General features: G+C 55.1%; 126 protein-coding genes, 3 tRNA genes and 4 rRNA genes (2 of these 133 only partly in view). 38 read left to right on the top strand and 95 right to left on the bottom strand.

The window, feature by feature from the left end; all coding sequences use genetic code 11:
• The 3 genes in view from AC1M2H_RS02600 to AC1M2H_RS02590 are tightly spaced (at most 15 nt apart) and all read right to left on the bottom strand, a layout consistent with a single transcriptional unit that may run on beyond the window.
• Positions 1–25, bottom strand: partial view of a sugar phosphate isomerase/epimerase family protein gene (locus tag AC1M2H_RS02600; RefSeq protein ID WP_480150166.1) — the 5' end (the start) only. It extends 809 nt beyond the left edge of the window; the window shows 25 of its 834 coding nt (coding positions 1–25); its start codon is at positions 23–25; the stop codon falls past the left edge of the window.
• A 9-nt stretch (positions 26–34) separates the two neighbouring features.
• The gene (locus AC1M2H_RS02595) at positions 35–1,186 is read right to left on the bottom strand and encodes a Gfo/Idh/MocA family protein (RefSeq protein ID WP_480150165.1); all 1,152 of its coding nucleotides are present in this window, start codon (positions 1,184–1,186) and stop codon (positions 35–37) included.
• A gap of 15 nt (positions 1,187–1,201) precedes the next feature.
• Positions 1,202–1,990, bottom strand: a complete 789-nt coding sequence (locus AC1M2H_RS02590; RefSeq protein WP_480150164.1) for a 3-ketoacyl-ACP reductase — start codon at positions 1,988–1,990, stop codon at positions 1,202–1,204.
• A gap of 165 nt (positions 1,991–2,155) precedes the next feature.
• On the opposite strand from AC1M2H_RS02590, the gene AC1M2H_RS02585 reads away from it, so the two are divergent.
• A complete protein-coding gene (locus tag AC1M2H_RS02585; protein WP_480150163.1) occupies positions 2,156–2,806 on the top strand; it encodes a TetR/AcrR family transcriptional regulator in 651 nt (216 codons plus the stop codon).
• A 36-nt stretch (positions 2,807–2,842) separates the two neighbouring features.
• Here the strand turns inward: AC1M2H_RS02585 and sspB are convergent, their stop codons facing one another.
• From sspB to zapE, 5 genes are all read right to left on the bottom strand, one after another.
• Positions 2,843–3,337: a ClpXP protease specificity-enhancing factor gene (gene sspB, locus AC1M2H_RS02580; protein ID WP_480150162.1), complete on the bottom strand. Its 495-nt coding sequence runs from the start codon at positions 3,335–3,337 to the stop codon at positions 2,843–2,845.
• 3 nt (positions 3,338–3,340) lie between these two features.
• Positions 3,341–3,979, bottom strand: coding sequence for a stringent starvation protein SspA (gene sspA, locus AC1M2H_RS02575; protein WP_041147437.1), 639 nt, complete (start codon positions 3,977–3,979; stop codon positions 3,341–3,343).
• Between the two features lie 311 nt (positions 3,980–4,290).
• Positions 4,291–4,683 carry a 30S ribosomal protein S9 gene (gene rpsI / locus AC1M2H_RS02570; RefSeq protein WP_000829815.1) on the bottom strand — a complete coding sequence of 131 codons (393 nt, stop codon included), beginning with the start codon at positions 4,681–4,683 and terminating at the stop codon, positions 4,291–4,293.
• Between the two features lie 15 nt (positions 4,684–4,698).
• On the bottom strand, positions 4,699–5,127 hold the full coding sequence (gene rplM, locus AC1M2H_RS02565) for a 50S ribosomal protein L13 (RefSeq protein ID WP_004106200.1): 429 nt from the start codon (positions 5,125–5,127) through the stop codon (positions 4,699–4,701).
• Positions 5,128–5,405: 278 nt separating this feature from the next.
• A complete protein-coding gene (gene zapE / locus AC1M2H_RS02560; protein WP_480150161.1) occupies positions 5,406–6,533 on the bottom strand; it encodes a cell division protein ZapE in 1,128 nt (375 codons plus the stop codon).
• A gap of 190 nt (positions 6,534–6,723) precedes the next feature.
• Between zapE and zapG the strand changes: the two genes are divergently transcribed.
• The 3 genes from zapG to degS all read left to right on the top strand — a co-directional run bounded on the left by zapG (position 6,724) and on the right by degS (position 9,838).
• Positions 6,724–7,122 carry a Z-ring associated protein ZapG gene (gene zapG / locus AC1M2H_RS02555; protein WP_095099966.1) on the top strand — a complete coding sequence of 133 codons (399 nt, stop codon included), beginning with the start codon at positions 6,724–6,726 and terminating at the stop codon, positions 7,120–7,122.
• Positions 7,123–7,297: 175 nt separating this feature from the next.
• Positions 7,298–8,665, top strand: a complete 1,368-nt coding sequence (gene degQ, locus AC1M2H_RS02550; RefSeq protein ID WP_480150160.1) for a serine endoprotease DegQ — start codon at positions 7,298–7,300, stop codon at positions 8,663–8,665.
• Between the two features lie 114 nt (positions 8,666–8,779).
• Positions 8,780–9,838 carry an outer membrane-stress sensor serine endopeptidase DegS gene (gene degS / locus AC1M2H_RS02545; protein ID WP_480150159.1) on the top strand — a complete coding sequence of 353 codons (1,059 nt, stop codon included), beginning with the start codon at positions 8,780–8,782 and terminating at the stop codon, positions 9,836–9,838.
• Between the two features lie 57 nt (positions 9,839–9,895).
• On the opposite strand, the gene mdh is transcribed toward degS, so the two are convergent.
• On the bottom strand, positions 9,896–10,834 hold the full coding sequence (gene mdh, locus AC1M2H_RS02540; protein WP_480150158.1) for a malate dehydrogenase: 939 nt from the start codon (positions 10,832–10,834) through the stop codon (positions 9,896–9,898).
• 415 nt (positions 10,835–11,249) lie between these two features.
• Between mdh and argR the strand changes: the two genes are divergently transcribed.
• From argR to yhcN-B, 3 genes are all read left to right on the top strand, one after another.
• The gene (gene argR / locus AC1M2H_RS02535) at positions 11,250–11,720 is read left to right on the top strand and encodes a transcriptional regulator ArgR (RefSeq protein ID WP_480150157.1); all 471 of its coding nucleotides are present in this window, start codon (positions 11,250–11,252) and stop codon (positions 11,718–11,720) included.
• 352 nt (positions 11,721–12,072) lie between these two features.
• A complete protein-coding gene (gene yhcN, locus AC1M2H_RS02530; protein ID WP_426814003.1) occupies positions 12,073–12,336 on the top strand; it encodes a peroxide/acid stress response protein YhcN in 264 nt (87 codons plus the stop codon).
• Positions 12,337–12,440: 104 nt separating this feature from the next.
• Positions 12,441–12,707, top strand: a complete 267-nt coding sequence (gene yhcN-B, locus AC1M2H_RS02525; protein WP_426814002.1) for a DUF1471 family stress response protein YhcN-B — start codon at positions 12,441–12,443, stop codon at positions 12,705–12,707.
• A gap of 49 nt (positions 12,708–12,756) precedes the next feature.
• Here the strand turns inward: yhcN-B and AC1M2H_RS02520 are convergent, their stop codons facing one another.
• The 4 genes from AC1M2H_RS02520 to aaeX all read right to left on the bottom strand — a co-directional run bounded on the left by AC1M2H_RS02520 (position 12,757) and on the right by aaeX (position 16,305).
• The gene (locus AC1M2H_RS02520; RefSeq protein WP_480150156.1) at positions 12,757–13,032 is read right to left on the bottom strand and encodes a barstar family protein; all 276 of its coding nucleotides are present in this window, start codon (positions 13,030–13,032) and stop codon (positions 12,757–12,759) included.
• Between the two features lie 156 nt (positions 13,033–13,188).
• Positions 13,189–15,156 carry a p-hydroxybenzoic acid efflux pump subunit AaeB gene (gene aaeB, locus AC1M2H_RS02515; RefSeq protein ID WP_480150155.1) on the bottom strand — a complete coding sequence of 656 codons (1,968 nt, stop codon included), beginning with the start codon at positions 15,154–15,156 and terminating at the stop codon, positions 13,189–13,191.
• A gap of 5 nt (positions 15,157–15,161) precedes the next feature.
• Complete coding sequence (gene aaeA, locus AC1M2H_RS02510) at positions 15,162–16,094, bottom strand: p-hydroxybenzoic acid efflux pump subunit AaeA (protein ID WP_480150154.1); 933 nt, start codon at positions 16,092–16,094, stop codon at positions 15,162–15,164.
• 7 nt (positions 16,095–16,101) lie between these two features.
• Complete coding sequence (gene aaeX, locus AC1M2H_RS02505; protein ID WP_004868260.1) at positions 16,102–16,305, bottom strand: p-hydroxybenzoic acid efflux pump operon protein AaeX; 204 nt, start codon at positions 16,303–16,305, stop codon at positions 16,102–16,104.
• A 131-nt stretch (positions 16,306–16,436) separates the two neighbouring features.
• On the opposite strand from aaeX, the gene aaeR reads away from it, so the two are divergent.
• A complete protein-coding gene (aaeR, locus tag AC1M2H_RS02500; RefSeq protein WP_480150153.1) occupies positions 16,437–17,366 on the top strand; it encodes an HTH-type transcriptional activator AaeR in 930 nt (309 codons plus the stop codon).
• Positions 17,367–17,444: 78 nt separating this feature from the next.
• On the opposite strand, the gene tldD is transcribed toward aaeR, so the two are convergent.
• The 8 genes from tldD to csrD all read right to left on the bottom strand — a co-directional run bounded on the left by tldD (position 17,445) and on the right by csrD (position 29,915).
• Positions 17,445–18,890: a metalloprotease TldD gene (gene tldD, locus AC1M2H_RS02495; protein WP_480150152.1), complete on the bottom strand. Its 1,446-nt coding sequence runs from the start codon at positions 18,888–18,890 to the stop codon at positions 17,445–17,447.
• 210 nt (positions 18,891–19,100) lie between these two features.
• Positions 19,101–22,901 carry an AsmA2 domain-containing protein YhdP gene (gene yhdP / locus AC1M2H_RS02490; protein ID WP_480150151.1) on the bottom strand — a complete coding sequence of 1,267 codons (3,801 nt, stop codon included), beginning with the start codon at positions 22,899–22,901 and terminating at the stop codon, positions 19,101–19,103.
• A gap of 114 nt (positions 22,902–23,015) precedes the next feature.
• Positions 23,016–24,485 carry a ribonuclease G gene (gene rng, locus AC1M2H_RS02485; RefSeq protein WP_426813998.1) on the bottom strand — a complete coding sequence of 490 codons (1,470 nt, stop codon included), beginning with the start codon at positions 24,483–24,485 and terminating at the stop codon, positions 23,016–23,018.
• A gap of 2 nt (positions 24,486–24,487) precedes the next feature.
• A complete protein-coding gene (locus tag AC1M2H_RS02480) occupies positions 24,488–25,069 on the bottom strand; it encodes a Maf family protein (RefSeq protein ID WP_480150150.1) in 582 nt (193 codons plus the stop codon).
• Between the two features lie 7 nt (positions 25,070–25,076).
• Entirely contained in the window at positions 25,077–25,565 is a 489-nt protein-coding gene (mreD, locus tag AC1M2H_RS02475; RefSeq protein ID WP_480150149.1) for a rod shape-determining protein MreD, read from the bottom strand.
• On the bottom strand, positions 25,565–26,557 hold the full coding sequence (gene mreC / locus AC1M2H_RS02470) for a rod shape-determining protein MreC (protein WP_041147460.1): 993 nt from the start codon (positions 26,555–26,557) through the stop codon (positions 25,565–25,567). The genes mreD and mreC overlap by 1 nt, the downstream gene beginning before the upstream one ends.
• Positions 26,558–26,626: 69 nt before the next feature.
• Entirely contained in the window at positions 26,627–27,670 is a 1,044-nt protein-coding gene (gene mreB, locus AC1M2H_RS02465; protein WP_002918653.1) for a rod shape-determining protein MreB, read from the bottom strand.
• A 304-nt stretch (positions 27,671–27,974) separates the two neighbouring features.
• Positions 27,975–29,915 (bottom strand): RNase E specificity factor CsrD, encoded by a 1,941-nt coding sequence (gene csrD, locus AC1M2H_RS02460; RefSeq protein ID WP_480150148.1) that lies wholly within the window; start codon positions 29,913–29,915, stop codon positions 27,975–27,977.
• A 220-nt stretch (positions 29,916–30,135) separates the two neighbouring features.
• Between csrD and acuI the strand changes: the two genes are divergently transcribed.
• From acuI to AC1M2H_RS02400, 12 genes are all read left to right on the top strand, one after another.
• On the top strand, positions 30,136–31,110 hold the full coding sequence (gene acuI, locus AC1M2H_RS02455) for an acrylyl-CoA reductase (NADPH) (protein WP_480150147.1): 975 nt from the start codon (positions 30,136–30,138) through the stop codon (positions 31,108–31,110).
• A 77-nt stretch (positions 31,111–31,187) separates the two neighbouring features.
• The gene (gene msrP, locus AC1M2H_RS02450) at positions 31,188–32,189 is read left to right on the top strand and encodes a protein-methionine-sulfoxide reductase catalytic subunit MsrP (protein WP_480150146.1); all 1,002 of its coding nucleotides are present in this window, start codon (positions 31,188–31,190) and stop codon (positions 32,187–32,189) included.
• Positions 32,189–32,788, top strand: coding sequence for a protein-methionine-sulfoxide reductase heme-binding subunit MsrQ (gene msrQ / locus AC1M2H_RS02445; protein WP_480150145.1), 600 nt, complete (start codon positions 32,189–32,191; stop codon positions 32,786–32,788). Before msrP ends, msrQ begins: the two co-directional genes overlap by 1 nt.
• Before the next feature lie 233 nt (positions 32,789–33,021).
• Positions 33,022–33,474, top strand: coding sequence for a type II 3-dehydroquinate dehydratase (aroQ, locus tag AC1M2H_RS02440; protein ID WP_480150144.1), 453 nt, complete (start codon positions 33,022–33,024; stop codon positions 33,472–33,474).
• A 22-nt stretch (positions 33,475–33,496) separates the two neighbouring features.
• Positions 33,497–33,961 carry an acetyl-CoA carboxylase biotin carboxyl carrier protein gene (accB, locus tag AC1M2H_RS02435; RefSeq protein WP_480150143.1) on the top strand — a complete coding sequence of 155 codons (465 nt, stop codon included), beginning with the start codon at positions 33,497–33,499 and terminating at the stop codon, positions 33,959–33,961.
• 10 nt (positions 33,962–33,971) lie between these two features.
• On the top strand, positions 33,972–35,321 hold the full coding sequence (gene accC, locus AC1M2H_RS02430) for an acetyl-CoA carboxylase biotin carboxylase subunit (protein WP_480150142.1): 1,350 nt from the start codon (positions 33,972–33,974) through the stop codon (positions 35,319–35,321).
• A gap of 110 nt (positions 35,322–35,431) precedes the next feature.
• Positions 35,432–35,674: a YhdT family protein gene (locus tag AC1M2H_RS02425; protein ID WP_480150141.1), complete on the top strand. Its 243-nt coding sequence runs from the start codon at positions 35,432–35,434 to the stop codon at positions 35,672–35,674.
• Positions 35,664–37,115 carry a sodium/pantothenate symporter gene (gene panF / locus AC1M2H_RS02420; protein WP_480150140.1) on the top strand — a complete coding sequence of 484 codons (1,452 nt, stop codon included), beginning with the start codon at positions 35,664–35,666 and terminating at the stop codon, positions 37,113–37,115. The genes AC1M2H_RS02425 and panF overlap by 11 nt, the downstream gene beginning before the upstream one ends.
• 11 nt (positions 37,116–37,126) lie before the next feature.
• Positions 37,127–38,008 carry a 50S ribosomal protein L11 methyltransferase gene (prmA, locus tag AC1M2H_RS02415; RefSeq protein ID WP_480150139.1) on the top strand — a complete coding sequence of 294 codons (882 nt, stop codon included), beginning with the start codon at positions 37,127–37,129 and terminating at the stop codon, positions 38,006–38,008.
• 358 nt (positions 38,009–38,366) lie between these two features.
• Positions 38,367–39,332 (top strand): tRNA dihydrouridine synthase DusB, encoded by a 966-nt coding sequence (dusB, locus tag AC1M2H_RS02410; RefSeq protein ID WP_041147471.1) that lies wholly within the window; start codon positions 38,367–38,369, stop codon positions 39,330–39,332.
• Between the two features lie 25 nt (positions 39,333–39,357).
• Positions 39,358–39,654, top strand: coding sequence for a DNA-binding transcriptional regulator Fis (gene fis / locus AC1M2H_RS02405; RefSeq protein ID WP_003855228.1), 297 nt, complete (start codon positions 39,358–39,360; stop codon positions 39,652–39,654).
• Positions 39,655–40,436: 782 nt separating this feature from the next.
• Entirely contained in the window at positions 40,437–40,658 is a 222-nt protein-coding gene (locus AC1M2H_RS02400) for a lipoprotein (RefSeq protein ID WP_041147475.1), read from the top strand.
• Between the two features lie 224 nt (positions 40,659–40,882).
• On the opposite strand, the gene rrf (AC1M2H_RS02395) is transcribed toward AC1M2H_RS02400, so the two are convergent.
• The 7 genes from rrf (AC1M2H_RS02395) to AC1M2H_RS02365 form a co-directional block, all read right to left on the bottom strand.
• Positions 40,883–40,998 (bottom strand): 5S ribosomal RNA (rrf, locus tag AC1M2H_RS02395).
• A 35-nt stretch (positions 40,999–41,033) separates the two neighbouring features.
• Positions 41,034–41,109, bottom strand: a tRNA-Thr gene (locus AC1M2H_RS02390).
• Between the two features lie 130 nt (positions 41,110–41,239).
• Positions 41,240–41,355 (bottom strand): 5S ribosomal RNA (rrf, locus tag AC1M2H_RS02385).
• 91 nt (positions 41,356–41,446) lie between these two features.
• Positions 41,447–44,353 (bottom strand): 23S ribosomal RNA (locus tag AC1M2H_RS02380).
• Positions 44,354–44,557: 204 nt separating this feature from the next.
• Positions 44,558–44,633, bottom strand: a tRNA-Ala gene (locus AC1M2H_RS02375).
• 111 nt (positions 44,634–44,744) lie between these two features.
• Positions 44,745–44,821: transfer RNA gene (locus tag AC1M2H_RS02370), tRNA-Ile, on the bottom strand.
• A gap of 71 nt (positions 44,822–44,892) precedes the next feature.
• Positions 44,893–46,432, bottom strand: a 16S ribosomal RNA gene (locus AC1M2H_RS02365).
• The 16S, 23S and 5S rRNA genes sit together here with 3 tRNA genes alongside, the layout of an rRNA operon.
• A gap of 473 nt (positions 46,433–46,905) precedes the next feature.
• On the opposite strand from AC1M2H_RS02365, the gene AC1M2H_RS02360 reads away from it, so the two are divergent.
• Positions 46,906–47,475: a gamma carbonic anhydrase family protein gene (locus AC1M2H_RS02360; protein ID WP_480150138.1), complete on the top strand. Its 570-nt coding sequence runs from the start codon at positions 46,906–46,908 to the stop codon at positions 47,473–47,475.
• Here the strand turns inward: AC1M2H_RS02360 and AC1M2H_RS02355 are convergent.
• The 6 genes from AC1M2H_RS02355 to dprA are packed head-to-tail and all read right to left on the bottom strand — an operon-like array spanning position 47,436 to position 51,227.
• Positions 47,436–47,693: a DUF1488 family protein gene (locus AC1M2H_RS02355; protein WP_480150137.1), complete on the bottom strand. Its 258-nt coding sequence runs from the start codon at positions 47,691–47,693 to the stop codon at positions 47,436–47,438. The two genes, AC1M2H_RS02360 and AC1M2H_RS02355, sit on opposite strands and share 40 nt — an antisense overlap.
• The gene (gene aroE / locus AC1M2H_RS02350) at positions 47,690–48,508 is read right to left on the bottom strand and encodes a shikimate dehydrogenase (protein ID WP_480150136.1); all 819 of its coding nucleotides are present in this window, start codon (positions 48,506–48,508) and stop codon (positions 47,690–47,692) included. Before aroE ends, AC1M2H_RS02355 begins: the two co-directional genes overlap by 4 nt.
• A gap of 3 nt (positions 48,509–48,511) precedes the next feature.
• The gene (gene tsaC, locus AC1M2H_RS02345; RefSeq protein ID WP_426813985.1) at positions 48,512–49,084 is read right to left on the bottom strand and encodes an L-threonylcarbamoyladenylate synthase type 1 TsaC; all 573 of its coding nucleotides are present in this window, start codon (positions 49,082–49,084) and stop codon (positions 48,512–48,514) included.
• Positions 49,077–49,631: a DNA topoisomerase family protein gene (locus tag AC1M2H_RS02340; protein WP_480150135.1), complete on the bottom strand. Its 555-nt coding sequence runs from the start codon at positions 49,629–49,631 to the stop codon at positions 49,077–49,079. Before AC1M2H_RS02340 ends, tsaC begins: the two co-directional genes overlap by 8 nt.
• Positions 49,632–49,657: 26 nt before the next feature.
• Complete coding sequence (gene smg / locus AC1M2H_RS02335) at positions 49,658–50,131, bottom strand: DUF494 family protein Smg (RefSeq protein WP_426813983.1); 474 nt, start codon at positions 50,129–50,131, stop codon at positions 49,658–49,660.
• Positions 50,103–51,227 carry a DNA-protecting protein DprA gene (gene dprA, locus AC1M2H_RS02330; protein WP_480150134.1) on the bottom strand — a complete coding sequence of 375 codons (1,125 nt, stop codon included), beginning with the start codon at positions 51,225–51,227 and terminating at the stop codon, positions 50,103–50,105. Before dprA ends, smg begins: the two co-directional genes overlap by 29 nt.
• A 129-nt stretch (positions 51,228–51,356) precedes the next feature.
• Between dprA and def the strand changes: the two genes are divergently transcribed.
• From def to mscL, 5 genes are all read left to right on the top strand, one after another.
• Positions 51,357–51,866, top strand: coding sequence for a peptide deformylase (gene def / locus AC1M2H_RS02325; protein WP_041142954.1), 510 nt, complete (start codon positions 51,357–51,359; stop codon positions 51,864–51,866).
• A 14-nt stretch (positions 51,867–51,880) separates the two neighbouring features.
• Positions 51,881–52,828, top strand: a complete 948-nt coding sequence (fmt, locus tag AC1M2H_RS02320; RefSeq protein WP_480150133.1) for a methionyl-tRNA formyltransferase — start codon at positions 51,881–51,883, stop codon at positions 52,826–52,828.
• 52 nt (positions 52,829–52,880) lie between these two features.
• Positions 52,881–54,176 carry a 16S rRNA (cytosine(967)-C(5))-methyltransferase RsmB gene (gene rsmB, locus AC1M2H_RS02315; RefSeq protein WP_480150132.1) on the top strand — a complete coding sequence of 432 codons (1,296 nt, stop codon included), beginning with the start codon at positions 52,881–52,883 and terminating at the stop codon, positions 54,174–54,176.
• 13 nt (positions 54,177–54,189) lie between these two features.
• Positions 54,190–55,566 (top strand): Trk system potassium transporter TrkA, encoded by a 1,377-nt coding sequence (gene trkA / locus AC1M2H_RS02310; protein WP_041142957.1) that lies wholly within the window; start codon positions 54,190–54,192, stop codon positions 55,564–55,566.
• A 144-nt stretch (positions 55,567–55,710) separates the two neighbouring features.
• On the top strand, positions 55,711–56,124 hold the full coding sequence (mscL, locus tag AC1M2H_RS02305) for a large-conductance mechanosensitive channel protein MscL (RefSeq protein WP_480150131.1): 414 nt from the start codon (positions 55,711–55,713) through the stop codon (positions 56,122–56,124).
• Here mscL and AC1M2H_RS02300 read toward each other — a convergent pair whose 3' ends face one another.
• The 31 genes from AC1M2H_RS02300 to rpsJ form a co-directional block, all read right to left on the bottom strand.
• Positions 56,125–56,340 carry an alternative ribosome-rescue factor A gene (locus tag AC1M2H_RS02300; RefSeq protein WP_095105708.1) on the bottom strand — a complete coding sequence of 72 codons (216 nt, stop codon included), beginning with the start codon at positions 56,338–56,340 and terminating at the stop codon, positions 56,125–56,127.
• 57 nt (positions 56,341–56,397) lie between these two features.
• Positions 56,398–56,823 carry a Zn(2+)-responsive transcriptional regulator gene (zntR, locus tag AC1M2H_RS02295; protein WP_480150130.1) on the bottom strand — a complete coding sequence of 142 codons (426 nt, stop codon included), beginning with the start codon at positions 56,821–56,823 and terminating at the stop codon, positions 56,398–56,400.
• A 2-nt stretch (positions 56,824–56,825) separates the two neighbouring features.
• Positions 56,826–57,194, bottom strand: a complete 369-nt coding sequence (locus AC1M2H_RS02290) for a DnaJ family domain-containing protein (protein ID WP_480151822.1) — start codon at positions 57,192–57,194, stop codon at positions 56,826–56,828.
• Positions 57,195–57,301: 107 nt separating this feature from the next.
• Positions 57,302–57,688 carry a 50S ribosomal protein L17 gene (rplQ, locus tag AC1M2H_RS02285; protein WP_002919206.1) on the bottom strand — a complete coding sequence of 129 codons (387 nt, stop codon included), beginning with the start codon at positions 57,686–57,688 and terminating at the stop codon, positions 57,302–57,304.
• Between the two features lie 40 nt (positions 57,689–57,728).
• Positions 57,729–58,718, bottom strand: coding sequence for a DNA-directed RNA polymerase subunit alpha (locus AC1M2H_RS02280; protein ID WP_002919219.1), 990 nt, complete (start codon positions 58,716–58,718; stop codon positions 57,729–57,731).
• Between the two features lie 25 nt (positions 58,719–58,743).
• Positions 58,744–59,364 (bottom strand): 30S ribosomal protein S4, encoded by a 621-nt coding sequence (gene rpsD / locus AC1M2H_RS02275; RefSeq protein WP_004868345.1) that lies wholly within the window; start codon positions 59,362–59,364, stop codon positions 58,744–58,746.
• Positions 59,365–59,397: 33 nt separating this feature from the next.
• Positions 59,398–59,787 carry a 30S ribosomal protein S11 gene (gene rpsK / locus AC1M2H_RS02270; RefSeq protein ID WP_004138423.1) on the bottom strand — a complete coding sequence of 130 codons (390 nt, stop codon included), beginning with the start codon at positions 59,785–59,787 and terminating at the stop codon, positions 59,398–59,400.
• Between the two features lie 16 nt (positions 59,788–59,803).
• Positions 59,804–60,160 (bottom strand): 30S ribosomal protein S13, encoded by a 357-nt coding sequence (gene rpsM / locus AC1M2H_RS02265; RefSeq protein ID WP_004106333.1) that lies wholly within the window; start codon positions 60,158–60,160, stop codon positions 59,804–59,806.
• Between the two features lie 146 nt (positions 60,161–60,306).
• Positions 60,307–60,423 carry a 50S ribosomal protein L36 gene (gene rpmJ, locus AC1M2H_RS02260; RefSeq protein WP_000868187.1) on the bottom strand — a complete coding sequence of 39 codons (117 nt, stop codon included), beginning with the start codon at positions 60,421–60,423 and terminating at the stop codon, positions 60,307–60,309.
• 31 nt (positions 60,424–60,454) lie between these two features.
• Positions 60,455–61,786 (bottom strand): preprotein translocase subunit SecY, encoded by a 1,332-nt coding sequence (gene secY, locus AC1M2H_RS02255; protein WP_132731662.1) that lies wholly within the window; start codon positions 61,784–61,786, stop codon positions 60,455–60,457.
• A gap of 7 nt (positions 61,787–61,793) precedes the next feature.
• Positions 61,794–62,228: a 50S ribosomal protein L15 gene (gene rplO / locus AC1M2H_RS02250; protein WP_041142964.1), complete on the bottom strand. Its 435-nt coding sequence runs from the start codon at positions 62,226–62,228 to the stop codon at positions 61,794–61,796.
• A 3-nt stretch (positions 62,229–62,231) separates the two neighbouring features.
• Positions 62,232–62,411, bottom strand: a complete 180-nt coding sequence (rpmD, locus tag AC1M2H_RS02245) for a 50S ribosomal protein L30 (protein WP_001140434.1) — start codon at positions 62,409–62,411, stop codon at positions 62,232–62,234.
• Between the two features lie 3 nt (positions 62,412–62,414).
• Positions 62,415–62,918 (bottom strand): 30S ribosomal protein S5, encoded by a 504-nt coding sequence (gene rpsE / locus AC1M2H_RS02240; RefSeq protein ID WP_004106339.1) that lies wholly within the window; start codon positions 62,916–62,918, stop codon positions 62,415–62,417.
• 14 nt (positions 62,919–62,932) lie between these two features.
• A complete protein-coding gene (gene rplR / locus AC1M2H_RS02235; protein WP_000358960.1) occupies positions 62,933–63,286 on the bottom strand; it encodes a 50S ribosomal protein L18 in 354 nt (117 codons plus the stop codon).
• A 9-nt stretch (positions 63,287–63,295) separates the two neighbouring features.
• Positions 63,296–63,829, bottom strand: a complete 534-nt coding sequence (rplF, locus tag AC1M2H_RS02230; protein ID WP_480150129.1) for a 50S ribosomal protein L6 — start codon at positions 63,827–63,829, stop codon at positions 63,296–63,298.
• A 12-nt stretch (positions 63,830–63,841) separates the two neighbouring features.
• Positions 63,842–64,234, bottom strand: a complete 393-nt coding sequence (rpsH, locus tag AC1M2H_RS02225; protein ID WP_004106343.1) for a 30S ribosomal protein S8 — start codon at positions 64,232–64,234, stop codon at positions 63,842–63,844.
• 33 nt (positions 64,235–64,267) lie between these two features.
• Positions 64,268–64,573 carry a 30S ribosomal protein S14 gene (gene rpsN, locus AC1M2H_RS02220; protein WP_002919667.1) on the bottom strand — a complete coding sequence of 102 codons (306 nt, stop codon included), beginning with the start codon at positions 64,571–64,573 and terminating at the stop codon, positions 64,268–64,270.
• A 14-nt stretch (positions 64,574–64,587) separates the two neighbouring features.
• Positions 64,588–65,127: a 50S ribosomal protein L5 gene (gene rplE / locus AC1M2H_RS02215; protein ID WP_041142966.1), complete on the bottom strand. Its 540-nt coding sequence runs from the start codon at positions 65,125–65,127 to the stop codon at positions 64,588–64,590.
• Between the two features lie 14 nt (positions 65,128–65,141).
• Positions 65,142–65,456 (bottom strand): 50S ribosomal protein L24, encoded by a 315-nt coding sequence (rplX, locus tag AC1M2H_RS02210; RefSeq protein ID WP_041142967.1) that lies wholly within the window; start codon positions 65,454–65,456, stop codon positions 65,142–65,144.
• A gap of 10 nt (positions 65,457–65,466) precedes the next feature.
• The gene (gene rplN, locus AC1M2H_RS02205; RefSeq protein ID WP_002919748.1) at positions 65,467–65,838 is read right to left on the bottom strand and encodes a 50S ribosomal protein L14; all 372 of its coding nucleotides are present in this window, start codon (positions 65,836–65,838) and stop codon (positions 65,467–65,469) included.
• A gap of 160 nt (positions 65,839–65,998) precedes the next feature.
• Positions 65,999–66,253, bottom strand: coding sequence for a 30S ribosomal protein S17 (gene rpsQ / locus AC1M2H_RS02200; protein ID WP_095105716.1), 255 nt, complete (start codon positions 66,251–66,253; stop codon positions 65,999–66,001).
• Positions 66,253–66,444 carry a 50S ribosomal protein L29 gene (gene rpmC, locus AC1M2H_RS02195; RefSeq protein WP_003863282.1) on the bottom strand — a complete coding sequence of 64 codons (192 nt, stop codon included), beginning with the start codon at positions 66,442–66,444 and terminating at the stop codon, positions 66,253–66,255. Before rpmC ends, rpsQ begins: the two co-directional genes overlap by 1 nt.
• The gene (gene rplP / locus AC1M2H_RS02190) at positions 66,444–66,854 is read right to left on the bottom strand and encodes a 50S ribosomal protein L16 (protein WP_002919759.1); all 411 of its coding nucleotides are present in this window, start codon (positions 66,852–66,854) and stop codon (positions 66,444–66,446) included. The genes rpmC and rplP overlap by 1 nt, the downstream gene beginning before the upstream one ends.
• A gap of 12 nt (positions 66,855–66,866) precedes the next feature.
• Entirely contained in the window at positions 66,867–67,565 is a 699-nt protein-coding gene (gene rpsC, locus AC1M2H_RS02185; protein WP_045854067.1) for a 30S ribosomal protein S3, read from the bottom strand.
• Positions 67,566–67,582: 17 nt separating this feature from the next.
• Positions 67,583–67,915: a 50S ribosomal protein L22 gene (gene rplV / locus AC1M2H_RS02180; protein ID WP_002919773.1), complete on the bottom strand. Its 333-nt coding sequence runs from the start codon at positions 67,913–67,915 to the stop codon at positions 67,583–67,585.
• Positions 67,916–67,929: 14 nt separating this feature from the next.
• A complete protein-coding gene (rpsS, locus tag AC1M2H_RS02175) occupies positions 67,930–68,208 on the bottom strand; it encodes a 30S ribosomal protein S19 (protein WP_001138115.1) in 279 nt (92 codons plus the stop codon).
• A gap of 16 nt (positions 68,209–68,224) precedes the next feature.
• Positions 68,225–69,046, bottom strand: a complete 822-nt coding sequence (gene rplB / locus AC1M2H_RS02170) for a 50S ribosomal protein L2 (RefSeq protein ID WP_002919786.1) — start codon at positions 69,044–69,046, stop codon at positions 68,225–68,227.
• 17 nt (positions 69,047–69,063) lie between these two features.
• Positions 69,064–69,366 (bottom strand): 50S ribosomal protein L23, encoded by a 303-nt coding sequence (rplW, locus tag AC1M2H_RS02165; protein WP_004868363.1) that lies wholly within the window; start codon positions 69,364–69,366, stop codon positions 69,064–69,066.
• A complete protein-coding gene (gene rplD, locus AC1M2H_RS02160) occupies positions 69,363–69,968 on the bottom strand; it encodes a 50S ribosomal protein L4 (RefSeq protein WP_015960716.1) in 606 nt (201 codons plus the stop codon). The genes rplW and rplD overlap by 4 nt, the downstream gene beginning before the upstream one ends.
• 10 nt (positions 69,969–69,978) lie before the next feature.
• A complete protein-coding gene (gene rplC / locus AC1M2H_RS02155) occupies positions 69,979–70,608 on the bottom strand; it encodes a 50S ribosomal protein L3 (protein WP_004868374.1) in 630 nt (209 codons plus the stop codon).
• A 32-nt stretch (positions 70,609–70,640) separates the two neighbouring features.
• Positions 70,641–70,952: a 30S ribosomal protein S10 gene (gene rpsJ / locus AC1M2H_RS02150; protein WP_001181005.1), complete on the bottom strand. Its 312-nt coding sequence runs from the start codon at positions 70,950–70,952 to the stop codon at positions 70,641–70,643.
• Positions 70,953–71,329: 377 nt separating this feature from the next.
• Here rpsJ and AC1M2H_RS02145 point away from each other — a divergent pair, with 377 nt between their 5' ends.
• Positions 71,330–71,809: a prepilin peptidase gene (locus AC1M2H_RS02145; protein WP_480150128.1), complete on the top strand. Its 480-nt coding sequence runs from the start codon at positions 71,330–71,332 to the stop codon at positions 71,807–71,809.
• On the opposite strand, the gene bfr is transcribed toward AC1M2H_RS02145, so the two are convergent.
• The 11 genes from bfr to fkpA all read right to left on the bottom strand — a co-directional run bounded on the left by bfr (position 71,786) and on the right by fkpA (position 80,203).
• Positions 71,786–72,262 (bottom strand): bacterioferritin, encoded by a 477-nt coding sequence (gene bfr / locus AC1M2H_RS02140; protein WP_041142971.1) that lies wholly within the window; start codon positions 72,260–72,262, stop codon positions 71,786–71,788. The genes AC1M2H_RS02145 and bfr overlap by 24 nt on opposite strands.
• Positions 72,263–72,335: 73 nt before the next feature.
• Positions 72,336–72,530 (bottom strand): bacterioferritin-associated ferredoxin, encoded by a 195-nt coding sequence (gene bfd / locus AC1M2H_RS02135; RefSeq protein WP_071844856.1) that lies wholly within the window; start codon positions 72,528–72,530, stop codon positions 72,336–72,338.
• A gap of 181 nt (positions 72,531–72,711) precedes the next feature.
• Positions 72,712–73,896: an elongation factor Tu gene (gene tuf / locus AC1M2H_RS02130; RefSeq protein ID WP_047663733.1), complete on the bottom strand. Its 1,185-nt coding sequence runs from the start codon at positions 73,894–73,896 to the stop codon at positions 72,712–72,714.
• Between the two features lie 69 nt (positions 73,897–73,965).
• A complete protein-coding gene (gene fusA, locus AC1M2H_RS02125) occupies positions 73,966–76,080 on the bottom strand; it encodes an elongation factor G (protein ID WP_464415095.1) in 2,115 nt (704 codons plus the stop codon).
• 96 nt (positions 76,081–76,176) lie between these two features.
• On the bottom strand, positions 76,177–76,647 hold the full coding sequence (rpsG, locus tag AC1M2H_RS02120) for a 30S ribosomal protein S7 (RefSeq protein ID WP_004106370.1): 471 nt from the start codon (positions 76,645–76,647) through the stop codon (positions 76,177–76,179).
• Positions 76,648–76,743: 96 nt separating this feature from the next.
• Complete coding sequence (gene rpsL / locus AC1M2H_RS02115) at positions 76,744–77,118, bottom strand: 30S ribosomal protein S12 (RefSeq protein WP_045854063.1); 375 nt, start codon at positions 77,116–77,118, stop codon at positions 76,744–76,746.
• 124 nt (positions 77,119–77,242) lie between these two features.
• A complete protein-coding gene (gene tusB / locus AC1M2H_RS02110; protein WP_480150127.1) occupies positions 77,243–77,530 on the bottom strand; it encodes a sulfurtransferase complex subunit TusB in 288 nt (95 codons plus the stop codon).
• Between the two features lie 7 nt (positions 77,531–77,537).
• Positions 77,538–77,897 (bottom strand): sulfurtransferase complex subunit TusC, encoded by a 360-nt coding sequence (gene tusC / locus AC1M2H_RS02105; protein WP_480150126.1) that lies wholly within the window; start codon positions 77,895–77,897, stop codon positions 77,538–77,540.
• The gene (gene tusD, locus AC1M2H_RS02100) at positions 77,897–78,283 is read right to left on the bottom strand and encodes a sulfurtransferase complex subunit TusD (protein ID WP_480150125.1); all 387 of its coding nucleotides are present in this window, start codon (positions 78,281–78,283) and stop codon (positions 77,897–77,899) included. Before tusD ends, tusC begins: the two co-directional genes overlap by 1 nt.
• Entirely contained in the window at positions 78,283–79,005 is a 723-nt protein-coding gene (locus AC1M2H_RS02095) for a helix-turn-helix transcriptional regulator (RefSeq protein WP_004868391.1), read from the bottom strand. The genes tusD and AC1M2H_RS02095 overlap by 1 nt, the downstream gene beginning before the upstream one ends.
• Before the next feature lie 367 nt (positions 79,006–79,372).
• Positions 79,373–80,203: an FKBP-type peptidyl-prolyl cis-trans isomerase gene (gene fkpA, locus AC1M2H_RS02090; protein WP_480150124.1), complete on the bottom strand. Its 831-nt coding sequence runs from the start codon at positions 80,201–80,203 to the stop codon at positions 79,373–79,375.
• 222 nt (positions 80,204–80,425) lie between these two features.
• Here fkpA and AC1M2H_RS02085 point away from each other — a divergent pair, with 222 nt between their 5' ends.
• The gene (locus AC1M2H_RS02085) at positions 80,426–80,644 is read left to right on the top strand and encodes a protein SlyX (protein ID WP_426813974.1); all 219 of its coding nucleotides are present in this window, start codon (positions 80,426–80,428) and stop codon (positions 80,642–80,644) included.
• A gap of 81 nt (positions 80,645–80,725) precedes the next feature.
• Here the strand turns inward: AC1M2H_RS02085 and slyD are convergent, their stop codons facing one another.
• The 4 genes from slyD to kefG all read right to left on the bottom strand — a co-directional run bounded on the left by slyD (position 80,726) and on the right by kefG (position 83,983).
• Positions 80,726–81,316 carry a peptidylprolyl isomerase gene (slyD, locus tag AC1M2H_RS02080; RefSeq protein WP_480150123.1) on the bottom strand — a complete coding sequence of 197 codons (591 nt, stop codon included), beginning with the start codon at positions 81,314–81,316 and terminating at the stop codon, positions 80,726–80,728.
• A 94-nt stretch (positions 81,317–81,410) separates the two neighbouring features.
• Positions 81,411–81,611 carry a YheV family putative zinc ribbon protein gene (locus AC1M2H_RS02075; RefSeq protein WP_013364433.1) on the bottom strand — a complete coding sequence of 67 codons (201 nt, stop codon included), beginning with the start codon at positions 81,609–81,611 and terminating at the stop codon, positions 81,411–81,413.
• Between the two features lie 13 nt (positions 81,612–81,624).
• On the bottom strand, positions 81,625–83,430 hold the full coding sequence (gene kefB, locus AC1M2H_RS02070) for a glutathione-regulated potassium-efflux system protein KefB (protein ID WP_480150122.1): 1,806 nt from the start codon (positions 83,428–83,430) through the stop codon (positions 81,625–81,627).
• A complete protein-coding gene (kefG, locus tag AC1M2H_RS02065) occupies positions 83,417–83,983 on the bottom strand; it encodes a glutathione-regulated potassium-efflux system ancillary protein KefG (protein WP_480150121.1) in 567 nt (188 codons plus the stop codon). Before kefG ends, kefB begins: the two co-directional genes overlap by 14 nt.
• Positions 83,984–84,155: 172 nt before the next feature.
• On the opposite strand from kefG, the gene AC1M2H_RS02060 reads away from it, so the two are divergent.
• The 4 genes from AC1M2H_RS02060 (at position 84,156) to AC1M2H_RS02045 (ending at position 88,403) form a co-directional block, all read left to right on the top strand.
• A complete protein-coding gene (locus AC1M2H_RS02060; RefSeq protein ID WP_480150120.1) occupies positions 84,156–86,060 on the top strand; it encodes an ABC transporter ATP-binding protein in 1,905 nt (634 codons plus the stop codon).
• Between the two features lie 262 nt (positions 86,061–86,322).
• Positions 86,323–87,282, top strand: coding sequence for a hydrolase (locus AC1M2H_RS02055; RefSeq protein ID WP_480151821.1), 960 nt, complete (start codon positions 86,323–86,325; stop codon positions 87,280–87,282).
• Positions 87,279–87,497, top strand: coding sequence for a YheU family protein (locus tag AC1M2H_RS02050; RefSeq protein WP_004125965.1), 219 nt, complete (start codon positions 87,279–87,281; stop codon positions 87,495–87,497). The genes AC1M2H_RS02055 and AC1M2H_RS02050 overlap by 4 nt, the downstream gene beginning before the upstream one ends.
• Before the next feature lie 36 nt (positions 87,498–87,533).
• Positions 87,534–88,403, top strand: a complete 870-nt coding sequence (locus AC1M2H_RS02045; RefSeq protein WP_123552444.1) for a phosphoribulokinase — start codon at positions 87,534–87,536, stop codon at positions 88,401–88,403.
• A 55-nt stretch (positions 88,404–88,458) separates the two neighbouring features.
• Here the strand turns inward: AC1M2H_RS02045 and AC1M2H_RS02040 are convergent, their stop codons facing one another.
• Positions 88,459–88,863, bottom strand: a complete 405-nt coding sequence (locus AC1M2H_RS02040; RefSeq protein ID WP_133600026.1) for an OsmC family protein — start codon at positions 88,861–88,863, stop codon at positions 88,459–88,461.
• 306 nt (positions 88,864–89,169) lie between these two features.
• Between AC1M2H_RS02040 and crp the strand changes: the two genes are divergently transcribed.
• Together crp and AC1M2H_RS02030 are read left to right on the top strand one after the other, a co-directional pair.
• Entirely contained in the window at positions 89,170–89,802 is a 633-nt protein-coding gene (gene crp / locus AC1M2H_RS02035) for a cAMP-activated global transcriptional regulator CRP (protein ID WP_000242758.1), read from the top strand.
• A gap of 52 nt (positions 89,803–89,854) precedes the next feature.
• Positions 89,855–91,933 (top strand): YccS/YhfK family putative transporter, encoded by a 2,079-nt coding sequence (locus AC1M2H_RS02030; RefSeq protein ID WP_480150119.1) that lies wholly within the window; start codon positions 89,855–89,857, stop codon positions 91,931–91,933.
• Here AC1M2H_RS02030 and argD read toward each other — a convergent pair.
• The 5 genes from argD to ppiA form a co-directional block, all read right to left on the bottom strand.
• The gene (gene argD, locus AC1M2H_RS02025; RefSeq protein WP_480150118.1) at positions 91,923–93,143 is read right to left on the bottom strand and encodes a bifunctional acetylornithine/succinyldiaminopimelate transaminase; all 1,221 of its coding nucleotides are present in this window, start codon (positions 93,141–93,143) and stop codon (positions 91,923–91,925) included. The genes AC1M2H_RS02030 and argD overlap by 11 nt on opposite strands.
• Before the next feature lie 89 nt (positions 93,144–93,232).
• Positions 93,233–93,796 carry an aminodeoxychorismate synthase component 2 gene (gene pabA, locus AC1M2H_RS02020; protein ID WP_480150117.1) on the bottom strand — a complete coding sequence of 188 codons (564 nt, stop codon included), beginning with the start codon at positions 93,794–93,796 and terminating at the stop codon, positions 93,233–93,235.
• A 32-nt stretch (positions 93,797–93,828) separates the two neighbouring features.
• Positions 93,829–94,431 (bottom strand): putative adenosine monophosphate-protein transferase Fic, encoded by a 603-nt coding sequence (locus AC1M2H_RS02015; RefSeq protein WP_480150116.1) that lies wholly within the window; start codon positions 94,429–94,431, stop codon positions 93,829–93,831.
• Entirely contained in the window at positions 94,421–94,588 is a 168-nt protein-coding gene (locus tag AC1M2H_RS02010; protein WP_480150115.1) for a YhfG family protein, read from the bottom strand. Before AC1M2H_RS02010 ends, AC1M2H_RS02015 begins: the two co-directional genes overlap by 11 nt.
• 107 nt (positions 94,589–94,695) lie before the next feature.
• Entirely contained in the window at positions 94,696–95,265 is a 570-nt protein-coding gene (ppiA, locus tag AC1M2H_RS02005; RefSeq protein WP_426813964.1) for a peptidylprolyl isomerase A, read from the bottom strand.
• A 277-nt stretch (positions 95,266–95,542) separates the two neighbouring features.
• Here ppiA and tsgA point away from each other — a divergent pair, with 277 nt between their 5' ends.
• Positions 95,543–96,727: an MFS transporter TsgA gene (tsgA, locus tag AC1M2H_RS02000; RefSeq protein WP_426813963.1), complete on the top strand. Its 1,185-nt coding sequence runs from the start codon at positions 95,543–95,545 to the stop codon at positions 96,725–96,727.
• Positions 96,728–96,733: 6 nt separating this feature from the next.
• On the opposite strand, the gene AC1M2H_RS01995 is transcribed toward tsgA, so the two are convergent.
• On the bottom strand, positions 96,734–98,056 hold the full coding sequence (locus AC1M2H_RS01995) for a cytosine deaminase (protein ID WP_480150114.1): 1,323 nt from the start codon (positions 98,054–98,056) through the stop codon (positions 96,734–96,736).
• Between the two features lie 240 nt (positions 98,057–98,296).
• On the opposite strand from AC1M2H_RS01995, the gene nirB reads away from it, so the two are divergent.
• From nirB to cysG, 3 genes are all read left to right on the top strand, one after another.
• Positions 98,297–100,840: a nitrite reductase large subunit NirB gene (gene nirB, locus AC1M2H_RS01990; RefSeq protein ID WP_480150113.1), complete on the top strand. Its 2,544-nt coding sequence runs from the start codon at positions 98,297–98,299 to the stop codon at positions 100,838–100,840.
• Complete coding sequence (nirD, locus tag AC1M2H_RS01985; protein ID WP_480150112.1) at positions 100,837–101,163, top strand: nitrite reductase small subunit NirD; 327 nt, start codon at positions 100,837–100,839, stop codon at positions 101,161–101,163. Before nirB ends, nirD begins: the two co-directional genes overlap by 4 nt.
• A 155-nt stretch (positions 101,164–101,318) precedes the next feature.
• Positions 101,319–102,692, top strand: a complete 1,374-nt coding sequence (gene cysG / locus AC1M2H_RS01980) for a siroheme synthase CysG (RefSeq protein WP_480150111.1) — start codon at positions 101,319–101,321, stop codon at positions 102,690–102,692.
• Between the two features lie 115 nt (positions 102,693–102,807).
• Here the strand turns inward: cysG and trpS are convergent, their stop codons facing one another.
• From trpS to hofQ, 8 genes are all read right to left on the bottom strand, one after another.
• Positions 102,808–103,812, bottom strand: coding sequence for a tryptophan--tRNA ligase (trpS, locus tag AC1M2H_RS01975; protein ID WP_426813960.1), 1,005 nt, complete (start codon positions 103,810–103,812; stop codon positions 102,808–102,810).
• A complete protein-coding gene (gene gph / locus AC1M2H_RS01970; RefSeq protein ID WP_480150110.1) occupies positions 103,805–104,566 on the bottom strand; it encodes a phosphoglycolate phosphatase in 762 nt (253 codons plus the stop codon). Before gph ends, trpS begins: the two co-directional genes overlap by 8 nt.
• Complete coding sequence (rpe, locus tag AC1M2H_RS01965; RefSeq protein WP_041142999.1) at positions 104,559–105,236, bottom strand: ribulose-phosphate 3-epimerase; 678 nt, start codon at positions 105,234–105,236, stop codon at positions 104,559–104,561. Before rpe ends, gph begins: the two co-directional genes overlap by 8 nt.
• Positions 105,237–105,253: 17 nt before the next feature.
• Complete coding sequence (gene dam, locus AC1M2H_RS01960; protein WP_480150109.1) at positions 105,254–106,078, bottom strand: adenine-specific DNA-methyltransferase; 825 nt, start codon at positions 106,076–106,078, stop codon at positions 105,254–105,256.
• A 77-nt stretch (positions 106,079–106,155) separates the two neighbouring features.
• On the bottom strand, positions 106,156–107,454 hold the full coding sequence (gene damX / locus AC1M2H_RS01955) for a cell division protein DamX (RefSeq protein WP_480150108.1): 1,299 nt from the start codon (positions 107,452–107,454) through the stop codon (positions 106,156–106,158).
• Between the two features lie 84 nt (positions 107,455–107,538).
• Positions 107,539–108,633, bottom strand: coding sequence for a 3-dehydroquinate synthase (gene aroB, locus AC1M2H_RS01950; RefSeq protein WP_480150107.1), 1,095 nt, complete (start codon positions 108,631–108,633; stop codon positions 107,539–107,541).
• Between the two features lie 54 nt (positions 108,634–108,687).
• Positions 108,688–109,209, bottom strand: coding sequence for a shikimate kinase AroK (gene aroK, locus AC1M2H_RS01945; RefSeq protein ID WP_004868452.1), 522 nt, complete (start codon positions 109,207–109,209; stop codon positions 108,688–108,690).
• A gap of 391 nt (positions 109,210–109,600) precedes the next feature.
• Positions 109,601–109,672: the final stretch of a DNA uptake porin HofQ gene (hofQ, locus tag AC1M2H_RS01940; RefSeq protein WP_480150106.1), read on the bottom strand. It continues 1,164 nt past the right edge of the window; the window shows 72 of its 1,236 coding nt (coding positions 1,165–1,236); its start codon lies off the right edge, out of view; the stop codon is at positions 109,601–109,603.

Genomic DNA, 109,672 nt, shown 5'->3' with positions numbered 1-109,672 from the left:
ACCGCCGTGGATCGGGTTGTTGCATAGTGCCCCCTTAACGAACCAGCGACGGAACATCAACCCAGCGGCGCTCTTTCCAGCTCTGCAGGGCCAGTTCAACCAGTTGCACACCTTTTGCCCCTTCGAGCAGGTTCCAGCGGAAATCAATCTCACCGTGAACGTGGCGCAGGAAGAGTTCCCACTGCACTTTGAAGGCGTTGTCGTAAGTCGTGGTGTCCGGCACTGGCGACCAGTCTTCAAAGAAGTTGTGCGTCTGGCGGACATCCGGGTTCCAGACCGGTTTGGGTGTGTTCACTCGCGATTGCGTCAGGCAGTCGGTGAGCCCGGCTACAGCAGAGCCGTTGACGCCGTCAACCTGGAAGGTGACCAGATCGTCGCGGCGCACACGCACGCACCAGGAGCTGTTGATCTGCACGATGGTGCCGTTTTTCAGTTCAAAGGTGGCATAGGCAGCATCGTCAGCGGTGGCTTTATACACCTTGCCCTGCTCGTCAAAACGTTCCGGGATGTGGGTCGCGCCCAGGCAACTGATGCTTTTGATTTCGCCGAACAGGTTGTCGATGACATAGCGCCAGTGACAGATCATATCGAGAATGATGCCGCCGCCCTCTTCCTGACGGTAGTTCCAGGAGGGACGCTGGGTCGGCTGTAAGTCGCCTTCAAACACCCAGTAGCCAAACTCACCGCGCACTGACAGCACCTGACCAAAGAAGCCTGCCTGGTTGAGCATTTGCAGTTTACGCAGGCCTGGCAGCCAAAGTTTGTCCTGCACGACGCCGTGGCAAACACCCTGCTGCTCTGCGTAGTGATAGAGTTCCATCGCCTCGGACAGGCTCACCGCCACCGGTTTTTCGCAGTAGATGTGTTTACCGGCGGCAATGGCTTTTTTCAGCAAGGTGGGGCGCGCCTGGGTGGTGGCGGCATCAAAGAAAATACTGTCGTTAGGATTGGCAAGCGCGACATCCAGATCAGTACCCCAACGGGTAATTCCCGTCTGTTTTGCCAGCGCGGCAATTTTTTCTTCATTGCGGCCAATCAGGACAGGATCCGGCAACAGCCGATCGCCGTTTGCCAGCAGAACACCGCCCTGCTCACGAATCGCGACGATCGAGCGGATCAGATGCTGATTCTTACCCATCCGACCGGTTACACCATGCATGATAATGCCAACGGAAATTGTAGCCATTGTTGTGCCTCGTGATTAAAAGTGGGATTTGTTCAGGCCGCCATCGACATCGATAATCTGACCGACGGTGAAAGGGAGTCTGCCGCTGGCCAGAGCATCAACGACAACGGCGATATCATCCGGCTGCCCCCAGCGCTTCATGGGCACCAGACCGTCGCTGATTAACTGGTCATACTTTGGTTTTATACCGCTGGTCATGTCGGTGGCGATAATGCCCGGACGCAGCTCGTATACGCCCACACCCTCTTGCGCCAGACGTAACGCGAAGAGTTGCGTGACCATGCTTGCTGCTGCTTTCGAGACGCAGTATTCGCCACGGGAAATCGACAGACTGTGGGCGCTGCAGGAGGTGATGTTGATGATGGAACGGTGCTGATTGTTAAGCTCACCTTGCCGCAGCATGGCGCGTGCGGCTTTCTGACAAAAGAAGAACATCGCCCTGGTGTTGACGTCCTGGCAGTACTGATAATTTTCTGGCGTGACCTCCAGCAGATCGCCGCGCTGTTTCGCCGCAGTCCCGGCATTGTTGACGACGCAGTCCAGTCGCCCCCAGCGCGCTAACACCTTGTCAAACATAGGCTGCTGGAGCGGTAAATCTGCGACATCTCCCGGCAATGCCAGCGCTTCAATGCCAAACTGTTCTAATTCCGCTACCATGGCTTGTTGCCGGGCACGGCCTTCGTCGTTATCACGTCCGTTAATGGCGACGTGAAACCCGGCTCTGGCAAGCGCGAGCGCACAGGCTTTACCAATTCCCCGTGTGGAGCCTGTCACCAATGCTACCGGACGCTGCGAGTGGATCATGAGGATACTCCCTGCTGAGTGCGATACATTTCAACTAAATGGTTGAAACTTCGAAATCAGTATAGAAAGAGTCAAAAATTAAAATCATGATCGCCCTCGCAAAATCAACTAGATGGTTGATTTATTTAAAACTACAATTAAAACAATAAATTGAATGGAGATCCTATGAAAGGGGAATCGAGAACGAAGCGCAGGCATGATCCAGATCTCACAAAATGCCTGATCCTGAACGCGGCAAAAAAAGAGTTTGCTGAGAATGGTTTTGATGGGGCGAGGATCGATCAGATTGCTGCGACGGCGAAAGTGAACAAGCAGCTGATCTATTACTATTTCGAAAATAAAGACACGCTCTTTACCCACGTTTTGCAGGTGGCGTATCAGGATATTCGTACCAAAGAAGCGGCGCTCGAACTGGATCATCTGCCTGCCCGCGATGCGGTGCTCGAGCTGATGGATTTCACCTGGCACTATTATCTCGAGAACCCGGAATTTATTCAGCTTCTGAACAGTGAGAACCAGCTGAAAGCACGCCATCTGAAAGGAGTGGATACCATCGTGCCGATTAACAGCAGCTGGCTTGCGATCACCCAGCGCATCCTTGAGCGCGGGCAGGAAGACGGTACGATTCGAGCAGGGATCGATGCCATGCAGCTGAATATTACGATGTCGGCGCTGGGTTTTTTCTATCTGATCAACCAGTCAACGCTGTCGATTATCTATCAGCAAGATTTGAAGCGCCCGGAAGCACTGGTTGCCCGAAGGAAAGTGATGCGCGAGACGATTGCCTGCTGGCTGATGCCCGGCGCGCAGGCATAAAAAAAGCAGGGCCTGATGGCCCTGCCTGAAAACGTATTACTTCACGACGCGTAGCGCCGGTCGCCCACCGCGCGGCGGCGGCGTATCATCAGGATCGTCTTCGTGATTATCCGGCTTATCGCCGTCAATCACCGACATCACCGTTTCGCTCTCGTTGCTTAACGATGCTTCGTCATCGTTCAGACTGATGGCGTCTTCATCATAAGCCGCTTCCGGTTCGAACATGGTCCCCGCGCCGTTTTCACGCGCGTAGATAGCCAGTACGGCAGCCAGCGGAACGGAGACATTGCGCGGAACGCCGCCAAAGCGGGCATTGAAGCGCACTTCATCGTTAGCCAGCTCCAGATTTCCAACGGCGCGCGGAGCAATGTTGAGAACGATTTGTCCGTCGCGCGCGTACTCCATCGGCACCAGTACGTTTGGCAGTGTCACATCCACAACCAGATGCGGAGTCAGCTGGTTATCCAGCAGCCACTCATAGAACGCCCGCAGCAGGTACGGGCGACGCGGCGTTAGCTGCGATACATCCATCGGTTAGCCTCGACCGAGTCGCATTTCACGCTCGGGTTCAGTTAAGGAAGCCAGGAAGGAGTCACGCTCAAATACGCGAGTCATATAGCCCTTGAGCTCCTTCGCGCCAGCGCCAATCACTTCCACGCCGAGTACCGGTAAACGCCACAGCAGCGGTGCAAGGTAGCAGTCTACCAGGCTGAACTCGTCGCTCAGGAAATAAGGCTTCTGGGTGAAGACCGGCGCAATCGCCTGCAGCTCTTCACGCAGCTGCTTACGCGCGTTGTCAGCCTGCGCGGCGGTACCGGTCTGAATGGTATTCATCAGAGAATACCAGTCTTTTTCGATGCGTTGCATGTACAGACGGCTTTCACCACGCGCCACCGGATAAACCGGCATTAGCGGCGGATGTGGGAAACGCTCATCCAGATATTCCATAATGATGCGGGATTCCCACAGAGTGAGCTCACGATCCACCAGCGTCGGTACGCTTTGATTTGGGTTGAGGTCAATCAGATCCTGAGGTGGGTTATCCTTCTCCACGTGTTCTATCTCAAAACTAACACCTTTTTCTGCCAGCACGATGCGGACTTGATGGCTATAGATGTCAGTAGGACCAGAAAACAGCGTCATTACCGAACGTTTGTTGGCAGCGACAGCCATGAAAACCTCCAGGTATATTCAGAATTTTGTACTGCTACCAGCCACGCATGGCCAGCCAGATGTAAAAACCCCATTCGCGGGAAGAGATTCTCGTTTATGAAAGAAACAAAAAACGAACAATCACCAGCATTTGGGCAGAAAATTGGATGATAGTTTACCAGATCTTGACGACGTTGTGGTGAGGGGATTCTGGAAATGCTGAAAAAGTGGTAAGAATGGGTGACTTAGCCGCGGAAAACGGCCGTTTTATCCATAAAAAAACCCGCCGAAGCGGGTTTTTTCGCAAATTGTTCTGCGTGAGCAGAAAGCAATTAACGTTTGGAGAACTGAGGACGACGACGTGCTTTACGCAGACCGACTTTCTTACGTTCAACCTGACGAGCATCACGGGTAACGAAGCCAGCTTTACGCAGTTCGCCACGCAGGGACTCATCATACTCCATCAGAGCGCGGGTGATACCGTGACGGATCGCACCAGCCTGACCAGAGATACCACCACCTTTAACGGTGATGTACAGATCCAGTTTCTCAACCATGTCGACCAGTTCCAGCGGCTGACGAACTACCATGCGGGCAGTTTCACGACCGAAGTACTGTTCCAGAGAACGTTGGTTGATAACGATTTTGCCGTTGCCCGGTTTGATGAAAACGCGAGCTGCGGAACTTTTGCGGCGACCAGTGCCGTAGTATTGATTTTCAGCCATTGCCTATAATCCCGATTAGATGTCAAGAACTTGCGGTTGCTGTGCCGCGTGGTTGTGCTCGTTACCCGCGTAAACTTTCAGTTTACGGTACATAGCACGACCCAGCGGGCCTTTTGGCAGCATGCCTTTAACCGCGATTTCAATCACACGCTCAGGACGGCGAGCAATCATCTCTTCAAAGGTCGCTTCTTTGATACCACCGATGTGGCCGGTGTGATGGTAATACATTTTGTCTTCGCGCTTGTTGCCGGTTACAGCAACTTTTTCTGCGTTCAGGACGATGATGTAATCACCGGTATCAACGTGCGGAGTGTATTCCGCTTTATGCTTGCCGCGCAGGCGCAGAGCCAGTTCGGAAGCCAGACGGCCCAGAGTTTTACCGGTCGCGTCAACAACATACCAGTCGCGTTTTACGGTTTCTGGTTTAGCTGTAAAAGTTTTCATTAAAAGCTTACCCAAATAAATAAGTTACACGTTGGTGAACACCCAAACGTTTAGTCAGTTGAGGTTCACACGACATTGTCCAGCAAACCTACCCCTTCGAATAGCCTATGCCGGCGCATAGAAAGTTTTGGGAAAAAAACCTTCTCGTAACGTGGGGTCGCAAGATTATAGAGAAGTCGCGGGCAAAGATCGACCCCTTTATGTGATTTGGATTGGTTTTTTGGCCCCCTGGCGCTGGTGCCTCGGCCCTCTCCCGGCGGGAGAGGGAGAAAGGCGCGTCACGGCATATGGGGGCGCTTTAAATACTCCTCGCTCTGCATCTCCTGCAGGCGTGACAGACAGCGCTGGAACTCAAACTTCAGGCGTTCGCCCTGGTAAATTTCGTGCAGCGGCACCGCCGCGCTGACCGCCAGCTTTACGTGGCGCTCGTAGAATTCATCGACCAGCGCAATGAAGCGGCGCGCCTCGCTCTCCAGCTGCATCGTCATCACCGGGACATCAAACAGCATCACAGTATGGAACAGGCGAGACAGCGCAATGTAGTCATGCTGGCTTCTCGCATCGACGCACAGCGTTGTGAACGACGCCGCCAGGGTCTGGTTCTCCACGCCGAGCGTGGGCAGGGGGCGGTGGTTAATCTCCAGCACGGGCGTCTGCTCGCGCTTAGCGCCGGCCAGCGCCAGCCACAGCTTATCCATCTGCTGCCGGGTCTGCTCGTTGAGCGGCGATAGCCAGAGGTGGGCCTGAGTGAGCGTACGCAGGCGGTAATCAATGCCCGCATCGACGTTCATGATGTCGCAATGCTGCTTGATCGCCTCGATAGCCGGCAGGAAGCGAGCGCGCTGCAGGCCGTTACGGTACAGATCGTCCGGGGGAATATTCGAGGTCGCCACCAGCGTGATGCCGCGCGCAAACAGCGCCTTCATTAACCCGCCCAGCAGCATGGCATCGGTAATGTCTGAAACAAAAAACTCATCAAAGCACAGCACATCGGTTTCCGCCTTGAAGCGGTCGGCAAGGATCTCCAGCGGGTCGCTGTGCCCCTGCAGGGCAATCAGTTCTTCATGAACGCGCAGCATAAAGCGGTGAAAGTGCAGGCGCTGCTTACGCTCGCCGGGCAGGCTCTGATAAAAAAGGTCCATCAGCCATGTTTTACCGCGTCCCACGCCGCCCCACATATACAGGCCGCGGGCGGAGCCCGTTTCAGGCGCCGGCTCACGTTTGCCCAGCAGTTTGCCAAATTTCGCCCGCAGGCCGCCGCTTTGCGGCGTCGGCGCGGGTTTTGCCTGCAGTTCATGATAAATAGTATCGAGGCGGCTTACCGCTTCTTGCTGGACGCCGTCGGGCTGATGAGAGCCCTCTTTGAGAGCTAAAAGGTAACGCGATGTTGGGGACAGGCTTTGCATGATCTAATTGTTATTCCTTGAAAATCGTAACGTCAAAGCTCACGATTGTCGAAAAAAAGGCCGTTCTACACTACGCGATGATACGCCAGGATTCCACTTCTGTGGAATTAGCGGTTATAGTGGCACTATCGGGCGCAGGCGGAGAGCCTCATAGCCACCCTACGGAACCACAAAACAACGGGAGATGTACATGACCTGGGAATATGCGCTGATTGGGCTAGTTGTCGGTATCATCATCGGTGCCGTCGCCATGCGTTTTGGCAACCGCAAATTACGTCAACAGCAGGCGCTGCAGTTCGAACTCGAAAAGAATAAAACAGAGCTGGAAGAGTATCGTGAAGAGCTGGTCAGCCATTTTGCCCGCAGCGCCGAACTGCTGGATAACATGGCCGATGACTATCGCCAGCTGTACCAGCATATGGCAAAAAGCTCCAGCAACCTGCTGCCGGATACCATGGCGGAGGCCAATCCGTTCCGTAACCGTCTGGCTGAATCAGAAGCCGGTAACGATCAGGCGCCGGTGCAGATGCCGCGCGACTATTCTGAAGGCGCATCCGGCCTGCTGCGCGGCGGTGCAAAACGCGACTAATCCTGTGGTTAGCGTAAAAATATTTTCCGGGCGCACTCTCTGCGCCCGTCTTCTCCCCTACATCCCAGCTACAATTTAAAACATTGACCACATTGTTACCTGGTCGAAAATTCAATAACATCAGGCCATTCGGGACGTTTTTCCACACACCTCAGGTTACGAGAGCCAGCATCTAATGAAGAAACAGACTTTGCTGTTGAGTGCGTTAGCGTTAAGCATAGGGTTATCGTTGTCCGTTATACCTACGGCTACGGCGTCGATACCCACGCAGGTACCGGGCCAGGGGGCAGTACCAAGCCTTGCGCCGATGCTGGAAAAAGTGCTGCCTGCGGTAGTTAGCGTCCAGGTTGAAGGCACCGCCTCTTCTGCGCAGAACATGCCGGAAGAGCTGAAAAAATACTTTGGCGACAATACGCCGCAGGAGCAGGCTCAGCCTTTTGAGGGGCTCGGCTCCGGCGTTATCATTGACGCAGAAAAAGGCTATGTGCTGACGAATAATCACGTCATCAGCCAGGCGCAAAAGATCAGCGTCCAGCTAAACGATGGCCGCGAGTTTGATGCGAAGCTGGTCGGCAGCGACGATCAAAGCGATATCGCCCTGCTACAGCTGCAAAAACCGACCCATCTGACGCAAATCGCCATCGCCGACTCCGATAAGCTGCGCGTGGGTGATTTTGCCGTCGCCGTCGGCAACCCCTTCGGCCTCGGGCAGACCGCCACCTCGGGCATTATCTCCGCCCTCGGCCGCAGCGGCCTGAACCTGGAAGGGCTGGAGAACTTCATCCAGACCGATGCCTCGATTAACCGCGGTAACTCCGGCGGCGCGCTGCTGAACCTCAACGGCGAGCTGATAGGCATCAATACGGCGATTCTGGCGCCGGGCGGCGGCAGCGTCGGCATCGGCTTCGCCATTCCCAGCAACATGGCGAAAACCCTTGCTCAGCAGCTGATTCAGTTTGGCGAAATCAAGCGCGGCCTGCTGGGAATTAAAGGCACTGAAATGAGCGCCGATATCGCCAAAGCGATGAACATCGACGTTCAGCGCGGCGCTTTCGTCAGCGAAGTGCTGCCGAACTCCGGTTCAGCGAAAGCGGGGATTAAATCCGGGGACGTGATCGTCAGCATGAACGACAAGCCGCTCAACAGCTTTGCCGAACTACGCTCACGTATCGCTACCACCGAGCCGGGAACGAAAGTGAAGCTGGGGCTTCTGCGCGACGGCAAGCCAATGAACGTTGAAGTCACGCTGGATAAGAGCACCTCCTCCAGCGCCAGCGCCGAGCTGATCATCCCCGCCCTGCAGGGCGCATCGCTGAGCGATGGCCAGATGAAGGACGGCACCAAGGGCGTGGTGGTTGATAGCGTCGATAAAGCCAGCCCTGCGGCGCAGGTCGGCCTGCATAAAGACGATATTATCATCGGCCTCAACCGGGAGCGTATTAGCACTATCGCCGAGCTGCGCAAGGTGTTGGAGAGTAAGCCGGCGGTGATCGCGCTTAACGTGATGCGCGGTAACGAAAGCATCTATCTCCTGCTGCGCTAATGCGCGGGTCCGGAATCGGGCAACGGGACGCGCCCTGCGTCCCGGTAACGTGAAAGACGACGCCGGTAAGTCGTGCTATGCTGCGCCTGTCCATTCATCAACGATACCTGCATCATGCCTGGAAAGCTTTTACGTTCAGTACTCATTGGTTTGATCGTCGGGGGCCTGCTGCTGGCCGCAATGCCCTCGCTGCGTCAATGGCATCTGTCGACGACGGCCCAGTACGATAGCGCGGACGAATCGCCCGTCAGCTATAATTCTGCCGTCCGCCGGGCGGCGCCTGCGGTGGTCAACGTCTATAATCGCGCCCTCAACGGCAGCAGCCAAAATCAGCTGACTCTGGGCTCCGGCGTCATCATGGACCAGCGTGGGTATATTCTGACCAATAAGCACGTTATTAACGACGCTGACCAGATCATCATCGCGCTGCAGGACGGCCGCGTCTTTGAGGCTCTGCTGGTCGGGTCTGATACCCTGACCGATCTGGCGGTATTAAAAATCAACGCCAACGGCGGCCTGCCGGTTATCCCGATTAATCCGAAACGCGTGCCGCATATTGGCGATGTGGTGCTGGCGATTGGCAACCCTTATAACCTCGGGCAAACCATTACCCAGGGGATTATCAGCGCCACCGGTCGTATCGGCCTTAACCCAACGGGTCGACAAAACTTCCTGCAAACCGATGCCTCTATCAACCACGGCAACTCCGGCGGCGCGCTGATCAACTCGCTGGGCGAGCTGATGGGCATTAACACGCTCTCATTTGATAAAAGCAACGACGGCGAAACGCCGGAAGGGATCGGTTTTGCGATCCCCTTCCAGCTGGCGACGAAAATCATGGATAAGCTGATCCGCGATGGTCGAGTGATCCGCGGCTATATCGGCATTAGCGGCCGCGAGATCGCGCCGCTGCATGCCCAGGGCGGCGGCATCGATCAGCTACAGGGGATTGTGGTTAACGACGTCGCGCCGGATGGCCCGGCGGCGCAGGCCGGGATCCGCGCCAACGACGTGATCATCTCGGTCAACGACAAGCCCGCGGTTTCCGCTCTCGAAACCATGGATCAGGTTGCCGAGATCCGCCCGGGTTCAGAAATTCCGGTGGTGATCATGCGCGAAGATAAGAAAATCACCCTCCATATCGCCGTGCAGGAATACCCGGCAAGCAACTAGCTGCCATAAAAAAACCGGAGCACGATGTGGTCCGGTTTTTTTATTCACAACTCAATCTTACTTATTAACGAACTCTTCGCCCAGAGCGATATCTTTCTTCAGCGTATCGAGCATGCCTTCCAGCGCCTGCTGTTCAAAGGCGCTGAGCGTGCCAATCGAACGGCGCTCTTCCACGCCATTTTTGCCCAGCAGCAGCGGCTGTGAGAAGAAGCGAGCATACTGGCCATCGCCTTCAACATAGGCGCACTCCACCACGCCCTTCTCACCTTGCAGCGCGCGGACCAGGGAGAGGCCAAAACGTGCTGCCGCCTGGCCCATAGAGAGTGTTGCCGATCCGCCACCGGCCTTCGCTTCAACGACTTCGGTGCCGGCGTTTTGAATACGTTTCGTCAAGTCTGCCACCTCTTGTTCGCTGAAGCTTACGCCCGCGATCTGGGACAGTAATGGCAGGATAGTGACGCCCGAGTGGCCGCCAATCACCGGCACTTCGACATCAGATGAGGATTTATCTTTCAGCTCAGCGACAAAGGTATTAGAGCGGATGATGTCCAGCGTGGTGACGCCAAACAGCTTGTTCTTATCGTAAACGCCGGCTTTTTTCAGCACTTCCGCCGCAATAGCCACCGTAGTATTCACCGGGTTGGTAATAATACCAATGCAGGCCTGCGGGCTGGTTTTGGCAATCTGTTGGACCAGATTTTTCACGATACCGGCGTTAACGTTAAATAAATCGGAGCGATCCATGCCTGGCTTACGCGCAACGCCAGCGGAAATCAGCACCACATCAGCACCTTCAAGCGCCGGGGTCGCGTCTTCACCGGAGAAACCTTTGATTTTTACATCGGTAGGGATATGGCTAAGATCAACCGCCACGCCCGGAGTTACCGGAGCAATGTCGTACAACGAGAGTTCTGAACCTGAAGGCAGTTGGGTCTTAAGTAGTAGGGCAAGCGCCTGGCCGATTCCACCAGCGGCGCCGAGGACTGCAACTTTCATCCTAAACTCCTTATTATGGTTAATATAGTCTTTCGTTACTCCGTCGCCTGGACCTTAATTCACAAGATGAACAATTACAATAAGTATGGTTGAAGAATGCGTTCTGGTGCGCAGCGATTCATCCGCTTCGCATTTTCGTCCCTGAGACTGACCATCCAGCAAAACGTAGTACCGGACCGACTAGTGGTTACAATACACCCAGCCTGTTCGGCAAAACAACACCATTCTCATAACATTTAATTTACTTTTACAGCTATTTACGCCGCGTGATGAAGGCATGTTCCTTAGCAGGGTTATTTGCTAAAATATGCCCCCTTCATAACATTATTTACTTTATCCCCTTGCGGATTATTTGCATAAAAATTCATGGTTATGCATAATGATGTTGTTTTTACCACCATAATCCGGGTGACTTATGCGAAGTTCGGCAAAACAAGAAGAACTGGTTAAAGCATTTAAACTACTGCTTAAAGAAGAAAAATTCAGCTCTCAAGGTGAAATCGTCCAGGCGCTGCAGGAACAAGGTTTCGATAATATCAACCAATCGAAAGTCTCCCGCATGCTCACAAAATTTGGCGCGGTGCGAACCCGTAACGCCAAAATGGAAATGGTCTACTGTCTGCCTGCCGAGCTTGGCGTTCCGACGACGTCCAGCCCGCTGAAAAACCTGGTACTGGACATCGACTATAACGACGCCGTCGTGGTTATTCACACCAGCCCGGGCGCAGCGCAGCTTATCGCGCGTCTTCTCGATTCCCTGGGTAAAACGGAAGGCATCCTCGGCAGTATCGCGGGCGATGACACGATCTTTACCACCCCGGCCAGAGGCTTTACCGTCAAAGATCTGCACGACGCGATTCTGGTCCTGTTTGAACAAGAGCTTTAAGCCCTCTCCCTCTGGCTGACGCCGGAGGGCCCTTCAAAAAATGCAGCATTTCTTTAACATTTAGTGTGGTTTTTCACTGCTATACATTCCTTTACTGAATGGAACAGCCGAAAACGCACAAAATATCAAATACATCCATCATTATGATTTTATTAGAAATAGTTAACCATCCTGGCTAATAAACAACATTTCTAATTCTTATCTGTTATAAAAAAGACATTCCTATGTAATTATTTACACTCAAAACAATTAGCACGGTATTAATATTTTTGGTGATTAGTGTATACTTGATTTTGTGATGAGGGTCACGAAACAAGAGCCCTCAATAATAAGATTCGACGAGGTGAACATCATGAAAATCAAAACAACCGTAGCTGCACTCAGTATCCTGTCCGTTCTCTCTTTTGGCGCTTTCGCCGCTGATTCAATCAACAGCGATCAGGCTCAAGGCCGCCAGTCAATCGGCACCGTTTCCGTCGGCGCGGTAAGTTCTTCCCCGATGGATATGCACGCGCTGCTGAACCAAAAAGCGCAGGAGGAAGGGGCTTCTTCCTATCGCATTATCGAAGCGCGTAGCGGTGACCACTGGCACGCAACGGCAGAACTTTATAAATAAGTTTTAACGCTTATCGGTTATTCACTGAATACAGAATATCTCCAGCGGCCCAGGTACATAGCAAACCTCCCGCCGCTGCAATCAACATGGTTGGAGTAAAAATTATGAAAACTGCAATGATCATCGCATCCCTGGGCCTGGCTTCGGTACTCTCCTTCGGCGCCAGCGCCGCCGTACATCAGGTCAACGCCGAACAGGCTCAGAACCTACAGTCTATAGGCACCGTTTCTGTCTCACAGGTAGGCAGCGCGCCGATGGATATGCGTCAGGAACTGGCGGCGAAAGCCGCTAAAGAAGGCGCCAGCAGCTACCGTATTATTGAAGCCCGTACCGGCGATACCTGGCACGCGACGGCTGAGTTGTACAAATAAACCCTCGTCGTCTTATCCGACGACTTGCCCCCGCCTGTCGGGGGCTTTTTTATGCCTGCCGGGCGTTAAAACGTAGTTCCCCTTCCAGCTCTTCTTCCGCTTCATCAAACAGCAAAATCAAAGCGCCAAAGCGCCGACTCTGCTTATCGCTCAAGTGAATAAACTCAATCTCCAGCGGTAGCGGCAGCAGGCCGCCGGTGGTCGCCTCCCAGAGCGAGTCCAGATTGTTTACCCTCTCCCGATTCAGCTCAAAGACGCGCGAAAACTCGCGATAGAAATCCTGCTGTTCCGCTATGTCATCGAAATCAAACGTATAGACCGTCATCGCCCGCCCCCGCTTAAAACCCGCCGCCATTCCCCGCTAAATACCATACCGCCGGACGGTCGCTTTACCATCCTTATATTTCTCAATCGAAGGGGTCCCGTTGATGAATAAGTATAGCGATAAAAAAACCGACGCTTCGGGCGTCGGTTTTGGTCTTTAGCTATTCGTCAGCGCATGCTGATACTTACGCAGCATCTCCACCAGCCGTCGAACCGGCTCCGTCACCTGCGGCGAGGCTTCCCAGAGCCGTAGCTTCTCCTGATAAATATCCAGCTCGTCGAGCAGGCGGGAGAAGTAGCGTCGACGCTTGTCATCATTACCGGCGGAGATCACGTGATCCGCAGTGCGACGCAGCTGGCGATGGTATGACGACAGATCGTCATTAACCGGCACCGGCGCATCCCGCAGGCGCTGATGGGCAATAATTAGCGTCAGCGCGAGGCGGAAACGGGCAATATCGTCCGGGAACTTGTTCAACAATAAGAAGAGCTGCTGATAGAGGGCCGGCAGATGGTTCTCTTTGCGCCTGGCGGTATTGGTGGTCAGCGATGACACCGCCGCCGAGACAAACTGATTGAGCAGCACGCGCCCGGTGCGCGCCCGCGAATTATCCCGCACCAGCAGGATAACCATCAGCGCGAGGAAACAGCCGACTATCTGGCCTAAAGCGCTGTCAAGGAACTGGCTGAACTGGAACTGCATCGGGTTATCCAGCACCAGGATATTGATGGTACCGGCTAGCGCCCCCAGCGATCCCAGCCGCCGCTTCTGTACTTCAATCCCAATGAAGAACGCCATCACCGCCAGGCTAATACATAGCAGCAGCATGCTTTGCTGCGTGGCGGGCATAATCACGAGGAAGAAAAACGCCCCCAGCGGTAGGGCCGCCAGCATCCCGTAGAGAAAGTCCAGCGCCACCATACGCGGGTTTGGCAGGCGCATCGCCAGAGCCGTGACCACTGCGATCATCACCATCGCCCCGCTGCCGGAGGTCCAGCCGGTCCACAGCCAGAACAACGTGCCAAGAATGCACGAAATGGAGGTTCGCCAGAAGTTCACCATCGCATGATGGCGTTCGGCCGACTCGGCCTTCATCACCACTTCGCCCCGCAGCACTTCATCTTCAATACGGCTAATTTTGGTATTGCCGACAACGCCCCTTTTTAACAGCAGATAGCGCGTCGCAGCGCCAACCCAGCTATAGATCGTGACCGGCGTATTATGCTCCCCTTTCCAGGTCAAAAAGCGGCGCATTCTCTTCAGCTGTCGATATACATCCTGCACGCTCTCAACCGGCTCGGCGAACAGCTCGCGGTAATCATCCGTCACCATCTCCGGGCGTGAATTCTGGATTAAGTAGGTCTCGCAGGCCTGGGTGATCAGCGTCAGGGAGAGGGTATTAATCGCCTTCAGGCGCCGGTTTACCTTCGCCCAGCGCGAGGATTCCATAATCAGGTTTGCGCGCATGCCCTCCAGCGCGCTGGTCCGGCGAACCAGCGCGCCCCAGGCTTTATCCACCACTTCGCTGTCGCAGTGCGCCACGCAGAGCTGCATCAGGCGGTAGTGCTCAACCAGCAGGTTATCCAGCTCAAGGTCGATCTCTTTTTTGATCGACCGCGGCGAAAACAGCAGATCCGCCACGATGGCGCTGACAATACCGACCACAATCTCGCTGCAGCGCTCGACGGCGAACTGCGGCGCCAGCATCGGATCGGTATGAATGGTGATCACAATGATCAGCGCGGTATAGCCCGCCAGCCCCCAGGCGTAGGAGTTTTCAACCCGCACCAGGGAGGAGATCCAGGTGCAAAATCCGGCCCACAGGCAGCACACCAGCATCATCAGCAGCGGGGCGCGAATCATCAGAATGATAATCACCAGCGCCGCAATACAGCCGATAAAGGTCCCGACGATACGCAGCATCCCGCGATAGCGAATGGCGCCAGAATAGGGCTCCCCCCCGGCCGCAAATGCCGGACCCGCGGCCACGATTGCCGCCGTCAGCACCGCCCAGCGGGGCGTTTCCAGCTGAAAGTGAAAGCCGACAAAAAGCGCCAACACCACCGCACTCGCCAGCTTAACGGCAAAGCGCAGGTGCCGGGGGTCAATAGTGAAGATCCCCATGACGATTAACCAAACTCACGCAGGCGCATGGCCAGTTTCTGGAAGAAATTCGCCTGCCGGGCGTCGCGGTCCTCTTTGCCGGTGATCACCACAGTTGCGGTGGTCCCTGCCGGCCAGATATTCCCCTGCTGCCGATCGAGGCGAATCCGCACCGGCACACGCTGCGCCAGGCGCACCCACTCGAGGTTCGAGTCCACGGAGGCCATGCCTTTTGCGTCGCTGCTGCTGCTGGCGTTGGTCACCCCGGCGGCAATGCTGTCAACCGTCCCTTTAATCGTGCGGTTGCTGCCCAGCGGGGTAATCTCCGCGCGAAAGCCCGGACGTACGCCCTCCAGCTTGGTCTCTTCGAGATAGGCCATGACGTAGAAGGTATTCTGCTTCACCAGCGCCACCGCCGTAGAGCCGCGGGTAATAAATTCCCCGCCGTAGACGTTGAGGTTGGTCACCCAGCCGTCGGCCGGCGCGCGGATAACCGTCCGCTGAAGGTCGAGCTTCGCCAGATCGCGGCTGGCTACCGATTTCGCCAGCTGGTGTTCTACCGTTTGCAGAACGTTATTGGCCTGATCTATCTCTTCCCGGGACATCGCCTGAACGCCGAGTCGGTTACGACGGCCGGCTTCAACGCGCTTTTCCTGCGCCAGAGTTTGGTAGTAGGAGACGTCGGCCTCGGCCTCCGCCAGCGCCTTCTCGTAACGCGGCTGGTCAATCACGAATAATACCTGGCCTTGCTTAACCAGCTGGTTATCCTTGATATTAACCTGCGAAATCAGCCCCGAGACGTCGGGTGCGATGGCCACGATGTCGGCGCTAAAGCGGGCATCGCGCGTCCACGGCGATGCGGTGTAGTAGACCCACGCGCGGAAAATTGCGACAAATGCCAGGATAACCAGTATCACAGTGATTGCGGTACGGAAGATATTTCTTGTTAGTGTTTTCACATCAACCTCAAACGAACAAACGCGATATCAGATAAAAAAGGCAGCAATATAACGCGGTATTAAACAGTGCAGGGTGCCAGACGAAGTCATAGATACCGGTAGGAACCAGCAGTCGGTGCACCAGCCAGAAAATGGCCAGCGATATTAACAGCTCAAAGAAGATCGGCGGAAACGACAAGCCGAAAATCACGATGACAGGAAACAGACTCATGATGACCTTGATAAGAAGCGTGCAGGTGGTAAGCGTGAAGCATTTATTATGTAGCTAACAATATAGTAACGTAACAATTGCAGCATGATCTATATTATGTGATCTAAATCACTTTTAAGTCAGAGTGAATAATGGAACGACTAAAACGCATGTCCGTTTTTGCCAAAGTGGTTGAACTGGGTTCATTTACCGCCGCGGCCCGCCAGCTCCAGATGAGCGTTTCTTCCATCAGCCAAACCGTGTCCAGGCTGGAAGATGAACTGCAGGTAAAGCTGCTCAACCGCAGCACCCGCAGCCTTGCCTTAACCGAAGCCGGGAAGATTTATTATCAGGGCTGCCGCCGGATGCTGCATGAAGTCCAGGACGTCCATGAGCAGCTTTACGCGTTTAACAACACGCCAATCGGCACGCTGCGCGTCGGCTGCTCTTCAACTATGGCACAGAATGTCCTGGCCCACATTACCGCGGGGATGCTCAAAGAGTACCCCGGACTGTCGGTCAATCTGGTCACCGGGATCCCGGCGCCGGACCTGATCGCCGACGGCCTGGACGTGGTTATTCGCGTCGGCGCGCTGCAGGATTCCAGCCTCTTTTCGCGTCGCCTGGGGTCGATGCCGATGCTGCTCTGCGCGGCAAAAAGCTACCTTCAGCAGGCCGGGATCCCGGAAAAGCCGGCGGATCTCGCCAGCCACTCCTGGCTTGAATACAGCGTGCGCCCGGATAACGAATTCGAAATCATCGCGCCGGAGGGGATCTCGACGAAGCTGATCCCGCAGGGGCGCTTCGTCACCAACGATCCGATGACCCTGGTGCGCTGGCTGACCGCCGGCGTCGGCGTCGCCTACGTTCCGCTGATGTGGGCGATCGAAGAGATCAACCGCGGGGAGCTGGAGATCCTGCTGCCAAGCTATCAGTCGGATCCCCGCCCGGTATACGCGCTGTATACCGAAAAGGACAAGCTGCCGCTGAAGGTGCAGGTGTGCATTAACTATCTGACCGAATATTTTGTCGAGGTGGCGAAAATTTATCAGGGGATGCACGGCCGCGGGTTCGACCATTAGCCGCTGGCGATAACGCGCGGCGGGATAGGTACAGGAAGGGTTACGCCTTCGACCAATGCGAAGGCGTCTTGAGAAAAATCAGGCTGTGCCGCCGACGGTGAGCTTATCGACCTTCAGCGTCGGCTGGCCGACGCCAACCGGCACGCTCTGGCCCTCTTTACCGCAAACGCCAACGCCGCTATCGAGCTTCAGATCGTTCCCCACCATGGAAATCTGCTGCATGGCTTCAATCCCGGAGCCGATGAGCGTCGCCCCTTTCACCGCCTTCGTCACCTTGCCTTTTTCAATCAGATAGGCTTCAGAAGTGGAGAAAACAAACTTGCCGGAGGTGATATCTACCTGGCCGCCACCGAAGTTCGGCGCAAAGATACCGTAATCAACCGATTCGATAATCTCCTGCGGCGTCGATTTACCCGCCAGCATGTAGGTGTTGGTCATGCGCGGCATCGGCAGATGCGCGTAGGATTCGCGACGGCCGTTGCCGGTAGGCGCAACGCCCATCAGGCGGGCGTTGAGTTTGTCCTGCATATAGCCCTTGAGGATACCGTTCTCGATCAATACGTTGTATTGACCCGGCGTGCCCTCGTCATCGACAGCCAGCGAACCTCGGCGATCGGCAATGGTACCGTCATCGACCACGGTACAGAGCTCAGACGCCACCAGCTCGCCCATATGGCCGCTGAACACCGAGGTACCGCGACGGTTAAAGTCGCCTTCGAGCCCGTGGCCTACCGCTTCATGCAGCAGTACCCCAGGCCAGCCCGCGCCCAATACCACCGGCAGCATGCCGGCCGGGGCCGCAACGGCGGCGAGATTAACCAGCGCCATGCGCACCGCTTCTCTCGCCCAGGCGTCGGCACGAACCTCGCCCTCTTCGTTGCCCAGAAAATAGTCGTAACCGAAACGCCCGCCGCCGCCGCTGGAGCCGCGCTCGCGTTTGCCATCATCTTCCACCAGCACGCTGACGGAAAGGCGCACCAGCGGTCGAACGTCCGCCGCCAGCGTACCGTCGGTGGCCGCAACCAGGATCAATTCATACACGCCGCTGAGGCTGGCAGAAACTTCCTGCACGCGCTTGTCGGCGGCCCGCGCCGTTTTGTCCACGCGACGCAGAATGTCCAGCTTCTCTTCACGGCCCATACTTTGCAGCGGATCGATGCTGGCATACAGCGGGCTATACTCCACCGCCCCCAGGGTGCGAACCTTACCGTCGCCGCTGTCGCGCACGATGGTACGCGCCGCCTGCGCGCTTTGTTCCAGCGCCAGCAGGCTGATTTGGTCAGCATAGGCGAAGCCGGTCTTTTCGCCGCTTACAGCGCGAACGCCGACGCCCTGATCGATATTATACGAACCATCTTTGATGATGCTGTCTTCCAGAACCCAGGATTCGTGATAGCTCGACTGAAAATAGAGATCGCCATAATCAAGACGGCGCTCGGCCAACTGGCCAAGAATGGCAAAAAGGTCCTGATGGTTCAGGCCGTTTGCCGACAGTAATTGTTCACTTACCAGGTTCAGACTCATCGTTTGCTACTCGTTTGTTGCCGCCTGTGAGGCGGAAATTAGTACCCAAAATAGTTCAGGCTGCAGAAAGGCGGAAAGTGACAAACCCCGACAGCCTGGAGAACGACGTAACCGGGGCGAACGCGCGTAGCCAACGCATCTGCAGCTTGAAATATAACGGGTGTAGAACGCTATCTATTGAGAGTGCGATAATTCCCCGCAATCGTCAAATCATTGCTTTTTGTCGCTGCGCGCCTGCCGCAGCACTTCATTGATTTGCGGCTGATCGATAGGACCGGTGATGCGATAGCGCAAAATAGACACCTTATTCCACAGCGGCCCCAGCACCTTGCTGGCGGCAAACACCGCGGCCCCGACAATCGGGTTAATCACGAACGCCGTTGCCACGCCGACGGTCGCCGAGATCTCCGGCGCCACCACGGCCTGCAGGTCCAGCTGGCGGCGTACGAGGTCCACCGAGCCCGTCATCGCGATATCCGCCTCAAGGCCGTCAACCAGCGTATCATCGGTGTTCAGGACGCCATCTTTAATCCATGCCGTGCTGCGAATCGAATCGAACCAGAACCCTTCGCTGAAGGTATCACTGAAGTCGAAACGCAGCTTGCGCAGCAGCGCATCCACGCTCAGCAGGCGCAGGAGCTGGCCGGCGTGGCCGGTGCTCAGGTCGGTAAACTCGCCCTTACCAAGATGGCTTTTCAGCACCCCGTTGAGCGAGGCCACATCCGGCTGCCACGGCGGTGCGCGCCAGTGCAGATCGTAGTCGACATCAAACGACGAACCTTTCACCGGCGTTGATACGCCGAAGAAGCCGAAGAAAGAGTCCGTTTTATTGCCGTGGAGCTTACCTTTCAACGACGTGCGTACGCCGCTTGCCGCATTAACCCACTCGCCATCGGAGGTCAGCCGGCCAAAGCCGGTATCCACCAGCCCGTTGGCGAGGGTTAGCGTATCGCCGCTAATCGCGAAGTCGCCGTCGATACGCCCGTATTTTTGCCCCCACAGCCAGCACTCCGCGCAGCGCAGCTGGAGATCCGGCCAGCCGCGGAAATCGATTCGGCTATCGGCAAAGGGGCTGCTGCCGGCCGGCGCCGCATCGCGCTTCTGCGCGGCGGCCGGGTTGTAGTAGAGGTAGCGAATGGCCGCCAGCCACGGGGCGTTTTGCCGCATCGTCAGGGAAGCGTTAATTTCGCGCCCCTGCGCTTCAACCTTCGAACCGCCGGCCTCCGGACGCGAGACAAGGCTGACGTTATTCCAGCTCTGCCCGGCAAAGGTCAGCGACGGCGTCCGCAGGGTAACACGCTCGGGGAAGATGATATTGCTGCTGACTTCATTGGCCGCGCCGCCCTGGAACAGGGCCAGCCACTGCGCCCCGTCCATCGGCGGCATATTCAGCTCTACGCCAGCCTGCTCGGGGAGCGGAGAAACGGCCTTGCTGTCGGAGGTTAAAATCGCCCGATCCAGCGTCAGCTTACGGTTCAGCAGCCAGCGGCTGTTGATATGGTTTTTCGCGCCGATGGAGCCGGTCAAATCAAAGCTGTTTAGCCCGCCCGCGACGTTGATTTTCACGGGTAGCGCTTCGCCTGCCTGCTTGTCTACGGGTGCAGGTAAGTGACTGCTCACATTTTTCAGATCGCCGTTAATATCGACCTTATAGCTTGCGCTGCCGCGATACGGCAGCTCAATCGCCACCTTACCGTCCCACGGCACGCTGCCGCTTACCGCCTCATCGATAGCTTTCGGCAGCAGGCCGGTACGCGACGGCTGCCAGCTGGCGTTCATTCCCACATCGACCAGGAAGGCTTTCGGCCCCTCGGTGGTGGAAAAATTGAGGTTCAGCGGCTGATTAAACCAGCTGGCGCTCATGTTCTCGCTTTTCAGGTCGCCATTCACAAAGCTGAATTTACCGCTCAGGTTGTTCAGCGTTGCGTCGATAGGTTTGATAAACAGGCTGTTATTTTTGAGGTTCACGTCGCCTTTGGCGGTCGTCAGCTCCCCGTCCAGCGGAATGTCGAGATGTAAGCGAGCGCTCACATCACCATCCAGCTGCAGCTCGTCCAGCGCCGCGCCCAGCGTCTCTTTGAGCGGCGTCTCTTTAAAATAAGGGCCAACCTCTTTACCGGCGCCGTTGATATCCGCGTCGATCAGCAGCTTTTCCCGCGCATAGTCGGGGATCGCCGCATCCAGATCGCTGGCGGTCACCTTGCCCAGCATGGCCTTATCGGCCTTCATCCACAGCCCGTTGTTGATAAAGTCGAGGTTGATGTCCAGGCCGGTCAGCGCGGGCCAGTCAGGCTGGAAAGCGAAGGTGGCATTGGTCAGCGGTACGGAAACCTCGAACTGGCCCTCGTTGTGCAGATAGGGGAACAGGTGCGGGTTGCCGCCGTAAACCAGCGTGGCGTCGGTAGCCTGACCGCCCTTAATCGCTCCGCTGAGGTAATCCACCAGCTCTTTGCCCATCAGGTTTTCCGGGAAATAGCGCCACGCCTGACCGCCGTCATTGGTGCTGATCCCTGCCAGAATGCCCAGCCACGGTTCATCCCCCTGCGGCTGCAGATAGCGGAAACCGCCGCGAGCGCGCACGCCGGTCGCCTGGACGTCAATATTGCGCCCGTCGAGCATAAAGCCCTTTTCATTCTTCACCCAGCTAAGGGTCGCATCGCCCTGAGCAATCTCCAGCGGCGCGCGGAATACCGTTTCGTAGGGCATTTTCGCCTGCGTCATGCTGGCATGCAGGGAGCCGTTCTCTACGCTCCCGGCGACGCTACCGGAGAAATGCTCCGCACCGGGCAGGAGCTTCCACTGCTTCCACGAAAAATCGCTCCAGCTGGCCTGGAAGCGCGATTTTTCCGCCGCCTGTAGCGGGATATCCAGCGCCAGGAGATTAATTTTGCCGTTTGGCCGGGTGGTGCGCCAGATTTCGCCGAGCGCGGGCGCCAGCTTATCGGCAAAAGGCTGCAGGCCGGTCAGACCGTTCAGCTCGAGGTTGCTGGCGCGGATGCGCAGCTCGTCGCTGCGCGAATGGCCGTCCCCACCAACGTCCTGTGCCGGGATCCACGCCATCGCCAGCGCGCCGCGGGGCCAGGATTTACCATCAATCGAGATTCGCGTATCGGGGATATGGAAGGCCCAGCTCTGCTTATCGCGGGAGATGTGCGCCGTCAGGTTATCCACCGCCAGCCGATGGGGCTGATCATCCCCCTGCCAGCTGGCGCCACCCTTTTTCAGCCAGACATCGCCGCCGGCGATATCGCCCTTGTCGATAGTCATCCAGCCTTCGAGGCTAAAGCGCGCGCTCTGCAGGGCGATATTGTCCTGCATCCAGCGGCCCAGCCACGGCTTCACGTCGATATCATCCGCCTGCAGCCATACGCGGCCCTGGTTCAGCAGGCCGTTTTCATCGCGCAGATCCATCCGCACCTTCATCACCCCGTGCTGGCCGTTGAGGCTGGAAAGGCTCAGCTCGCCCTCCGCGCGATGGCGATTTTTACCGTTCAGCCAGGTGAGCTGCGGAACGGCCAGCTCGGCGCGCTGGCCGGAGATCGTCACGAAGCTCAGGTGGCTATCGCGGAGAATGAAGTGATCGAACTGGCGCAGGAACAGATCGCCGATGCGATCGGTTTTCAGGCTCTCGCCGCCGTCGTTGGTCTGGATCGGCGTGTTGGTGTGGATTTTTAGCTGCCAGAAGGTGAGATCGCGAAACTGCCAGCGCATGTGGAGCAGGCTTTGCCAGACGTCCAGCGCGAGGGTGACGCGCTTAACCGACAGCTCGCCGCCATCTTTGAGGCCGGCTTTGACATCGCGAGCGTCGAGAGTGGGGCCAAAGGTCTCCCAGCTGGCGCTCAGCCGTGAGGCATCGACCGGAGCGCCGGAGATCGCGGAGATTTTCTCCAGCAGTTGGGGGCGCCACGCGTCCAGCTGCGGCAGCACGAGACGCAGACCGCTCACCAGCAGTGCGATGACAACTATCAGTGTCGCCACGGTGAGCAGTAATATCCCGGGCAGTCGCCTCACGCATCTCTCCTTGTCAAACTATTGCACCTCATCCTTTATCTGCCCCCTCAGCGCGGCGTTCATTCGTGCCGGCCAGTATCCCGCCGGAAGAGTGAGCGAGGGCCAACCGGATGGTTACATCATTACCACATCAAACTGCTCTTGATTATAGAGCGGTTCAATTTGCACTTTGACCTGTTTGCCGACAAAGATTTCGACTTCCGCCAGCGCGTGGGACTCTTCCCCCTTCAGGGTTTCCGCGACGGCAGGAGAAGCATAGACCAGGAAACGATCGGAGTCGTAGGCATGATGGACGCGGACGATTTCGCGCATGATTTCATAGCACACCGTTTCAACCGATTTGACCGTGCCGCGGCCGTGGCAGGTCGGGCAGTCCTTACACAGCACGTGCTCCACGCTTTCGCGGGTGCGCTTGCGGGTCATCTCCACCAGCCCAAGCTGGGAGAAGCCGTTGATGCTGGTTTTCACCCGATCTTTGCTCAGCGCCTGCTCCAGCGAATGCAGCACCCGGCGGCGGTGATCCTCATTATTCATATCGATGAAATCAATGATAATGATCCCGCCAAGGTTGCGCAGCCGCAGCTGGCGGGCAATCGCCTGGGTCGCCTCAATATTGGTATTGAAGATGGTATCGTCAAGGTTGCGGTGGCCGACGAAGGCCCCGGTATTGATATCGACGGTGGTCATCGCTTCAGTCTGATCGATGACCAGATAGCCGCCGGACTTTAGCTCCACTTTCCGCTCCAGCGCGCGCTGAATTTCGTTCTCTACATCAAAGAGATCGAAGATCGGCTGGCGGCCGCTGTAGTGCTCGAGCTTGCTGGTCATCTCCGGCATATATTCGGCGGTGAACTCCAGCAGCGATTCGTAGGTCAGACGCGAGTCGACGCGAATGCGGTCGAGATGGGCGTCGGCAAAATCGCGCAGCACGCGCTGAGCCAGGGCCAGCTCGCCGTACATCTGATAGCGGGTCTGCTGACGCTTCTTACGCTCCATCACCTTGGTCCAAACGCGCTTGAGGTAGGCGGCATCGGCGGCCATTTCCTGTTCGTGTACGCCTTCGGCCGCCGTACGGATGATAAATCCGCCCTGCTCGTCGCAGTAGTCGGCAACCACCTTCTTCAACCGCTCGCGCTCCGCTTCGCTCTCAATGCGCTGGGAAACCCCAACGTGCGAGGCCCCGGGCATAAACACCAGGTAGCGGGAAGGAATGGTGATATCGGTGGTCAGACGGGCGCCCTTGGTGCCGAGGGGATCTTTCACCACCTGTACCATCAGGTCCTGGCCCTGACGCACCAGCTCGGAGATATCGCGCACGGTGAACTGCTTTTGCTCTTCCCCGGCGACGCACTCGGTGTGCGGCATGATGTCCGACGCGTGCAGAAACGCGGCCTTATCCAGGCCAATATCTACAAAAGCCGCCTGCATTCCCGGCAGCACTCGACTAACACGACCTTTGTAGATATTGCCTACGATCCCACGCCGCGCTTCGCGCTCAATATGAATTTCCTGCAGAATACCGCCATCGATATACGCGACGCGCGTTTCCGATGGCGTTACGTTCACTAATAATTCAGCCGTCATCTTTATCCCTTTTCTTCACGCAGTGAGTTAAAGTTACTCAGCAACTCATACGTTTCTACCAGCGGTAAGCCGACTACGGCATGATAGCTGCCATTAATCTTCCTGACGAAACAGCCACCCAGCCCTTGAATACCGTATGCACCTGCTTTATCTAAAGGTTCGCCGCTGGCGACGTAGCCGGCGATATCCTGCTCGCTCAGCAGGCGGAAGGTCACCTCTGTAATCACCAGACAATCCAGCGCCTGCCGTTTATCCGCCAGGGCAACCGCGGTCATCACCTGATGCGTTTTGCCGGAAAGCAGGTGCAGCATCTCTGCGGCGTGCCCGGCATCGCGCGGCTTTTCCAGCACTTCGCCGTTAAGGATGACAATAGTATCCGCCCCCAGCACCGGCAGATCGCGCGACGCCAGCGCCACGCCTGCCTGCGCTTTTTCACGCGCCAGGCGAGTCACGTAATGCTGAGCGCTCTCCTGCGGCTGGCGTTGTTCCTCAATACCGGGAACCACGCGCTCGAAAGAGAGCCCCATCTGAGTCAACAGCTCCTGTCGACGTGGAGAACCTGAAGCAAGATACAGAGTTGTCATATCAACCTTATTGCACCGCAAATTGCTGACGTACTTTACGCATTAGCAGGAATAGCCATGGCCAGAGCACACCATTTACTACACTACTCCAGAACACTTCCGGACGGAAAGAGACGTTGATCACTAAAAACTCTGCCCAGAAAACAACGATGTCCACCGCAAGTGAGAGCATCATCACCACCAGCGCCTGCTGCCAGAGCGCCAGATTACGGAACAGCTGATATTTCAGAGCGACCAGATAAGCGATGATACTTAACGATAGCGCGCGAACGCCCAGCGTCGAGCCGCTGATGAGATCGAGAACAGCGCCCATCACGAAGCCGGTGCCGACGTTCACCCGATGCGGCAGCGCGAGGATCCAGTACAGCAGGATCAGCAGAACCCAGTTTGGCCGGAAGACGCTGATGTCCGCCGGCCAGGGCATGAGCTGTAGCAAGAGTGCAATAAGAAACGAGAGCCAGATAACCCAGCGTCCCTGGCTACGGTAGCTTGCCACTATTGCCCCCCTGCAGGCAGAGGTTTCGCGGGTGGCGTCAGGCCGGTAGCAGGGGCCGGCATTTGTGGTCCGACGGAATCCGGCGCGGGCAGAACCTGCGGCATCATCTGCATCAGGCGTTCATTCGCGACGCGATGAACCTCTTCCGGAGTCATCGGGTTGGAGCCGTTACGATCGGCCCCCCACAGCAGCAGCAGATAGCGCAGGCGCTGCAGACCCGCGGTCGGGCGAGCCTGAATAACGGTATACGCGCGCTGCGTATCCAGCTTGACCGAAGAGACCACGCCCACCGGATACCCTTCTGGGAAACGGCCGCCAAGACCTGAGGTCACCAGCACGTCGCCGACGCGAATATCGGTATTCGCCGGCAGATGCTCCAGCTGCAGATCGTCCGTACAGCCATTACCGGCGGCAATCACGCGGATATCGTTGCGCAGCACCTGGATCGGCAGCGCATGGGTAGCGTCACAGATAAGCAGCACGCGGCTGGTCATCTTCGCGACGGCCACCACCTGGCCGACAACGCCCTTATCGCTGATGACCGGCTGGCCTTCGTAAACGCCGCTGACGCTGCCTTTATCGATAACCACCTGATCGCTATAGGGATCGTTAACCGTTGAGATGACCTGGGTCACCATTTTTTGCTCGTCCTGACGCAGCGGGGAGCCCAGCAGTTCACGCAGGCGCGCGTTCTCCTGCTTGTACTGGCCCAGCATCAGCAGGTCGCTGTTCTTCAGCAACAGTTCCTGACGCAGCGCGCGGTTTTCCAGTTCGAGCTGATCGCGGGTGGCCAGCGTTTGCGATACGCTATCCAACAATTCCCGGGGACCATTAGAAATAAAGTAGAAAGGACTGACGGCTGTATCCATGTACGTTCTAATCTGGCTGAACGTACCCAGGCGGCTGTCGGCGATAATCACGCCAAGCGCCACCAAAACCGCCAGAATAAGGCGAATCTGTAGCGACGGGCCACGGCTAAAAATTGGCTTCATAGGCTATGCGTATTCTCGTGTCAGTTAAGACCAGGGGCAACCCTTGAGCCACCCCGGACCTTCGGCTGACTACTCTTCGCTAAACAAGTCGCCGCCGTGCATATCGATCATTTCCAGCGCCTTACCGCCGCCACGCGCGACGCAAGTCAGTGGATCTTCTGCAACTACGACAGGGATCCCTGTCTCTTCCATCAGCAGGCGGTCGAGGTTGCGCAGCAGCGCGCCGCCGCCGGTCAGGACCATACCGCGCTCGGAGATATCAGAAGCCAGCTCTGGCGGGCACTGCTCGAGAGCCACCATCACCGCGCTAACGATACCGGTCAGCGGCTCCTGCAGCGCTTCGAGAATTTCGTTGGAGTTCAGGGTGAAGCCGCGGGGAACGCCTTCGGCCAGGTTGCGGCCGCGCACTTCGATTTCACGCACTTCATCGCCCGGGTAAGCGGAGCCGATTTCATGCTTGATACGCTCTGCGGTCGCTTCGCCGATCAGGGAGCCGTAGTTACGACGCACGTAGTTAATGACGGCTTCATCGAAACGGTCGCCGCCAATACGCACGGAAGAGGAGTAAACCACGCCGTTCAGGGAGATAACCGCCACTTCCGTGGTACCGCCGCCGATATCCACCACCATCGAACCGGTTGCTTCAGAAACCGGCAGGCCGGCACCGATCGCGGCCGCCATCGGCTCTTCGATCAGGAAGACTTCACGGGCGCCAGCGCCCTGAGCGGATTCGCGGATTGCACGGCGTTCAACCTGGGTCGCACCAACCGGTACGCACACCAGAACGCGCGGGCTCGGACGCATGAAGCTGTTGCTATGCACCTGTTTGATGAAGTGTTGCAGCATTTTTTCGGTAACAAAGAAGTCGGCGATAACGCCGTCTTTCATCGGGCGAATCGCCGCGATGTTGCCCGGCGTACGCCCGAGCATCTGCTTCGCTTCATGACCGACAGCGGCGACGCTTTTCGGCGATCCGGCACGATCCTGACGAATGGCCACAACGGAAGGCTCATTCAATACGATGCCTTGTCCTTTTACATAGATAAGGGTATTCGCGGTACCCAGGTCAATGGACAGGTCATTGGAAAACATGCCACGAAATTTTTTTAACATACTAAGGGATAATCCTGAAAGCTGGGGCGGAAAACAAAATCCGCTTACTTTACCAACCACACGCAGCAGCGACAAGGCGCAAAAATCATCTGCTACGGTGAAAATTAGTGCAGTTCATTTCCTTTGTTACAAATTTTCCGGCTCCGTTCGCTGCTGAAATTTTCAGCAGCGCTCCGCGCTTCGATTTGCAACCTGTCAAAGGTCATTGACTGGCATTTACGTTGCGATAATCCGGCAGGTAGACAAGCACACCCCCTTCACTATAGCGCGCGTTATTCTACGTGAAATCACGCTAAACGGCAGATCAAACCGAGTATCTTTGCGAATATTTTTTCACATTTGTGTCAAGTGGCTGTGAGGCGGCAAAAAATTCCCCCTGGCCACCGGTAACGCCGCATTGAGACAGGACCTGCCACTCGCTGCGGCTGCGTACTCCGGTTGCAAAAACCTGGACCGGCATGCCCTTGCAGGCCTCCACCAGGCTCTGAACCAGCAGCTGGTTCTCGCTGCGTTTTTCAATATTACGCGACAGGCCCTGATGTAGCTTGATGACTTCGACGTCCAGCTGCTTGATCCAGCTGGTTCCAACCAGCGTCAAGCCGGCCTGAACCACGGCGACGCGTATACCTAAAGCGTTAACCAGCCGCATAACCGGCTGCAGGCGGCCGATATATTGACAAACATCTGCCTCTGCAAGTTCAAAAATAATGCGCTGACGCTGCGATTTTTCACACTGCATCAAAGTATCGCGCAACCAGCGCTGGAATCGAGGACGAATCAGCGATTCCACCGTCACCTGTAAAGCGAGGTTTTCATCCGGCCAGAAGCCTAAAAACGGCAGCAGCCGGGTGATCTGCAGGCGGTCATACTCCTCCGCCAGGCCAAACTGCAGCACCATCGGCATATATTCCGCCGCAATCACCTCTTCCGTGCCGTCGTACAGGCGGGACATCAGCTCGCGGTGATGAACGCGGCCGTCGCGATTCACCGCCGGCTTCAGATAGAGCCGCGGCCCGCCGCGGCTGAGCATCTGTTCAATCAGGGTACGCCAGCGCACGTTGCCACGCCCTTTCTCCGGCAGCGAATCATCATACACCGTCCAGCTATTGCTCCCCTGCAGAACCGCGTTGCGCGTTGCGGCCTCCGCGCGCTCCATCACCTGGGCCGTGGTCTGTCCGCTGCGGAAGGCGCAAATACCGATGTGCATCATGTCATCGCGATCGAGGATCCGCGTGGGCGGCAGCGCGTCCATCGCCTTCAGCAGCAGACCGGCGATGCTGTCTGCCTCTTTCAGGGTGCGGTGCGGCAGCAGGACGGCAAAATCGCTGCGGTGATAGCGTGCCAGCAGCGCGCCGGGATAGCGCATAATAAAAGTAGAAAGTAGATTGATAAGCGTGAAATAGTGCTCCTCCGCAGCGGCGCGTCCCCAGTTATCGCGCAGCAAATCGAACTCCGGCAGGCGGATCATCATCACAATGCCGTACGAGCCGACTTTTTCCTGATCTTCCAGCAGCGTGGCGAGCTGGTTATCGAAAAACAGGCGGTTATTGAGTCCGGTTTTGGTGTCCTGAGCGGCATAGGAGCGAATAAGCGTATCCATACGGCTTCGCTGATCGCTGGCAAATTGCAGTTCGGATAGCAGCATATCCAGCGCGCTGCTGGTGCTTACCGGCCACTCGTGCACCGATCCGCGCACCTGAGGTCCGCGCTCACCGTTAAGGATCCGCGTCGCCCGCAGCTCCAGCAGCTCCTGTCCTGACAGCTGACGACGGATCCAGCGAACGGAAAAAAAGATCATCAGCACCATAAAGCCAATGGCGACGGAGAGCGGTCCGGTAATGTGCAGCGAGCGGAAGTAATTGGCCATCGGATCGAGATAGACCAGATGAAGCGTGATGCCGGGGTGCTTTAGCGACGGGACCGTAATTTCCCGAAACTGGTTATTACTGCCCAGCGGGCGGTAGCTGTCGCTACGCGTGTGGGTGTATACCGGTTTGCCGTTAAGGAGAAAATCAACCCGCACAACTTCTACCGGCGTCATCAGCTCATCCATCTGCGGATCGAGCCGGGAAAAGGATGAAGAGATCAGGCGGTTATCCAGCACCGTCGCCACGGCCTGGACGCGATTCTCTACTTTTTGCTGAATACCGTTATAAAAACTCAGCGACGCGCCAATAAGCGTGACAAAGATCGTCAGGCTGGTGAGCAGCGTGAAAAATGCTGAGAATTTCGTCGTTAATCGCATCCCTGTGTTAACTCCGCGTGTGAATGACTGCCCGACAGATCTTCGGACTCCGGTACTGGCGCTTTCCCCAAAGTAAGCACTAACTTTCTAAAGTGCGAGGCATACTATCAAAGCTGACGTATCTGGCAATTTATTGCGTTGTATCGGCGTAATAATGCCGATAGCGAGTATAGTCTGCAGAAAAATTTTTCCAATCTTTGTGCAAATGAAGGAGCCGCATATGCAGGCTTTAATATTAGAACAGCAGGATGGCAAAACTATCTCTTCGGTGCAAACCATTGACGCCAGCCGGCTGCCTCAGGGCGATGTCACCGTCGATATTCAGTGGTCCAGCCTCAACTATAAAGACGCGCTGGCCATCACCGGTAGCGGAAAAATCATCCGCAACTTTCCGATGATTCCTGGCATCGATTTTTCCGGTGTCGTTCATACCAGCGAAGATCCGCGTTTCCACGCAGGCCAGCAGGTGCTGCTCACCGGCTGGGGCGTGGGCGAAAACCACTGGGGCGGCCTGGCCGAGCAGGCGCGCGTGCAGGGCGACTGGCTGGTGGCGATGCCTGAAGGACTGGACGGTCGTAAAGCGATGGCTATCGGTACCGCCGGCTTCACCGCCATGCTGTGCGTGATGGCGCTGGAAGATGCCGGCATTCGCCCGCAGGACGGCGAGGTCGTGGTCACCGGCGCCAGCGGCGGCGTCGGCAGCACCGCGGTCGCCCTGCTGCATCGCCTGGGCTACCAGGTGGTCGCCGTTTCTGGCCGCGAGAGCACCCACGACTATCTGAAAGCGCTGGGGGCGCAGCGTATCGTCGGGCGCGAGGAGTTTGCCGAAACCCGCCCGCTGGAAAAACAGCAGTGGGCCGGCGCAGTCGATACCGTTGGCGACAAGGTGCTGGCGAAGGTGCTGGCTCAGATGAACTACGGCGGCTGCGTGGCCGCCTGCGGCCTGGCCGGCGGCTTTGCGCTGCCGACGACGGTGATGCCGTTTATTTTGCGTAACGTCCGTCTGCAGGGCGTTGATTCGGTGATGACGCCGCCCGCGCGCCGGGCTGAAGCCTGGCAGCGGCTGGTTCGCGATCTGCCTGAATCCTTCTACGCGCAAAGCGCCACGGAGATTACGCTCGCCGAAGCGCCGGCCTTTGCCGGGAAGATTATAGCTAACCAAATCCAGGGCCGGACGCTGGTGAAAATCGCCTAATATGCAATTTTTCGTGACATATTCGCGATAACTCTCCGCCTCCGTCATGCTTAGGAAAAAGCATGCCGGAGGATGTCATGAAAAACAAAAAGCTAACGGAAGCCGACGTCACGGCAGAATCCGTGTTTATGCTGCAGCGTCGCCAGGTTCTGAAAACCCTGGGGATTACCGCAACGGCCCTTTCCCTTTCCCCCACGGCAAAAGCCGATCTTCTCGATTGGTTCAAAGGTCACGACCGCCCTCCCGCGCCGGCGGGCAAAGCGCTGACCTTCAACAAACCCGCCGAGTGGCAAAACGCGCTGCCGCTCACGCCGGAGGATAAGGTATCCGGCTACAACAACTTCTATGAGTTCGGTCTGGATAAAGCCGATCCGGCGGCCAACGCCGGCAGCCTGCGCACCGATCCGTGGACGCTGACCATCGGCGGAGAGGTTGCCAAACCGCTGACGCTCGACCATCACGATCTGACCACCCGCTTTCCGCTCGAAGAGCGTATTTACCGGATGCGCTGCGTCGAAGCCTGGTCGATGGTGGTGCCGTGGGTTGGCTTCCCGCTGCATAAGCTGCTGGCGCTGGTTGAGCCCACCAGCAGCGCCCGCTACGTGGCGTTTAAAACCGTCTACGCCCCCGACCAGATGCCGGGGCAAAAAGATCGCTTTATCGGCGGCGGCCTGGCCTATCCTTATGTAGAAGGCCTGCGCCTGGATGAGGCAATGCATCCCCTGACCCTGCTGAGCGTAGGCGTCTACGGCAAGGCGCTGCCGCCGCAAAACGGCGCGCCGATACGGCTGACGGTGCCGTGGAAATATGGTTTTAAAGGGATTAAGTCGATTGTCAGTATCGAACTCACCCGCGATCGGCCGCCGACCACCTGGAATCTGGCGGGACCGGATGAGTACGGCTTTTACGCCAACGTCAATCCGCACGTCGATCATCCGCGCTGGTCGCAGGCAACGGAACGCTTTATCGGTTCCGGAGGCGTGCTGGACGTCAAGCGCCAGCCGACGCTGCTGTTCAACGGCTATGCTGACGAAGTGGCATCGCTCTACCGGGGCCTGAATTTGCGGGAGAATTACTAGTGCGTCTGAACGTAAAACAGATTATCTGGCTGAAGGTCATTCTCCACCTGGCCGGATTTCTCCCCTTTCTCTGGCTATTCTGGGCCGCGCAGCAGGGGTACTTCAGCGCCGACCCGGCAAAGGATATTCAACACTTTACCGGTAGGATGGCTCTTAAATTTCTGCTGGCAACCTTGCTTGTCTCACCGCTGGCGCGCTACGCTAAACAGCCGCTGTTGATTCGTACCCGTCGCCTGCTGGGATTATGGTGTTTTGCCTGGGCGACGCTGCACCTGACCAGCTATACGCTGCTGGAGCTGGGTATTAACAATCTGGCGCTGCTGGGTTCTGAGCTGGTTAGCCGGCCATACCTGACGCTGGGTTTTATCAGCTGGCTTACCCTGCTGGCGCTGGCGGTGACGTCGACTCAGGCGCTGCAGCGAAAATTAGGCCGACGCTGGCAAACGTTGCATAATTTCGTCTATCTGGTGGCGATTCTCGCGCCCATCCACTATCTATGGTCAGTGAAGATATTGTCCCCCCAGCCGTTGATCTATGCCGGGCTGGCGGTTGTGCTTTTAGCATGGCGTCACAAGAAGTTCCGCCAGTGGTGGCGCTAATCCCCGGATATGTGCAGTTTCCCGCAGATCTTTTATCAACCGCGACTCTTTTCACGATAGCGGTTGATAATCTTCCCTGATAAGACCAGTATTTAGCTGCCAAATGCTACGAAATCGTTATAATGTGCGACTTTGGTTTTCCTGACAGGGTTTTCTGACCCTGAAAAGGTGACAAGTGCGTTTCGAAGGTATATTTTGTTTTTTACCCGAGAATGGCAGGAGATAGCCGCACAATGGCTGACAAGTTTCGCATTTTGCTTTTGAACGGCCCCAACCTTAACATGCTTGGTACACGTGAGCCCGAGAAGTATGGCACCCTCACGCTTTCTGAGATTGTTAACCGTTTGGGATCGGAAGCCGCGGCTCTGAACGTGGCGCTGGATCACCTGCAATCAAATGCGGAGTACGCGCTAATCGACCGAATTCATCAGGCTAAAGACGCTGTAGACTATATCCTGATTAATCCGGCCGCGTTTACGCACACCAGCGTGGCAATCCGCGACGCGCTGCTTGCGGTGAGCATCCCGTTTATCGAGATCCACCTGAGTAACGTGCATGCCCGCGAACCATTCCGTCATCACTCCTATCTGTCGGATATCGCCGCAGGCGTTATCTGTGGATTGGGGGCGGACGGTTATTCATACGCTTTACAGACGGCGGTAAAACGCCTGTCACAATCACACTAAACAAAGAGTACGGAACCCACTCATGGATATTCGTAAGATTAAAAAACTGATCGAGCTGGTCGAAGAGTCTGGCATCAACGAACTGGAAATTTCTGAAGGTGAAGAGTCTGTGCGCATCAGCCGCTCGGCTCCGAACACCGGCTATCCAGTGATGCAGCAGGCTTATGCCGCTCCGATGATGCAGGCGCAGGCACCCGCTGCCGCAGCACCGGTAGCCGCGCAGGCAGAAGCCCCGGCGAAAGCGGAAATCAGTGGTCACATCGTACGTTCCCCGATGGTTGGTACTTTCTACCGCACCCCGAGCCCGGACGCGAAGGCGTTCGTGGAAATCGGCCAGAAAGTCAACGTGGGCGACACTCTGTGCATCGTCGAAGCAATGAAAATGATGAACCAGATCGAAGCCGACAAAGCCGGCGTGGTGAAAGCCATTCTGATCGAAAGCGGCCAACCGGTAGAATTTGACGAGCCGCTGGTAGTCATCGAGTAACGAGGCGAACATGCTGGATAAAATTGTTATCGCCAACCGTGGCGAGATTGCACTGCGTATCCTGCGTGCCTGTAAAGAACTGGGCATCAAGACCGTCGCTGTGCACTCCACTGCGGATCGCGATTTAAAACACGTACTGTTAGCGGATGAGACGGTCTGTATTGGCCCGGCTCCGTCCGTAAAAAGCTATCTGAATATCCCGGCGATCATCAGCGCAGCTGAAATCACCGGCGCGGTGGCGATTCACCCGGGCTACGGCTTCCTCTCGGAAAACGCCAACTTTGCTGAGCAGGTTGAACGTTCAGGCTTTATCTTTATCGGTCCGAAAGCCGACACCATTCGTCTGATGGGCGATAAAGTGTCGGCGATCACCGCCATGAAGAAAGCCGGCGTGCCGACCGTTCCTGGCTCCGATGGCCCGCTGGGCGACGACATGGAAGCTAACCGCGCCCATGCGAAGCGCATCGGCTATCCGGTGATCATCAAGGCCTCCGGCGGCGGCGGCGGTCGCGGCATGCGCGTGGTGCGCAGCGATGCCGAGCTGGCGCAGTCCATCTCCATGACCAAAGCTGAAGCGAAAGCCGCTTTCAGCAACGACATGGTGTATATGGAAAAATACCTGGAAAATCCTCGTCATATCGAGATCCAGGTACTGGCTGACGGCCAGGGTAACGCCATCTATCTGGCCGAGCGCGACTGCTCCATGCAGCGTCGTCATCAGAAAGTGGTCGAAGAAGCGCCGGCGCCGGGCATTACCCCGGAACTGCGTCGCTACATCGGCGAGCGCTGCTCCAAAGCCTGCGTTGATATCGGCTACCGCGGAGCGGGTACCTTCGAGTTCCTGTTCGAAAACGGCGAGTTCTACTTCATTGAAATGAACACCCGTATTCAGGTTGAACACCCGGTAACAGAAATGATCACCGGCGTGGACCTGATTAAAGAGCAGCTGCGGATTGCCGCAGGCCAGCCGCTGTCCATCAAGCAGGAAGAAGTTCAGGTTCGTGGCCATGCGGTTGAATGCCGTATCAACGCCGAAGACCCGAATACCTTCCTGCCGAGCCCGGGTAAAATTACCCGCTTCCACGCGCCGGGCGGTTTCGGCGTGCGCTGGGAGTCTCATATCTACGCCGGCTACACCGTGCCGCCGTACTATGACTCAATGATCGGCAAGCTTATCTGCTACGGTGAAAACCGTGATGTGGCGATTTCACGCATGAAAAATGCGCTGCAGGAGCTGATCATCGACGGCATCAAAACTAACGTCGATCTGCAGATTCGCATCATGAACGACGAGCACTTCCAGCACGGTGGGACTAATATCCACTATCTGGAGAAAAAGCTCGGTCTGCAGGAAAAATAATCCTGTATTGCAGCAAAAGGCCGGATAACCCGGCCTTTTTTCTTTTTCTCTCCCCTCCTCTTTTCCATGCGGTACAATCCCCGCTTTCTTCATCCTCCCGGGACTAAAAAATGGACAATCGTTTTGTTCAGGCCCACAAAGAAGCGCGCTGGGCGCTGTGGCTGACCCTTCTCTATCTTACCGCCTGGCTGGCCGCGGCCTACCTCCCTGACAGCGCAATCGGCATCACCGGGCTGCCGCACTGGTTCGAAATGGCCTGCCTGCTGGTACCGCTGGTATTTATCCTGCTGTGCTGGGCGATGGTGCGTTTCATATTCCGCGATATTCCGCTGGAGGATCGCGATGCAGCTTGAAATCGTCGTCATCCTGATTGCCTATCTGTTCGTGGTCTTCGGCCTGTCGCTTTACGCCATGCGCAAACGCAGCAGCGGCAGCTTTCTCAGCGAATATTTCCTCGGCAGCCGCTCCATGGGCGGCTTCGTACTGGCCATGACCCTCACCGCCACCTATATCAGCGCCAGCTCGTTTATCGGCGGGCCTGGGGCTGCCTACAAGTACGGGCTCGGCTGGGTGCTGCTGGCGATGATCCAGGTACCGACGATCTGGCTTTCACTGGGGATCCTCGGCAAGAAATTCGCCATTCTGGCTCGGCGCTACAATGCCATCACCCTCAACGACATGCTGCAGGCTCGCTACCAAAGCCGCGCCGTCGTCTGGATCGCCAGCATAAGCCTGCTGGTTGCCTTCGTCGGGGCGATCGCCGTGCAGTTTATCGGCGGCGCGCGCCTGCTGGAGACCGCGGCGGGAATTAAATATGAACACGGCCTGCTGATCTTCGGTATCACGATTGCCCTGTACACCGCATTCGGCGGCTTTCGCGCCAGCGTACTCAACGACACCATGCAGGGCCTGGTGATGCTGATCGGCACGATCGTGCTGCTGGTCGGGGTGGTCCACGCTGCGGGCGGCCTGCATCACGCCGTTGATACCTTACAAAAGATCGATCCGCAGCTGGTCTCGCCGCACGGCGTCGACGGTATCCTTACCCCGACCTTTATGACCTCATTTTGGGTGCTGGTCTGCTTCGGCGTTATCGGCCTGCCGCACACTGCCGTACGCTGCATTTCCTATAAAGACAGCAAAGCCGTTCACCGCGGGATCATCATTGGCACCGTGGTCATCGCTCTGCTGATGTTTGGCATGCACCTCGCCGGCGCGCTGGGTCGCGCGGTGCTGCCGCACCTCACCGTTCCCGATCGGGTGATCCCGACGCTGATGGTCCAGGTTTTACCGCCGTGGGCCGCCGGTCTGTTCCTGGCGGCGCCGATGGCGGCAATCATGTCGAACGTTAACGCCCACTTATTGCAGGCATCGGCTACGATCGTTAAGGATCTTTGGCTCAGCGCTCGGCCGGCCAAAAGGCATAATGAGCAAAAGCTGAAAAGGATCTCCACCGCCACCACCCTGGTTATCGGGATCCTGATGATGCTGGCCGCCTGGCGGCCGCCGGAGATGATCATCTGGCTCAATCTGCTGGCCTTTGGCGGCCTGGAAGCGGTGTTCTTATGGCCGCTGGTGATGGGTCTGTACTGGGAGCGCGCTAACGCGACCGGCGCCCTCAGCGCCATGATCGTTGGCGGCGTACTCTACGCCGTGCTGGCGACGTTCAATATTCAATACCTGGGCTTTCATCCGATTGTGCCCTCGCTGCTGTTAAGCTTGCTGGCTTTTGTGATTGGCAACCGCTTCGGTCTGTCCGTCCCACCGGCCCCTATTATGACTACTGATAAATAAAGAGTTTTGCCATGCCATGGATCCAACTGAAACTGAACACAACCGGCGCACACGCTGAAGAGTTAAGCGATGCGCTGATGGAGGCCGGTGCCGTCTCTATCACCTTCCAGGATACCCACGATACGCCGGTGTTCGAACCGTTGCCGGGGGAGACCCGCCTGTGGGGAGACACCGACGTTATCGGCCTGTTCGATGCGGAGAGCGAGATGAACGAAGTCATCGCCATCCTTGAGCAGCACCCGCTTCTGGGCGCCGGCTTCGCGTACAAAATCGAGCAGCTGGAAGACAAAGACTGGGAGCGCGAATGGATGGACAACTTCCATCCGATGCGCTTCGGCGAGCGGCTGTGGATTTGCCCAAGCTGGCGCGACGTGCCGGATGCCAACGCGGTTAACGTGATGCTCGATCCGGGTCTTGCCTTCGGTACCGGTACCCACCCAACCACCTCCCTGTGTCTGCAGTGGCTGGACGGGCTGGATCTGGCGGGTAAAACGATTATTGATTTCGGCTGCGGTTCCGGGATCCTGGCGATTGCCGCCCTGAAGCTCGGCGCGGCGAAGGCCATCGGCATCGATATCGACCCGCAGGCGATTCAGGCCAGCCGCGATAACGCCGAACGTAACGGCGTCTCAGAGCGTCTGGAGCTCTATTTACCCCAGGATCAGCCAGAGGCTCTCAGCGCCGACGTCGTGGTCGCCAACATCCTGGCTGGCCCATTACGCGAGCTGGCTCCGTTAATCAGCGTGCTGCCCGTGGCAGGCGGCCTGCTGGGCCTCTCCGGCATCCTTGCCAGCCAGGCTGACGGCGTCTGCGAAGCCTACGCCGATCGCTTTAATCTCGACCCGGTGGTGGAAAAAGAAGAGTGGTGCCGGATTATCGGCCAGCGGAAGTAAGCGCCAATGCGGCCTGCGGGCCGCATTTTTGTTTCCAGTAGCCGCCAAATGACGTCAAGAAATGGGAGCCAGATCGCATTACGAAGCGCTTTTTTGGCTACAAAAACAGCGTTTTATGCCGCCAATGAGCCTCTTTTTCTAAGAAAAATAGATAAGTTTTACGATTTTATAATTGGACACAAATTACCCACACCGAATTAACTAAATGATTAATATGGTAATTTATTCAACGCATTTTCGTTACCCCTGGATTCATTGATCTGTGACAGGGGATTGCTCAAAGTTTGGCCTTTCATCTCGTGCAAAAAATGCGTAATATACGCCGCCTTGCAGTCACAGTATGGTCATTTCTTAACTCATGCGCATCGGACACTACCAGCTTAGAAATCGCCTGATCGCAGCACCTATGGCTGGCATTACTGACAGACCATTCAGGACGCTGTGCTATGAGATGGGAGCAGGTTTAACCGTTTCCGAGATGATGTCCTCCAACCCGCAGGTTTGGGAGAGCGACAAGTCCCGTTTACGGATGGTGCACGTTGATGAGCCCGGTATTCGTACCGTGCAAATCGCCGGTAGCGTACCGGAAGAGATGGCCGCAGCCGCCCGTATTAACGTGGAAAGCGGTGCCCAGATTATTGATATTAATATGGGGTGCCCGGCGAAAAAGGTGAATCGCAAGCTCGCAGGTTCAGCCCTCTTGCAGCATCCCGAGCAGGTGAAGTTAATCCTGACGGCGGTCGTCAAGGCAGTGGACGTTCCCGTGACGCTCAAGATTCGCACCGGTTGGGAGCCGGAACACCGTAACTGCGTAGAGATTGCCCAACTGGCCGAAGAGTGTGGCATTCAGGCTCTGACTATTCACGGACGCACGCGCGCCTGCTTGTTTAACGGAGACGCTGAATACGACAGTATTCGGGCAGTTAAGCAGAAAGTTTCCATTCCGATTATCGCGAATGGTGACATTACTGACCCGCTTAAAGCCAGAGCTGTGCTCGACTATACGGGGGCTGATGCCCTTATGATAGGCCGCGCGGCTCAGGGAAGACCCTGGATCTTTCGGGAAATCCAGCATTATCTGGACACTGGAGAGCTGCTGCCCCCCCTGCCGCTGGCAGAGGTTAAGCGCTTGCTTTGCGCTCACGTTCGGGAATTGCATGACTTTTACGGTCAGGCAAAAGGGTACCGAATTGCGCGTAAACACGTTTCCTGGTATCTCCAGGAGCACGCTCCAAATGACCAGTTTCGGCGCACATTCAACGCCATAGAGGATGCCAGCGATCAGCTGGAGGCGTTGGAGGCATACTTCGAAAATTTTGCGTAAACAGAAATAAAGAGCTGACAGAACTATGTTCGAACAACGCGTAAATTCTGACGTACTGACCGTTTCTACCGTTAACTCTCAGGATCAGGTAACTCAAAAACCCCTGCGTGACTCGGTTAAACAGGCACTGAAGAACTATTTTGCTCAACTGAACGGTCAGGACGTTAGTGACCTGTATGAGCTGGTACTGGCTGAAGTAGAACAGCCCCTGTTGGACATGGTGATGCAATACACCCGCGGTAACCAGACCCGTGCTGCCCTGATGATGGGCATCAACCGCGGTACGCTGCGTAAAAAATTGAAAAAATACGGCATGAACTGATACTAGTCAGTTAATTGCTTGAATAAAAGGCGCTCTTCGGCATGGGGAAGCGCCTTTTTACTGCCTCGCGTTTACTCCTTTCCCGCATTCTCCCTCTGAATTAACTGATTCCTGTTATCTACCAGCTGCGCAGTATCCGTCCCTTATCCCGGCACAGATGCCCAGACCGCGCGGGATGCGCTGACGCAGGCTATCGAACAGCATATGGGGTACGGGACAACCTGATATATAAGTCCTCTGCCAGCGGCTCTGCGAGCGCTCACTGACATCACGACGATGTTTCCTCGAGGCGTGCGCGGGATCCGCACCGGCTTACCCTCGTCCCGGTCATCGTTCGCTCACCCTGGCGCCTGCGCACTATGGAAGCGAGCGATCCTTGAGGGGTTGTCGGCGCGTTGTTTTGCGGGCTCAATAATGACGTTTATTTTCAGCCTGGATTATTCACAGAGACAGGTATGCCGGCCAGAAATACCGTTCCGATCGTCGCCTGTGCTAAGGATCTTATGAATACGGCAAAGATGTCGATCTTAAATTTTTATTTAAACCCATGAAAATCAATATTTTACATTAATAAATTATAAAATCGGCCGCCACCGGCTTTATTTCATTATTTTGTTCTGCATTTTTTCTACGCAATTCCCTACTTATCTCCATGATATTTACGTAGCTCATAAATTGAGATGATTTCCTTTATCCAGCCTCCGTATTAGCAATGGTAAAATAGGTTATTCCGTCGTGTATCTCACTCGATGCAGTAAAACGGATTATTCAGAGGTAATATCATGAAGAAATTTATTTTAGTCACGCTGCTGGCAACTCTACTCGCCGGCTGCGCGCATGACTCTCCCTGCGTGCCGGTCTACGATTCCGAAGGCAGATTGGTTCATACCAATACCTGTATGAAAGGCACGACTCAGGATAACTGGGAAACGGCTGGGGCAATTGCCGGCGGCGCGGCGGCGGTCGCGGGCTTAACGCTGGGGATTGTCGCGCTGACCCGTTAATCTTACCATCCCGATGGACAGGGCGTATTCCCGCATGAAAGCACAGATATAGAGAGAGGGCCTGGTCGAGAGATCGGGCCTTTTTTTGATGATAAAGCCCGCTCCGGGAACGCAGGACGCAGCGCTCGCCGGCATTTTAGGCCGATCTGAGCTGTCGTTTATCCATAAATAGCAGGCAAGCAAAAAGGCCCAGTCTTTCGACTGGGCCTTCTGCTCTATTTGATGCCTGGCAATTCCCTACTCTCACATGGGGAGACCCCACACTACCATCGGCGCTACGGCGTTTCACTTCTGAGTTCGGCATGGGGTCAGGTGGGACCACCGCGCTCTCGTCGCCAGGCAAATTCTTCAAAATACTTTTTCTAACTTAAAAACTGGTGCTGATACCCAGAGTCGAACTGGGGACCTCACCCTTACCAAGGGTGCGCTCTACCAACTGAGCCATATCAGCACGCTTAATTTGGTACCGCGCAAAGACTCTTTGGGTCGTTGCTTCGCAACGTTCAAAAGCATTCGCTTTTGTCATTACTCCGTTGAGTAATTAACTACCTCAAAGGTCAGTGCCATACTGCTAATTTGATGCCTGGCAGTTCCCTACTCTCACATGGGGAGACCCCATACTACCATCGGCGCTACGGCGTTTCACTTCTGAGTTCGGCATGGGGTCAGGTGGGACCACCGCGCTGTTGCCGCCAGGCAAATTCTGTTTTCCGACACGCCATAAGGCCTGTCAGTTAATCTGTATCAAGCTGACTATTCGTCTCACGCCAAAACAGCTTCGGCGTTGTAAGGTTAAGCCTCACGGTTCATTAGTATCGGTTAGCTCAACGTATCGCTACGCTTACACACCCGACCTATCAACGTCGTCGTCTTCAACGTTCCTTCAGGACTCTCAAGGAGTCAGGGAGAACTCATCTCGGGGCAAGTTTCGTGCTTAGATGCTTTCAGCACTTATCTTTTCCGCATTTAGCTACCGGGCAATGCCATTGGCATGACAACCCGAACACCAGTGATGCGTCCACTCCGGTCCTCTCGTACTAGGAGCAGCCCCCCTCAATTCTCCAGCGCCCACGGCAGATAGGGACCGAACTGTCTCACGACGTTCTAAACCCAGCTCGCGTACCACTTTAAACGGCGAACAGCCGTACCCTTGGGACCTACTTCAGCCCCAGGATGTGATGAGCCGACATCGAGGTGCCAAACACCGCCGTCGATATGAACTCTTGGGCGGTATCAGCCTGTTATCCCCGGAGTACCTTTTATCCGTTGAGCGATGGCCCTTCCATTCAGAACCACCGGATCACTATGACCTGCTTTCGCACCTGCTCGCGCCGTCACGCTCGCAGTCAAGCTAGCTTATGCCATTGCACTAACCTCCTGATGTCCGACCAGGATTAGCTAACCTTCGTGCTCCTCCGTTACTCTTTGGGAGGAGACCGCCCCAGTCAAACTACCCACCAGACACTGTCCGCAACCCGGATTACGGGCCCACGTTAGAACACCAGCCATTAAAGGGTGGTATTTCAAGGATGGCTCCACGCAGACTGGCGTCCACGCTTCAAAGCCTCCCACCTATCCTACACATCAAGGACCAGTGTTCAGTGTCAAGCTATAGTAAAGGTTCACGGGGTCTTTCCGTCTTGCCGCGGGTACACTGCATCTTCACAGCGAGTTCAATTTCACTGAGTCTCGGGTGGAGACAGCCTGGCCATCATTACGCCATTCGTGCAGGTCGGAACTTACCCGACAAGGAATTTCGCTACCTTAGGACCGTTATAGTTACGGCCGCCGTTTACCGGGGCTTCGATCAAGAGCTTCTCCTTACGGATAACCCCATCAATTAACCTTCCGGCACCGGGCAGGCGTCACACCGTATACGTCCACTTTCGTGTTTGCACAGTGCTGTGTTTTTAATAAACAGTTGCAGCCAGCTGGTATCTTCGACTGAGTTCAGCTCCACGAGCGAGTCGCTTCACTTACCATCAGCGTGCCTTCTCCCGAAGTTACGGCACCATTTTGCCTAGTTCCTTCACCCGAGTTCTCTCAAGCGCCTTGGTATTCTCTACCTGACCACCTGTGTCGGTTTGGGGTACGATTTGATGTTACCTGATGCTTAGAGGCTTTTCCTGGAAGCAGGGCATTTGTTACTTCAGCACCGTAGTGCCTCGTCGTCACACCTCAGCGTTAAAAGGTTCCGGATTTACCTGGAACCTCCGCCTACATGCTTAAACCGGGACAACCGTCGCCCGGCTAACATAGCCTTCTCCGTCCCCCCTTCGCAGTAACACCGAGTACAGGAATATTAACCTGTTTCCCATCGACTACGCCTTTCGGCCTCGCCTTAGGGGTCGACTCACCCTGCCCCGATTAACGTTGGACAGGAACCCTTGGTCTTCCGGCGAGCGGGCTTTTCACCCGCTTTATCGTTACTTATGTCAGCATTCGCACTTCTGATACCTCCAGCAACCCTCACAGGCCACCTTCAACGGCTTACAGAACGCTCCCCTACCCAACAACGCATACGCGTCGCTGCCGCAGCTTCGGTGCATGGTTTAGCCCCGTTACATCTTCCGCGCAGGCCGACTCGACCAGTGAGCTATTACGCTTTCTTTAAATGATGGCTGCTTCTAAGCCAACATCCTGGCTGTCTGGGCCTTCCCACATCGTTTCCCACTTAACCATGACTTTGGGACCTTAGCTGGCGGTCTGGGTTGTTTCCCTCTTCACGACGGACGTTAGCACCCGCCGTGTGTCTCCCGTGATAACATTCTTCGGTATTCGTAGTTTGCATCGGGTTGGTAAGTCGGGATGACCCCCTAGCCGAAACAGTGCTCTACCCCCGAAGATGAGTTCACGAGGCGCTACCTAAATAGCTTTCGGGGAGAACCAGCTATCTCCCGGTTTGATTGGCCTTTCACCCCCAGCCACAAGTCATCCGCTAATTTTTCAACATTAGTCGGTTCGGTCCTCCAGTTAGTGTTACCCAACCTTCAACCTGCCCATGGCTAGATCACCGGGTTTCGGGTCTATACCCTGCAACTTAACGCCCAGTTAAGACTCGGTTTCCCTGCGGCTCCCCTATACGGTTAACCTTGCTACAGAATATAAGTCGCTGACCCATTATACAAAAGGTACGCAGTCACCCCATAAAAGAGGCTCCCACTGCTTGTACGTACACGGTTTCAGGTTCTTTTTCACTCCCCTCGCCGGGGTTCTTTTCGCCTTTCCCTCACGGTACTGGTTCACTATCGGTCAGTCAGGAGTATTTAGCCTTGGAGGATGGTCCCCCCATATTCAGACAGGATACCACGTGTCCCGCCCTACTCTTCGAACTCACAGAATGTGCATTTTAGTGTACGGGAGTATCACCCTGTACCCTGCGACTTTCCAGACGCTTCCACTAACACACAAACTGATTCAGGTTCCGGGCTGCTCCCCGTTCGCTCGCCGCTACTGGGGGAATCTCGGTTGATTTCTTTTCCTCGGGGTACTTAGATGTTTCAGTTCCCCCGGTTCGCTTCGTTAAGCTATGTATTCACTTAACGATAGTGCAACGAATTGCACTGGGTTTCCCCATTCGGAAATCGCCGGTTATAACGGTTCATATCACCTTACCGACGCTTATCGCAGATTAGCACGTCCTTCATCGCCTCTGACTGCCAGGGCATCCACCGTGTACGCTTAGTCGCTTAACCTCACAACCCGAAGCTGTTTCGTAAAACAGTCGCGTTGCGAAAATTTGAGAGACTCGAACACACCGCTTTTCCTTTCTTATTACGGAGAAAGGAAACAATGTGTCGTTTCAATTTTCAGCTTGATCCAGATTTTTAAAGAGCAAAACTTCGCAGTGCACCTTTTCAGGAACACTCGGAAGTTTTCTTGTTTCGGGCAGTAAAGGATGGTGGAGCTATGCGGGATCGAACCGCAGACCTCCTGCGTGCAAGGCAGGCGCTCTCCCAGCTGAGCTATAACCCCATCGTAATTACTAATCTCTTGTACCGGTAATTCAGACTGAGACAAGGCGTGGAAGGACGAAGCATACTGAGGTATGCGAGTCGTTTCACAACGCAGTATTCAGGATGAATTTGGTAGGCCTGAGTGGACTTGAACCACCGACCTCACCCTTATCAGGGGTGCGCTCTAACCACCTGAGCTACAAGCCTGCAGAGATTTTTTACTGCTTATTTTTCATCAGACAATCTGTGTGAGCACTACAAAGGCAGGTTCTTTCAGGTAAGGAGGTGATCCAACCGCAGGTTCCCCTACGGTTACCTTGTTACGACTTCACCCCAGTCATGAATCACAAAGTGGTAAGCGCCCTCCCGAAGGTTAAGCTACCTACTTCTTTTGCAACCCACTCCCATGGTGTGACGGGCGGTGTGTACAAGGCCCGGGAACGTATTCACCGTGGCATTCTGATCCACGATTACTAGCGATTCCGACTTCACGGAGTCGAGTTGCAGACTCCGATCCGGACTACGACATACTTTATGAGGTCCGCTTGCTCTCGCGAGGTCGCTTCTCTTTGTATATGCCATTGTAGCACGTGTGTAGCCCTGGTCGTAAGGGCCATGATGACTTGACGTCATCCCCACCTTCCTCCAGTTTATCACTGGCAGTCTCCTTTGAGTTCCCGGCCTAACCGCTGGCAACAAAGGATAAGGGTTGCGCTCGTTGCGGGACTTAACCCAACATTTCACAACACGAGCTGACGACAGCCATGCAGCACCTGTCTCACGGTTCCCGAAGGCACTAAAGCATCTCTGCTGAATTCCGTGGATGTCAAGACCAGGTAAGGTTCTTCGCGTTGCATCGAATTAAACCACATGCTCCACCGCTTGTGCGGGCCCCCGTCAATTCATTTGAGTTTTAACCTTGCGGCCGTACTCCCCAGGCGGTCGACTTAACGCGTTAGCTCCGGAAGCTACTCCTCAAGGGAACAACCTCCAAGTCGACATCGTTTACAGCGTGGACTACCAGGGTATCTAATCCTGTTTGCTCCCCACGCTTTCGCACCTGAGCGTCAGTCTTTGTCCAGGGGGCCGCCTTCGCCACCGGTATTCCTCCAGATCTCTACGCATTTCACCGCTACACCTGGAATTCTACCCCCCTCTACAAGACTCAAGCCTGCCAGTTTCAAATGCAGTTCCCAGGTTGAGCCCGGGGATTTCACATCTGACTTAACAGACCGCCTGCGTGCGCTTTACGCCCAGTAATTCCGATTAACGCTTGCACCCTCCGTATTACCGCGGCTGCTGGCACGGAGTTAGCCGGTGCTTCTTCTGCGAGTAACGTCAATTGCTGAGGTTATTAACCTCAACACCTTCCTCCTCGCTGAAAGTACTTTACAACCCGAAGGCCTTCTTCATACACGCGGCATGGCTGCATCAGGCTTGCGCCCATTGTGCAATATTCCCCACTGCTGCCTCCCGTAGGAGTCTGGACCGTGTCTCAGTTCCAGTGTGGCTGGTCATCCTCTCAGACCAGCTAGGGATCGTCGCCTAGGTGAGCCATTACCTCACCTACAAGCTAATCCCATCTGGGCACATCTGATGGCATGAGGCCCGAAGGTCCCCCACTTTGGTCTTGCGACGTTATGCGGTATTAGCTACCGTTTCCAGTAGTTATCCCCCTCCATCAGGCAGTTTCCCAGACATTACTCACCCGTCCGCCGCTCGTCACCCGAGAGCAAGCTCTCTGTGCTACCGCCCGACTTGCATGTGTTAGGCCTGCCGCCAGCGTTCAATCTGAGCCATGATCAAACTCTTCAATTTAAGTTTGATGCTCTTGAATTAAACTTCGTAATGAATTACGTATGTTCACTCAGAGACTTGGTATTCATTTTTCGTCCGAAGACGTTAAGAATCCATGTCACTTTGAGTGCCCACACAGATTGTCTGATAAATTGTTAAAGAGCAGTGCAACGCGGCTTTCGCTCACCGTTGCGAGGTGGAGTATAATACGCTTTCCTCTTGCAGAGTCAATCCTTTAATTCAGGATTTTTCTCTTCAACCGAACCAGCTATCTGCTGTGAAGTGATTCACATCCGCCGTGTCAGTGGGAGCGCATTATAGGGATCCCATTTTATTGCACAAGTCTTTTATCGATCTTTTTTTCCATATGATGTTTTTTTGCCCTTTTCGCAGCGTTATTGTCCGATCTGCTCAGTTTTTACCACAATAAAGGGTTGCAGGCGGCGGAGAAAGCTACCAAAGTCTTCGCACGACCCTGAATTATCGAGGTAAACATGTCCGCAAATTTACGTCCCTATAAAGATTTATTCCCACAAACAGGCCTGCGCGTGATGATCGATGCCACCAGCGTAGCGATCGGCGATGTCAGAATGGCTGATGATGTTAGCATCTGGCCGCTGGTTGCCATTCGCGGCGACGTTAACTATGTGCAAATCGGCGCTCGCACCAATATCCAGGACGGTAGCGTGCTGCATGTCACCCATAAATCATCCTATAACCCACAGGGGAATCCCCTGATCGTTGGCGAAGATGTCACCATCGGCCATAAGGTAATGCTGCACGGCTGCACTATTGGTAACCGGGTGCTGGTGGGGATGGGATCAATTCTGCTGGATGGAGTAGTAATAGAGGATGACGTCATGATTGGCGCCGGTAGTCTGGTACCACAGAACAAGCGACTGGCGGGCGGCTATCTTTATTTTGGCAACCCGGTGAAACAAATCCGCCCCCTGACGGAGGCGGAAATAGCGGGTCTGATCTATTCAGCAAACAACTATGTAAAATGGAAGAACGATTACCTGGATCAGGAAAACCAAACCCAGCCCCGATCGTCTTCCTGCTGATCGCGGATCATCTCATCCGCCTCTTCTTCAAGATCCCAGCGATGTTCGCGAAACTCAGCCAGCCAATGTGCTGGCTCTTTCCCACCAAACCGTTTCTCTAGGGTTACGCTGCTCATTGCACAGGTCAGCTGCATACCATGAACCAATGCGGGAAAAGTAATGCACTGTTTTTCAGTATCCCACTCTTCCCTGTCAGGGAACTGAATCGCCTGATTCATGGATTCAATTCCTTGTGCAAGGTTTGAATCACCGGGGTAATGTCTGGCAGTACGCCATGCCACAGCAGAACGGCATGAGCGGCCTGGGCCACCAGCATGCCTAAACCATCAGCGCACTGTTTCGCCCCATGCTGCTGGCACCAGATCAGAAACGGCGTACTACCCTGCTGATAAAACATGTCGTAGCAATAGACGTGCGCGTTAATTAACGAAGCAGGTATCGCAGGCACCTCGCCGCCAATGCCGCTGGAGGTCGCATTAATAATGAGATCGAACTCATGTTCAGCCAGCGCATCCATTTCCAGCGCACGGATACTGCCGGTATGAGAAAAGAGCGCCGCCAGCTCGTGCGCGCGAGAGCTGGTGCGATTGACAATCGTCACGGCGCAATCGAGGGACAGAAGCGGCAACAGCACGCCGCGCGATGCGCCCCCCGCCCCGATAAGCAGGACGCGAACGCCAGGTTTAATAAAGCCGAGCCGCTCCAGATCGCTCAGTAACCCGACACCATCGGTGTTATCCCCCAGCAAACGGCCATCTTCCAGACGTTTGAGGGTATTCACGGCCCCGGCCAGCGCGGCTCGCTCGGTGAGTTCATCGGCGCGAGCGAACGCCTCCTCTTTAAACGGAACGGTAACGTTGGCGCCTAACCCCCCTTCATTAAAGAAGGCATTCAGGGTACTGATAAATTCATCCCGTGGCGCCAGAATACGCCCGTAGGGATGTGCAATCTGCAGCTGCTGCGCAAAAAGCCGATGGATGGCTGGCGATTTGCTGTGGGCGATCGGATTTCCAAAGACTGCGTAGCTTTCCATCACTTACCCCTGGCGAAAGAGTTCGCCCGACAGGGCGTCGCGAATTTCAGACGGATTCTGACGGCCGCCGGTGACCCCATTAACCACCGGAAAATCGGCGCCAAACTGGGCGTGAACTTCAGCCGTGGTACGACAGGGAGGCTGGCCGGATAAATTCGCACTGGTCGAGACCAGCGGTTTTCCATAGGCCTCGCATAGCTCAACCACCAGCGGGTGATCGGTAACCCGTACCGCCAGCGAGTCAAAGCGCCCGGTCAACCAGCGTGGGGTGGTTTTACGCGCCGGGAAGACAAACGTCACTGGTCCTGGCCAGCAGCTAAAAATCGCCGCCAGCTGCGCCGCGCTAAGCTGAGAGTCATCTATATAAGGACGTAACTGTTCAAAACTGGCAGCGATAAGAATCAGTCCTTTCTCGACCGGCCGCTGTTTGAGGTCCAGCAGGCGCATAACGGCGGTTTCGCTGTCAGGATCGCAGCCAACGCCAAAAACGGCTTCTGTAGGGTAGGCGATGACGTGTTCATTATTCAGAACTGCCACTGCATGGGTGACGGCTTCTGATTGCAGGTTATTATTCACTGAGTTGTTCCGCCGGTATCGGCTTTCCACATTGTTTACTGGCACAAAAGCGTTTAACGCCCTGCGCGGTTTTCTTTTCAATTAATAGCGGATAGTGGCATTCGGGACACTCGCCCGCTATCGGTTTGAAGTTAATGACGAACTGGCAATCGGGATAGCGATCGCAGGAGTGAAAAGTTTTGCCGAAACGAGAGCGACGCTGAACTAAATGCCCCTGACCACACTGCGGGCACGCGATAGCCGTTTCATCAGGTTTATCAATAAGTTCAGTATGCTGACATTGCGGATAGCTGCTGCAGCCAATAAACATACCGAAGCGTCCCTGGCGTAGCACCAGCACGGAGCCACAGGATGGACACTCCTGTCCCTCCAGCACTTTAACGATATGTCCGTCCGCCTGACTTTTCAGGGGACGGACATAGTTACAGTCCGGATAGTGCGAACAGCCAAGAAACGGTCCATGCTTCCCGGAGCGGATTACCAGTTCAGCCCCGCACTGTGGACAGGGCTCATTTTTACGCACCTGAAACAGTGCTGATTTGGTCATAAATACTCGACGTTGCTGCAAAAAGATTAATGCAGCATACCTTCATTTACTTCGAAGAGTAATTCTTCCATCTGCTGGTAGGCGTTTTCACAGCCCGGAATATTAAACAGCACCATCAGGATCACCCATTTAAGGTCTTCCAGTTCGAACTCTGCCGTATCCAGCGCCAGAACGCGCTCTATTACCATTTCCCGCGTTTCGAGGTTCAACACCTGAATTTGCTCGAGGAATAATAGAAATCCTCGGCAACTAGCATCCAGACGCTGACACTCTTCTTCGGTGTAAATCCGTAAAGAGAGTGGGTCAGAAGCCAGCTGCATGGGCTCGACAAGGCCTTCCTGATAGTCAGCCAGTTTCTCGAGCCACATCAGCGCGTTGTAAATATCTTCCCGTTCAAAACCGGCGTCGGTGAGATCCCGAGTCAGCTTATCCTGGTCTACGCGCATTTCTGCTTCGTTATGGATGTAAGTCTCAAACAAATACATGAGTACGTCGAACATGGCTTGCCCTCCTTAATCGGACATAGCCGCCGGGTACAGCTGCGATCCAGCCTGCTAACTCCAGTTCAAGTAGCTGAGCTACGGTCACTGGTACAGATTGGCCGGCACGTTCAGCGACAACGTCAACAGGTGTTACCTCATCTCCTACGTTAGCCAGGAGCTCAGGAAATGGCAATGCTACGGGAGGACGATCCGTGCAATTATTTATGCCGTATGGCCTATCACCCAGCCATAGCAGTTCATGCTGGCAGTATTCGACGATATCCTCGGGCGCCGTAACGGGGACGGCTCCCTGCTTGATGAGCCAGTGCGGCCCCTCTGAACCCGGGTTGCCTATCGGCCCGGGGAGCGCGAAAACCTCCCTTCCCTGTTCAAGCGCGCAGCGGACGGTAACCAACGAGCCGCTTCTCAATGCGGCCTCAACAACCAATACCCCAATACTTAAGCCGCTGATAATCCGATTACGGCGAGGGAAATTTCCCGGTAATGGCGGCGTAGCAAGAGGGAACTCCGAAAGCAGCGCCCCTCCGCTATCCACAATCTGCCTTGCTAAAGCGGCATGCCGACGCGGGTAAATATCACCTAACCCATTCCCTAGCACCGCAACGCTTTTTCCATTCGCGGTAAGCGCGCCGCGATGGGCCACGCCGTCAATACCAATCGCCAGACCGCTGGTAATTGTAATGCCATAGCGTGCCAGGGCTTCGCAGAACACTCTCCCCCAGCGTTCACCGTACCAGGAATGCGCACGGCTCCCGACAACCGCTAGCTGCCGGCTGTGCAAAATGGCGAGGTCCCCCTTAACCAGAAGCGCGCCGGGATAATCAGCGGCTGCGCGCAGCTGCGGTGGATAAAGAGGACTGTCAGCCGACAGCAGATGATGTTCCAGCTGTTCCAGCCATTCCAGAGTGGCGTCGATATCCCGCTGGCCAAAGGTCAAAAACTGCCTCGACTGCGCCGCACTCAGGCCGCAGAGACGTAAAACTTCGCTATTAAGCCCGGCTGCGGCGCCGATCCGGCGAGCGGCGTTCACCATCGTCTCACCATACAGGCCGTTTACCCTCATCAGGCGTAGCCAAATCTCTGCGGGCACCATCCATACTCCCCTGCCATAAGCGGCTTTAACAATCCTTGCGATTGGACAGTGAGACTGTCAATTAGAGGGGGTTTTGTCTAGAATAGAGGTAATAATCTTATCCACTCCTGAATACGACTCTGGATCTTTATGGCAGTTTTGCAAGTGTTACATATTCCGGACGAGCGCCTTCGCAAAGTCGCCGAGCCGGTCAAAGAAGTCAATGCAGAAATTCAGCGTATCGTTGATGATATGTTCGAGACGATGTACGCGGAAGAAGGTATTGGTCTGGCGGCAACCCAGGTTGATATCCATCAGCGCATTATTGTTATTGATGTGTCGGAGAACCGTGAAGGTCAGCTGGTGTTAATTAACCCTGAGCTGCTGGAAAAAGACGGTGAAACCGGTATTGAAGAGGGCTGCCTGTCCATTCCGGAACAGCGTGCGCTGGTACCACGTGCCGAAACCGTGAAAATCCGCGCGCTGGATCGCGAAGGCAAGCCGTTCGAACTGGATGCAGACGGCCTGCTGGCCATCTGTATTCAGCATGAAATGGATCATCTGGTAGGCAAACTGTTCATCGATTATCTGTCGCCGCTCAAACAACAGCGCATTCGTCAGAAAGTTGAAAAACTGGATCGTTTGCGTACGCGTGCCTGAGGACAAGGATTAACGTGTCACAATCATTACGTATTATTTTTGCAGGTACCCCCGATTTTGCAGCGCGTCATCTTGACGCGCTGTTGTCGTCTGAGCACCAGATCGTTGGCGTTTTTACTCAGCCCGATCGCCCCGCTGGCCGCGGTAAAAAGCTCATGCCGAGCCCGGTAAAAGTGCTGGCTGAAGCTAACAATTTGCCGGTCTTCCAGCCGGCATCCCTGCGTCCACAGGAAAACCAGGCGCTGGTCTCCTCGCTTAATGCCGACGTCATGGTCGTCGTTGCGTATGGGCTGATTCTGCCCAAAGCGGTTCTGGATATGCCGCGTCTTGGCTGTATTAACGTCCACGGTTCTCTTCTGCCTCGCTGGCGCGGCGCCGCGCCCATTCAGCGCTCTCTATGGGCCGGCGATACGGAAACAGGCGTAACGATTATGCAGATGGATGTCGGTCTCGATACCGGCGATATGCTGTATAAGCTCTCCTGCCCGATCACCGCAGAAGATACCAGCGCCAGCCTGTATGACAAGCTGGCCGACCTCGGCCCGCAAGGGCTGCTGAACACCCTGGCTCAGTTAGCTAACGCAGCCACTCAACCTGAAGCCCAGGATGAAGCCTTAGCCACCTACGCTGAGAAGCTCAGCAAAGAAGAAGCCCGTATTGATTGGTCGCTTTCTGCCGAACAGCTCGAACGCTGTATCCGCGCCTTCAATCCGTGGCCGATGAGCTGGCTGGATATTGACGAACAGCCGGTGAAGGTTTGGCAGGCATCGGCTATCGCCGAAACAAGTTCCGCTGAACCTGGCACCATTGTGGCAGCCAGCAAGCAGGGCATTCAGGTGGCAACCGGTGATGGCATTCTGAATCTGGAATCCCTTCAGCCTGCGGGCAAAAAAGCGATGAGTGCCCAGGATTTGCTCAATTCTCGCCGGGAGTGGTTTATCCCAGGTAACCGTCTTTCCTGACGGTAGTCACTTCTAAAGCCCGGATCTACCGGGCCTTTTTATTTTCGCGGTTATGAAAAAAAATCTTAATTTACGTAGTCTGGCGGCCCAGGCCGTTGAACAGGTTGTCGAGAAGGGGCAGTCGTTAAGCAACGTTCTGCCACCGTTGCAGCAGAAAGTCGGTGAAAAAGATAAAGCGCTGCTGCAGGAGCTGTGCTTTGGCGTCCTGCGCACCCTGAGTCAGATGGAATGGCTGATCAATAAGCTGATGGCTCGCCCGATGACGGGAAAACAGCGCACCGTTCACTATTTAATTATGGTCGGCTTTTATCAGCTGCTGCACACCCGTATCCCCGCCCATGCGGCGCTGGCGGAAACGGTTGAAGGTGCGGTAGCGATTAAGCGTCCGCAGCTCAAAGGGCTGATCAACGGCGTGCTGCGCCAGTTCCAACGCCAGCAGGAAGAATTGCTTAACGAATTCGCCGCAAGCGACAGCCGCTTCCTGCACCCCGCATGGCTACTCAAACGCCTCCAAAAAGCCTGGCCGCAGCAGTGGCAGGCCATTGTGGATGCCAACAACCAGCGTCCACCGATGTGGCTACGCGTTAATCGCAATCATCACTCACGCGATGAATGGCTGGCGCTCCTTGAAGAGGCGGGCATGCAGGGGTTCTCTCACCCGGATTATCCGGATGCCGTCCGCCTGGCGACGCCGGCGCCTGTACACGCCCTTCCCGGCTTTGAGCAAGGCTGGGTCACCGTTCAGGATGCTTCCGCCCAGGGCTGTATGCGCTATCTGACCCCGGAAAATGGTGAAAGGATCCTCGATCTTTGCGCCGCGCCCGGCGGCAAAACAACCCATATTCTGGAAGTCGCGCCGCAGGCCAGCGTACTGGCTGTCGATATCGATGACCAGCGTCTGTCCCGTGTCTACGACAACCTGAAACGTCTGGGAATGAAAGCCCAGGTAAAACAGGGTGACGGCAGATATCCGGCGCAGTGGTGCGATGATGAAAAATTCGATCGTATTCTGCTCGATGCGCCCTGCTCTGCAACGGGCGTCATTCGCCGCCATCCGGACATTAAATGGCTGCGTCGTGACCGCGATATCGCAGAGCTGGCGCAGCTTCAGGCTGAGATTCTTGATGCCATCTGGGCACATTTAAAACCCGGCGGCACCCTGGTCTATGCGACCTGCTCAATTCTGCCGGAAGAGAATAGTCAGCAAATTGCGGCATTCCTGACGCGCACCCCTGACGCAGAACTTAGCATTAGCGGGACGCCTGAGCAGCCTGGACAGCAAAATCTGCCCGACGCGGAAGAGGGTGATGGATTCTTTTACGCTAAGCTGATCAAACATCGGAAATAATGGATCGCTGCTGATGAAGATTATTATTCTGGGCGCCGGACAGGTTGGCGGAACTCTCGCGGAAAACCTCGTCGGAGAGAACAACGATATTACCCTGGTCGATACCAACGGTGATCGCCTGCGCAGCCTGCAGGATAAGTTTGACCTGCGTGTTGTTCAGGGGCATGGCTCTCATCCACGGGTACTGCGCGAGGCCGGAGCCGATGATGCAGATATGCTGGTTGCCGTCACCAGTTCTGATGAAACCAATATGGTGGCCTGCCAGGTCGCCTATTCCCTGTTTAATACGCCTAATCGCATTGCCCGTATTCGTTCTCCGGACTACGTACGTGACGCCGATAAGCTTTTCCACTCAGAAGCCGTGCCGATTGACCATCTCATCGCGCCGGAACAGCTTGTTATCGACAATATTTACCGTCTGATTGAGTATCCAGGCGCGCTGCAGGTCGTAAATTTTGCCGAAGGGAAAGTGAGTCTGGCGGTTGTTAAAGCCTACTACGGTGGTCCGTTGGTCGGCAACGCGCTCTCGACAATGCGTGAACACATGCCGCATATCGACACGCGCGTGGCGGCAATTTTCCGCCACGATCGCCCTATTCGGCCCCAGGGTTCTACCATTGTTGAAGCCGGAGATGAAGTGTTCTTTATCGCCGCATCTCAGCATATCCGCGCCGTAATGAGCGAGCTGCAGCGCCTGGAAAAACCCTATAAGCGCATCATGCTGGTTGGCGGCGGAAATATCGGTGCGGGTCTGGCCCATCGGTTGGAAAAAGACTATAGCGTGAAGCTAATTGAACGCGATCAGCAGCGCGCCGCCGAGCTGGCGGAAAAGCTACAAAACACCATCGTCTTTTATGGTGACGCCTCAGACCAGGAGCTTCTCGCAGAAGAGCATATTGATCAGGTCGACCTCTTCATTGCCGTTACTAATGATGACGAAGCCAACATCATGTCAGCAATGCTGGCCAAGCGGATGGGCGCCAAAAAGGTCATGGTGCTTATCCAGCGAAAAGCCTACGTCGACCTGGTTCAGGGCAGCGTTATTGATATCGCTATCTCCCCGCAACAGGCGACCATTTCAGCGCTGCTCAGCCACGTCCGTAAAGCCGATATCGTCGGCGTCTCTTCCCTGCGCCGCGGCGTAGCAGAAGCCATCGAAGCCGTCGCCCACGGAGATGAAAGCACCTCACGCGTCGTGGGTCGTTCGATCGATGAGATCAAGCTTCCCCCGGGGACGATCATTGGCGCCGTGGTTCGCGGAAATGATGTCATGATCGCCAATAATAATTTGCGTATTGAGCAGGGCGACCACGTAATTATGTTCCTCACCGACAAAAAATTTATCTCCGATGTCGAACGGCTGTTCCAGCCAAGCCCTTTCTTCCTGTAATTTATTTGGGCGCCGGTAACGCGCCCATATCCATTAACCTTTATTTATCAATGGATAATATTTTTATGCAGTTATTCAACAATAATGGAAAATGGAAATACATTTGATAAACTTATCCCTGTCAGCTGGTTCAAGGAGAATAAAATGAGTATTTTAAAAGAGTTTCGCGACTTCGCGATGCGCGGGAATGTGGTCGATCTGGCAGTGGGTGTCATCATTGGTGCAGCGTTTGGTAAAATTGTATCGTCACTGGTTGCCGATATTATTATGCCGCCGCTTGGCCTGCTTATTGGTGGGATCGATTTTAAATCTTTCGCCGTCACGCTGCGCGATGCTCAGGGAGATATCCCGGCCGTTGTGATGCATTATGGCGTGTTTATTCAGAACGTCTTTGACTTCGTCATCGTAGCGTTTGCCATCTTTATGGCAATTAAACTGATGAATAATCTGAACCGTAAAAAAGCAGAGGCTCCTGCAGCACCGCCGGAACCGACGAAAGAAGAAGTATTGCTGAGTGAAATTCGTGACCTGTTAAAAGAGCAGAATAACCGTTCGTAATCAGGCCACAGAAAGCAGAAAGCCAGTGGTAAAAAAGTGATTCACTCTCTTGCCACTGGCCTCCCGGTCACTCCTTCCTGCATATTTTTCTTTTCGCTGATAGCTTCCTTTCCCTTTCTTGTTTTTCTCAACGCGCTGTCTGAACAGCGGATCATGAAGCAGTGCCTCAATGGCATTATCTTTTATTTGCCCTTTTGTATGCTGATAGCGACTCATAGTTACTCCTGATGGTGAATGAGATCGACGCGAGTGTAGATCTCCACGCGCAAAAAATCAACGCCCTGCATTGGCGCTGCTGGCCCCCTGCTCAAGCGCTTCAAGAATGGAACAGTAGACGCTGCTGTGAGCGCTGCCGCAGCATGCATCGTTAAGTCTCTGTAAGGATCGGCGCATTGCTTGTAATTCCTTAATACGCGACTCAACTTCGCTCAGGCGCGCCTGCACGATTCCCTTTGATTCCTGGCAGGTATGATGCTCCGGATCGATGCGGATCGATAGCAGTTCACGGATCGATTCGAGCGTAAACCCCAGCTGCCGCGCGTAGCGGATAAAACGTAGCCGCTGAAGGTCATTGTCGGTATAAAGACGAAATCCGCCCTCAGTACGTACGTCGTGGGCCATCATCTGCTGCTTTTCGTAGTAGCGAACGGTGTCGGGTGTAACATCCGCCAGCTTTGCGAGCTCACCAATGCGATACATACTTACTCCTCATTTATCTTGTGTTGCAGCCTCGCGGAATACTCGCCACGGAGAAAATCGGTATTTAACCCAGCCTGGCGTAGCTTCAGCTCGAGCAAAGCAAGCCTGCGGCTCAGTTCGACATGCTGCGGGTCATCCTGACGAATGACTTTAAGCAAATCAACCAGCGCAACGGCTTCTCTACGATGTTCCAGCTCAGGAGGTAAACAGCCGGCGTTCTTGAGTAAGCGGTAGCTGACGCGTAGTTCAGGTGGCACATGCAGATCGTCATCCAGGGTCAGCGGTTCACCGCGGCCGGGAAGATTATCAAAGTCACCTTTGTTTTGTGCGTCAAGGATATGGCGTTCTGCCCACTGATCCAGCAACCACATCATACGGCTCCGGGGATGAACAAAAAGAATACAGATAGTGTAATGAAGCAGAGATGAGGAGGATATAAAAAAACCCGCCGAAGCGGGTTTTTTTACGTTACTACAGATTACTCTGCAGCAGCTTCTGCTTTCGGCTCAGCACGATCAACCAGCTCGATGTATGCCATCGGCGCGTTGTCGCCTGCACGGAAGCCACACTTCAGAATGCGAGTGTAACCACCGGCGCGGCTCGCGAAACGCGGGCCCAGCTCGTTAAACAGTTTTGCCACGATCTCGTTATCACGAGTACGGGCGAATGCCAGACGACGATTAGCTACGCTATCAGTCTTGGCAAGAGTAATCAGCGGCTCAACTACGCGACGCAGTTCTTTCGCTTTCGGCAGGGTCGTCTTGATGATTTCATGACGAACCAGCGAACCAGCCATGTTACGGAACATAGCCTGGCGATGGCTGCTGTTGCGGTTCAGTTGACGACCACTCTTACGATGGCGCATGACCTTATCCTTCTCAGTAAAACCTTAACCTGTGATCCGGTTACTCGTCAGCAATGCTTGCCGGTGGCCAGTTTTCCAGGCGCATGCCCAGAGACAGACCACGTGAAGCCAGCACGTCTTTAATCTCAGTAAGAGATTTTTTACCCAGGTTCGGCGTTTTCAGCAACTCAACCTCGGTACGCTGTACCAGATCACCGATATAGTGGATAGCTTCTGCCTTCAGGCAGTTAGCAGAGCGGACAGTCAATTCGAGATCGTCAACAGGGCGCAGCAGGATCGGATCGAATTCTGGTTTCTCTTCTTTCACTTCCGGCTGACGTACATCACGTAGGTCAACGAAAGCTTCAAGTTGTTCTGCCAGGATGGTTGCCGCACGACGAATCGCCTCTTCAGGATCGATTGTGCCGTTGGTTTCCATTTCGATGACCAGCTTGTCCAGGTCGGTACGCTGTTCTACACGCGCTGCTTCAACATTGTAGGCAATACGCTCTACGGGGCTGTAGCATGCGTCGACCAGCAGACGGCCGATTGGGCGCTCATCTTCTTCCGAATGAATTCGGGCAGAAGCCGGCACATAACCACGACCGCGCTGAACTTTGATACGCATGCTAATAGCAGCGTTCTCATCGGTCAGGTGGCAGATCACATGTTGCGGCTTGACGATTTCGACATCACCGTCATGGGTGATGTCGGCTGCGGTCACAGGGCCAATGCCAGATTTATTCAAAGTAAGGATAACTTCATCTTTACCCTGAACTCTCACCGCCAGCCCTTTCAGGTTGAGCAGGATTTCAAGGATATCTTCCTGAACGCCTTCTTTGGTGCTGTACTCGTGAAGTACACCATCAATCTCAACCTCGGTCACCGCGCAACCCGGCATCGATGAGAGCAGAATACGGCGCAGTGCGTTACCCAGAGTATGGCCAAAGCCACGCTCTAAAGGCTCAAGGGTCACCTTGGCGTGCGTCGAACTCACTTGCTCGATATCGACCAGGCGCGGTTTTAGAAACTCTGTCACAGAACCCTGCATTGTGTCCTCTCTTTGGTACTAAGCTTTACTTGGAGTAAAGCTCGACGATCAGGTGTTCGTTAATGTCCGCAGACAGATCAGAACGTTCCGGCTGACGCTTGAACGTACCTTCCATCTTGCCAGCATCAACTTCCAGCCAGGTTGGCTTTTCACGCTGCTCAGCCAGCTCCAGAGCGGCCTTCACGCGAGATTGCTTTTTCGCTTTCTCACGAATGCTAACAACGTCGTTCGCTTTAACCTGATAAGAAGCGATGTTAACAACACGACCGTTTACCATGATAGCTTTGTGGCTAACCAGCTGACGTGATTCAGCACGAGTTGCGCCGAAGCCCATACGGTATACAACGTTGTCCAGACGACCTTCCAGCAGAGCTAATAGGTTTTCACCGGTGTTGCCTTTCAGACGTGCTGCTTCTTTATAGTAGTTACGGAACTGACGCTCCAGCACACCGTACATACGGCGAACTTTTTGCTTTTCACGCAACTGCACACCATAGTCAGACAGACGCGGTTTACGCGCACCGTGCTGGCCAGGAGCTTGTTCAATTTTACACTTGGTATCGATCGCGCGAACGCCAGACTTAAGGAACAGGTCTGTGCCCTCACGACGGCTCAGCTTGAGCTTAGGACCCAAATATCTTGCCATTTTCTTTCTCCAACAATCCTAGAAACGAGCGCGTTATACGCGACGTTTTTTCGGCGGACGACAACCGTTATGAGGGATCGGAGTCACATCAGTAATATTAGTGATGCGGAAACCAGCGGCGTTCAGAGCACGAATAGTAGATTCGCGACCCGGACCCGGACCTTTGACCATAACTTCCAGATTCTTGATGCCGTATTCTTTTACGGCTTCAGCGCAACGCTCTGCTGCAACCTGAGCTGCAAACGGAGTTGATTTACGAGAACCACGGAAACCGGAACCACCGGCTGTTGCCCAACCCAGCGCGTTACCCTGACGATCGGTAATGGTAACGATGGTGTTGTTAAAAGACGCATGGACATGAGCCACGCCATCAGAGACTTGTTTTCTTACACGCTTACGTGCACGAACTGGTGCCTTTGCCATTATTCAATCACCCCGATTATTTCTTGATCGGTTTACGCGGACCCTTACGGGTACGTGCGTTGGTCTTAGTACGCTGACCGCGAACCGGAAGACCACGACGATGGCGTAAACCACGATAGCAACCAAGGTCCATCAGACGCTTGATGCTCAGGGTGATTTCACGGCGCAGATCACCTTCAACGACAAATTTACCTACTGCTTCACGCAGGGATTCAATTTGTTCCTCAGACAGCTCACTGATCTTAACATTTTCAGCGATACCCGTGTCAGCACAGATGGCTTTAGAACGGGTCTTGCCGATACCGAAAATAGCAGTTAATGCGATTACGGTATGTTTGTGATCAGGAATGTTAATGCCTGCTATACGGGCCACTATGCACTCCTACTATTTAATATGTACGCACCATGCTGAAAAGCCCGTTTTCAGGATACTCAAATGGAAACGCACAGACATACAAAAGATTGGCTGGCTAATCTAGCCAGCTCAATCCAACTTTGCAAGAAAAATATGCGAAAAAATCAGCCTTGGCGCTGTTTATGCTTTGGCTCGGCACTGCAAATCACACGGATGACACCATCACGCTTAACGATTTTGCAGTTACGGCATAATTTCTTGACGGAAGCACGAACTTTCATTTTTACTCTCCGTAACTTCTCGGGCGACCAGTTATCGGCCGTAGCCTTTCAGGTTCGCCTTCTTCAATGCAGACTCGTACTGACTTGACATCATCAGAGTTTGCACTTGAGCCATAAAGTCCATAATCACAACGACAACAATTAGCAGCGAGGTTCCACCGAAGTAGAACGGCACCTTCATTGCATCACGCATGAACTCCGGGATCAGGCAGATAAAGGTAATATACAGCGCACCAACCAAAGTCAGGCGAGTCATTACTTTATCGATATACTTCGCCGTTTGCTCTCCCGGACGAATTCCTGGTACAAATGCACCGGACTTCTTCAGGTTATCTGCTGTTTCACGCGGATTGAAAACCAAAGCCGTGTAGAAGAAACAGAAGAATATGATTGCAGACGCATAGAGTAACACATAAAGCGGTTGCCCAGGCTGCAAATACAGCGAAATTGTTGTCAGCCAGTTCCAACCGGTTCCGCCCCCGAACCATGACGCGATGGTCGCAGGGAACAGAATAATACTGGAAGCGAAAATTGCAGGGATTACACCCGCCATATTCACTTTCAGCGGCAAATGTGTGCTCTGTGCAGCATAGACGCGACGACCTTGTTGACGCTTCGCGTAGTTCACCACAATGCGGCGTTGACCACGTTCAACGAATACAACAAAGAAGGTCACGGCAAACACTAATACTGCAACCAATAGCAACAGGAGGAAGTGCAGGTCGCCTTGACGCGCTTGCTCGATAGTATGGGCGATGGCCGGCGGGAGACCCGCAACGATACCGGCGAAGATAATGATTGAGATACCGTTACCGATACCACGTTCAGTAATCTGTTCGCCGAGCCACATCAGGAACATGGTTCCTGTGACCAGACTTACAACAGCGGTGAAATAGAATGCAAAGCCTGGATTCATCACCAGGCCCTGCATACCAGGCATATTCGGCAGACCGGTAGCAATACCGATCGACTGGAATATCGCCAGCACCAGAGTACCGTAGCGGGTGTACTGGCTGATCTTACGACGACCAGACTCCCCTTCTTTCTTCAGCTCTGCTAGCGGCTGATAAACAACCGTCAGCAGCTGGACAATGATCGATGCCGAAATATACGGCATGATGCCCAAAGCAAAGATAGAAGCACGGCTGAGAGCACCACCAGAGAACATGTTGAACATTTCAATGATGGTGCCTCGCTGTTGCTCAAGCAGTTTGGCAAGTACAGCGGCATCAATACCAGGGATCGGAATAAAAGAACCAATACGGAATACAATCAGCGCACCGATAACAAACAAAAGTCTGCGTTTCAGCTCGCCAAGTCCACCTTTGGCACTTTGAAAATCTAATCCCGGTTGCTTAGCCATCTGCTACTTATTCCTCAATTTTACCGCCAGCAGCTTCGATAGCAGCACGAGCACCTTTAGTCACGCGCAGGCCACGAACAGTTACCGGACGAGCTACCTCGCCAGAAAGAATCACTTTCGCGAACTCAATCTGAATACCGATAATGTTAGCTGCTTTCAGCGTGTTCAGGTCGACTACATCGCCTTCTACGTGAGCCAGATCGGAGAGACGAATCTCTGCAGTGATCATTGCTTTACGAGAAGTGAAGCCGAATTTCGGCAGACGACGGTACAGAGGCATCTGACCACCCTCGAAACCGCGACGTACGCCACCGCCAGAACGAGAGTTCTGACCTTTGTGACCACGACCACCGGTTTTACCGAGGCCAGAACCGATACCACGACCCAGGCGCTTACCCGCCTTTTTAGAGCCTTCGGCCGGAGACAGAGTATTTAAACGCATCTCTTACTCCTCAACTTTAACCATAAAGGAAACCGCGTTGACCATACCACGAACAGCGGGAGTATCCTCGCGTTCTACGGTGTGACCAATACGACGCAGACCCAGGCCAAGCAGCGTTGCCTTGTGTTTCGGCAGACGACCGATTGCACTGCGGGTTTGAGTAATTTTAATAGTCTTTGCCATGGTTTATTTCCCCAGAATTTCTTCAACGGATTTACCACGCTTGGCAGCGACCATTTCTGGAGAATTCATATTTTCCAGACCATCAATAGTCGCACGAACCACGTTAATCGGGTTGGTGGAACCATATGCTTTGGCCAGAACGTTATGAACTCCAGCAACTTCCAGAACGGCGCGCATTGCACCACCGGCGATGATACCGGTACCTTCGGAAGCTGGCTGCATGAATACACGAGAACCCGTGTGAACACCTTTAACCGGGTGCTGCAGGGTGCCGTGGTTCAGCGCGACGTTAATCATATTGCGACGGGCTTTTTCCATCGCTTTCTGGATCGCTGCTGGAACTTCACGCGCTTTACCGTAACCAAAACCTACGCGACCGTTACCGTCACCAACTACAGTCAGAGCTGTGAAGGAGAAAATACGACCACCTTTAACGGTTTTAGATACGCGGTTAACCGCGATCAGCTTTTCCTGCAGTTCGCCAGCTTGTTTTTCGATGTGAGCCATCTTACACCTCTACCTTAGAACTGAAGGCCAGCTTCACGGGCAGCATCTGCCAGTGCCTGGACACGACCATGATATTGGAACCCGGAACGGTCAAAGGAAACATCTTTGATGCCTTTTTCCAGAGCGCGTTCAGCAACAGCTTTACCCACAGCTGCAGCCGCGTCTTTGTTACCGGTGTACTTCAGTTGTTCAGCGATAGCTTTTTCTACAGTAGAAGCAGCTACCAGAACTTCAGAACCGTTCGGTGCAATTACCTGTGCGTAAATATGACGCGGGGTACGATGTACCACCAGGCGAGTTGCACCCAGCTCCTGGAGCTTGCGGCGTGCGCGGGTCGCACGACGGATACGAGCAGATTTCTTATCCATAGTGTTACCTTACTTCTTCTTAGCCTCTTTGGTACGCACGACTTCGTCGGCGTAACGGACACCCTTGCCTTTATAAGGCTCAGGACGACGGTAGGCGCGCAGATCTGCTGCAACCTGGCCGATTACCTGCTTATCAGCGCCTTTCAGCACGATTTCAGTTTGAGTCGGACATTCTGCAGTGATACCGGCCGGCAGCTTATGTTCAACAGGATGAGAGAAACCTAAAGCCAGGTTTACTACATCCCCTTTAACCGCTGCACGATAACCTACACCAACCAGCTGAAGCTTTTTAGTGAAGCCTTCGGTAACACCGATAACTACTGAGTTAAGCAGGGCACGCGCGGTACCAGCCTGAGCCCAACCGTCTGCGAAACCATCACGCGGACCGAAAGTCAGTACATTATCTGCATGTTTAACTTCAACAGCATCGTTGAGAGTACGAGTCAGCTCGCCATTCTTACCTTTGATCGTAATAACCTGACCGTTGATTTTTACATCAACGCCGGCAGGAACAACGACCGGTGCTTTAGCAACACGAGACATTTTTTCCTCCGATTAGGCTACGTAGCAGATAATTTCGCCACCAAGACCAGCCTGGCGCGCTGCACGATCAGTCATAACACCTTTAGAGGTAGAAATAACCGCGATACCCAGACCCGCCATAACTTTCGGCAGCTCATCTTTACGTTTGTAGATGCGCAGACCTGGGCGGCTGACACGCTGAATGCTTTCTACAACAGCTTTACCCTGGAAATACTTAAGAGTCAGTTCCAGTTCCGGCTTGATGTCGCCTTCAACTTTAAAATCTTCAATAAAGCCTTCTTCCTTCAGCACGTTGGCAATTGCCACTTTCAGCTTGGAGGAAGGCATGGTGACCGCAGCTTTATTCGCGGCCTGACCGTTACGGATACGGGTCAGCATATCCGCGATCGGATCTTGCATGCTCATCTGTCTTTACTCCCGTGATTCAATTGGTGACAATTACCAGCTAGCCTTTTTCAGACCCGGGATTTCACCGCGCATGGCGGCTTCACGGACCTTGATACGGCTCAACCCGAACTTCCGCAGGAAACCATGCGGACGACCTGTTTGACGGCAGCGGTTACGCTGACGAGACGGGCTGGAATCACGCGGCAGAGTCTGCAGCTTGAGAACTGCATTCCAACGATCTTCGTCGGTTGCGTTCACATCAGAGATGATAGCTTTCAGTTCAGCGCGTTTAGCGAAGAATTTATCAGCTAAAGCCACGCGCTTTACTTCGCGTGCTTTCATTGATTGCTTAGCCATTAAGTAACCCTACCTTACTTGCGGAACGGGAAGTCAAAGGCAGCCAGAAGAGCGCGGCCTTCTTCATCAGATTTCGCAGTAGTGGTAATGGTAATATCCAAACCACGAACGCGGTCGACTTTATCGTAGTCGATTTCTGGGAAGATGATCTGCTCACGGACACCCATGCTGTAGTTACCACGACCATCGAATGACTTAGCGGACAGGCCACGGAAGTCACGGATACGCGGTACAGCAATAGTGATCAGGCGCTCAAAGAACTCCCACATGCGTTCGCCACGCAGGGTTACTTTACAGCCGATCGGATAGCCCTGACGGATTTTGAAGCCTGCAACTGATTTGCGTGCTTTGGTGATCAACGGCTTTTGACCGGAGATTGCTGTCAGATCCGCTGCTGCGTTATCCAGCAGTTTCTTGTCAGCGATCGCTTCACCAACACCCATGTTCAGGGTGATCTTCTCGACCCGAGGGACTTGCATGACAGAATTGTAGTTAAACTCAGTCATGAGTTTACCAACTACTTCGTCTTTGTAGTAATCATGCAGTTTCGCCATCGTACTACTCCAAATTACTTGATAGTTTCGCTGTTAGACTTGAAGAAACGAACTTTTTTGCCGTCTTCGAACCTAAAGCCTACACGGTCAGCCTTGCCGGTTGCCGCATTGAAGAGTGCAACGTTAGAAACCTGAATTGCAGCTTCTTTTTCAACGATGCCACCCGGTTGGTTCAGGGCCGGAACCGGCTTCTGATGTTTCTTAACCAGGTTGATACCTTCAACAATGAGCTTGCCGGAAGACAAGACATTCTTAACTTTACCGCGTTTACCTTTATCTTTACCGGTTAACACGATAACTTCGTCATCACGACGGATTTTCGCTGCCATGATTCGCTCCTTAGAGTACTTCTGGTGCCAGAGAGATAATTTTCATGAACTTCTCGGTACGAAGCTCACGAGTTACCGGCCCAAAAATACGCGTACCGATGGGCTGCTCGCTGTTATTATTGAGAATAACGCATGCATTACCATCGAAGCGAATGACAGAACCGTCCGGGCGACGAACACCCTTCTTGGTGCGCACCACTACCGCCTTCAGCACATCACCTTTTTTGACCTTACCACGCGGAATTGCTTCCTTGATGGTGATCTTGATGATGTCGCCTACGCCTGCGTAGCGACGGTGCGAGCCACCCAGAACCTTGATACACATTACGCGACGTGCACCGGAGTTGTCGGCGACGTTCAGCATAGTCTGTTCTTGGATCATTTTAGTGCTCCGCTAATGTCAACTACTACTGAGACCCAAAATCGGGCCGTTAAATATCCCCATATCGAGGGCGCGGCATTATAACACCGGGAATCGGATATGGGTAGAAAAAATAAACGGCTCATCGCTGAGCCGTTTATTCATTGAGAACACGGCGCTATTACAGAACCGCTTTCTCTACAACGCGAACCAGCGTCCAGGACTTAGTCTTGGACAGCGGACGGCATTCGTGGATTTCGACCACGTCACCGATACCGCATTCGTTGTTCTCGTCATGTACGTGCAGTTTGGTCGTACGCTTGATGAACTTACCGTATACCGGATGTTTCACCACACGTTCGATAGCAACAACGATGGATTTCTCCATTTTGTTGCTAACTACGCGACCTTGCAGAGTACGGATTTTATCGGTCATTACGCACCCGCCTTCTGAGTCAGTAAAGTCTTAACGCGTGCAACATTGCGACGCACCTGCTTCAGCAGATGAGTCTGTTGCAGCTGGCCACTTGCAGCCTGCATACGCAGGTTGAACTGCTCACGCAGCAGGTTCAGCAGCTCAGCGTTCAGCTCTTCAACGCTTTTTTCACGCAGCTCTTTTGCTTTCATTACATCACCGTCTTAGTTACAAAGGTGGTTTTGATAGGCAGTTTCGCTGCTGCCAGGCCGAAGGCTTCACGGGCCAGCTCTTCCGGAACACCGTCCATTTCATACAGGACTTTACCCGGCTGAATCAAGGCAACCCAATACTCCACGTTACCTTTACCTTTACCCATACGAACTTCCAGCGGCTTCTCGGTAATTGGTTTGTCCGGGAATACACGGATCCAAATTTTACCTTGACGCTTAACTGCACGGGTCATAGCACGACGTGCTGCTTCGATCTGACGTGCAGTCAGACGACCACGGCCAACAGCTTTCAGACCGAAAGTGCCGAAGCTAACATCCGTACCCTGCGCCAGACCACGGTTGCGGCCTTTGTGCACTTTACGGAATTTTGTACGCTTTGGTTGTAACATCAGCGACGCTCCTTATTTACGGCCTTTACGCTGCTGCTTTTTAGGTTGAGCAGCCGGTTCCGGTTGTTCAACAGCAGCCATACCACCCAGGATCTCGCCTTTGAAGATCCATACCTTAACGCCGATTACACCATAAGTGGTGTGCGCTTCAGAGGTGTTGTAGTCGATGTCAGCACGCAGAGTGTGCAGCGGTACGCGACCTTCACGGTACCATTCGGTACGTGCGATTTCCGCGCCGCCCAGACGGCCGCTAACTTCAACTTTGATACCTTTAGCGCCCAGACGCATTGCGTTCTGTACAGCACGCTTCATAGCACGACGGAACATAACGCGACGTTCCAGCTGAGAAGTGATGCTGTCAGCAACCAATTTAGCGTCCAGTTCTGGCTTACGAACTTCGGCGATATTGATCTGTGCAGGAACGCCAGCGATATCCGCTACGACCTTGCGCAGTTTTTCTACGTCTTCGCCTTTCTTACCGATGACGATGCCCGGACGAGCGGTGTGAATAGTCACACGGATGCTCTTAGCCGGACGCTCGATAACGATACGAGATACGGACGCTTTAGACAGTTCCTTAGTCAGGAACTGACGTACTTTAAAATCGCTGTCCAGGTTGTCAGCGAATTCTTTGGTGTTCGCGAACCAGGTAGAGTTCCATGGTTTGACAATACCCAGGCGAATACCATTAGGATGTACTTTCTGACCCATTGCTAGTCTCCAGAGTCTCAGCGATCGGACACAACCACAGTGATGTGGCTGGTGCGCTTCAGGATGCGATCTGCACGACCTTTCGCACGCGGCATAATGCGCTTCATGCTCGGGCCTTCGTCTACGAAAATTTTCGCAACTTTCAGATCGTCAATGTCAGCGCCATCGTTGTGTTCAGCGTTAGCAATGGCAGATTCCAGTACCTTCTTGACCAATACAGCAGCTTTCTTGTTGGTGTAGGTCAGAATATCCAGGGCCTGCGACACTTTCTTACCGCGAATCAGGTCAGCTACGAGGCGAACCTTCTGAGCAGAAGAACGAGCATGGCGATGTTGAGCTAAAGTTTCCATCTCTTCCTCCTACCTTATTTCTTCTTCGCTTTTTTATCAGCAGCGTGGCCGCGATAAGTACGAGTCGGTGCGAATTCACCCAGTTTGTGACCAACCATTTCGTCGGAAACAAATACTGGAACGTGCTGACGACCATTATGGACAGCGATGGTCAAACCGATCATGTTAGGAAAGATCGTTGAACGACGGGACCAAGTGCGCAGGGGCTTCTTGTCTCCGCTTTCCACCGCTTTCTCTACCTTCTTCAGCAAGTGCAGGTCAATAAAAGGACCTTTCTTGAGAGAACGTGGCATGGCTTATCCTCTAAAATTATTTGCTACGGCGACGTACGATGAATTTATCAGTACGCTTGTTGCTGCGGGTCTTCTTACCTTTGGTCTGCAGGCCCCACGGGGAAACCGGGTGCTTACCAAAGTTACGACCTTCACCACCACCATGTGGGTGGTCGACTGGGTTCATCGCAGTACCGCGAACGGTAGGACGAACACCACGCCAGCGTGCAGCACCTGCTTTACCCAGAACGCGCAGCATATGCTCAGCATTGCCAACTTCGCCCAGAGTAGCGCGGCAGTCTGCTTCGACTTTACGCATTTCACCAGAACGCAGACGCAGGGTGACATAAGCACCGTCGCGAGCAACGATCTGAACGTAAGTACCAGCGGAACGTGCCAGCTGACCGCCTTTACCTGGTTTCATTTCTACGTTATGAACGGTAGAACCAACCGGGATATTGCGCATCGGCAGGGTGTTGCCTGCTTTGATTGCAGCATCAACGCCAGACTGAATCTGGTCGCCAGCTTTCAGGCCTTTAGGGGCCAGGATGTAACGGCGCTCGCCGTCTTTGTACAGAACCAGCGCGATGTTCGCGGAACGGTTCGGATCGTACTCAAGACGCTCAACAACTGCCGGGATACCATCTTTGTTGCGTTTGAAGTCAACAATACGGTAAGCCTGCTTGTGGCCACCACCGATATGACGGGTGGTGATACGGCCATTGTTGTTACGACCACCGGATTTGCTGTTTTTTTCCAGCAACGGAGCAAAAGGTTTGCCCTTGTGCAGCTCAGGGTTAACCACTTTAACAACGTGGCGACGACCCGGAGATGTCGGTTTACATTTAACAACTGCCATTGTATTACTCCTCCGACTTACTCAGCGCCGCCAACGAAGTCCAGATTCTGGCCTTCCTTCAGGGTGACGTAAGCTTTTTTCCAGTCGCTACGACGACCGATACGCTGTCCGTGACGTTTAACTTTCCCTTTAACGACCAGGGTGTTAACGACTTCGACTTCGACTTCAAACAGTTTCTGCACAGCAGCTTTGATTTCTGCTTTAGTCGCGTCTTTAGCAACTTTGAGAACGATGGTATTTGTTTTTTCCATCGCAGCAGACGCTTTTTCAGAAACGTGCGGTGCACGCAGCACCTTCAGCAGACGTTCTTCACGAATCATGCCAGCATCTCCTCAACTTGCTTAACAGCATCAGCAGTCATTACGACTTTGTCGAAGGCGATCAGGCTAACCGGGTCGATACCAGTTGCATCGCGTACGTCAACCTTGTGCAGGTTGCGCGCAGCCAGGAACAGGTTCTCGTCCAGCTCACCGGTGATGATCAGCACATCTTCCAGAGCCATGTCTTTCAGTTTCTGTGCCAGCAGCTTAGTTTTAGGCGCTTCTACAGAGAACGTCTCGACAACGATCAGACGATCCTGACGTACCAGTTCGGACAGAATGCTTTTCAGCGCGCCGCGGTACATCTTTTTGTTAACTTTTTGACTGTGGTCCTGCGGACGAGCAGCGAAGGTTACGCCACCGGAACGCCAGATCGGGCTCTTGATAGAACCTGAACGCGCACGGCCGGTACCTTTCTGGCGCCACGGCTTTTTGCCTGAACCAGTTACTTCAGCACGAGTCTTCTGAGCACGAGTACCCTGACGAGCACCAGCTGCATAAGCAACTACAACCTGGTGAACCAGCGCTTCGTTGAAATCACGACCGAAGGTAGTTTCGGAAACAGTCAGCGCGCTCTGCGCGTCTTTCAATACTAATTCCATTGCTATCCCCTTACGCCTTCACAGCTGGTTTAACGATCAGGTCGCTACCGGTTGCACCCGGGACCGCACCTTTAACCAGCAGCAGGTTGCGCTCAGCGTCAACACGTACTACGTCCAGGCTCTGAACGGTGACACGTTCGTTACCCAGCTGACCTGCCATTTTCTTGCCTTTGAACACTTTGCCCGGAGTCTGGTTCTGACCGATAGAACCCGGAACGCGGTGAGACAAGGAGTTACCGTGAGTAGCGTCCTGGGTACGGAAGTTCCAGCGCTTAACGGTACCAGCAAAACCTTTACCTTTAGAGGTACCGGTTACGTCAACTTTTTTAACGTCAGCAAACAGTTCAACGCTAATGCTCTGACCTACGGTGAATTCTTCACCGTCGGCAAGACGGAATTCCCACAGGCCGCGGCCAGCTTCTACGCCAGCTTTAGCGAAGTGACCAGCTTCCGGCTTGGTTACACGGTTAGCTTTTTTAGCACCGGTGGTAACCTGAATTGCGCGGTAACCGTCGTTAGCCAGGTCTTTAACCTGTGCAACACGGTTTGCTTCAACTTCGATTACGGTTACTGGGATAGATACGCCATCTTCAGTGAAGATGCGAGTCATGCCCACTTTTTTACCGACTAAACCAATCATTGTTTCAACCTCTCAATCGCTCGATGACCTGATTAACCCAGGCTGATCTGCACGTCTACACCGGCAGCCAGATCCAGACGCATCAGAGCATCAACGGTTTTCTCAGTTGGCTCAACGATGTCAACCAGACGCTTGTGAGTGCGGATCTCGTACTGATCGCGCGCATCTTTGTTGACGTGCGGAGAGATCAGAACGGTAAAGCGCTCTTTGCGGGTCGGCAGCGGGATCGGACCACGGACCTGCGCACCAGTGCGCTTAGCAGTCTCGACGATTTCCGCGGTTGATTGATCGATCAGACGATGATCAAACGCTTTAAGACGGATACGGATTCTTTGGTTCTGCATGAGACCAGAGCTCCAATTATTTATAGACGAAATGATTACTCCTCATACCCATTACGATTGATGGGAGAGTGTAACCGTTCTTACATAGTTCCCCGATTGGGAACATTGTTTGATAGCTAAAAGCTCTATCAGGGTTCATATCGAACCGGCCCGCCAACTTTGACGGGCCCGCGCATTATACGCAAATTCGGCCCCAACACAAGGGCTGCGTAGAAAATCGTCGTTTATATTTGCGAGGCTGCCCGGAAGAACGGTGTTGCCGGCTGAAAAATAGCAAACTTAGCTGATCGCCGCGCGCAAAACCCACTATCGTCCTTTGCTGCTCGCACCTCGCCGGGTCAAAATCGACGCATACGATTCATCCGCCGGGGTATCCCATGTACATGACTCTCCCCTTCCTGCTTTTCTACTGCGGATTCTCTCTGGCGCTCTGCTGGCATGACCTGCGCTATGGACTACTTCCCGATCGCTTGACCTGTCCCCTGCTCTGGGCTGGCCTGCTGTTTTATCTTTGTCGCATGCCGATGGGCCTGGAAAACGCCGTTTGGGGAGCCATCGCGGGATATCTGGCCTTTGCTTTAGTCTACTGGGTTTACAGAGGGGTTCGCGGGTATGAGGGGTTGGGCTATGGTGACGTGAAGTTTCTTGCCGCTCTCGGCGCCTGGCACGGCTGGCAGCGGCTGCCACTGCTGGTGTTTATGGCGACGCTGATTGCCTGCGCCGCGCTGCTTCTGCGCGTTGTTATCTGGAAGCGTCGCGAGGTCCTGAACAACCCGCTGCCGTTTGGCCCTTTTTTGGCTGCAGCGGGCTTTTACTGTGGATGGCAAACGCTGTCAGTCAGCAACTTTAATCTGTGACTGGAGATAATTCTGCAGGCCAATTTTACCGATCAGATCCAGCTCGGTTTCCAACCAGTCGATATGGCCTTCTTCATCGGCGAGGATTTCAATCAGCATATCGCGGCTGACATAATCGTGGACGCTGTCGGCATAGGCGATAGCCTCGCGTAAATCTTTGGCGCCTTCCAGCTCCAGTCTTAAATCGGACTGCAGCATCTCCTCGACATCTTCACCGATACCCAGCTTGCCGAGATCCTGCAGGTTGGGCAGCCCTTCAAGAAATAAAATACGCTCAATATATTTATCGGCGTGCTTCATTTCATCAATGGATTCATGGTACTCGACATCGTTGAGGCGCATCAGGCCCCAGTTCTTGAACATCCTGGCATGGAGAAAGTACTGATTTATTGCGACAAGCTCATTTCCCAATAATTTATTGAGATAACTTATGACTTTGACATCACCTTTCATTATATAGTCCCTCCGCTTCCACTCATTGAAGCGTAGTTCGCACTATATAGATGTCAAAGAAAAGGCAGAGGTCTCAGGCGATCTCTTTATATTCCGGCATGCGAGTTAATTCATCTTCCATGATCTCGCGAGCGGCGCGAACGCATTTACCACATTGATTTCCAACGGGAATAAACTTACGCAACTGCTGAAAGGATTGAGGGTGAAATTGCCGCACGGCCTGACGAATTTTTTTATCGTTTACACCATTACACAAACAAACGTACATATTCACTCCCGTTCAATTTATGCTCAAAGTGTAAATGAGAATAGTTATGATTACAATAGGCTGTTTATATAATAACCCTGATACGGCACTTTTTTATATTAGCCGCTCTCGCACTTACTGGCCTAAATGACGGGCAGCAAAAAGGGCGCCGAAGCGCCCTTTTTAATTCAGAACTAAATAATTAGCTCAGAACTTTAGCAACAACGCCCGCACCTACAGTACGGCCGCCTTCACGGATTGCGAAACGCAGACCGTCGTCCATCGCGATCGGGTGGATCAGGGTAACAACCATTTTGATGTTGTCGCCCGGCATTACCATCTCTACGCCTTCCGGCAGTTCGATGGTGCCAGTCACGTCAGTTGTACGGAAGTAGAACTGCGGACGGTAGCCTTTGAAGAACGGAGTATGACGGCCGCCTTCGTCTTTGGACAGAATGTACACTTCAGATTCGAATTTGGTGTGCGGCTTGATAGAACCCGGCTTAGCCAGTACCTGACCACGTTCGATTTCTTCACGTTTGATACCACGCAGCAGAACGCCAACGTTCTCACCCGCACGGCCTTCGTCCAGCAGTTTGCGGAACATTTCAACGCCGGTACAGGTAGATTTCGCGGTGTCTTTGATACCAACGATTTCAACTTCTTCGCCCACTTTGATGATACCGCGCTCTACACGACCGGTAACAACGGTACCACGACCGGAGATGGAGAATACGTCTTCGATCGGCAGCAGGAACGGCTTGTCGATAGCACGTTCTGGTTCCGGGATGTAAGAATCCAGGTAGCCTGCCAGTTCGATGATTTTCGCTTCCCAGTCGGCTTCGCCTTCCAGCGCTTTCAGCGCGGAACCACGAACGATCGGGGTGTCGTCGCCCGGGAAGTCGTACTGAGACAGCAGCTCACGCACTTCCATCTCAACCAGTTCCAGCAGCTCTTCGTCATCAACCATGTCGCATTTGTTCAGGAACACGATGATGTACGGAACGCCTACCTGACGACCCAGCAGGATGTGCTCACGAGTCTGCGGCATCGGGCCGTCAGTCGCAGCAACAACCAGGATCGCGCCGTCCATCTGCGCAGCACCGGTGATCATGTTTTTAACATAGTCGGCGTGGCCCGGGCAGTCTACGTGTGCGTAGTGGCGAGTCGGGGTGTCATATTCAACGTGGGAAGTGTTGATGGTGATACCACGAGCTTTTTCTTCCGGCGCGTTATCGATCTGGTCGAATGCACGAGCAGAACCACCGTAGGTTTTAGCCAGAACGGTAGTGATTGCAGCGGTCAGAGTAGTTTTACCATGGTCAACGTGGCCGATAGTACCGACGTTGACGTGCGGTTTTGTACGTTCAAATTTTTCTTTAGACACGGCTATATTCCTTACTATAGCGCTCTCCCCTTCAGGAGAGAGCACGGGATTTTGGTTTAACCCTACGGCTTATTTACCACGGGCTTCGATTACGGCCTGAGCAACGTTGTTCGGTGCGTCATCATACTTCAGGAACTCCATGGAGTAAGAAGCACGACCTTTGGTCAGAGAACGCAGCTGAGTTGCATATCCGAACATTTCAGACAGCGGAACTTCAGCGTGAATCACAACGCCAGTAACGTTGGATTCTTGACCACGCAGCATACCACGACGACGGCTAAGGTCACCGATGACGTCACCAGTGTTCTCTTCCGGAGTTTCTACTTCAACCTTCATGATCGGCTCAAGCAGAACTGGTTTCGCTTTCTTAAAGCCATCTTTAAAGGCAAGAGAAGCGGCCAGTTTAAACGCCAGCTCAGAGGAGTCAACGTCATGGTAAGAACCGAAGTGCAGACGTACACCGAGATCAACTACCGGGTAGCCAGCCAGCGGACCAGCTTTCAGCTGTTCCTGGATGCCTTTATCAACGGCAGGGATGTATTCGCCAGGAATTACACCACCTTTGATGTCGTTGACGAACTCGTATCCTTTCGGATTTGAGCCCGGCTCCAGCGGGTACATGTCGATCACAACGTGACCATACTGACCGCGACCACCAGACTGCTTAGCGTGTTTACCTTCGATATCGGTAACTTTAGCGCGAATCGCTTCGCGGTAAGCAACCTGAGGTTTACCGACGTTCGCTTCAACGTTGAATTCACGCTTCATGCGGTCAACGATGATGTCGAGGTGCAGCTCACCCATACCGGCGATAATGGTCTGGTTAGATTCTTCGTCAGTCCATACGCGGAAAGACGGGTCTTCTTTAGCCAGACGGCCCAGAGCCAGACCCATTTTTTCCTGGTCAGCTTTGGTTTTCGGTTCTACAGCGATGGAGATTACCGGCTCAGGGAATTCCATACGCTCCAGGATGATCGGCGCATCTGGGTTACACAGGGTATCACCAGTAGTTACGTCTTTCAGACCGATTGCAGCAGCGATGTCGCCCGCACGAACTTCTTTGATCTCTTCACGTTTGTTGGCGTGCATCTGAACGATACGACCGAAACGCTCACGTGCAGCTTTCACGGAGTTCAGGATGGTATCACCAGAGTTAACCACACCGGAGTACACGCGGAAGAAGGTCAGGTTACCCACGAACGGGTCGGTAGCGATTTTGAATGCCAGAGCAGCAAACGGCTCTTCATCGCTAGCGTGACGTTCAGCCGGAGTATCTTTACCGTCGTCCAGAATACCGTTGATCGCAGGCACGTCAACCGGGGATGGCAGGTAGTCAACTACCGCATCCAGCATCGCCTGAACACCTTTGTTCTTGAACGCAGAACCACAGGTTACCAGGATGATTTCGTTGTTCAGAACGCGCTGACGCAGAGCTTTCTTGATCTCTTCTTCAGTCAGTTCTTCACCACCCAGGTATTTCTCCATCAGCTCTTCTGAAGCTTCCGCTGCGGACTCGATCAGGTTCTGGTGCCATTCATCGGCCAGGTCCTGCATGTCTGCCGGGATATCTTCATAGGTGAAGGTAACGCCTGCGTCTTCTTCGTTCCAGTTGATGGCTTTCATTTTCACCAGGTCAACAACACCGGTGAAACCTTCTTCAGCACCAATCGCCAGCTGCAGCGGAACAGGGTTCGCGCCCAGACGGGATTTGATCTGACCAACAACTTTCAGGAAGTTAGCACCCATACGGTCCATTTTGTTAACGAACGCGATGCGTGGAACTTTATATTTGTTTGCCTGACGCCATACGGTTTCAGACTGCGGCTGAACACCACCAACTGCGCAGTAAACCATTACTGCACCATCAAGCACACGCATGGAACGTTCAACTTCGATAGTGAAGTCAACGTGCCCCGGGGTGTCGATGATGTTGACGCGGTGCGGTTCATACTGCTTAGCCATACCAGACCAGAATGCAGTAGTCGCTGCGGAGGTGATAGTAATACCACGCTCCTGCTCCTGCTCCATCCAGTCCATGGTTGCTGCGCCGTCATGAACTTCACCGATTTTGTGGTTTACACCGGTGTAGAACAGGATACGTTCGGTAGTAGTGGTTTTACCGGCGTCGATGTGCGCACTGATACCGATATTACGGTAGCGTGCGATGGGTGTTGTACGAGCCATTTGATTCCTCGTTTGTTTCTTTAGGCGTTCAGTTAAGTTATCCAAAACGGGCGACTTATCTGCAGCGCCCGTCTGGTGACTATGACTCCGAAGGGATTACCAACGGTAGTGAGCGAACGCCTTGTTGGCTTCTGCCATACGGTGAACATCTTCACGTTTCTTAACTGCAGTACCTTTGTTGTCTGCAGCATCAGAAAGTTCGTTCGCCAGACGCAGAGCCATGGATTTATCACCACGTTTACGAGCAGCTTCAACGATCCAACGCATTGCCAGGGCATTACGACGAACCGGACGGACTTCAACTGGAACCTGATAAGTAGAACCACCAACGCGGCGGGACTTAACTTCTACAGTCGGGCGAACGTTGTCGAGAGCGACTTCGAAAGCTTCCAGTTCATTTTTACCAGAACGCTGAGCCAGGGTCTCCAGCGCGCTGTATACGATAGCTTCTGCAGTAGATTTTTTACCATCTACCATCAGGATATTTACAAATTTTGCCAGCAGTTCTGATCCGAACTTAGGATCCGGAAGAATTTTACGCTGACCAATGACGCGACGACGTGGCATGGGAATACTCCGTTGTTAATTCAGGATTGTCCAAAACTCTAAGAGTTTAGTGTGACATTAAGGTAAAACAGTTTGGCCTTACTTAACGGAGAACCATTAAGCCTTAGGACGTTTCACGCCATACTTGGAGCGAGATTGCTTACGGTCTTTAACGCCGGAGCAGTCAAGCGCACCACGAACGGTGTGGTAACGAACACCCGGAAGGTCTTTAACACGACCGCCACGGATCAGGATCACGGAGTGCTCCTGCAGGTTGTGACCTTCACCACCGATGTAGGAAGTCACTTCAAAACCGTTGGTCAAACGCACACGGCATACTTTACGCAGTGCGGAGTTTGGTTTTTTAGGAGTGGTGGTATATACGCGAGTACATACGCCACGTTTCTGCGGGCAGGCTTCCAGTGCAGGCACGTTGCTCTTTGCAACTTTGCGTGCGCGTGGTTTGCGTACCAGCTGGTTAATTGTTGCCATTAAATAGCTCCTGGTTTTAGCTTTTGCTTCGTAAACACGTAATAAATCGCCTCAGATAATATGAGGACGCAGAATTCTAGGGCGGTGCCGAAAAGGTGTCAAGAAATATACAACGATCCCGCCATTACCAGGCCAACTGTCCAGGGTGTTTGAGCGTAAGTCTGACGAAATCAGTATAGCCAACCCTGATGACGCTGCCCGCAATTTGCCCCGTCAGCCCGCGGGCTTCAATATCATCCTGCAGCGCATGGATGGTTATGGGGGCGGAAAGCAGGATTTCAAGGAAACGCCCGCCGGCGACCGCTGCGGTGACGCCATCGGAAAGCAGCAGGAGATCGTCGCCAGCCTTTACCAGACGCAGCATCGCGGCCAGATCGGTATGCCAGGGGGAAACGCTAAGAGTGTGGAGCATAGTGGCCTCAGAAGCGCAGTATCACGTTGAAATCATCGAGCCGGGCGCGCAGCGCCTCTGGCTCCAGCCACTCGCCATCGATGACCCACTGCGTGGAGGGCGCCAGACCGCGCTCGCGGGCGGAGGCGGCGCACATCCAGCGCTGCTCAATATCGTACAGGGAGAGGAGCTTAAAGGTGGCGATATAGTCCCGGGACAGTATTGCGCCTGGCCGCTGCTCCGGCAGCAGCTGAAACACGCCGTCGCCGATAAAGAAAACGCCGAGTTCATCGGTCAGCGCCGAGGTAGCCAGCAGCGCGTCCAGTCCTTCTCTGCCGGACGCGGAGCCGTGAGGCGCGGAGGAAAAAACAAAGGCAACGCGTTTCATCAGAACTGCACCATCCGATCGCAGGTTAATGCGGCTTCCGCCAGCGCCCCAAGGCCGCTGAGCGTGAATCCGGACTGCAGATTAGACGAGGACAAACCAAGCTGCTGCGCCTCATGCTCGTCCGTTACGCCGCGCCGCAGCGCCGCCGCAACGCAGATATGCAGCGCGACGGCATGCGATTCGTGCAATTTTTGCCATGCCCGCACAAGGTCAAACTCATCGCTGGCGGGGGCGGTCAGCTGGTTCGCGTTATAAACGCCTTCGCGATAGAAAAAGACGCAAATCAGCTCATGCCCCTCCTCCAGCACGGCCTGCGTAAACTGCCAGGCGCTGCTGGCCTGCTGCGTACCGTAGGCCGGACCCGTCACCGTAATGGCAAAACGCATTACTTATCCAGCCCCTGGAAATCGCCGCTTTTGAACTGGCGGATATAGAGATACACCGTGTGCTTCGAGATATTCAGGCGATCGGCAACCTGGTTGATCGCGTCCTTGATATCAAAGATACCTTTCTCGTAGAGGTTCAGGACGATCTGACGATTTTTGGCGTTATTAGAAACGTTGCGATCGGCATTCACTTCTTCAATCGTAAACTCGAGGGTCTGCGCGACCAAATCGTCAACCGATGAGGCAAAGTTGACCTGCGAGTTCACCTCCGGCGTTTCCGGCGGAATAAAGGTGCTCATGATCTGGGAGAACGGGACGTCGAGGTTCATGTTTATGCACAACAGGCCGATCACTCGATGCTCACGGTTGCGTATCGCAATCGTCACCGACTTCATCAGCACTCCGCTTTTAGCGCGGGTAAAATAGCATTTGGAAACGCTGCTATCAGCTCCAGTCATATCGTGCAGCATACGCAGCGCCAGGTCAGTGATTGGCGAGCCGATTTGACGACCGGTATGTTCACCGTTGGCGATGCGAATGGCGGAACATTTCAGATCCTGTAAAGAATGCAGCACGATTTCACAGTGGGAACCAATGAGCATCGCTAACCCGTCCACCACCGCTTCATAGGATTTTAGGATATCGAAGTCGGTCTGGTCGAAAGGACGTTGATCCAGCAGGTCAAGCTCGCTGGTTTCGTTGGTTAAAAGCGACCTGGACATGAAAAAAAGCACTCCTTTTCAGGAGCCTGTCATTTTTTACACAAAACCGTTCAAGGTACGCCAGGGCGGCAAATCTGAGACAAATTCGTCAACGGCGAATTTGACCAGCCGAAGGCTGGCTCTTGTAAGAGACGGGCAGTCTCTTAACGATACCCAGGGCCGAATCCAGTAAGAGGCTGAAGTCAGCAAATGCAGCCAGCTCAGAGGCAGCTTGAAGGATGAGGTGTAGCTTGTCAGGGCAGGCTCATCGTCATTAATAAGATTAAGCTATCTAAAGTAATACAGCGCTTGAGGCACTTTCCAGTTTTAATTATATCTGCCCCAAATAAAAAAGCCGCCGCCCGTGAAGGCGGCGGCAGTAATGCCATTACTTCTTAGCGTCTGCGCTCGGGGCATCCGCTTTTGCATCAGCGGCAGCTTCAGGCTTCGCGTCCGCTTTCGGCGCCGGTTTGATATCCAGCAGCTCTACGTCGAAGACCAGAGTAGAGTTAGCCGGGATACCCGGCACGCCGGTTTTGCCGTAGGCCAGATCCGGTGGAATAACCAGCTGAATTTTACCGCCTTTCTTAATGTTCTTCAGGCCTTCGGTCCAGCCCGGGATCACGCCGTCGAGACGGAAGGAGAGCGGCTCGCCGCGGGTATAGGAGTTATCGAACTCTTTACCGTCGATCAGCGTCCCTTTGTAGTTCACAACCACGGTGTCGCTGTCTTTCGGCGCGTCGCCGGTACCGCCTTTCTCGACTTTATACAGCAGGCCAGTTTTAGAGGTTTTCACGCCCTTCTCTTTCGCGAAGGTGTCGCGATAGGCTTTGCCTTTCGCATCGTTCTCAGATGCGTCTTTTTCCATTTTTTGCTGAGCAGCAGTTTTCACGCGGGTTTCAAACGCTTGCAGAGTCTGTTCGATTTCCTGATCGGACAGCTTGCTCTTATCGGCAAATGCGTCCTGAACGCCAGCGATCAGCTGATCTTTATCCAGTTTAATGCCCAGCTTTTCCTGTTCTTTCAGGGAGTTTTCCATGTAACGCCCCAGCGATGCACCCAGCGCATAAGCAGATTTCTGATCGTCATTTTTAAATGCCGATTTGCTTTCCGTTGCAGGTGCCGTCTTCGCTGCGGTATCAGCAGCAAAGGTCAGCGGTGCATTCAGCGCGACGGCCATCGTGGTCGCCAGCAGCGTTACTTTAAACAGTGATTTCATCCATTTCTCCAGGGCCGGGGCATCTCACCCCAGGGTTAGCGTAAAAAGCAAAAAATGTACTATAGAACGTTGCAGGACAAATCTACATACGGACGTACCTGAATATCGCCTGTTTTCAGACTATTTTTGTATGAATTAGTTTCCTGTCCGCAGTTACGATGCTGCGCAAATACTGAAAATTCAGTAGAATCCGCCCGCGAGATAAGACAGAAGAGGTTACTCATGCACGATAGCAAACTGGAGAGTCGTCTGGCGGAGCTGGAAAGCCGGCTGGCGTATCAGGAAATCACCATTGAAGACCTCAACAAGACCGTTACCGCCCATGAGATCGAAATGGCAAAGATGCGTGAACATATGCGTCTGATGGTAGAAAAGCTGAAGGCGACGCAGTCATCGTATATCGCATCGCAGTCTGAAGAAACGCCACCGCCCCATTATTGAGGCGTAAAAAAAGCGGGTTTCCCCGCTTTTTATCACCGACAGCGCTAATCAACGCGCCTGCGACCTGAAAGACGTTGAGTCTTAGTGACAGCCGCAGCCGCCGTTGCCGCAGCCGCCTTTGCCATGTTCGTGACCGTGGTCATGGCTGTGACCGTGGCCACCGCAGCAACCGTCATGATCGTGGTCATGGTCGTGATCGTGACCGTTCGCGCCGTGCACGTGACCGTGCTCCAGCTCTTCAGCGGTCGCTTCACGAATCGCCACAACTTCAACGTTGAACTTCAGGTTTTGGCCAGCCAGCATGTGGTTACCGTCAACGACAACGTGCTCGTCGTCAACTTCGGTGATTTCAACCGGTACCGGGCCCTGATCGGTTTCCGCCAGGAAACGCATGCCAACCTGCAGCTCATCAACGCCCATGAAGACGTCTTTAGGAACGCGCTGAACCAGGTTTTCGTCGTACTGGCCGTACGCATCGTTGGCGCCGACCGCAACGTCAAATTTGTCGCCTACTTCATGACCATCCAGCGCAGTTTCCAGGCCGGAAATCAGGGAGCCGTGACCATGCAGGTAGTCCAGCGGCGCGCTTACCGGAGACTCATCAACCAATACACCGTCTTCTGTACGTACCTGATAGGCCAGACTGACCACCAGGTCTTTTGCTACTTTCATGATATCTCCTGAGCATGGGAAGAATAGTGGCGCAGATTGTAGCGGAATTCTGCAGCCGTGTACCCTCTAGCTTAAAAAAAGGCGACGGATAACGCTAGTCCGGATGAAAAATGCCAATAACCTGTTCGTCTTTACGTACGTGCTCGCGGGCCTCTTTATCCGCCTCGCGCATCTGGTGTCCGCACTTAACGCACTCAACGATATCGACATTATTCTCACGCCACATCGCCAGCGAATCCTGGGCCTGGCACGCCGGGCATTTTGCTCCGGCGATAAAACGTTTACGCACTGCCATAGTGATTTACCCTTTATTCAAACTCATCCCAGCCGTCAAGCTGTCTGCTCTCTTTCTGCATTTCACGCTCAAAAATCTCCTCCAGCTCCCGCCGGGCTTCCCGCACGCGCGATATCTGCAGAGTATCAGTATGTACCGGCATTAACTCGCGCAGCATTCGCATATCCAGACGCCGAAAGTGCAGCTGCGCGCGCTGCGCCTGATGAGGATGCATTCCGACGCTGATCAGCGCCTTGCGCCCCAGCTCTAGCGCGCTGGAGAAGGTTTCGCGCGAGAACTGCGCTACGCCGGCCTGCAGCAGCTCATGAGCCTCTACGCGGCCCCGCGCGCGCGCCAGAATATGCAGATGCGGGAAATGCTGCTGACACATCTCAACCAGCTTCATGGTATCTTCCGGCTCGTGGCAGGTAATCACGATTGACTGCGCGTCTTCCGCGCCCGCCGAGCGCAGCAGCTCCAGCTGCGTCGCATCGCCGAAATAGACCTTATAGCCATATTTGCGCATCAGGTTAACCGCGCTGATATCGCGCTCCAGCACGGTAATGCGCATTTTGTTGGCCATCAGCAGGCGGCCAATGACCTGACCAAAGCGGCCGAAGCCGACGATAATCACCTGCGGCTTATCGTCCTCAACCCACGGCGCTTCGTCCTCCTCCTCCGGCTGGTTAAAGCGCCGGGAGAGCACGTAATCAATCAGGGTCATCAGCAGCGGCGTGGTCATCATCGACAGCGTGACCGTGACCAGCAGCAGCGCCATCTGGTCGTTTTCGAACAGCCGCAGCGAAGCCGGTAACGAGAACAGCACAAAGGCGAACTCCCCGCCCTGGCTCAGGACCCCGGCAAACTGCATACGCTCCGAGCTGCGAAGGCCATATACCCGCGCCAGAACGTACAGCACGAGGGCTTTCACCATCACCAGCGCCGCGACGCTGGCGGCCACCCACAGCAGATGGGTGTAGAGAACGCCGAGATTCAGCGCCATGCCAACGGAGATAAAAAACAGGCCAAGCAGCAGCCCTTTAAACGGCTCAATAGCGATTTCCAGCTCGTGGCGATACTCGCTTTCAGCCAGCAGCACCCCGGCGATAAAGGTCCCCAGCGCCATCGACAGGCCGAGGGCATCCATAAATAGCGCCGATCCCAAAACCAGCAGCAGCGTCGCGGCGGTAAAAACCTCACGCACGCCGGAGGCAGCGATGAAGCGGAACACCGGCCGCAGCAAAAAACGACCGCCGATCAGCATGCCGGCAAAGGCCAATACCTTCATCCCGATGGTGACCCAATCAAAGCGATCGCCGCCGGATCCGGCCAGCAGCGGCACCAGCGCCAGCGCGGGGATCACCGCCAAATCCTGAAACAGCAGCACGGAGAACCCCAGCTGGCCGGATTCGCTGCGGCTCATCCCCTTCTCGCGCATCAGTTGTAGCGCCATCGCCGTGGAGGACATCGCTAAGCCAATCCCGCCGACAACCGCCGCCTGCCAGGTGAATCCGGTAACCATCAGCAGGCCGCCGAGGAGCGCCGCGCTGCACAAAACCTGGGCCGCCCCAACGCCAAAGATAGAGCTTCGCAGACGCCACAGCTTCGACGGGTTGAGCTCAAGGCCGATGATAAACATCAGGAACACCACGCCCAGCTCGGAGAAGTGGAGAATCTCATCAACGTCGTTGATGAACCCCAGCCCCCACGGGCCAATGGCGATCCCGGCGAGCAGATAGCCGAGTACCGCGCCAATCCCCAGCCGGGCGGCCAGCGGCACCGCGACGACGGCGGCGAACAGAAACAGCACGCCAGCCAAAAGCAGATCAGCGCCCTCCATTTACGACTCCTCCTGCCGCGATGGGATTGGCCAGCCAGTCACGATAGGCGCGCGCGTGGCTTTTGAGATCGGCAGGCGATTGCCGACGGGCCCAGTAGACAATAATCGGGCTCATCCAGTGCATCCGGCACATGCCGGCGGTCAGCTCAAAAGGACGCAGAATATCGTTCATTGGATAGCGGTTAGCATCGCGGCGGTAGGCGCTTTCCGGCTCGCCGGTGGTGATCACGCTGCGCCAGTACTTTCCCGCCAGCTGATTTCCCCCGGCGCCGCTGGCAAAACCGCGGCTGAGAACTCTGTCCAGCCACTCTTTTAGCAGCGCCGGGCAGCTCCACGTATAGAGCGGATGCTGGAAAACAATCACCTCATGCTGACGCAGGAGATCCTGCTCCGAGGCAATATCGATAAAAAAATCCGGATAGTGTGCGTAGAGATCGTGCACGGTGACGTTCGGCAGCTGTAAGGCAGGTTCAAGCAAAACCCGGTTGGCCACGGAATCCTGAGATTCTGGGTGGGCATACAGCAGCAAAACCTTCGCTGTCTGAGACATCATTCCCCTCCCAATGTCTTCTGGTGGCCTGAACAACGGCTGCGCCTCAGCGCAACCAGAATGACTTTGTGTATCGTCTTCATTTTGGGCTACCATTGCGGCCCGGTGGAGCAATTTGCTACCACACTACATTATCATAATGACAAATTAACATAGTCTGAACATACGGCGCCTTATGATTGTTTTCTCCTCGTTACAAATTCGTCGCGGCGTACGCGTCCTGCTGGACAACGCCACCGCTACCATCAACCCTGGCCAAAAGGTCGGTCTGGTGGGCAAAAACGGCTGCGGTAAATCCACGCTGCTAGCGCTTTTGAAAAACGAGATTAGCGCCGACGGCGGCAGTATGACCTTTCCGGGCAACTGGCAGCTGGCGTGGGTTAATCAGGAAACCCCGGCTCTGGCCCAGCCGGCCATTGATTATGTTATTGACGGCGATCGGGAATATCGCCAGCTCGAGGTCGATTTAAATCAGGCCAACGAGCGTAATGACGGACACGCCATTGCGACGGTTCACGGCAAGCTGGACGCCATTGACGCCTGGACCATCCGCTCGCGCGCCTCGAGCCTGCTGCACGGCCTGGGCTTCAGCAACGAACAGCTGGAGCGCCCGGTGAGCGACTTTTCCGGCGGCTGGCGCATGCGCCTGAACCTGGCACAGGCGCTGATTTGCCGCTCCGACCTGCTGCTACTGGATGAACCGACTAACCACCTCGATCTCGACGCGGTGATCTGGCTGGAAAAGTGGCTCAAAAGCTATACCGGCACGCTAATTCTTATTTCGCACGACCGCGATTTTCTCGATCCGATCGTCGATAAAATTATTCATATCGAACAGCAGAGCATGTTCGAGTACACCGGCAACTACAGCTCGTTCGAAATCCAGCGCGCCACCCGCCTGTCGCAGCAGCAGTCGATGTATGAGAGCCAGCAGCTGCGCGTCGCCCATCTGCAAAGCTATATCGATCGCTTCCGCGCCAAGGCCACCAAGGCGAAGCAGGCCCAGAGCCGCATTAAAATGCTGGAACGCATGGAGCTTATCGCCCCGGCCCACGTCGATAACCCGTTCCACTTTAGCTTCCGCGCGCCGGAAAGCCTGCCCAACCCGCTGCTGAAGATGGAAAAAGTCAGCGCCGGCTACGGTGAACGCATCATCCTCGACTCGATCAAGCTGAATTTGGTTCCCGGCTCGCGCATCGGCCTGCTGGGGCGCAACGGCGCCGGTAAATCGACGCTTATCAAGCTGCTGGCCGGCGAGCTGCAGCCGCTGCAGGGTGAAGTGGGGCTGGCGAAAGGTATTAAGCTGGGCTACTTCGCCCAGCATCAGTTGGAGTTCCTGCGGGCGGATGAATCGCCGCTGCAGCACCTGGCGCGCCTGGCGCCGCAGGAGCTGGAGCAGAAGCTGCGCGACTATCTTGGCGGCTTCGGTTTCCAGAGCGATAAGGTCAACGAAGCGACCCAGCGTTTCTCCGGCGGCGAAAAAGCGCGCCTGGTGCTGGCGCTTATCGTCTGGCAGCGGCCTAATCTCCTGCTGCTCGATGAACCGACTAACCACCTTGACCTCGATATGCGCCAGGCGTTAACCGAAGCGCTGATTGATTTCGAAGGCGCGCTGGTGGTGGTCTCGCACGATCGCCACCTGATACGCTCGACCACCGACGATCTCTATCTGGTCCACGACGGCAAAGTTGAGCCGTTCGACGGCGATCTGGAAGATTATCAGCAGTGGCTGAGCGACTCGCAGAAACAGGAAAGCCAGTCGTCTGACGCGATAAAAGATAACGGCAACAGCGCCCAGTCCCGCAAGGGCCAGAAGCGCCGGGAAGCGGAGCTGCGCACCCTGACGCAGCCGCTGCGTAAAGAGATTACCCGTCTTGAGAAAGAGATGGATAAGCTCAACGCTCAGCTCGCGCAGGCGGAAGAGACTTTAGGCGACAGCAGCCTGTATGACGCATCCCGCAAAGCAGAGCTGACCGCGTGTCTGCAGCAGCAGGCCAGCGCGAAATCAGGGCTGGAAGAGTGCGAAATGGCCTGGCTGGATGCGCAGGAACAGCTGGAGCAGATGCTGCAGGAAGGCTAAGCCCTGCTGGTTGAGCGCGCGGCCTCGACGGTTCACAGACCATGAGCTTTCGGGGCCTCTCTGCATGCCGACGGTGGCCATATCGCGCCCGTTCCTTGTTGCGTAACCTCTGCCAGTTGGCCACAAGACCACATATTGGCTAACCTGCGCACGGCATGCGCGGTATAGTATTTATAAGATTCTTAATTGTTCTGGTGCTATGGTTGAAATCACCCCCACAGAAATGACGCCCCCCGAAGACGACTCGCGCGAGTTTCACCCGATGCGCGGCGTGGGCAATCGTCATCTGCAAACCATGCTGCCGCGGCTGATCCGCCGCAAACTGGGCTTTACTCCGCACTGGCAGCGCCTTGAACTCCCCGACGGCGACTTTATCGATTTGGCCTGGAGCGAAGATCCTGAGCTGGCCCGGAATAAACCGCGGCTGGTGGTTTTTCACGGTCTGGAAGGGAGCCTGCGCAGCCCTTACGCTCACGGTCTGATCCACGCCGCCATGCAGCGCGGCTGGCTTGGCGTGGTGATGCATTTTCGCGGCTGTAGCGGCGAGCCTAACCGTAATAACCGCATCTACCACTCCGGAGAGACGGAAGACGGCACCTGGTTCCTGCGCCGGCTGCAGCGCGAATTTGGTCCCGCGCCTACCGCCGCCGTCGGCTACTCGCTGGGCGGTAATATGCTGGGCTGCCTGCTGGCAAACGAGGGCGATAGCGTCCCGCTCGACGCGGCGGTCATCGTGTCGGCCCCGTTCATGCTGGAGGCCTGCAGCTACCATATGGATAAAGGCTTCTCCCGCGTCTACCAGCGCTATCTGCTCAACCTGTTAAAAGCCAACGCCGCGCGCAAGCTAAAAGCCTACCCGGGCTCGCTGCCGGTTGATTTACGCCAGCTAAAAGGCATGCGGCGCATTCGCGAGTTTGACGATACCATCACCGCCAAAATTCACGGCTTTGCCGATGCGCTGGACTACTATCGCCAGTGCAGCGCGATGCCGCGCCTGAGCGATATCACTAAACCCACGCTGATCATCCACGCGAAAGACGATCCGTTCATGGACCATCATTCCATTCCGCCGCAGGAGCAGCTGCCGGCCAACGTCGAGTATCAGTTGACCGAACAGGGCGGGCACGTGGGGTTTGTCGGCGGTACGCTGCGCAGGCCGGAGATGTGGCTGGAAAGACGGATCCCGGACTGGCTAACGCGCTGGCTGGAAGGAAAAAAATGATTATTCCCTGGCAGGATCTGGATCCCGAAACGCTGGATAACCTGATTGAAAGCTTTGTGTTGCGCGAAGGCACCGATTATGGTGAACATGAACGCTCGCTGACCGATAAGGTCGCCGATGTAAAACAGCAGCTGAAAAGCGGAGAAGCCGTACTGGTGTGGTCAGAGCTGCACGAGACGGTCAACATCATGCCCCGCAAGCAGTTCCACGGCTAAGGCGGCGCCACACCATCGTTTAATCTGGGAGTTGATATGTCTGCCAAACATCCGGTGATTGCCGTCACGGGCTCCAGCGGCGCGGGAACAACCACCACCAGCCTCGCCTTTCGCAAGATCTTCGCCCAGTTGAATCTGCGTGCCGCCGAAGTCGAGGGCGATAGCTTCCATCGCTATACCCGCCCGGAAATGGACATGGCGATCCGCAAAGCGCGGGATCAGGGGAAACACATCAGCTATTTTGGTCCGGAAGCGAACGACTTCGGCCTGCTGGAAAATACCTTCCTCGAATACGGGCGTAGCGGAACCGGCCAGTCGAGAAAATATCTGCATACCTATGACGAGGCCGTGCCGTGGAATCAGGTGCCGGGCACCTTCACGCCCTGGCAGCCGCTGCCGGAGCCGACCGACGTCCTGTTTTACGAAGGGCTGCACGGCGGCGTTGTCACGCCACAGCACAACGTGGCGCAAAACGTCGACCTGCTGGTGGGCGTCGTGCCTATCGTCAACCTGGAGTGGATTCAGAAGCTGATCCGCGACACCAGCGAACGCGGGCATTCCCGCGAGGCGGTAATGGATTCGGTCGTCCGTTCGATGGAGGATTATATTAACTTCATCACCCCGCAGTTCTCGCGCACCCATATCAACTTCCAGCGGGTCCCCACCGTTGATACGTCGAACCCCTTCGCCGCCAAAGGCATTCCCTCGCTGGATGAAAGCTTTGTGGTGATCCACTTCCGCAACCTGCAGGATATCGACTTCCCGTGGCTGCTGGCGATGCTGCAAGGGTCGTTTATCTCGCATATCAATACGCTGGTGGTGCCGGGAGGCAAAATGGGGTTGGCGATGGAGCTGATCATGGCGCCGCTGGTGGAACGGCTGATGGCGGGGAAAAAGATCGGTTAAGCCGTTAGCAACCCCGGCGACGACGCAAGCCGGGGCGACGGGCTGGCCATTCGGCTTAGCCCTCAATAACCTCGTACGAATGCGTGATATTTACCGCTTTTTGCAGCATCAGCGCCACCGAGCAGTATTTTTCCGCCGACAGGTCTACCGCCCGCGAAACGGCCGCATCCTTCAGCTCGCGGCCGGTGACGATAAAATGCAGGTTGATGTGGGTAAACAGGCGCGGCGCCTCTTCCCGACGCTCTGAGGTCAGCTTCACCTCACAGTTGGTCACATCATGGCGTCCTTTTTGCAAAATTGAGACCACGTCGATGGCGCTACAGCCGCCGGCGGCCATCAGCACCATTTCCATCGGGCTCGGCGCTTTATCCCCGGAGTTGCCGTCCATCAAAATCTGGTGGCCGGAAGCCGACTCACCGATGAAGGTTAGCCCTTCGACCCATTTCACACGAGCTTGCATAAAATTTAACTCCAAGGTTGCAATTTTCCTGACAGATTACGCGCACATAACAAATCTGGCAACGGAAGGCGACCTGCATCATGCTGAAGCGAGACACCAGGAGACATGCGGCAAAAGCTATGCTAAAACAGTCAGGATGCTACAGTATTACATTGATGTACTGCATGTATGCAGAGGAATTCACATTACAGGCTGCAGAAAAATCACCAGCCAGCTTCCCAGGCATAGGGAAACAATACGATTGCATGCCCGGATGCCGTGTAGTGTCGGCACCCGGAGATAGCTTATAACAGAGGATAACCGCGCATGGTGCTTGGCAAACCGCAAACAGACCCTACCCTCGAATGGTTCTTGTCTCATTGCCACATTCATAAGTACCCATCTAAAAGCACGCTGATCCACCAGGGTGAAAAAGCAGAAACGTTGTACTACATCGTCAAAGGCTCTGTGGCTGTGCTCATCAAGGATGAAGAAGGTAAAGAGATGATTCTCTCTTACCTCAACCAGGGCGATTTCATCGGTGAATTAGGCTTGTTTGAAGAAGGCCAGGAGCGTAGCGCCTGGGTACGTGCGAAAACCGCATGTGAAGTGGCCGAAATCTCCTATAAAAAATTCCGTCAGCTGATCCAGGTTAACCCGGACATCCTGATGCGTCTCTCGTCGCAGATGGCCCGCCGTCTGCAGGTTACCTCTGAGAAAGTGGGTAACCTTGCCTTCCTCGACGTCACCGGCCGCATCGCCCAGACGTTGCTGAACCTGGCAAAACAGCCTGACGCGATGACCCACCCGGACGGTATGCAAATCAAAATTACCCGTCAGGAAATCGGTCAGATCGTCGGCTGCTCGCGTGAAACCGTTGGCCGTATCCTGAAAATGCTGGAAGATCAAAATCTGATCTCCGCGCACGGTAAAACTATCGTCGTCTACGGCACGCGTTAAGCTGATAAAACGGCGTATTGCCCCTGCAATACGCCGTTTCTGTTTTCCCTCTATGTGGCGCAGGCTGATTTACCACCCTGAAGTCAACTACGCACTGCGGCAAACGCTGGTGCTGTGTCTGCCGGTCGCAGTTGGCCTCCTTCTCGGTCATCTGCAGCAGGGCCTGCTGTTCTCGCTGGTTCCCGCATGCTGCAACGTCGCCGGTCTTGATACGCCGCATAAGCGTTTCTTTAAACGCCTGATTATTGGCGGCTCGCTTTTTGCCGGCTGCAGCCTGATCGTTCAGCTCCTGCTCCAGCATGATATCCCGCTCCCTTTAATTCTCAGCGGCCTGACCCTGCTCCTTGGCGTCACGGCGGAAATCAGCTCGCTGCACGCGAGGCTGCTGCCCGCCTCGCTGATTGCCGCCATCTTTACCCTGAGCCTCGCCGGCAATATGCCGGTCTGGGAGCCGCTGCTGATCTACGCGCTCGGCACGCTGTGGTACGGACTATTCAACTGGTTCTGGTTTTGGCTATGGCGCGAGCAGCCGCTGCGCGAATCGCTCAGCCTGCTGTACCGGGAGCTGGCCAACTACTGTGAAGCCAAATACAGCCTGCTGACCCAGCATATCGACCCGGCAACCTCGCTGCCTCCTCTGTTGACCCGCCAGCAAAAGGTCGTCGATCTGATCACCCTGTGCTACCAGCAGATGCATATGCTAGCGGCCAATCAGCGTAACGATCATAAGCGCCTGCTGCGGGCGTTTCAGGTTGCCCTCGATCTCCAGGAGCATATTTCCGTCAGCCTGCATCAGCCGGAAGAGGTGCAGAAGCTGGTCGAACGCAGCCACGCGGAAGCGGTAATCCGCTGGAATGCGCAAACCGTCGCGGCGCGGCTGAGGGTACTGGCGGACGACATCCTGTACCACCGCTATCCGCAACGCTTTAACATGGATAAGCAGATCGGCGCGCTGGAGAAAATTGCCTCGCAGCACCCCGACAACCCGGTCGGGCAGTTCTGCGCATGGCACTTCGGCCGCCTTGCCAGGGTGCTACGCACCCAGCGGCCGCTGTACGCGCGTAACCTGATGGCCGATAAGGAGCGGCGCCTGCCGCTGCTGCCTGCGCTGAAAAGCTATCTCTCTTATAAATCGCCGGCTTTGCGCAGCGCCGCCCGCATCTGCGTGATGCTCACCGCCGCAAGCCTGATGGGCAGCGCGCTAAACCTTCCCAAACCCTACTGGATCCTGATGACGGTGCTCTTCGTTACCCAGAACGGCTACGGCGCGACGCGGGTCCGCATCGTCCACCGGGCGGCGGGGACCCTTGCCGGCCTGGCGATTGCCGGACTAACGCTGCACTTCAACGTCCCGGAGGGCTATACGCTGACCGCGATGCTGATTATCACGCTATTGAGCTATCTGATTATTCGCAAGAGCTACGGCTGGGCAATGGTGGGCTTTACCGTCACGGCGGTGTATACCCTGCAGCTGCTAACGCTCAACGGAGAACAGTTTATCGTCGCCAGGCTTATCGATACGCTTATCGGGTGCCTGATCGCCTTCGGCGGGATGGTATGGCTGTGGCCGCAGTGGCAGAGCGGGCTGCTGCGTAAAAACGCCCACGACGCACTGGAGGCGGACCAGGAAGCCATCCGGCTCATTCTCAGCGAAGACCACCAGGCGCCGGCGCTGGCCTATCGGCGGATGCGCGTCAATCAGGCGCATAACTCGCTGTATAACTCGCTGAATCAGGCGATGCAGGAGCCCGGCTTTAACTCACGTTATCTTGACGATATGAAGCTGTGGGTCACCCATAGCCAGTTTATTGTCGAACATATCAACGCCATGACCACGCTGGCCCGCGAGCACAATATGCTGACGCCGGATCTGGCCCGCCGCTACCTTGAATCCTGTGAGATTGCGCTACAGCGCTGCCAGCAGCGGCTGGATACCGATGGCCCGGGCAGCGCCGGAGAGGTGAATATCATGGAGTCGCAGGATGCGGACGTGCCCCGCGGCCCGCTGAGTACCATGGAGCAGCACCTGCAGCGGATCCTCGATCATCTGAACACCATGCACACCATCTCGTCGGTGGCATGGCGTCAGCGCCCGCATCACGGCATCTGGCTACGCGCAACTAAGCGCTAAGTACGCGCTGTACGGCCTGCGCGAAGCGCGCCATCCCTTCATCAATATCGCTATCATCAATGACCAGCGAAGGCACAAAACGCATGACGTCGGGTCCGGCATTGAGCACCATGACGCCCGCATCCGCCGCGGCATACAGGAAATCGCGCGCCCGGCCGCGATGCTGCGGCTTCAGCTCCGCGCCGATCAGCAGCCCCATGCCGCGAATATCGCTAAACAGATCGAAACGGGCATCTATCTGCTGCAAGTGCTGCACAAAGCGTTCGCGCTTCGCGTTGACGCCGTCCAGCACCTCAGGCGTGTTAATCAGATCAAACGCTGCGCCGGCGACCGCACAAGCAAGCGGGTTTCCCCCGTAGGTTGAACCGTGGGAACCGGCGTGGAAGGCGCTGGCAATATCATGGGTGGTCAGCATGGCGCTAATCGGGAAACCGCCGCCGAGCGCTTTCGCGCTGGTCAGGATATCCGGCGTCACGCCGTAGTGCATATAGGCAAACAGCGAACCGGTACGCCCCATCCCGCACTGCACTTCATCAAACACCAGCAGCGCCTGGTGCTGGTCGCACAGTTCGCGCAGGCCTTTGAGGAACTCCGGGGTTGCGGCCATCACGCCGCCCTCGCCCTGAATCGGCTCAACCACCACCGCGCAGGTGTGATCGTCCATAACCGCCTTCACCGCGTGCAGGTCGTTAAACGGCACGTGAACGATATCCGCCGGCTTCGGCCCGAAGCCGTCAGAATATTTCGGCTGCCCGCCAACGGAGACCGTAAATAGCGAACGGCCGTGGAAAGCGTTATAGAAGGCGATAATTTTGGTTTTATAGGGGCTATGGCGGGTAATAGTGTAGTTACGCGCCAGCTTGAATGCGGTTTCGTTGGCTTCGGTGCCGGAGTTCATAAACACCACGCGATCGGCGAAGGTGGCATCAACCAGCTTGCGGCCCAGGCGCAGCGCCGGTTCGTTGGTGAAAACGTTGCTGGTATGCCACAGCGTTTCCCCCTGCTCATGCAGCGCCGCAACCAGCGCCGGATGGCAATGACCTAGCGCCGTGACGGCAATACCACCAGCAAAATCAACGTACTCCTTGCCCTGCTGATCCCATACGCGGCTACCTTTACCTTTTACCGGAATAAACTCTGCCGGTGCATAAATCGGCAAAATAACCTCATCGAACGTGGCGCGGGTAATTGCCGGTTGCTCAGTTGCCATGTGATGCCATCCTTCTTCGTTATGCAATGATGTTAGTGATATTATAATCACAAAATATGCATAAAAAATCAGTCAATGGCAACTACAAATCACCGTTTGAGGAAGTTTGCCAGCAGCTGATGCCCCTGCTCGCTGAGGATGCTTTCCGGGTGAAACTGCACCCCTTCGAGATCCCACTCGCGATGGCGAATAGCCATGATCTCTCCGCTCTCGCTGCGGGCCGTCACCTCGAAGCAGTCAGGCAGAGTATCCGGGTCAATGACCAGAGAGTGGTAGCGGGTGACGGTGAGGGGATTATTTAACCCCTGAAATACGCCGCGTCCGTCGTGGCTGACTGGCGAGGTTTTCCCGTGCATGACTTTGGCGGCGCGGACGATGGTGGCACCAAAAACCTGAGCGATAGCCTGATGACCCAGGCAAACGCCCAGCAGCGGCACCTTCCCGGCATAATGCCCGATGACGGCCAGGGAGATCCCCGATTCATCCGGCGTACAGGGGCCGGGAGAGATAACGATTTTCTCCGGCGCCAGCGCCGCGATCTCCTCCAGCGTCAGCTCATCGTTACGCTTCACCAGCACCTCGGCCCCCAGCTCGCAAAAATACTGGTACAAATTCCAGGTGAAAGAATCATAGTTGTCGATAAGCAGGATCATAGCGGCTCCGGAAAGAACAAAACCGGGCTATTCTACTCAGATTCTCGCACTTCGCTTACCACTTTGGCAAAGATCCGTTCAAGCGGCTGCGGATCGCCCATTGCCCCCAGCTGATTAGCCCGGCTCCACTCTTCAGGATCGATATCGCGCCAGTCGAGAATAAAGCCGGCATGAATCGCCAGCTGCTCAAAGAAAATGCGCTGCGCCAGCCCGCTGCCGAGGCGAAAAGGGTGTAGCACGTTGATTTCTCCGTAATACCAGCTCAGGCGTTCAACGAACGAATCGCGGCTAAGCCAGCTGAGGTAATTTTCCTCTTCAAGCGAGCGCATCAGCGCATTGCCCTCTTTTTCTATCCGCGCAAAATGGCAGAAAGGGGTATCGCCCTGATAGATATCAACTTCTCTGAGCCGGCCCGCCCAGTCAAAAATATCCTGATACAGCTGATGATGGATAAAACAGAGGTAGGGCAGCCCGCGCACGCGCGGCCCCAGCGCAAGCGTTGCCGCACGCAGGGAGGTCAATTGCCACGCCGCCTCTTCCAGGCGCTGCGCCTGGCGAATACCGAGGCGATTGCGCATCACGTTGAGCGCGGGATAAAGATAAGGGTCGCGATCGTCGCCATATTTACTGCTCATGACGCCCCCTCAGCTCGGCAAGACGCGCCAGCGCTTCCTCGGCGCTTAGCGTCACCAAAGGTACGGCGGTTCCTTCCAGGCGACGGCTGGCCTGAAAATTCACGCTACGAGTCTGTTCCCAGAGCCGGGATTTTTGCTTATCGGTAAGTGAACGCATGCTCGCCTCTCTTATCGTCCCCTGTGCCACAAGTATAAGCAGCAATTTCGGGTCACGCAGAAAGGCGGAAACAACGGCGCGAGCGTGAGTCGCCCGCGCGGGAGAACTTAAGGCAGGACCTTCGCTGAGAGGATCACGACAGGTTTTGACGGCACGTTCTGGTACGGTCCAACGTTATGCGTCTGGACCTGGGAAATTTTATCGGCGACGTCCATTCCTTTGACGACTTTACCGAATACCGCGTAGCCAAAATCGCGCTGTCCGTGGTCGAGGAAGGCGTTGTCGGCAATGTTGATGAAGAACTGGCTGGTCGCGCTGTCCTGATCGGCGGTGCGCGCCATCGCGATGGTGCCGCGGGTGTTACGCAGGCCGTTGTCCGCTTCGTTCTTGATCGGCGGGTTCGGCTGCTTTTGCTGCATCTGTTCGCTGAAGCCGCCGCCCTGCACCATGAAGCCCGGGATTACGCGGTGAAAAGTGGTGTTGTTGTAGAAGCCGCTGTTCACGTACTTCAGGAAGTTATCGACGGAAACCGGTGCTTTCTGGCTATTTAACTCCAGCTCAATATTTCCCGCAGAAGTCGTCAGCAAGACATGAGGGTCGCCCTTCGCTGCCATAGCCGGGGAAAAAGCGGAAATAGCGAAAACGGCAGCCACCGCCGCCAGAGTTGATTTGAGCATCGAGATTCCTTAACGGAGCAGAAAAAAAGCAAGTGCTTTGATTCTAAAGAGCCTTTGCATCCTGGGCCAGCCTTTTACCTAATTTTACGTAGCTGAAACAGTTGTAACGAGCCGCCCGTCGATCGGCTAAATATTTAAAAGCGATCTACATCACACTAATCTATGCAAAAAGAACTACATTTCATAATAAACGTTTGCTTACATCACCCGAATGAATAAAATCTGTTCGCCCTGGCGCAGAGTCAACGCGCTTTACATTTCTATTCACAGGCCAGTCATGACTAACAGCAATCGTATCAAGCTCACATGGATCAGCTTCTTCTCCTACGCCCTGACCGGGGCGCTGGTGATCGTCACCGGGATGGTGATGGGGAACATCGCCGATTACTTCCATCTGCCCGTTTCCAGTATGAGCAACACCTTCACCTTCCTCAACGCCGGGATCCTGATCTCTATCTTCCTCAACGCCTGGCTGATGGAAATCGTACCGCTGAAAACGCAGCTGCGTTTTGGCTTTATCCTGATGGTACTGGCGGTAATCGGGCTGATCTTTGGCCACAGCCTGACGCTGTTCTCCGCGGCAATGTTCGTGCTGGGTCTGGTCAGCGGGATCACCATGTCGATCGGTACCTTCCTGATCACTCATATGTATGAAGGCCGCCAGCGCGGCGCGCGCCTGCTGTTCACCGACTCCTTCTTCAGCATGGCGGGAATGATTTTCCCGATGGTTGCCGCCTATCTGCTGGCGCGCAGCATCGAGTGGTACTGGGTGTATGTCTGCATCGGTCTGGTTTACGTCGCTATCTTCGTTCTGACCTTCGGCTGTGAATTCCCGGTGCTGGGTAAAAAAGCGCAGCAGGACAGCCAGCCGGTCGTCAAAGAGAAGTGGGGTATCGGCGTGCTGTTTCTTTCCATCGCCGCGCTGTGCTACATCCTTGGCCAGCTGGGCTTTATCTCCTGGGTGCCGGAATATGCCAAGGGCCTGGGCATGAGCCTTGGCGACGCGGGTAAGCTGGTGAGCGATTTCTGGATGTCGTACATGATCGGTATGTGGTCATTCAGCTTCATCCTGCGCTTCTTCGACCTGCAGCGCATTCTTACCGTTCTGGCGGGCCTGGCAACGGTGCTGATGTACCTGTTTATTAACGGTTCCCCGGAGCATATGCCGTGGTTTATCCTGACCCTTGGCTTCTTCTCCAGCGCTATCTACACCTCGCTGATTACCCTGGGCTCGCTGCAGACCAAAGTTTCGTCACCGAAGCTGGTTAACTTTGTGCTCACCTGCGGCACCATCGGGACGATGCTGACCTTCGTGGTCACCGGGCCTATCGTTGCCGCCAGCGGGCCGCTGGCGGCGCTGCAAACCGCGAACGGCCTCTATGCCGTGGTATTCGTGATGTGCATTATCCTCGGCTTCGTCTCCCGCCACCGCCAGCACGGCGCGCAGGCAGGATCGCACTAAGCCACGCTAGACCTTTGGCCCCTTTGCGTCCGCAGAGGGGCTATTACGGGTAAAGAACAGCTCTTCCCCGCCTCTATCGGTCTGTATCCAGGTCTGCGCCAGCTGCGTGGTGGCAATCACCCGCCCCTGACGAATGGACCAGCGTACCGGCACCTGACAGCGCACCGCTTCAAAACCGTTTTCCGCAGGCAGAATAATCAGGTTGGCCGTATTCCCCGTGCTAATGCCGTAGTCGCTCAGACCAAAAGTGCGGGCGCTGTTGTCGGTAATCAGCTTCAGCCCGTCGTTAATCTGCTGATAGCCCATCAGCTGACAAACGTGCAGCCCCATATGCAGTACCTGCAGCATATTGCCGGTACCCAGCGGATACCACGGGTCGAAAACGTCGTCGTGACCAAGGCAGACGTTGATCCCTGCCGCCATCAGCTCTTTTACCCGGGTAATCCCGCGCCGCTTGGGATAATCATCGAAGCGTCCCTGCAGGTGGATATTCACCAGCGGGTTGGCGACAAAGTTAATCCCCGAGAGCTTCAGCAGGCGAAACAGCCGCGAGGTATAGGCGCCGTTATAGGAGTGCATGGCGGTGGTATGGCTGGCCGTAACCCGCGGGCCAATCCCCTCTTTTAACGCCAGCGCCGCGACCGTTTCGACAAACCGCGACTGCTCATCGTCGATTTCATCGCAGTGGATATCCAGCGGGCGCTGGTATTTCTGCGCCAGGCGAAAGGCGATATGCAGGGACTCAACGCCGTACTCGCGGGTAAACTCAAAGTGGGGAATAGCCCCGACCACATCGGCGCCGAGGCGCAGCGCTTCTTCAAGCAGGGACTCTCCATTGGGGTAGGATAAAATCCCCTCCTGTGGGAAGGCGACTATCTGCAAATCTACCCACGGAGCTACCTCCTGCTTCATTTCCAGCATCGCTTTTAAGGCGGTCAGCGTCGGGTCTGAAACATCAACATGCGTGCGCACAAACTGTATGCCGTTGGCAATTTGCCACTTCAGGGTTTTCCACGCCCGGGCTTTGACGTCCTCATGGCTCAACAACGCCTTGCGCTCAGCCCAACGCTCAATACCCTCGAACAGCGTCCCGGATTGATTCCAGCTCGGTTCGCCGGCGGTTTGCGTCGTATCCAGATGGATATGCGGTTCAATAAACGGTGGAATAGCCAGCCCGCCGCGGGCATTGAGCACTTCAAGGCTCTCGCTATGCGCTTCGCCCATCGGGGTAATGTCGCCAAAGCAGCCTTTATCTATTGCTATCTGCCATAGCCCGTCGCGGCCCGGCAGGCGCACGTTCTGAATCAACCAAAGTGGTGCTGCTGTCATCTTGCTGACCCCCGTTAAAGTTGCCTAATTTTTATCCATCCCGCCATCGCGTTCCGCTGCCTTTTTTGTACATAAAAGCAACAAAAAGGAAAAGCCTGAGTTTTCCATAACTTATAAAAACCCAAGAAAATCATGATAATACCTATTAAGTGGTAGGCAGGATTGAACTTGATTTGCATCAATAAGTGTACCGGCTGAATCGTTAAGGTAGGCGGTATTAGAAAAGAAATCGAGGCAAAAATGAGCAAAGTCAGAATCGCTATTATCGGTAACGGCATGGTTGGCCATCGCTTTATCGAAGAGCTTCTTGATAAGGCGCCTGCCGGACAGTTTGATATCACCGTGTTCTGCGAAGAACCCCGTATCGCTTACGACCGCGTCCACCTGTCATCCTACTTCTCCCATCATACCGCAGAAGAACTCTCCCTGGTTCGCGAAGGATTTTACGAGAAGCACGGCGTTAACGTCCTGATCGGCGAGCGCGCAATTACGATTAACCGCCAGGAGAAGGTCATTCACTCCAGCGCGGGGCGCACCGTATTCTACGACAAACTGGTCATGGCAACCGGCTCCTATCCGTGGATCCCGCCGATTAAAGGCGCGGAAACCCAGGACTGCTTCGTTTACCGTACGATTGAAGACCTCAACGCCATCGAATCCTGCGCCCGCCGCAGCAAACGCGGCGCCGTCATCGGCGGCGGCCTGCTGGGCCTCGAAGCCGCGGGCGCGCTGAAGAACCTCGGCGTCGAAACCCACGTTATCGAATTCGCGCCAATGCTGATGGCCGAGCAGCTTGATAACATGGGCGGCGAGCAGCTGAAGCGCAAAATTGAAAGTATGGGCGTGAAGGTTCATACCAGCAAAAATACCAAAGAGATCGTCCAGCAGGGCACCGAGGCGCGGAAAACCATGCAATTCGCCGACGGTAGCGAGCTGCAGGTCGATTTCATCGTGTTCTCCACCGGCATCCGTCCGCGCGACAAGCTCGCCACCCAGTGCGGTCTGGCAGTGGCGCAGCGTGGCGGTATCGTGGTGAATGATACCTGTCAGACCTCCGATCCGGATATTTACGCCATCGGCGAGTGCGCCAGCTGGAACAACCGCGTTTATGGCCTGGTGGCTCCGGGCTACAAAATGGCCCAGGTGACCGTCGACCATATCCTCGGCGCGGACAACGCCTTCACCGGCGCCGACCTCAGCGCCAAGCTGAAGCTGCTCGGCGTTGACGTTGGCGGTATCGGCGATGCGCATGGCCGCACGCCCGGCGCGCGCAGCTACGTCTATCTCGATGAGAGCAAAGAGGTCTACAAACGCCTGATCGTCAGCGCGGATAACAAAACCCTGCTCGGCGCGGTGCTGGTCGGCGATACCAGCGACTACGGCAACCTGCTGCAGCTGGTGCTGAACGCTATCGAACTACCGGAAAACCCGGACGCGCTGATTCTGCCGTCCCATGCCGGCAGCGGTAAGCCCTCAATTGGCGTCGATAAACTGCCGGACAGCGCGCAAATCTGCTCCTGCTTCGACGTGACCAAAGGCATGCTGATCTCCGCCATCAATAAAGGCTGTCATACCGTTGCCGCGCTAAAAACCGAAACCAAAGCCGGCACCGGCTGCGGCGGCTGTATTCCGCTGGTGACCCAGGTACTGAACGCCGAGCTGGCGAAACAGGGTATCGAAGTTAACCATAACCTGTGCGAACACTTCGCCTACTCGCGCCAGGAGCTGTTCCACCTGATCCGCGTCGAAGGCATTAAAACGTTCGATGAGCTGCTGGAGAAACACGGCAAGGGCTACGGCTGCGAAGTGTGTAAACCTACCGTGGGCTCGCTGCTGGCCTCCTGCTGGAATGAGTACATCCTCAAGCCTCAGCATACGCCGCTGCAGGAGACCAACGATAACTTCCTCGCCAATATCCAGAAAGACGGCACCTACTCGATTATCCCGCGCTCCGCGGGCGGCGAAATCACACCGGAAGGCCTGGTGGCCATCGGCCGTATCGCGCGCGAATATAACCTCTACACTAAAATTACCGGCTCGCAGCGTATCGGCATGTTCGGCGCCCAAAAAGACGATCTGCCGGAAATCTGGCGTCAGCTGATTGAGGCGGGCTTTGAAACCGGCCACGCGTACGCTAAAGCGCTGCGGATGGCCAAAACCTGCGTCGGCAGCACCTGGTGCCGCTACGGCGTTGGCGACAGCGTAGGCTTCGGCGTCGAGCTGGAAAACCGTTACAAAGGCATCCGCACGCCGCATAAGATGAAGTTTGGCGTCTCCGGCTGTACGCGTGAATGCGCGGAAGCGCAGGGGAAAGACGTCGGCATCATCGCCACCGAAAAAGGCTGGAACCTGTACGTGTGCGGTAACGGCGGGATGAAGCCGCGCCACGCGGATCTGCTGGCGGCGGACCTTGATCGCGAAACGCTGCTCCGGTATCTCGACCGCTTTATGATGTTCTACATCCGCACCGCCGATAAGCTGACGCGTACCGCGCCCTGGCTGGACAACATGGAAGGCGGCATCGATTACCTGAAGCGCGTCATTATCGACGACAAGCTTGGCCTGAACGAGCACCTGGAAGAAGAGCTGGCCCGCCTGCGCGCCGCCTTCGCCTGCGAGTGGACCGAAACCGTCAACAGCCCGGCAGCGCAGACCCGCTTCAGGCACTTTATCAACAGCGCCCAGCGCGACCCAAACGTTCAGGTTGTGCCGGAACGTGAACAGCATCGCCCGGCCACGCCGTATGAGCGTATCCCGGTGACCCTGGTGGAGGAAAACGCATGAGCCAGTGGGTAAACATCTGCAAGATTGACGAAATCGTGCCGGCAACCGGCGTCTGCGCGCTGCTCGGCCAGCAGCAGGTCGCCGTGTTCCGCCCTTATCACGACGAGCGGGTTTTTGCGATCAGCAATATCGATCCCTTCTTCAACGCCAGCGTCCTTTCGCGCGGCATTATTGCCGAACACGAAGGCGATCTGTGGGTCGCCAGCCCGTTGAAAAAGCAGCGCTTCCGTCTACGTGATGGCTTCTGTATGGAAGATGAGAGCCACTCCATCGCCCATTTTGACGCGCGGGTAAAAGACGGGAAAGTTCAGCTTAAAGCCTGATGTCCCGAGGTTCCCTCTGTTCCTCAGAGGGAACCATCTATTCTGCTTATGCCCATTAAGCGGTAAGCGCTGGAAAAGTCGTATATTTTGTCACTCTTCCGCTGCTATGCTACGACCGCTCACCCTCTCCCATTGCCCTGCTGCGAGGATACTCCGTGGATCACTTACCCATTTTTTGCCAGCTGCGCGGTCGCGACTGTCTGCTGGTCGGCGGCGGTGATGTTGCCGAACGTAAGGCGCGGCTGCTGCTCGACGCCGGTGCCAAATTGACGGTTAACGCCCTCGAATTCTCGCCGCAGTTTCAGGTGTGGGCCGATGGACAGATGCTGACGCTGATTAAAGGCAGGTTTAATCCCCAACTGCTCGATTGCTGCTGGCTGGCGATCGCCGCGACTGATGACAACGACGTTAACCAGCAGGTCAGCGAGGCGGCGGAAGCGCGAAGAATCTTTTGTAACGTCGTGGATTCGCCGCAGCAGGCCAGCTTTATCATGCCCTCGATTATCGACCGCTCGCCGCTGATGGTCGCCGTCTCCTCGGGAGGAACCTCGCCGGTGCTGGCGCGGCTGCTGCGCGAAAAGCTGGAGTCGGTTCTGCCGCTCCATTTGGGCCAGCTGGCGCATTACGCCGGCCAGCTGCGGGCGCGGGTTAAAAAACAGTTTGCCACGGTGGGCGAGCGTCGACGCTTCTGGGAAAAGCTGTTTATGAACGATCGCCTGGCGCAGTCGTTAGCCAACGATGACCGGCAGGCCGTCGCCGACACCACCGAGCGGCTGCTGACCGAACCGCTGGATCACCGCGGCGAAGTCGTGCTGGTAGGCGCCGGGCCGGGCGATGCCGGCCTGCTGACCCTAAAAGGGCTGCAGCAGATTCAGCAGGCGGATGTCGTGGTTTATGACCGGCTGGTCTCGGACGATATTATGAATCTGGTGCGCCGCGACGCCGACCGGGTGTTCGTCGGCAAGCGCGCGGGCTACCACTGCGTACCGCAGGAGGAGATTAACCAGATCCTGCTGCGGGAAGCGCAAAACGGCCGCCGCGTGGTGCGTCTGAAAGGCGGCGATCCGTTTATTTTCGGCCGCGGCGGCGAAGAGCTTGAGACCCTGTGCAATGCCGGCATTCCCTTCTCCGTGGTTCCGGGGATCACCGCCGCCTCCGGCTGCTCCGCCTACTCCGGCATTCCTTTGACCCACCGCGACTTCGCGCAGGGCGTTCGCCTGGTCACCGGGCATCTGAAAACCGGGGGAGAGCTGGACTGGCAAAACCTGGCGGCAGAAAAGCAGACGCTGGTGTTTTATATGGGGTTAAACCAGGCGCCGGCGATCAGAGAGAAGCTTATCGCCCACGGCATGGCGGCGGATATGCCGGCGGCGATTGTTGAAAACGGCACGGCGGTCAGCCAGAAGGTGGTCACCGGCACCCTGGATCGGCTGGACGTGCTGGCGCAGCAGATGGCCAGCCCGGCGCTGATTATCGTCGGCCGCGTGGTGAGCCTGCGCGACAGGCTCAACTGGTTCTCTAACCACTAAGGCTTGCCGCTTCGTCTCCTCTCGGCGAGCAGCGCGGACAAGCGCAAAAAAGCAAAAGGGCGGGATTAACCCGCCCTTTTTACTGGCCCTATGCGTTCCGGCTTATCGCCGCCGCTTACGGCTTCGCGACAAAGCCAATCGCTTCGTATACCGCTTTCAGCGTTTGTGAGGCGCGAGCGCTGGCTTTTTCCGCGCCGTCTCTCATCACCTGATTGAGGAAAGCTTCATCGTTACGGAAGCGGTTATAGCGCTCCTGAAGCTCAACCAGCATGCCGGACACCGCATCGGCGACTTCGCCTTTCAGATGTCCGTACATTTTCCCGTCAAAGTGCTGCTCCAGCTCCGCGATGCTCTGCCCGGTCACGCCGGAGAGAATATCCAGCAGGTTAGAAACGCCGGCTTTGTTCTGCTGGTCGTAGCGCACCACCGGCGGCTCGTCGGAGTCCGTTACCGCACGCTTGATCTTTTTGATGACCGATTTCGGGTCTTCCAGCAGGCCAATCACGTTGTTGCGGTTGTCGTCCGACTTGGACATCTTTTTCGTCGGCTCAAGCAACGACATGACCCGCGCGCCGGATTTAGGAATAAACGGCTCAGGAACTTTGAACACTTCGCCGTAGATAGCGTTGAAGCGCTGCGCGATATCGCGGCTCAGCTCCAGGTGCTGCTTCTGGTCTTCGCCCACCGGCACCTGGTTGGTCTGATAAAGCAGAATATCCGCCGCCATCAGCACCGGATAATCAAACAGACCGGCGTTAATGTTTTCCGAGTAGCGGGCGGATTTGTCTTTGAACTGGGTCATGCGGCTCAGCTCGCCGAAATAGGTGTAGCAGTTCAGCGCCCAGCCCAGCTGCGCGTGCTCCGGCACGTGCGACTGAACGAAGATAGTGCTTTTCGCCGGATCGATACCGCATGCCAGGTAGAGCGCCAGCGTATCCAGCGTGGCTTTACGCAGCTTCTCAGGATCCTGACGCGCGGTAATGGCGTGCAAATCCACGATGCAGTAGATGCAGTGATAGTCATCCTGCATGCCCACCCACTGACGTAGCGCACCCATATAGTTGCCAATGGTCAGTTCACCTGAGGGCTGTGCGCCACTAAAAACGATGGGCTTAGTCATTTTTTAATTCCTGATTTTCACTATACGGTAACCCGAGAGCGGGTAAGAGTTCATTAAACTGGTCAAAGATATAATCCGGCTCGCTGAGCGCGATCGGCTCACCGTAGTTGTAGCCGTAGGTCAGGCCGATTGAGCCAAAGCCGGCCGCTTTCGCCGCCAGAATATCGTTACGCGAGTCGCCGACAAACAGCAGCTCAGCGGGAGCCAGCCCCAGCTTTTCCGCAACCAGCAGCAGCGGTTCGGGATGCGGCTTCTTGTTCTGCACGTCGTCGCCGCCGATAACCACGGTAAAATATTTAGCGATATCCAGCGCCGCCAGCATCGGGGCCACGAACGGCGTCGGCTTATTGGTGACCAGCGCCAGCGGTAGCCCTTTGGCGTGCAGAGCGCCCAGCGTATTGGCGACGGCCGGGAACAGGAAGCTGCCCTCTTCCGCGGCTTCAGCATAGTAGCGGTCAAACAGCCTGCGCAGCAGCGTGAGCTGCTCGTCCTGCGGGATGTCATCGCTATCGACAGAAGGTTTCCCCCCGGCCGCGCGCAGCGTCGCGCGCTCCTGGCGTGCCCAGGTAAGGGCGCGCTCCATCAGAACGTCCGCGCCGTTGCCAATCCAGGTGACAACGCGATCCTCTCCCGCCATCGGGAGCTCTAAAGCGTACAGCGCGCTATCGACGGCGGCCGTCAGGCCCGGCGCGCTGTCCACCAGGGTGCCGTCGAGGTCAAACGCGATGCCGCGAATCGCCTGTAATTTATCCATGACTAACCTTCGCTAATTCACTGCGCATTTGATCAATGACCGTTTTGTAGTCCGGCTGATCGAAAATCGCCGAGCCGGCCACGAACATATCCGCTCCTGCCGCCGCAATGTCCGCGATATTGCTGACCTTTACGCCGCCGTCGACTTCGAGGCGAATATCGTAGCCGGACGCATCGATGCGCTGGCGCACTTCGCGGAGTTTGTCGAGGGTCTGCGGAATGAAGGACTGGCCGCCGAACCCTGGGTTGACGGACATCAGCAGGATCACGTCCAGCTTATCCATCACGTAATCAAGGTAGCTCAGCGGAGTTGCCGGGTTGAACACCAGGCCGGCCTTACAGCCGTGCTCTTTGATGAGCTGCAGGCTGCGATCGACGTGCTCCGACGCCTCCGGGTGGAAGGTGATGATGCTGGCGCCCGCGGCGGCAAAATCAGGAATGATGCGGTCGACCGGCTTAACCATCAGGTGCACGTCGATGGGAGCGGTGATGCCATAGCCGCGCAGCGCTTTCAGCACCATTGGGCCGATGGTCAGATTCGGCACGTAGTGGTTGTCCATCACGTCAAAGTGCACGACGTCTGCACCTGCAGCCAACGCTTTGGCGGTATCTTCACCCAAACGGGCAAAATCAGCCGACAGAATCGAAGGGGCAATCAAATACTGCTTCATCCGCATCTCCTTGAAAATTATTTAGTCTTCGGCGGACGGTACAGAGCAAGAAGCTCGTCCACCTTCTTTCGGGTACCACCGTTGCTGCTGATACTGCGTCGAACTTTGACGACGTGCAGTTTAGCCAGACGATACCATTCGCGCGTCAGCGCGGTATCGTGGTTAGAAATCAGAACCGGGACCCGCTGCTCGAACAGGTTCTCAGCCAGCTGCGCCAGGTGGGCCTGCTGTTCGGAATTAAAGCTGTTCGTATGGTACGCCGTAAAATTCGCGGTAGAAGACAAAGGCGCGTACGGCGGGTCGCAGTAGACCACCGAAGTCCCGTCGGCTCGCGCCATGCTGTCTGCATACGACTCGCAGTAGAAGTAGGCATTCTGCGCCTTCTGCGCAAAATGATACAGTTCGGCTTCGGGAAAATAGGGCTTCTTATAGCGGCCAAAAGGCACATTGAACTCGCCGCGCAGATTGTAACGACACAAACCGTTGTAGCCATGGCGATTCAGATAAAGGAACAGCACCGCACGACGAAGCGGGTCCTGGCTTTGATTGAACTCAGCGCGGAGCTGGTAGTATCTCTCTGCTACGTTGTTCTCAGGCGTAAACATCTCCTGCGCCGCGGCAACATACTCATTCGTCTGCAGTTTGACGATGTTGTACAGGCCGATCAGATCGCTGTTGATGTCCGCAAGGATATAACGAGAAAAGTCGGTATTAAGAAATACCGACCCGGCGCCCACAAAGGGCTCAATCAGACAGTCGCCCTGCGGCAAATGTTTTTTTATATCGTCAAGCAGGGGGTATTTCCCCCCCGCCCATTTCAGAAAAGCGCGATTCTTTTTCATGCTGCCTAACTAATTACACATTCTCCAGCTGTGGAGAAAGCTCCGACAGCACCCTGCGCTTAAGACTACACCGCGGCTTATTTCAAGTCAGCCTGGACCTGATGCAGCGGTTTTGCCCACGGATTTTTCGCCTGCACATCCGCTGGCAGAGTTGCTACAGCGCGTTTAGCTTCATCTTTCGAAGCGTAAATGCCGCTGACCAGCACGTACCAGGGCTGACCGTTACGGGTAGTCTCGTAGACGACGTACTTATCCAGCTTCTCTTTCTTCGCCCAGCTACTCAGATTGTTGTAGTTGGAGGAAGAGCTGAGCTGCAGGGTGTAGTTGCTTGACGGAGCGGCCTTCATCGAGCCCACGTCACCGGCAGTTTTACCACCCGAAGCGGCCGCTGTCGCTGCCGGAGCAGCCGTAGCGGTTGCCGCAGGCGCGGCGGCCGGAGTCGGCTTAGCCTGAGCTGTCGCGGCAGGCTTAGGCTGAGCGGTCGCAGCAGGTTTCGCTGGCTCTACGGCTGGCGTTCTCGCCGGCGCCGCAGCGGCGGTGCTTTCTACGCGCTTCGGCTGTGCCGGCTTCGACTCAACCGGCGCTTTGGCGGTAGCCATCGGCTTCGGCTCAATAACGCTGTGCTTACGCTCGGCCGGACGCGGAGCGGCGGCGGTCTGCGTCTGGCGCTCGGTGGTTGCCTGACGCGGAGCCGTACCGTTGCGCAGCGGAGCGACGGTTGCAGGTTCGGTCGGTAACGTCGAGTTTGCCACCGCGCTGTCAATCTGGCCCTGCTGCTGAGTCAGCGCGTTGTTCAGATCGCCCTGAACCTCGACGCGCTGCTGTCCCTGCGGCTCGGCGGTAGTCTGACCCTGGGTTGGATTAGAGGCGATTGGCGGCAGAGAAACATCCTGCTGCTGGGCGTTGTTACCCGCAGTCTGGTCCTGAGCGGCAGGCTGAGCGCCGTTGTCCTGCGCGTCTGACAGATTGATACTCTTCTCACCTGTCGCCGCTTGTTCGTTGGAGGACGGCGATTTCAGTGCGGAACCGATGCCGACAATCAGCAGCAGCAGCACGAGGATCCCCACCCCCATCATAATATACTGGCGAGAAGCAGGCTTCGCCGGCGCTTTCTTACGCTTACGCGGACGGCGCTCAACCTGCTGCTCTTCAACCTCATCTTCTTCAGACTCCAGGTCCTCTTCATACTCTTCTTCTTCATCGCGCTCACGGCGGGCTTTACTGGCGCGCGTCGGACGGCCCTCGTCCGCATCAAGATCGACATCATCAAAATTGATCTGCGGATCGCTATCGCGCTCGGAAGACTGACGGGAACGACCAGCGCGACGATCGTTGCGATCGGCTTTTAAATCGTCTTCTGGTTTGAATTCATCCATTTAACACCCCACTAAAAGGCTTATGCTCACGACTATTGCATGTCACCTGAAATGATAACGCCGCGCGAACGCGGCCAGACCTTCTTATTGTTGCGCCTGCTCAGTATCAGCAATCGCGCCAAGAACTACATCGTGCGACACTCCGCCGCGAACCTCGCTTTTCCCTATTGCGAGCGGTAGCACCAGCCGCATTTCGCCTGCCAGCACCTTTTTATCACGCATCATGTGGGGCAGATACGCCTGCGCGCTCATCTCCTGCGGCCCACTGACCGGCAGGCCCGCGCGCTGCAGCAGCGTAATAAGACGCTGCGTCTCCTGCGCGCTGAACTGCCCTAATCGCTCAGACGTACGCGCAGCCATCACCATACCGGCAGCAACGGCCTCGCCGTGCAGCCAGTTACCATAGCCCATTTCAGCTTCGATCGCATGACCAAACGTATGTCCAAGATTCAGTAAAGCACGTAACCCGGTTTCACGCTCGTCGGCGGCAACGACTTCGGCTTTCAGCTCACAGCAGCGGCGAATACAGTACGCCATTGCTTTTTCATCCAGCGCCATCAGCGCATCGATGTTATTTTCCAGCCAGTCGAAGAATTCACCGTCAAGAATTACGCCGTACTTAATGACTTCAGCCAGGCCGGAGGAGAGTTCGCGCGCCGGCAATGTCTTAAGACAGTTGAGATCGACAACGACAGAAACTGGCTGCCAGAAGGCGCCAATCATATTTTTACCGAGGGGATGGTTGACGGCAGTTTTACCACCAACCGAAGAATCCACCTGCGACAGCAGGGTGGTTGGAACCTGAATAAAACGCACACCGCGCTGATAGCTAGCCGCAGCAAAGCCGGTTAAATCACCGACCACGCCGCCGCCGAGCGCTACCAGAGTGGTGTCACGGCCGTGCGGTTTTTGCAACAAAGCGGTGAAGACAGTATCCATCACCGTCAGGCTTTTGTGCTGCTCGCCATCGGGCAAAATAACGCTGTCGACCTTAATACCCGCCTGCTCCAGTACGGAACGAACGTTATCCAGATAAAGCGGCGCCAGCGTCTCGTTGGTGACCAGCATAACCTGGTCGCCTGATTGCAGTGGCTGGAAGGAAGCTGGATCGTTAAACAAACCAGCCGCGATGGTAATCGGGTAACTACGTTCCCCGAGAGTTACTGTAAGCCTCTCCATAACGCGACGTCCACCTCAGTTGCTTTTACTCTGACGCACTTTATTAAGCCAGAATCAATTGCTTTCCAGCATATGAATAATCTGGTTTGCCACCACTTTTGCACTCTGATCGTCAGTACGAATAGTGACGTCAGCAATCTCTTCATACAGCGGGTTGCGCTCGTCTGCCAATGCTTCAAGCACTTCACGAGGCGGCGCTTCAACCTGTAACAGAGGACGCTTTTTATCGCGCTGCGTACGGGCAAGCTGTTTTTCGATCGTTGTTTCCAGGTAGACCACCACGCCGCGGGCGGAGAGACGGTTACGCGTTTCACGGGATTTTACAGAGCCGCCGCCTGTTGCCAGCACAATTCCCTGTTTTTCCGTCAATTCATTGATGATTTTTTCTTCACGGTCACGGAAGCCGTCTTCGCCTTCTACATCGAAGACCCAGCCAACGTCAGCGCCGGTGCGTTTCTCAATCTCTTGATCGGAATCGTAAAATTCCATGTTGAGCTGTTGGGCTAACTGGCGCCCAATAGTGCTTTTGCCGGCACCCATAGGCCCAACCAGAAAGATATTGCGTTTCTCTGCCATTTTTTCGGTACTACTAAGACTATTCGTTAATGATAAACCCGCTTCGCGAACACCTGGCGCAGCAGGACATGAACTGAAACCTCATATGCAATAGAGCGAGAGTCAGACTAAAAATTATCTCAATACTCCGGCAGGTTTGGCAACTGAATATACGCTTCATTATTCAAACTACCTCGCCGTTGGCTGCACTTATTCGCCTCCGGATGCATAGTTAACTATGTTTCTGCAGGAGAACCGCTTACCGCCTCAATACGTCTTGAACGATTATGAGAATAAATCACCGGACAAAAAGGGAGGATTGATGCCGAACCCGACTCTCAAATCGGTACCCCTTGTATGCTAAATCCGTCCTCACGTCAAACACCTGAAACGTGTTTAGCAAGAAAAACGCCTAATGCACTGCCAGAATACGTGGGGTAATGAAGACCACCAGTTCGCGGCGCTCATTATCTTTTCCGTCCCG

It is taken from the genome of Klebsiella sp. F11, from assembly GCF_056712265.1.
Note: the sequence above shows the minus strand (reverse complement) of the source record. Positions and strands in the feature narration are given on the sequence as shown.

Coding starts and splice junctions, on each gene's coding strand:
- AC1M2H_RS02595 (WP_480150165.1), bottom strand. CDS start 1,186: ATGGCTACAATTTCCGTTGGCATTATCATGCATGGTGTAACCGGTCGG.
- AC1M2H_RS02590 (WP_480150164.1), bottom strand. CDS start 1,990: ATGATCCACTCGCAGCGTCCGGTAGCATTGGTGACAGGCTCCACACGG.
- AC1M2H_RS02585 (WP_480150163.1), top strand. CDS start 2,156: ATGAAAGGGGAATCGAGAACGAAGCGCAGGCATGATCCAGATCTCACA.
- sspB (WP_480150162.1), bottom strand. CDS start 3,337: ATGGATGTATCGCAGCTAACGCCGCGTCGCCCGTACCTGCTGCGGGCG.
- sspA (WP_041147437.1), bottom strand. CDS start 3,979: ATGGCTGTCGCTGCCAACAAACGTTCGGTAATGACGCTGTTTTCTGGT.
- rpsI (WP_000829815.1), bottom strand. CDS start 4,683: ATGGCTGAAAATCAATACTACGGCACTGGTCGCCGCAAAAGTTCCGCA.
- rplM (WP_004106200.1), bottom strand. CDS start 5,127: ATGAAAACTTTTACAGCTAAACCAGAAACCGTAAAACGCGACTGGTAT.
- zapE (WP_480150161.1), bottom strand. CDS start 6,533: ATGCAAAGCCTGTCCCCAACATCGCGTTACCTTTTAGCTCTCAAAGAG.
- zapG (WP_095099966.1), top strand. CDS start 6,724: ATGACCTGGGAATATGCGCTGATTGGGCTAGTTGTCGGTATCATCATC.
- degQ (WP_480150160.1), top strand. CDS start 7,298: ATGAAGAAACAGACTTTGCTGTTGAGTGCGTTAGCGTTAAGCATAGGG.
- degS (WP_480150159.1), top strand. CDS start 8,780: ATGCCTGGAAAGCTTTTACGTTCAGTACTCATTGGTTTGATCGTCGGG.
- mdh (WP_480150158.1), bottom strand. CDS start 10,834: ATGAAAGTTGCAGTCCTCGGCGCCGCTGGTGGAATCGGCCAGGCGCTT.
- argR (WP_480150157.1), top strand. CDS start 11,250: ATGCGAAGTTCGGCAAAACAAGAAGAACTGGTTAAAGCATTTAAACTA.
- yhcN (WP_426814003.1), top strand. CDS start 12,073: ATGAAAATCAAAACAACCGTAGCTGCACTCAGTATCCTGTCCGTTCTC.
- yhcN-B (WP_426814002.1), top strand. CDS start 12,441: ATGAAAACTGCAATGATCATCGCATCCCTGGGCCTGGCTTCGGTACTC.
- AC1M2H_RS02520 (WP_480150156.1), bottom strand. CDS start 13,032: ATGACGGTCTATACGTTTGATTTCGATGACATAGCGGAACAGCAGGAT.
- aaeB (WP_480150155.1), bottom strand. CDS start 15,156: ATGGGGATCTTCACTATTGACCCCCGGCACCTGCGCTTTGCCGTTAAG.
- aaeX (WP_004868260.1), bottom strand. CDS start 16,305: ATGAGTCTGTTTCCTGTCATCGTGATTTTCGGCTTGTCGTTTCCGCCG.
- aaeR (WP_480150153.1), top strand. CDS start 16,437: ATGGAACGACTAAAACGCATGTCCGTTTTTGCCAAAGTGGTTGAACTG.
- tldD (WP_480150152.1), bottom strand. CDS start 18,890: ATGAGTCTGAACCTGGTAAGTGAACAATTACTGTCGGCAAACGGCCTG.
- rng (WP_426813998.1), bottom strand. CDS start 24,485: ATGACGGCTGAATTATTAGTGAACGTAACGCCATCGGAAACGCGCGTC.
- AC1M2H_RS02480 (WP_480150150.1), bottom strand. CDS start 25,069: ATGACAACTCTGTATCTTGCTTCAGGTTCTCCACGTCGACAGGAGCTG.
- mreC (WP_041147460.1), bottom strand. CDS start 26,557: ATGAAGCCAATTTTTAGCCGTGGCCCGTCGCTACAGATTCGCCTTATT.
- mreB (WP_002918653.1), bottom strand. CDS start 27,670: ATGTTAAAAAAATTTCGTGGCATGTTTTCCAATGACCTGTCCATTGAC.
- csrD (WP_480150148.1), bottom strand. CDS start 29,915: ATGCGATTAACGACGAAATTCTCAGCATTTTTCACGCTGCTCACCAGC.
- acuI (WP_480150147.1), top strand. CDS start 30,136: ATGCAGGCTTTAATATTAGAACAGCAGGATGGCAAAACTATCTCTTCG.
- msrP (WP_480150146.1), top strand. CDS start 31,188: ATGAAAAACAAAAAGCTAACGGAAGCCGACGTCACGGCAGAATCCGTG.
- aroQ (WP_480150144.1), top strand. CDS start 33,022: ATGGCTGACAAGTTTCGCATTTTGCTTTTGAACGGCCCCAACCTTAAC.
- accB (WP_480150143.1), top strand. CDS start 33,497: ATGGATATTCGTAAGATTAAAAAACTGATCGAGCTGGTCGAAGAGTCT.
- accC (WP_480150142.1), top strand. CDS start 33,972: ATGCTGGATAAAATTGTTATCGCCAACCGTGGCGAGATTGCACTGCGT.
- AC1M2H_RS02425 (WP_480150141.1), top strand. CDS start 35,432: ATGGACAATCGTTTTGTTCAGGCCCACAAAGAAGCGCGCTGGGCGCTG.
- panF (WP_480150140.1), top strand. CDS start 35,664: ATGCAGCTTGAAATCGTCGTCATCCTGATTGCCTATCTGTTCGTGGTC.
- prmA (WP_480150139.1), top strand. CDS start 37,127: ATGCCATGGATCCAACTGAAACTGAACACAACCGGCGCACACGCTGAA.
- dusB (WP_041147471.1), top strand. CDS start 38,367: ATGCGCATCGGACACTACCAGCTTAGAAATCGCCTGATCGCAGCACCT.
- fis (WP_003855228.1), top strand. CDS start 39,358: ATGTTCGAACAACGCGTAAATTCTGACGTACTGACCGTTTCTACCGTT.
- AC1M2H_RS02400 (WP_041147475.1), top strand. CDS start 40,437: ATGAAGAAATTTATTTTAGTCACGCTGCTGGCAACTCTACTCGCCGGC.
- AC1M2H_RS02360 (WP_480150138.1), top strand. CDS start 46,906: ATGTCCGCAAATTTACGTCCCTATAAAGATTTATTCCCACAAACAGGC.
- AC1M2H_RS02355 (WP_480150137.1), bottom strand. CDS start 47,693: ATGAATCAGGCGATTCAGTTCCCTGACAGGGAAGAGTGGGATACTGAA.
- aroE (WP_480150136.1), bottom strand. CDS start 48,508: ATGGAAAGCTACGCAGTCTTTGGAAATCCGATCGCCCACAGCAAATCG.
- AC1M2H_RS02340 (WP_480150135.1), bottom strand. CDS start 49,631: ATGACCAAATCAGCACTGTTTCAGGTGCGTAAAAATGAGCCCTGTCCA.
- smg (WP_426813983.1), bottom strand. CDS start 50,131: ATGTTCGACGTACTCATGTATTTGTTTGAGACTTACATCCATAACGAA.
- dprA (WP_480150134.1), bottom strand. CDS start 51,227: ATGGTGCCCGCAGAGATTTGGCTACGCCTGATGAGGGTAAACGGCCTG.
- def (WP_041142954.1), top strand. CDS start 51,357: ATGGCAGTTTTGCAAGTGTTACATATTCCGGACGAGCGCCTTCGCAAA.
- rsmB (WP_480150132.1), top strand. CDS start 52,881: ATGAAAAAAAATCTTAATTTACGTAGTCTGGCGGCCCAGGCCGTTGAA.
- trkA (WP_041142957.1), top strand. CDS start 54,190: ATGAAGATTATTATTCTGGGCGCCGGACAGGTTGGCGGAACTCTCGCG.
- mscL (WP_480150131.1), top strand. CDS start 55,711: ATGAGTATTTTAAAAGAGTTTCGCGACTTCGCGATGCGCGGGAATGTG.
- AC1M2H_RS02300 (WP_095105708.1), bottom strand. CDS start 56,340: ATGAGTCGCTATCAGCATACAAAAGGGCAAATAAAAGATAATGCCATT.
- zntR (WP_480150130.1), bottom strand. CDS start 56,823: ATGTATCGCATTGGTGAGCTCGCAAAGCTGGCGGATGTTACACCCGAC.
- AC1M2H_RS02290 (WP_480151822.1), bottom strand. CDS start 57,194: ATGTGGTTGCTGGATCAGTGGGCAGAACGCCATATCCTTGACGCACAA.
- rplQ (WP_002919206.1), bottom strand. CDS start 57,688: ATGCGCCATCGTAAGAGTGGTCGTCAACTGAACCGCAACAGCAGCCAT.
- AC1M2H_RS02280 (WP_002919219.1), bottom strand. CDS start 58,718: ATGCAGGGTTCTGTGACAGAGTTTCTAAAACCGCGCCTGGTCGATATC.
- rpsD (WP_004868345.1), bottom strand. CDS start 59,364: ATGGCAAGATATTTGGGTCCTAAGCTCAAGCTGAGCCGTCGTGAGGGC.
- rpsK (WP_004138423.1), bottom strand. CDS start 59,787: ATGGCAAAGGCACCAGTTCGTGCACGTAAGCGTGTAAGAAAACAAGTC.
- rpmJ (WP_000868187.1), bottom strand. CDS start 60,423: ATGAAAGTTCGTGCTTCCGTCAAGAAATTATGCCGTAACTGCAAAATC.
- secY (WP_132731662.1), bottom strand. CDS start 61,786: ATGGCTAAGCAACCGGGATTAGATTTTCAAAGTGCCAAAGGTGGACTT.
- rplO (WP_041142964.1), bottom strand. CDS start 62,228: ATGCGTTTAAATACTCTGTCTCCGGCCGAAGGCTCTAAAAAGGCGGGT.
- rpmD (WP_001140434.1), bottom strand. CDS start 62,411: ATGGCAAAGACTATTAAAATTACTCAAACCCGCAGTGCAATCGGTCGT.
- rpsE (WP_004106339.1), bottom strand. CDS start 62,918: ATGGCTCACATCGAAAAACAAGCTGGCGAACTGCAGGAAAAGCTGATC.
- rplR (WP_000358960.1), bottom strand. CDS start 63,286: ATGGATAAGAAATCTGCTCGTATCCGTCGTGCGACCCGCGCACGCCGC.
- rplF (WP_480150129.1), bottom strand. CDS start 63,829: ATGTCTCGTGTTGCTAAAGCACCGGTCGTTGTTCCTGCCGGCGTTGAT.
- rpsH (WP_004106343.1), bottom strand. CDS start 64,234: ATGAGCATGCAAGATCCGATCGCGGATATGCTGACCCGTATCCGTAAC.
- rpsN (WP_002919667.1), bottom strand. CDS start 64,573: ATGGCTAAGCAATCAATGAAAGCACGCGAAGTAAAGCGCGTGGCTTTA.
- rplE (WP_041142966.1), bottom strand. CDS start 65,127: ATGGCGAAACTGCATGATTACTACAAAGACGAAGTAGTTGGTAAACTC.
- rplX (WP_041142967.1), bottom strand. CDS start 65,456: ATGGCAGCGAAAATCCGTCGTGATGACGAAGTTATCGTGTTAACCGGT.
- rplN (WP_002919748.1), bottom strand. CDS start 65,838: ATGATCCAAGAACAGACTATGCTGAACGTCGCCGACAACTCCGGTGCA.
- rpsQ (WP_095105716.1), bottom strand. CDS start 66,253: ATGACCGATAAAATCCGTACTCTGCAAGGTCGCGTAGTTAGCAACAAA.
- rpmC (WP_003863282.1), bottom strand. CDS start 66,444: ATGAAAGCAAAAGAGCTGCGTGAAAAAAGCGTTGAAGAGCTGAACGCT.
- rplP (WP_002919759.1), bottom strand. CDS start 66,854: ATGTTACAACCAAAGCGTACAAAATTCCGTAAAGTGCACAAAGGCCGC.
- rpsC (WP_045854067.1), bottom strand. CDS start 67,565: ATGGGTCAGAAAGTACATCCTAATGGTATTCGCCTGGGTATTGTCAAA.
- rplV (WP_002919773.1), bottom strand. CDS start 67,915: ATGGAAACTTTAGCTCAACATCGCCATGCTCGTTCTTCTGCTCAGAAG.
- rpsS (WP_001138115.1), bottom strand. CDS start 68,208: ATGCCACGTTCTCTCAAGAAAGGTCCTTTTATTGACCTGCACTTGCTG.
- rplB (WP_002919786.1), bottom strand. CDS start 69,046: ATGGCAGTTGTTAAATGTAAACCGACATCTCCGGGTCGTCGCCACGTT.
- rplW (WP_004868363.1), bottom strand. CDS start 69,366: ATGATTCGTGAAGAACGTCTGCTGAAGGTGCTGCGTGCACCGCACGTT.
- rplD (WP_015960716.1), bottom strand. CDS start 69,968: ATGGAATTAGTATTGAAAGACGCGCAGAGCGCGCTGACTGTTTCCGAA.
- rplC (WP_004868374.1), bottom strand. CDS start 70,608: ATGATTGGTTTAGTCGGTAAAAAAGTGGGCATGACTCGCATCTTCACT.
- rpsJ (WP_001181005.1), bottom strand. CDS start 70,952: ATGCAGAACCAAAGAATCCGTATCCGTCTTAAAGCGTTTGATCATCGT.
- AC1M2H_RS02145 (WP_480150128.1), top strand. CDS start 71,330: ATGTACATGACTCTCCCCTTCCTGCTTTTCTACTGCGGATTCTCTCTG.
- bfr (WP_041142971.1), bottom strand. CDS start 72,262: ATGAAAGGTGATGTCAAAGTCATAAGTTATCTCAATAAATTATTGGGA.
- bfd (WP_071844856.1), bottom strand. CDS start 72,530: ATGTACGTTTGTTTGTGTAATGGTGTAAACGATAAAAAAATTCGTCAG.
- fusA (WP_464415095.1), bottom strand. CDS start 76,080: ATGGCTCGTACAACACCCATCGCACGCTACCGTAATATCGGTATCAGT.
- rpsG (WP_004106370.1), bottom strand. CDS start 76,647: ATGCCACGTCGTCGCGTCATTGGTCAGCGTAAAATTCTTCCGGATCCT.
- rpsL (WP_045854063.1), bottom strand. CDS start 77,118: ATGGCAACAATTAACCAGCTGGTACGCAAACCACGCGCACGCAAAGTT.
- tusB (WP_480150127.1), bottom strand. CDS start 77,530: ATGCTCCACACTCTTAGCGTTTCCCCCTGGCATACCGATCTGGCCGCG.
- tusC (WP_480150126.1), bottom strand. CDS start 77,897: ATGAAACGCGTTGCCTTTGTTTTTTCCTCCGCGCCTCACGGCTCCGCG.
- tusD (WP_480150125.1), bottom strand. CDS start 78,283: ATGCGTTTTGCCATTACGGTGACGGGTCCGGCCTACGGTACGCAGCAG.
- AC1M2H_RS02095 (WP_004868391.1), bottom strand. CDS start 79,005: ATGTCCAGGTCGCTTTTAACCAACGAAACCAGCGAGCTTGACCTGCTG.
- fkpA (WP_480150124.1), bottom strand. CDS start 80,203: ATGAAATCACTGTTTAAAGTAACGCTGCTGGCGACCACGATGGCCGTC.
- AC1M2H_RS02085 (WP_426813974.1), top strand. CDS start 80,426: ATGCACGATAGCAAACTGGAGAGTCGTCTGGCGGAGCTGGAAAGCCGG.
- slyD (WP_480150123.1), bottom strand. CDS start 81,316: ATGAAAGTAGCAAAAGACCTGGTGGTCAGTCTGGCCTATCAGGTACGT.
- AC1M2H_RS02075 (WP_013364433.1), bottom strand. CDS start 81,611: ATGGCAGTGCGTAAACGTTTTATCGCCGGAGCAAAATGCCCGGCGTGC.
- kefB (WP_480150122.1), bottom strand. CDS start 83,430: ATGGAGGGCGCTGATCTGCTTTTGGCTGGCGTGCTGTTTCTGTTCGCC.
- kefG (WP_480150121.1), bottom strand. CDS start 83,983: ATGATGTCTCAGACAGCGAAGGTTTTGCTGCTGTATGCCCACCCAGAA.
- AC1M2H_RS02060 (WP_480150120.1), top strand. CDS start 84,156: ATGATTGTTTTCTCCTCGTTACAAATTCGTCGCGGCGTACGCGTCCTG.
- AC1M2H_RS02055 (WP_480151821.1), top strand. CDS start 86,323: ATGCGCGGCGTGGGCAATCGTCATCTGCAAACCATGCTGCCGCGGCTG.
- AC1M2H_RS02050 (WP_004125965.1), top strand. CDS start 87,279: ATGATTATTCCCTGGCAGGATCTGGATCCCGAAACGCTGGATAACCTG.
- AC1M2H_RS02045 (WP_123552444.1), top strand. CDS start 87,534: ATGTCTGCCAAACATCCGGTGATTGCCGTCACGGGCTCCAGCGGCGCG.
- AC1M2H_RS02040 (WP_133600026.1), bottom strand. CDS start 88,863: ATGCAAGCTCGTGTGAAATGGGTCGAAGGGCTAACCTTCATCGGTGAG.
- crp (WP_000242758.1), top strand. CDS start 89,170: ATGGTGCTTGGCAAACCGCAAACAGACCCTACCCTCGAATGGTTCTTG.
- AC1M2H_RS02030 (WP_480150119.1), top strand. CDS start 89,855: ATGTGGCGCAGGCTGATTTACCACCCTGAAGTCAACTACGCACTGCGG.
- argD (WP_480150118.1), bottom strand. CDS start 93,143: ATGGCAACTGAGCAACCGGCAATTACCCGCGCCACGTTCGATGAGGTT.
- pabA (WP_480150117.1), bottom strand. CDS start 93,796: ATGATCCTGCTTATCGACAACTATGATTCTTTCACCTGGAATTTGTAC.
- AC1M2H_RS02015 (WP_480150116.1), bottom strand. CDS start 94,431: ATGAGCAGTAAATATGGCGACGATCGCGACCCTTATCTTTATCCCGCG.
- AC1M2H_RS02010 (WP_480150115.1), bottom strand. CDS start 94,588: ATGCGTTCACTTACCGATAAGCAAAAATCCCGGCTCTGGGAACAGACT.
- ppiA (WP_426813964.1), bottom strand. CDS start 95,265: ATGCTCAAATCAACTCTGGCGGCGGTGGCTGCCGTTTTCGCTATTTCC.
- tsgA (WP_426813963.1), top strand. CDS start 95,543: ATGACTAACAGCAATCGTATCAAGCTCACATGGATCAGCTTCTTCTCC.
- AC1M2H_RS01995 (WP_480150114.1), bottom strand. CDS start 98,056: ATGACAGCAGCACCACTTTGGTTGATTCAGAACGTGCGCCTGCCGGGC.
- nirB (WP_480150113.1), top strand. CDS start 98,297: ATGAGCAAAGTCAGAATCGCTATTATCGGTAACGGCATGGTTGGCCAT.
- nirD (WP_480150112.1), top strand. CDS start 100,837: ATGAGCCAGTGGGTAAACATCTGCAAGATTGACGAAATCGTGCCGGCA.
- trpS (WP_426813960.1), bottom strand. CDS start 103,812: ATGACTAAGCCCATCGTTTTTAGTGGCGCACAGCCCTCAGGTGAACTG.
- gph (WP_480150110.1), bottom strand. CDS start 104,566: ATGGATAAATTACAGGCGATTCGCGGCATCGCGTTTGACCTCGACGGC.
- rpe (WP_041142999.1), bottom strand. CDS start 105,236: ATGAAGCAGTATTTGATTGCCCCTTCGATTCTGTCGGCTGATTTTGCC.
- dam (WP_480150109.1), bottom strand. CDS start 106,078: ATGAAAAAGAATCGCGCTTTTCTGAAATGGGCGGGGGGGAAATACCCC.
- damX (WP_480150108.1), bottom strand. CDS start 107,454: ATGGATGAATTCAAACCAGAAGACGATTTAAAAGCCGATCGCAACGAT.
- aroB (WP_480150107.1), bottom strand. CDS start 108,633: ATGGAGAGGCTTACAGTAACTCTCGGGGAACGTAGTTACCCGATTACC.
- aroK (WP_004868452.1), bottom strand. CDS start 109,209: ATGGCAGAGAAACGCAATATCTTTCTGGTTGGGCCTATGGGTGCCGGC.